This is a genomic window from Erythrobacter sp. AP23, from assembly GCF_001542855.1.
Classification (GTDB): Bacteria; Pseudomonadota; Alphaproteobacteria; order Sphingomonadales; family Sphingomonadaceae; genus Qipengyuania.
In genome coordinates, this window is record NZ_LNBY01000017.1 from 395,908 (window position 1) to 509,100 (window position 113,193).

Annotated in this window: 106 protein-coding genes and 1 tRNA gene (2 of these 107 cut by a window edge); 46 read left to right on the forward strand and 61 right to left on the reverse strand. The window is 64.0% G+C overall.

Annotated elements, in window-relative coordinates; genetic code table 11:
* On the forward strand, positions 1–60 hold the 3' end of the coding sequence (gene ndk, locus ASS64_RS11800; RefSeq protein WP_067694571.1) for a nucleoside-diphosphate kinase. It extends 363 nt beyond the left edge of the window; 60 of the gene's 423 nt are visible here — the last part of the coding sequence; its start codon lies off the left edge, out of view; its stop codon occupies positions 58–60.
* 79 nt (positions 61–139) lie between these two features.
* Entirely contained in the window at positions 140–553 is a 414-nt protein-coding gene (locus ASS64_RS11805; RefSeq protein WP_157075174.1) for a nuclear transport factor 2 family protein, read from the forward strand.
* A 17-nt stretch (positions 554–570) separates the two neighbouring features.
* On the opposite strand, the gene ASS64_RS11810 is transcribed toward ASS64_RS11805, so the two are convergent.
* Genes ASS64_RS11810 through purM form a run of 3 tightly spaced genes read right to left on the reverse strand, consistent with a single transcriptional unit; the run spans position 571 to position 3,852 of the window.
* The gene (locus ASS64_RS11810) at positions 571–1,767 is read right to left on the reverse strand and encodes a sulfotransferase (RefSeq protein ID WP_067694577.1); all 1,197 of its coding nucleotides are present in this window, start codon (positions 1,765–1,767) and stop codon (positions 571–573) included.
* 5 nt (positions 1,768–1,772) lie between these two features.
* Positions 1,773–2,750: a phosphoribosylglycinamide formyltransferase gene (gene purN, locus ASS64_RS11815; RefSeq protein ID WP_255356036.1), complete on the reverse strand. Its 978-nt coding sequence runs from the start codon at positions 2,748–2,750 to the stop codon at positions 1,773–1,775.
* Entirely contained in the window at positions 2,743–3,852 is a 1,110-nt protein-coding gene (gene purM, locus ASS64_RS11820; protein ID WP_067694579.1) for a phosphoribosylformylglycinamidine cyclo-ligase, read from the reverse strand. The genes purN and purM overlap by 8 nt, the downstream gene beginning before the upstream one ends.
* A 69-nt stretch (positions 3,853–3,921) precedes the next feature.
* Here purM and ASS64_RS11825 point away from each other — a divergent pair, with 69 nt between their 5' ends.
* The 4 genes from ASS64_RS11825 to ASS64_RS11840 are packed head-to-tail and all read left to right on the forward strand — an operon-like array spanning position 3,922 to position 6,893.
* Positions 3,922–5,196 (forward strand): hypothetical protein, encoded by a 1,275-nt coding sequence (locus ASS64_RS11825; RefSeq protein ID WP_067694582.1) that lies wholly within the window; start codon positions 3,922–3,924, stop codon positions 5,194–5,196.
* Between the two features lie 12 nt (positions 5,197–5,208).
* Positions 5,209–5,823, forward strand: coding sequence for an ATPase (locus tag ASS64_RS11830; protein ID WP_067694585.1), 615 nt, complete (start codon positions 5,209–5,211; stop codon positions 5,821–5,823).
* A gap of 27 nt (positions 5,824–5,850) precedes the next feature.
* The gene (gene epsC / locus ASS64_RS11835) at positions 5,851–6,543 is read left to right on the forward strand and encodes a serine O-acetyltransferase EpsC (protein WP_067694588.1); all 693 of its coding nucleotides are present in this window, start codon (positions 5,851–5,853) and stop codon (positions 6,541–6,543) included.
* Positions 6,543–6,893 (forward strand): DUF2794 domain-containing protein, encoded by a 351-nt coding sequence (locus ASS64_RS11840; protein ID WP_067694591.1) that lies wholly within the window; start codon positions 6,543–6,545, stop codon positions 6,891–6,893. The genes epsC and ASS64_RS11840 overlap by 1 nt, the downstream gene beginning before the upstream one ends.
* A 60-nt stretch (positions 6,894–6,953) precedes the next feature.
* Here the strand turns inward: ASS64_RS11840 and ASS64_RS11845 are convergent, their stop codons facing one another.
* Positions 6,954–7,883: an SDR family NAD(P)-dependent oxidoreductase gene (locus ASS64_RS11845; RefSeq protein WP_067694594.1), complete on the reverse strand. Its 930-nt coding sequence runs from the start codon at positions 7,881–7,883 to the stop codon at positions 6,954–6,956.
* Positions 7,884–8,078: 195 nt separating this feature from the next.
* Positions 8,079–8,747: an HAD-IA family hydrolase gene (locus tag ASS64_RS11850; protein WP_067694597.1), complete on the reverse strand. Its 669-nt coding sequence runs from the start codon at positions 8,745–8,747 to the stop codon at positions 8,079–8,081.
* A 63-nt stretch (positions 8,748–8,810) separates the two neighbouring features.
* Here ASS64_RS11850 and glmU point away from each other — a divergent pair, with 63 nt between their 5' ends.
* The 4 genes from glmU to ASS64_RS11870 all read left to right on the forward strand — a co-directional run bounded on the left by glmU (position 8,811) and on the right by ASS64_RS11870 (position 11,713).
* Positions 8,811–10,175 carry a bifunctional UDP-N-acetylglucosamine diphosphorylase/glucosamine-1-phosphate N-acetyltransferase GlmU gene (gene glmU, locus ASS64_RS11855; RefSeq protein WP_067695243.1) on the forward strand — a complete coding sequence of 455 codons (1,365 nt, stop codon included), beginning with the start codon at positions 8,811–8,813 and terminating at the stop codon, positions 10,173–10,175.
* Complete coding sequence (locus ASS64_RS11860) at positions 10,172–10,741, forward strand: hypothetical protein (protein ID WP_157075175.1); 570 nt, start codon at positions 10,172–10,174, stop codon at positions 10,739–10,741. The genes glmU and ASS64_RS11860 overlap by 4 nt, the downstream gene beginning before the upstream one ends.
* Positions 10,734–11,009 carry an HNH endonuclease gene (locus ASS64_RS11865; RefSeq protein ID WP_067694602.1) on the forward strand — a complete coding sequence of 92 codons (276 nt, stop codon included), beginning with the start codon at positions 10,734–10,736 and terminating at the stop codon, positions 11,007–11,009. The genes ASS64_RS11860 and ASS64_RS11865 overlap by 8 nt, the downstream gene beginning before the upstream one ends.
* Before the next feature lie 65 nt (positions 11,010–11,074).
* Entirely contained in the window at positions 11,075–11,713 is a 639-nt protein-coding gene (locus tag ASS64_RS11870) for a heme-binding protein (protein WP_067694605.1), read from the forward strand.
* Between the two features lie 74 nt (positions 11,714–11,787).
* Here the strand turns inward: ASS64_RS11870 and ASS64_RS11875 are convergent, their stop codons facing one another.
* From ASS64_RS11875 to ASS64_RS11910, 8 genes are all read right to left on the reverse strand, one after another.
* Positions 11,788–13,920: a prolyl oligopeptidase family protein gene (locus ASS64_RS11875; protein ID WP_369815372.1), complete on the reverse strand. Its 2,133-nt coding sequence runs from the start codon at positions 13,918–13,920 to the stop codon at positions 11,788–11,790.
* A gap of 97 nt (positions 13,921–14,017) precedes the next feature.
* The gene (locus tag ASS64_RS11880) at positions 14,018–15,520 is read right to left on the reverse strand and encodes a glycosyltransferase family 39 protein (protein ID WP_067694611.1); all 1,503 of its coding nucleotides are present in this window, start codon (positions 15,518–15,520) and stop codon (positions 14,018–14,020) included.
* 147 nt (positions 15,521–15,667) lie between these two features.
* Positions 15,668–15,925, reverse strand: coding sequence for an ATP synthase F1 subunit epsilon (locus tag ASS64_RS11885; protein WP_067694614.1), 258 nt, complete (start codon positions 15,923–15,925; stop codon positions 15,668–15,670).
* Positions 15,926–15,927: 2 nt separating this feature from the next.
* Complete coding sequence (gene atpD, locus ASS64_RS11890; RefSeq protein ID WP_067694617.1) at positions 15,928–17,385, reverse strand: F0F1 ATP synthase subunit beta; 1,458 nt, start codon at positions 17,383–17,385, stop codon at positions 15,928–15,930.
* 32 nt (positions 17,386–17,417) lie between these two features.
* Positions 17,418–17,753, reverse strand: a complete 336-nt coding sequence (locus ASS64_RS11895) for a hypothetical protein (protein WP_067694620.1) — start codon at positions 17,751–17,753, stop codon at positions 17,418–17,420.
* A 10-nt stretch (positions 17,754–17,763) separates the two neighbouring features.
* Complete coding sequence (locus tag ASS64_RS11900; protein ID WP_067694622.1) at positions 17,764–18,636, reverse strand: F0F1 ATP synthase subunit gamma; 873 nt, start codon at positions 18,634–18,636, stop codon at positions 17,764–17,766.
* A gap of 31 nt (positions 18,637–18,667) precedes the next feature.
* The gene (gene atpA, locus ASS64_RS11905; protein WP_067694625.1) at positions 18,668–20,197 is read right to left on the reverse strand and encodes a F0F1 ATP synthase subunit alpha; all 1,530 of its coding nucleotides are present in this window, start codon (positions 20,195–20,197) and stop codon (positions 18,668–18,670) included.
* Positions 20,198–20,209: 12 nt separating this feature from the next.
* A complete protein-coding gene (locus ASS64_RS11910; RefSeq protein ID WP_067694628.1) occupies positions 20,210–20,764 on the reverse strand; it encodes a F0F1 ATP synthase subunit delta in 555 nt (184 codons plus the stop codon).
* 207 nt (positions 20,765–20,971) lie between these two features.
* Between ASS64_RS11910 and ASS64_RS11915 the strand changes: the two genes are divergently transcribed.
* The gene (locus ASS64_RS11915; protein ID WP_067694631.1) at positions 20,972–21,802 is read left to right on the forward strand and encodes a TauD/TfdA family dioxygenase; all 831 of its coding nucleotides are present in this window, start codon (positions 20,972–20,974) and stop codon (positions 21,800–21,802) included.
* 70 nt (positions 21,803–21,872) lie between these two features.
* Here the strand turns inward: ASS64_RS11915 and ASS64_RS11920 are convergent, their stop codons facing one another.
* Both ASS64_RS11920 and ASS64_RS11925 read right to left on the reverse strand, forming a co-directional pair.
* Positions 21,873–22,427 (reverse strand): hypothetical protein, encoded by a 555-nt coding sequence (locus ASS64_RS11920; RefSeq protein WP_067694635.1) that lies wholly within the window; start codon positions 22,425–22,427, stop codon positions 21,873–21,875.
* Positions 22,427–23,983: a serine protease gene (locus tag ASS64_RS11925; RefSeq protein WP_067694638.1), complete on the reverse strand. Its 1,557-nt coding sequence runs from the start codon at positions 23,981–23,983 to the stop codon at positions 22,427–22,429. The genes ASS64_RS11920 and ASS64_RS11925 overlap by 1 nt, the downstream gene beginning before the upstream one ends.
* A gap of 90 nt (positions 23,984–24,073) precedes the next feature.
* On the opposite strand from ASS64_RS11925, the gene ada reads away from it, so the two are divergent.
* The 4 genes from ada (at position 24,074) to ASS64_RS11945 (ending at position 27,789) form a co-directional block, all read left to right on the forward strand.
* Positions 24,074–25,132: a bifunctional DNA-binding transcriptional regulator/O6-methylguanine-DNA methyltransferase Ada gene (gene ada, locus ASS64_RS11930; RefSeq protein ID WP_067694641.1), complete on the forward strand. Its 1,059-nt coding sequence runs from the start codon at positions 24,074–24,076 to the stop codon at positions 25,130–25,132.
* A gap of 101 nt (positions 25,133–25,233) precedes the next feature.
* On the forward strand, positions 25,234–25,974 hold the full coding sequence (locus ASS64_RS11935) for an SGNH/GDSL hydrolase family protein (RefSeq protein ID WP_067694644.1): 741 nt from the start codon (positions 25,234–25,236) through the stop codon (positions 25,972–25,974).
* Positions 25,967–27,118 (forward strand): acyltransferase family protein, encoded by a 1,152-nt coding sequence (locus tag ASS64_RS11940; RefSeq protein WP_067694647.1) that lies wholly within the window; start codon positions 25,967–25,969, stop codon positions 27,116–27,118. Before ASS64_RS11935 ends, ASS64_RS11940 begins: the two co-directional genes overlap by 8 nt.
* A 188-nt stretch (positions 27,119–27,306) precedes the next feature.
* Positions 27,307–27,789, forward strand: a complete 483-nt coding sequence (locus ASS64_RS11945; RefSeq protein WP_067694650.1) for a TspO/MBR family protein — start codon at positions 27,307–27,309, stop codon at positions 27,787–27,789.
* Positions 27,790–27,870: 81 nt separating this feature from the next.
* Here the strand turns inward: ASS64_RS11945 and ASS64_RS11950 are convergent, their stop codons facing one another.
* The 3 genes from ASS64_RS11950 to ASS64_RS11960 all read right to left on the reverse strand — a co-directional run bounded on the left by ASS64_RS11950 (position 27,871) and on the right by ASS64_RS11960 (position 31,209).
* Positions 27,871–28,767 carry an OmpA family protein gene (locus ASS64_RS11950; protein WP_067695246.1) on the reverse strand — a complete coding sequence of 299 codons (897 nt, stop codon included), beginning with the start codon at positions 28,765–28,767 and terminating at the stop codon, positions 27,871–27,873.
* A 236-nt stretch (positions 28,768–29,003) separates the two neighbouring features.
* Complete coding sequence (locus tag ASS64_RS11955; protein ID WP_067694653.1) at positions 29,004–30,578, reverse strand: cryptochrome/photolyase family protein; 1,575 nt, start codon at positions 30,576–30,578, stop codon at positions 29,004–29,006.
* Between the two features lie 34 nt (positions 30,579–30,612).
* A complete protein-coding gene (locus ASS64_RS11960) occupies positions 30,613–31,209 on the reverse strand; it encodes an FMN-dependent NADH-azoreductase (RefSeq protein ID WP_067694656.1) in 597 nt (198 codons plus the stop codon).
* Positions 31,210–31,322: 113 nt separating this feature from the next.
* Between ASS64_RS11960 and ASS64_RS11965 the strand changes: the two genes are divergently transcribed.
* Complete coding sequence (locus tag ASS64_RS11965) at positions 31,323–31,685, forward strand: helix-turn-helix domain-containing protein (RefSeq protein ID WP_067694659.1); 363 nt, start codon at positions 31,323–31,325, stop codon at positions 31,683–31,685.
* Here the strand turns inward: ASS64_RS11965 and ASS64_RS11970 are convergent.
* Positions 31,682–33,847, reverse strand: coding sequence for a primosomal protein N' (locus ASS64_RS11970; RefSeq protein WP_067694662.1), 2,166 nt, complete (start codon positions 33,845–33,847; stop codon positions 31,682–31,684). The two genes, ASS64_RS11965 and ASS64_RS11970, sit on opposite strands and share 4 nt — an antisense overlap.
* A 64-nt stretch (positions 33,848–33,911) precedes the next feature.
* Here ASS64_RS11970 and ASS64_RS11975 point away from each other — a divergent pair, with 64 nt between their 5' ends.
* From ASS64_RS11975 to ASS64_RS12020, 10 genes are all read left to right on the forward strand, one after another.
* Positions 33,912–34,607 carry a DUF4197 domain-containing protein gene (locus tag ASS64_RS11975; protein ID WP_067694665.1) on the forward strand — a complete coding sequence of 232 codons (696 nt, stop codon included), beginning with the start codon at positions 33,912–33,914 and terminating at the stop codon, positions 34,605–34,607.
* 62 nt (positions 34,608–34,669) lie between these two features.
* Positions 34,670–35,326 carry a fructose-6-phosphate aldolase gene (fsa, locus tag ASS64_RS11980; protein ID WP_067694668.1) on the forward strand — a complete coding sequence of 219 codons (657 nt, stop codon included), beginning with the start codon at positions 34,670–34,672 and terminating at the stop codon, positions 35,324–35,326.
* Between the two features lie 87 nt (positions 35,327–35,413).
* Positions 35,414–37,234 carry a cobaltochelatase subunit CobT gene (gene cobT, locus ASS64_RS11985; protein ID WP_067694671.1) on the forward strand — a complete coding sequence of 607 codons (1,821 nt, stop codon included), beginning with the start codon at positions 35,414–35,416 and terminating at the stop codon, positions 37,232–37,234.
* A 4-nt stretch (positions 37,235–37,238) separates the two neighbouring features.
* Positions 37,239–37,664: a GNAT family N-acetyltransferase gene (locus tag ASS64_RS11990; protein ID WP_198147704.1), complete on the forward strand. Its 426-nt coding sequence runs from the start codon at positions 37,239–37,241 to the stop codon at positions 37,662–37,664.
* Positions 37,665–37,666: 2 nt separating this feature from the next.
* Positions 37,667–38,338: a nitroreductase gene (locus ASS64_RS11995; RefSeq protein ID WP_067694677.1), complete on the forward strand. Its 672-nt coding sequence runs from the start codon at positions 37,667–37,669 to the stop codon at positions 38,336–38,338.
* 104 nt (positions 38,339–38,442) lie between these two features.
* Positions 38,443–39,885: a cysteine--tRNA ligase gene (gene cysS / locus ASS64_RS12000; protein ID WP_067694681.1), complete on the forward strand. Its 1,443-nt coding sequence runs from the start codon at positions 38,443–38,445 to the stop codon at positions 39,883–39,885.
* A 2-nt stretch (positions 39,886–39,887) separates the two neighbouring features.
* Positions 39,888–40,199, forward strand: coding sequence for an endonuclease domain-containing protein (locus ASS64_RS12005; protein WP_067694684.1), 312 nt, complete (start codon positions 39,888–39,890; stop codon positions 40,197–40,199).
* Between the two features lie 31 nt (positions 40,200–40,230).
* Positions 40,231–41,169, forward strand: coding sequence for a D-2-hydroxyacid dehydrogenase (locus ASS64_RS12010; protein WP_067694687.1), 939 nt, complete (start codon positions 40,231–40,233; stop codon positions 41,167–41,169).
* Positions 41,170–41,266: 97 nt separating this feature from the next.
* The gene (locus tag ASS64_RS12015) at positions 41,267–42,922 is read left to right on the forward strand and encodes an acetolactate synthase large subunit (protein WP_067694690.1); all 1,656 of its coding nucleotides are present in this window, start codon (positions 41,267–41,269) and stop codon (positions 42,920–42,922) included.
* A gap of 24 nt (positions 42,923–42,946) precedes the next feature.
* Complete coding sequence (locus ASS64_RS12020; RefSeq protein ID WP_067694693.1) at positions 42,947–44,380, forward strand: aldehyde dehydrogenase family protein; 1,434 nt, start codon at positions 42,947–42,949, stop codon at positions 44,378–44,380.
* A 99-nt stretch (positions 44,381–44,479) separates the two neighbouring features.
* Here ASS64_RS12020 and ASS64_RS12025 read toward each other — a convergent pair whose 3' ends face one another.
* Both ASS64_RS12025 and ASS64_RS17065 read right to left on the reverse strand, forming a co-directional pair.
* On the reverse strand, positions 44,480–45,262 hold the full coding sequence (locus tag ASS64_RS12025; RefSeq protein ID WP_067694696.1) for a class I SAM-dependent methyltransferase: 783 nt from the start codon (positions 45,260–45,262) through the stop codon (positions 44,480–44,482).
* 186 nt (positions 45,263–45,448) lie between these two features.
* Positions 45,449–45,577: an entericidin A/B family lipoprotein gene (locus tag ASS64_RS17065; RefSeq protein WP_157075177.1), complete on the reverse strand. Its 129-nt coding sequence runs from the start codon at positions 45,575–45,577 to the stop codon at positions 45,449–45,451.
* Positions 45,578–45,693: 116 nt separating this feature from the next.
* Between ASS64_RS17065 and ASS64_RS12030 the strand changes: the two genes are divergently transcribed.
* Entirely contained in the window at positions 45,694–45,924 is a 231-nt protein-coding gene (locus ASS64_RS12030) for a hypothetical protein (protein WP_067694699.1), read from the forward strand.
* Between the two features lie 225 nt (positions 45,925–46,149).
* On the opposite strand, the gene ASS64_RS12035 is transcribed toward ASS64_RS12030, so the two are convergent.
* Positions 46,150–47,679, reverse strand: a complete 1,530-nt coding sequence (locus tag ASS64_RS12035; RefSeq protein ID WP_083508339.1) for a CpaF family protein — start codon at positions 47,677–47,679, stop codon at positions 46,150–46,152.
* A 258-nt stretch (positions 47,680–47,937) separates the two neighbouring features.
* Here ASS64_RS12035 and glmS point away from each other — a divergent pair, with 258 nt between their 5' ends.
* Together glmS and ASS64_RS12045 are read left to right on the forward strand one after the other, a co-directional pair.
* Positions 47,938–49,761 (forward strand): glutamine--fructose-6-phosphate transaminase (isomerizing), encoded by a 1,824-nt coding sequence (glmS, locus tag ASS64_RS12040; RefSeq protein ID WP_067694704.1) that lies wholly within the window; start codon positions 47,938–47,940, stop codon positions 49,759–49,761.
* An 89-nt stretch (positions 49,762–49,850) separates the two neighbouring features.
* The gene (locus ASS64_RS12045) at positions 49,851–52,217 is read left to right on the forward strand and encodes a bifunctional diguanylate cyclase/phosphodiesterase (protein ID WP_067694707.1); all 2,367 of its coding nucleotides are present in this window, start codon (positions 49,851–49,853) and stop codon (positions 52,215–52,217) included.
* Here ASS64_RS12045 and purQ read toward each other — a convergent pair whose 3' ends face one another.
* Positions 52,218–52,895: a phosphoribosylformylglycinamidine synthase subunit PurQ gene (purQ, locus tag ASS64_RS12050; protein WP_067694710.1), complete on the reverse strand. Its 678-nt coding sequence runs from the start codon at positions 52,893–52,895 to the stop codon at positions 52,218–52,220.
* Positions 52,895–53,128, reverse strand: a complete 234-nt coding sequence (purS, locus tag ASS64_RS12055; protein WP_067694712.1) for a phosphoribosylformylglycinamidine synthase subunit PurS — start codon at positions 53,126–53,128, stop codon at positions 52,895–52,897. The genes purQ and purS overlap by 1 nt, the downstream gene beginning before the upstream one ends.
* Before the next feature lie 269 nt (positions 53,129–53,397).
* Here purS and ASS64_RS12060 point away from each other — a divergent pair, with 269 nt between their 5' ends.
* Entirely contained in the window at positions 53,398–55,650 is a 2,253-nt protein-coding gene (locus tag ASS64_RS12060; protein WP_067694716.1) for a TonB-dependent receptor, read from the forward strand.
* A 63-nt stretch (positions 55,651–55,713) separates the two neighbouring features.
* Here ASS64_RS12060 and ASS64_RS12065 read toward each other — a convergent pair whose 3' ends face one another.
* The 11 genes from ASS64_RS12065 to ASS64_RS12115 form a co-directional block, all read right to left on the reverse strand.
* The gene (locus ASS64_RS12065) at positions 55,714–58,584 is read right to left on the reverse strand and encodes a pitrilysin family protein (protein WP_157075178.1); all 2,871 of its coding nucleotides are present in this window, start codon (positions 58,582–58,584) and stop codon (positions 55,714–55,716) included.
* Between the two features lie 99 nt (positions 58,585–58,683).
* Positions 58,684–59,487, reverse strand: coding sequence for a phosphoribosylaminoimidazolesuccinocarboxamide synthase (purC, locus tag ASS64_RS12070; protein WP_067694721.1), 804 nt, complete (start codon positions 59,485–59,487; stop codon positions 58,684–58,686).
* A 175-nt stretch (positions 59,488–59,662) separates the two neighbouring features.
* A tRNA-Phe gene (locus ASS64_RS12075) sits at positions 59,663–59,737 on the reverse strand.
* Between the two features lie 90 nt (positions 59,738–59,827).
* On the reverse strand, positions 59,828–60,019 hold the full coding sequence (yacG, locus tag ASS64_RS12080) for a DNA gyrase inhibitor YacG (protein WP_067694724.1): 192 nt from the start codon (positions 60,017–60,019) through the stop codon (positions 59,828–59,830).
* The gene (locus ASS64_RS12085) at positions 60,009–60,989 is read right to left on the reverse strand and encodes a ribonuclease E/G (protein WP_067694726.1); all 981 of its coding nucleotides are present in this window, start codon (positions 60,987–60,989) and stop codon (positions 60,009–60,011) included. The genes yacG and ASS64_RS12085 overlap by 11 nt, the downstream gene beginning before the upstream one ends.
* Complete coding sequence (locus tag ASS64_RS12090; protein WP_067694730.1) at positions 60,982–61,557, reverse strand: nucleoside triphosphate pyrophosphatase; 576 nt, start codon at positions 61,555–61,557, stop codon at positions 60,982–60,984. Before ASS64_RS12090 ends, ASS64_RS12085 begins: the two co-directional genes overlap by 8 nt.
* Before the next feature lie 6 nt (positions 61,558–61,563).
* Positions 61,564–61,809 (reverse strand): translation initiation factor IF-1, encoded by a 246-nt coding sequence (infA, locus tag ASS64_RS12095; protein WP_007163491.1) that lies wholly within the window; start codon positions 61,807–61,809, stop codon positions 61,564–61,566.
* Between the two features lie 124 nt (positions 61,810–61,933).
* On the reverse strand, positions 61,934–62,713 hold the full coding sequence (locus ASS64_RS12100; protein ID WP_067694732.1) for a triacylglycerol lipase: 780 nt from the start codon (positions 62,711–62,713) through the stop codon (positions 61,934–61,936).
* Entirely contained in the window at positions 62,710–64,323 is a 1,614-nt protein-coding gene (locus ASS64_RS12105) for a wax ester/triacylglycerol synthase family O-acyltransferase (protein ID WP_083508340.1), read from the reverse strand. Before ASS64_RS12105 ends, ASS64_RS12100 begins: the two co-directional genes overlap by 4 nt.
* Before the next feature lie 110 nt (positions 64,324–64,433).
* Positions 64,434–65,555, reverse strand: a complete 1,122-nt coding sequence (locus ASS64_RS12110; protein WP_067695249.1) for an NAD(P)/FAD-dependent oxidoreductase — start codon at positions 65,553–65,555, stop codon at positions 64,434–64,436.
* 51 nt (positions 65,556–65,606) lie between these two features.
* On the reverse strand, positions 65,607–66,890 hold the full coding sequence (locus ASS64_RS12115; protein WP_067694735.1) for an APC family permease: 1,284 nt from the start codon (positions 66,888–66,890) through the stop codon (positions 65,607–65,609).
* Between the two features lie 78 nt (positions 66,891–66,968).
* Between ASS64_RS12115 and uvrC the strand changes: the two genes are divergently transcribed.
* Complete coding sequence (gene uvrC, locus ASS64_RS12120; protein ID WP_067694738.1) at positions 66,969–69,041, forward strand: excinuclease ABC subunit UvrC; 2,073 nt, start codon at positions 66,969–66,971, stop codon at positions 69,039–69,041.
* 41 nt (positions 69,042–69,082) lie between these two features.
* Here the strand turns inward: uvrC and ASS64_RS12125 are convergent, their stop codons facing one another.
* Positions 69,083–70,267, reverse strand: coding sequence for a phosphatase PAP2 family protein (locus tag ASS64_RS12125; RefSeq protein WP_157075179.1), 1,185 nt, complete (start codon positions 70,265–70,267; stop codon positions 69,083–69,085).
* Positions 70,268–70,447: 180 nt separating this feature from the next.
* On the opposite strand from ASS64_RS12125, the gene ASS64_RS12130 reads away from it, so the two are divergent.
* Both ASS64_RS12130 and ASS64_RS12140 read left to right on the forward strand, forming a co-directional pair.
* Positions 70,448–70,939: a hypothetical protein gene (locus tag ASS64_RS12130; protein ID WP_067694744.1), complete on the forward strand. Its 492-nt coding sequence runs from the start codon at positions 70,448–70,450 to the stop codon at positions 70,937–70,939.
* A 196-nt stretch (positions 70,940–71,135) separates the two neighbouring features.
* Positions 71,136–71,954: a universal stress protein gene (locus ASS64_RS12140; protein ID WP_067694750.1), complete on the forward strand. Its 819-nt coding sequence runs from the start codon at positions 71,136–71,138 to the stop codon at positions 71,952–71,954.
* A gap of 22 nt (positions 71,955–71,976) precedes the next feature.
* Here ASS64_RS12140 and ASS64_RS12145 read toward each other — a convergent pair whose 3' ends face one another.
* Both ASS64_RS12145 and ASS64_RS12150 read right to left on the reverse strand, forming a co-directional pair.
* Entirely contained in the window at positions 71,977–73,797 is a 1,821-nt protein-coding gene (locus tag ASS64_RS12145; protein WP_067694752.1) for a DEAD/DEAH box helicase, read from the reverse strand.
* Positions 73,798–74,353: 556 nt separating this feature from the next.
* Positions 74,354–75,904 (reverse strand): hypothetical protein, encoded by a 1,551-nt coding sequence (locus ASS64_RS12150; RefSeq protein ID WP_157075180.1) that lies wholly within the window; start codon positions 75,902–75,904, stop codon positions 74,354–74,356.
* A gap of 790 nt (positions 75,905–76,694) precedes the next feature.
* Here ASS64_RS12150 and ASS64_RS12160 point away from each other — a divergent pair.
* The 5 genes from ASS64_RS12160 (at position 76,695) to ASS64_RS12180 (ending at position 85,293) form a co-directional block, all read left to right on the forward strand.
* The gene (locus tag ASS64_RS12160; protein ID WP_067694761.1) at positions 76,695–77,642 is read left to right on the forward strand and encodes a GAF domain-containing protein; all 948 of its coding nucleotides are present in this window, start codon (positions 76,695–76,697) and stop codon (positions 77,640–77,642) included.
* A 141-nt stretch (positions 77,643–77,783) separates the two neighbouring features.
* On the forward strand, positions 77,784–79,304 hold the full coding sequence (adh, locus tag ASS64_RS12165) for an aldehyde dehydrogenase (protein ID WP_067694764.1): 1,521 nt from the start codon (positions 77,784–77,786) through the stop codon (positions 79,302–79,304).
* Between the two features lie 73 nt (positions 79,305–79,377).
* Positions 79,378–80,412: an alcohol dehydrogenase AdhP gene (gene adhP, locus ASS64_RS12170; RefSeq protein ID WP_067694767.1), complete on the forward strand. Its 1,035-nt coding sequence runs from the start codon at positions 79,378–79,380 to the stop codon at positions 80,410–80,412.
* Between the two features lie 19 nt (positions 80,413–80,431).
* Positions 80,432–82,681 (forward strand): acetate--CoA ligase, encoded by a 2,250-nt coding sequence (gene acs / locus ASS64_RS12175; RefSeq protein WP_067694770.1) that lies wholly within the window; start codon positions 80,432–80,434, stop codon positions 82,679–82,681.
* Between the two features lie 380 nt (positions 82,682–83,061).
* Positions 83,062–85,293: a hypothetical protein gene (locus ASS64_RS12180; protein WP_157075181.1), complete on the forward strand. Its 2,232-nt coding sequence runs from the start codon at positions 83,062–83,064 to the stop codon at positions 85,291–85,293.
* A gap of 664 nt (positions 85,294–85,957) precedes the next feature.
* On the opposite strand, the gene ASS64_RS12185 is transcribed toward ASS64_RS12180, so the two are convergent.
* From ASS64_RS12185 to hisG, 10 genes are all read right to left on the reverse strand, one after another.
* A complete protein-coding gene (locus ASS64_RS12185) occupies positions 85,958–86,887 on the reverse strand; it encodes an acyl-CoA thioesterase II (RefSeq protein WP_067694777.1) in 930 nt (309 codons plus the stop codon).
* A 21-nt stretch (positions 86,888–86,908) separates the two neighbouring features.
* Positions 86,909–87,946 (reverse strand): hypothetical protein, encoded by a 1,038-nt coding sequence (locus tag ASS64_RS12190; RefSeq protein ID WP_067694780.1) that lies wholly within the window; start codon positions 87,944–87,946, stop codon positions 86,909–86,911.
* A complete protein-coding gene (locus ASS64_RS12195; RefSeq protein WP_234002393.1) occupies positions 87,943–88,974 on the reverse strand; it encodes a GNAT family N-acetyltransferase in 1,032 nt (343 codons plus the stop codon). Before ASS64_RS12195 ends, ASS64_RS12190 begins: the two co-directional genes overlap by 4 nt.
* A gap of 16 nt (positions 88,975–88,990) precedes the next feature.
* Positions 88,991–89,869: a transcriptional regulator gene (locus ASS64_RS12200; RefSeq protein ID WP_067694783.1), complete on the reverse strand. Its 879-nt coding sequence runs from the start codon at positions 89,867–89,869 to the stop codon at positions 88,991–88,993.
* Positions 89,866–91,041, reverse strand: coding sequence for a GNAT family N-acetyltransferase (locus tag ASS64_RS12205; protein WP_067694786.1), 1,176 nt, complete (start codon positions 91,039–91,041; stop codon positions 89,866–89,868). The genes ASS64_RS12200 and ASS64_RS12205 overlap by 4 nt, the downstream gene beginning before the upstream one ends.
* 125 nt (positions 91,042–91,166) lie before the next feature.
* Positions 91,167–93,323, reverse strand: a complete 2,157-nt coding sequence (locus tag ASS64_RS12210) for a sodium-translocating pyrophosphatase (RefSeq protein ID WP_067694789.1) — start codon at positions 93,321–93,323, stop codon at positions 91,167–91,169.
* A gap of 154 nt (positions 93,324–93,477) precedes the next feature.
* Entirely contained in the window at positions 93,478–94,341 is an 864-nt protein-coding gene (thiL, locus tag ASS64_RS12215) for a thiamine-phosphate kinase (protein ID WP_067694792.1), read from the reverse strand.
* A 114-nt stretch (positions 94,342–94,455) separates the two neighbouring features.
* Positions 94,456–94,908 (reverse strand): transcription antitermination factor NusB, encoded by a 453-nt coding sequence (gene nusB / locus ASS64_RS12220; protein WP_067694795.1) that lies wholly within the window; start codon positions 94,906–94,908, stop codon positions 94,456–94,458.
* Positions 94,905–96,194 (reverse strand): histidinol dehydrogenase, encoded by a 1,290-nt coding sequence (gene hisD, locus ASS64_RS12225; protein ID WP_198147705.1) that lies wholly within the window; start codon positions 96,192–96,194, stop codon positions 94,905–94,907. The genes nusB and hisD overlap by 4 nt, the downstream gene beginning before the upstream one ends.
* On the reverse strand, positions 96,194–96,850 hold the full coding sequence (gene hisG / locus ASS64_RS12230; protein WP_067694798.1) for an ATP phosphoribosyltransferase: 657 nt from the start codon (positions 96,848–96,850) through the stop codon (positions 96,194–96,196). Before hisG ends, hisD begins: the two co-directional genes overlap by 1 nt.
* Before the next feature lie 36 nt (positions 96,851–96,886).
* Here hisG and ASS64_RS12235 point away from each other — a divergent pair, with 36 nt between their 5' ends.
* Positions 96,887–97,978, forward strand: coding sequence for a DUF2332 domain-containing protein (locus tag ASS64_RS12235; RefSeq protein WP_067694800.1), 1,092 nt, complete (start codon positions 96,887–96,889; stop codon positions 97,976–97,978).
* Here ASS64_RS12235 and ASS64_RS12240 read toward each other — a convergent pair whose 3' ends face one another.
* Positions 97,979–98,896 carry an alpha/beta fold hydrolase gene (locus ASS64_RS12240; protein WP_067694803.1) on the reverse strand — a complete coding sequence of 306 codons (918 nt, stop codon included), beginning with the start codon at positions 98,894–98,896 and terminating at the stop codon, positions 97,979–97,981.
* Positions 98,897–99,037: 141 nt separating this feature from the next.
* Between ASS64_RS12240 and ASS64_RS12245 the strand changes: the two genes are divergently transcribed.
* Positions 99,038–100,285, forward strand: a complete 1,248-nt coding sequence (locus tag ASS64_RS12245) for a serine hydrolase (RefSeq protein WP_067694806.1) — start codon at positions 99,038–99,040, stop codon at positions 100,283–100,285.
* 97 nt (positions 100,286–100,382) lie between these two features.
* On the opposite strand, the gene ASS64_RS12250 is transcribed toward ASS64_RS12245, so the two are convergent.
* Both ASS64_RS12250 and ASS64_RS12255 read right to left on the reverse strand, forming a co-directional pair.
* A complete protein-coding gene (locus tag ASS64_RS12250; protein WP_067694809.1) occupies positions 100,383–101,273 on the reverse strand; it encodes a pirin family protein in 891 nt (296 codons plus the stop codon).
* Positions 101,274–101,286: 13 nt separating this feature from the next.
* Positions 101,287–101,535, reverse strand: coding sequence for a BolA family transcriptional regulator (locus ASS64_RS12255; RefSeq protein WP_067694812.1), 249 nt, complete (start codon positions 101,533–101,535; stop codon positions 101,287–101,289).
* 83 nt (positions 101,536–101,618) lie between these two features.
* On the opposite strand from ASS64_RS12255, the gene ASS64_RS12260 reads away from it, so the two are divergent.
* Entirely contained in the window at positions 101,619–102,212 is a 594-nt protein-coding gene (locus tag ASS64_RS12260) for a DnaJ domain-containing protein (RefSeq protein WP_067694815.1), read from the forward strand.
* Here ASS64_RS12260 and ASS64_RS12265 read toward each other — a convergent pair.
* The 4 genes from ASS64_RS12265 to ASS64_RS12280 all read right to left on the reverse strand — a co-directional run bounded on the left by ASS64_RS12265 (position 102,209) and on the right by ASS64_RS12280 (position 104,576).
* Complete coding sequence (locus tag ASS64_RS12265; RefSeq protein ID WP_067694818.1) at positions 102,209–102,601, reverse strand: DUF302 domain-containing protein; 393 nt, start codon at positions 102,599–102,601, stop codon at positions 102,209–102,211. The two genes, ASS64_RS12260 and ASS64_RS12265, sit on opposite strands and share 4 nt — an antisense overlap.
* 64 nt (positions 102,602–102,665) lie before the next feature.
* The gene (locus ASS64_RS12270; protein ID WP_067694821.1) at positions 102,666–103,295 is read right to left on the reverse strand and encodes a glutathione S-transferase family protein; all 630 of its coding nucleotides are present in this window, start codon (positions 103,293–103,295) and stop codon (positions 102,666–102,668) included.
* A 15-nt stretch (positions 103,296–103,310) separates the two neighbouring features.
* A complete protein-coding gene (locus tag ASS64_RS12275; protein ID WP_067694824.1) occupies positions 103,311–103,664 on the reverse strand; it encodes a DUF1428 domain-containing protein in 354 nt (117 codons plus the stop codon).
* A 66-nt stretch (positions 103,665–103,730) separates the two neighbouring features.
* Complete coding sequence (locus tag ASS64_RS12280; RefSeq protein ID WP_067694827.1) at positions 103,731–104,576, reverse strand: oxygenase MpaB family protein; 846 nt, start codon at positions 104,574–104,576, stop codon at positions 103,731–103,733.
* A 108-nt stretch (positions 104,577–104,684) separates the two neighbouring features.
* Between ASS64_RS12280 and cobS the strand changes: the two genes are divergently transcribed.
* Together cobS and ASS64_RS12290 are read left to right on the forward strand one after the other, a co-directional pair.
* Entirely contained in the window at positions 104,685–105,677 is a 993-nt protein-coding gene (gene cobS, locus ASS64_RS12285) for a cobaltochelatase subunit CobS (RefSeq protein ID WP_067694830.1), read from the forward strand.
* Positions 105,678–105,726: 49 nt separating this feature from the next.
* Positions 105,727–107,928, forward strand: coding sequence for a transglycosylase domain-containing protein (locus tag ASS64_RS12290; protein WP_067694833.1), 2,202 nt, complete (start codon positions 105,727–105,729; stop codon positions 107,926–107,928).
* Between the two features lie 4 nt (positions 107,929–107,932).
* Here ASS64_RS12290 and ASS64_RS12295 read toward each other — a convergent pair whose 3' ends face one another.
* Entirely contained in the window at positions 107,933–108,340 is a 408-nt protein-coding gene (locus ASS64_RS12295) for a PaaI family thioesterase (protein WP_067694835.1), read from the reverse strand.
* 1 nt (position 108,341) lies between these two features.
* A complete protein-coding gene (locus ASS64_RS12300) occupies positions 108,342–108,788 on the reverse strand; it encodes a PaaI family thioesterase (RefSeq protein WP_067694838.1) in 447 nt (148 codons plus the stop codon).
* A gap of 133 nt (positions 108,789–108,921) precedes the next feature.
* Between ASS64_RS12300 and ASS64_RS16850 the strand changes: the two genes are divergently transcribed.
* From ASS64_RS16850 to ASS64_RS12310, 3 genes are read left to right on the forward strand one after another with little or no spacing between them, the layout of a single operon-like run.
* The gene (locus ASS64_RS16850; RefSeq protein ID WP_198147706.1) at positions 108,922–109,074 is read left to right on the forward strand and encodes a hypothetical protein; all 153 of its coding nucleotides are present in this window, start codon (positions 108,922–108,924) and stop codon (positions 109,072–109,074) included.
* Positions 109,075–109,089: 15 nt separating this feature from the next.
* Positions 109,090–110,061 (forward strand): hypothetical protein, encoded by a 972-nt coding sequence (locus ASS64_RS12305; protein ID WP_067694841.1) that lies wholly within the window; start codon positions 109,090–109,092, stop codon positions 110,059–110,061.
* Complete coding sequence (locus ASS64_RS12310) at positions 110,049–110,945, forward strand: transposase (RefSeq protein ID WP_198147707.1); 897 nt, start codon at positions 110,049–110,051, stop codon at positions 110,943–110,945. Before ASS64_RS12305 ends, ASS64_RS12310 begins: the two co-directional genes overlap by 13 nt.
* Here ASS64_RS12310 and ASS64_RS16715 read toward each other — a convergent pair.
* The 4 genes in view from ASS64_RS16715 to ASS64_RS12325 are tightly spaced (at most 10 nt apart) and all read right to left on the reverse strand, a layout consistent with a single transcriptional unit that may run on beyond the window.
* Positions 110,936–111,097, reverse strand: coding sequence for a hypothetical protein (locus ASS64_RS16715; RefSeq protein WP_157075183.1), 162 nt, complete (start codon positions 111,095–111,097; stop codon positions 110,936–110,938). The two genes, ASS64_RS12310 and ASS64_RS16715, sit on opposite strands and share 10 nt — an antisense overlap.
* A 10-nt stretch (positions 111,098–111,107) precedes the next feature.
* Complete coding sequence (gene ruvX / locus ASS64_RS12315; protein ID WP_067694844.1) at positions 111,108–111,596, reverse strand: Holliday junction resolvase RuvX; 489 nt, start codon at positions 111,594–111,596, stop codon at positions 111,108–111,110.
* Positions 111,572–112,816: a DUF3089 domain-containing protein gene (locus ASS64_RS12320; RefSeq protein WP_067694847.1), complete on the reverse strand. Its 1,245-nt coding sequence runs from the start codon at positions 112,814–112,816 to the stop codon at positions 111,572–111,574. The genes ruvX and ASS64_RS12320 overlap by 25 nt, the downstream gene beginning before the upstream one ends.
* A protein-coding gene (locus ASS64_RS12325) for an AI-2E family transporter (protein ID WP_157075184.1) crosses the window boundary here: on the reverse strand, positions 112,806–113,193 show its final stretch. Its footprint extends 725 nt past the window's final position; the window shows 388 of its 1,113 coding nt (coding positions 726–1,113); the start codon falls outside the window, past its right edge — the gene reads right to left on this strand; the stop codon is at positions 112,806–112,808. The genes ASS64_RS12320 and ASS64_RS12325 overlap by 11 nt, the downstream gene beginning before the upstream one ends.

Below are 113,193 nucleotides of genomic sequence, written 5' to 3' on the forward strand. Positions count from 1 at the left end.
GACGAGAACGCCAAGATCGAAATCGATTTCTTCTTCGACGAAGACGAAATCGTCGGCTAAATTATTGGATCCCCTGCAAGTCCAGGGACGATAATGATTATTTCCAACGGGGGCGATCTGCGCTAGGATCGTCCCCGTTGTGCTGACCAGCCTCCTTCCCGGCCGGCGCCGCAAGCGTGAGAGAATTGCGGCGACTCGGGCATTCGTCGATGCGATGAATGCGCGCAACCACGCCGATGCTCGGCCGATGATGGCACGGGATTTCACCTTCGTCGACGCGGGCGGCACGAGCGTGAAGGGGCGCGACGAGGTACTCGCCAGCGACACCGCCTTTCGTGACGCCAACGCCAATGCCCAGGTGCGCATCCTGACGATCGATGCGCATGACGAATCGGTGCTCGTGCGCGGCTATCTCGAAAGCCGGATGGCCGAACTGGCCGGCGAGACCCTGTGGCGGGTTGAATTCGAGGACCGGAAGATTTCTTCGATCCACGTCACCCGCGCCGGCTATGCTGTGACCCTGCCGAAATTCGCGGGGCTCGGCCCGGCATAGCGCATGTCTTGGGGCGGCTATCCCAAACCGAAACCGGCGAGCTGGGCGCGATGATGATGGTGCGCGCCCGCGTCGGCTGAATTCTGTTCGGTGCGCATGGCAGTAAGCGCGTGATCGGTCAGTTCGAGCCCTAGCGCGGCATAGGTGCGGGCGATCTCCGCTTCCCAATTCCGGCCAAGCGCATCGAAATCGACATAGGCGACGGGGCCGTCGAAGTCCGCCAGCGCCGCATCGATCCGCGAATCGCGCATGGCCAGCTTGCGGCGCCACTCGGCCTCGATCCTGGGCAGCTCGGAATGATCGCTCTGGAAGGCCATCTGGCTCGAAACGAGCGATACCGAACTCGACAGCACATCCGCATGATCCCTGCGCGTCACGACCAGGCGCGCTTCGCGGAATTGCCGGAGCAGGGCGGGCAGGTCTTCGGAAAATTGCGGGCATTTGAGCACGCGGGGCCGGTCGGCATCGCCCATCGTTGCTGCATCGGTGCGCAGGATTCGCGCGAATTCGGCATAGACCGGCGCGGCATCGCGCGCCTCGCTCCAGGCAACGAAGCCGGGCACCTGCCACTGGGCCTCGAAGGTCGCGGGAGACAGTGCGCCCGACAACCAGCCGATCTCCTCGTCGATCCGCGTCGCGCCGAAAGGGTGCAGCGCATCGAGCCAGGGATTGATCCGTCGCGCGATGGCCAGCGCCGCGCCTGCCTTGAACGGTCGCCAGTCGGGTGCGGCAGGTACGGGATCGTGACTGTTGCAAAAGCGCGTGCCGGTATGCCGCGGATCGGCGGCTAGCAGGCGGTGCATCCGGGTGGTCCCGGCACGCATCTGGCCGACCACGATGATCGGGCGCGCGATATCGGCCTGCGCCAGCGCCGGATCCTCGCGCCAGGCACGCCCCAGCGCATGCCGTTTGCGGATCGCCGAGGTCAGCTGGCCATAGGCCATGGTGTGGCCGAGCGCATTGAGCTGGGCCTCATCGCGCAGGCTGGCGCACAGCCGGTCCAGCCGCGCGCAAAAATCGTCCACCTCGGATTGTGTCCGGATCGAGCGCTCGTCGTCGGGCTCGAACCCGCGGCTGCCCACTTGCCAGAGAAACTCGGGCTCGAGTGGCGGTTTGGGCGTGACGCCGCGATCCCACAGCGCCTGAACCGCGCGATCGGCCCAGGCGGCGGTCTTGGCGCGGGCCAGCGGGTGCGGGCGCGGGGGCACGGCCATTCGCGCTAGAACTCGTCCGCTGCGTCGAGCAGCTTGGTCGCGCTCTTGGGAGCGACCAGCCGCCAGCTGCGCTGCAGCCAGTTTGCAACATCGCCCCAATCGACACCCGGGCGATTGAGGATCACGCCGATCCAACCGCTCGCGCCGTAATAGGCCGGCTTGTGATAGGCATGCGGCTGCGCCTCGACGAGGTTTTCGAGCTCGTCCTGGCTCGCGCATTTCACCAGCAGCGAGATGTGCTCGACCCCGTGGTGCCGGTCGGAGAAATAGGCGAAGAACTTGCCCGACTTGGGGGTTCCGACGCGAAACCCCGGCGCGCCGTGGCTGTCGCGCTCGTGAGTCCGTGGCAGCGCCAGCGCATGCTCGCGCACTCGTGCCAGCAGCCACTCGGGATCGCTCCCGCGCGCAACATAGTCCGAGAGCACCCGTGGGTAGAGCTGGTGTTCTGCCACGCGGACGCGATTGGCGAGCTTTTCGGGCGTGTCGCCGGGCCAGATCGCGACGTGGGCACACCCCAGCGCCTCGCCCGAATCGAGCTCCTCGGTAACCAGGTGCACCGTTGCGCCGGCGTGGCTGTCGCCCGCCTCGATCGCGCGCGCATGTGTGTCGAGACCGGGATACTTCGGCAGCAGAGAGGGGTGGATATTGAGCATCCTTCCCTCCCAGCGCTGGACGAATTCGTGCGTGAGAATGCGCATGTATCCGGCCAGCGCGATGTACTGCGCGCCCGCGTCGAGCGCGGCCCGTTCCATCGCTGCATCGTGATCGGCGCGCGCCATGCCCTTGTGCGCGAGGGCAAAGGTCGCAACGCCCTCAGCCTGTGCCAGCGTGAGCGCTTCCGCCTGCGGATCGTTCGCCGCGACCAGCACGATTTCGTAGGCGGCGCCGGGCAGACGGCCGGCATAGAGCAGTGCGGCCATATTGGTGCCCTTGCCGGACACGAACACCGCGACTTTCGCCTTGTCGGGCGCGCGGTCAGGCAAGGTGCCTCGCCGTCCAGTCCTCGCGCGCGGCCCAGGTGCCCGCCGATCCCTGAACGGTGCAGCCCTTGTCGCCCTCGACGATCCGGCCGACCGCCAGCACCGTCTCGCCAGCGTCTTCCAGACGGCTGCGCACGATCTCGGCATTGGCGGGTTCGACCGCCAGCACCATGCCCACCCCGCAATTGAAGGTCCGCGCCATTTCACCCGGTTCGATATTGCCCTGCGCCTGCAGGAAGGCCATCAGCCCGGGCTGTTCCCAGCCATCTGCATCAACTTCGGCATGCGCGCCTGCGGGCAGCACGCGCGGGATGTTCTCGAGCAGGCCGCCGCCGGTGATGTGTGCAAGCGCGTCGACCAGCCCGTCGCGCACCACCGGAAGCAGGCTCTTCACGTAAATCCGCGTGGGTTCGATCAGCGCGTCGATTAGCAGGCGGTCGCGGTTGAACAGGGCGGGGCGGTCGAGCTTCCAGAGCTTGTCCTCGGCCAACCGGCGAACCAGCGAATAGCCGTTCGAATGCACCCCCGAACTCGCCAGGCCGAGCAGGACATGGCCGGGCGCGACGCGTTCCCCGGTCAATTGCTCGCCGCGCTCGACCGCGCCGACGCAGAAACCGGCCAGATCGTAATCGTCCTCGGCATACATGCCGGGCATTTCCGCGGTTTCGCCGCCGATAAGCGCGCAGCCGGCCTGCTTGCAGCCCTCGGCAATGCCCGCGATCACGCGTTCGGCAACGCCGTTCTCGAGCTTTCCGGTTGCGAAATAATCGAGGAAGAACAGCGGCTCGGCGCCCTGGACGATCAGATCGTTGACGCACATGGCGACGAGGTCGATACCCACCGTATCGTGCTTGTCGCTGTCGATGGCGAGCTTGAGCTTGGTGCCCACGCCGTCATTGCCCGCAACCAGCAGCGGATCCTTGTAGCCCGCCGCCTTGGGGTCGAAAAATCCGCCGAAACCGCCGATCTCGCCATCCGCACCCGGGCGCATCGTCGCTTTCACCAGCGGGCCGATCGCCTTGACCAGCGCATTGCCTGCCTCGATCGAGACGCCTGCCTGTTCGTACGTATAGGAAGGCGTGTTCTGGCGCGGTTCGTCACTCATCCCAACCGCCTTACGCATTCGCGCTTGGATTTCCAGTTGCGTTTCGGCAAAAGGCGCCCTGTTTTCCCCATGAGCCACGCCCTTTCCCTTCGACCTGCCCTGCGCCGTCCCGCCTTGCTGCTGCTGGCGCTGGCCGCGCTGTGTGCGCTGGGAATGGCGGTCTGGGCGCAGGTCGGCGGCGATCGCGGCATTGCTCCGGTTGCCTCGACCAGCGATATCCAGGTCACGGGCATCGAGGTGGACGTGCGCGCGGACACGGGCGCAGAAGCGCGCGAGCAGGCGTGGAAGGAGGCGCAGCGCCTCGCCTGGGAACGGCTCGACGGGCCGGAGCTGAGCGATTCGCAGATCGAGGGGCTGGTTTCGGCCATCGTGATCGAGCGTGAACGCCTCGGGCCCAAGCGCTATATCGCCACTCTAGGCGTGGTCTTCGATCGCCAGCGCGCCTCGCGTTATCTCGGCTCCGAAGGAGAAGCGACGCGCTCGGCGCCCATGCTGTTGTTGCCGGTGACCGTCTCCGCAGGCACGCAGATGGTCTATGAGCAGCGCAACCCGTGGCAGCGCGCATGGGCCGAATACCAGGCGGGGCAGAGCAGGATCGACTACGTCCGGCCAACAGGCGCAGGCGGCGATTCGCTGCTGCTCACCTATGGCCAGACCGGCCGCCGCAGCCGCACCTGGTGGCGCAATGCGCTCGATCAGTTCGGTGCAGCCGACGTACTCGTGCCGATCGCCAGCCTGCGCTACACCTATCCCGGGGGTCCGGTCGAGGGCACCTTCACCGCGCGCTACGGACCCGACAACACCTATCTCGACGGCTTCGAAATGACCGCCGCCACGCCCGCCGAACTGCCCGCAATGCTCGAGCGCGCGGTTGTCCGGTTCGACCGGATTTTCGAACTGGCACTGGCCGATGGCAAGCTGCGGCCCGATCCCACGCTCAATATCGGCACGCCCGAACTCGACCCGGCGCTCCAGCGCTTGCTCGAACTGGGCCGCGCCCTGCGCGCACAGGAACAGGCGGCGGCCGCGGCCGCTTCGGAGCCGACGGCGGAAAGCGGCGATACGATCACCGCGGCACCGGTCCTTGCTCCGCCGCCCGAAGGATCGGTCGCGCTCTATACCGTACAGGTCGCGACGCCCGACGCCGCCGCTTTCGACGGTGCGGTGAGCGCGGTTCGAGGCACGCCCGGTGTTCGCAGTACTGGCATCCGCAGCACCGCTATCGGCGGGACGTCGGTAATGACCGTAAGTTACTCGGGATCGATCGGAGAGCTTGCCGAGGCGCTGCGGGCACGCGGCTTCACCGTGACCCAGGGCAGCAACGCGCTCGCCATCAGCCGCTGAGGCGCGCCCGCGATGACCTCGCAGATCGCCCTCCCGCTGATTCCCGCCGGTTCGAGGCAGCCGACCAGTATCGTGGTGGGATCGGGCAACCGTGCGGTTGCCGAAGCGCTTGCCACGCCGGAGACCTGGCCGTTTCGCACCGCGATCCTTCACGGTCCGGCGCGGTCGGGCAAATCGCTGTTTGCGCGATGGTTTGCAAATAGGCATGCCGGCGGCACGATCGACGGTGTCGAGGCGCTGGAAGAGACCGAAATCTTCCACCGATGGAACCGTGCGCAGGAAGACGGCTTCCCCCTGCTGTTGGTGGTCGACGGCGCCAGTTGGGACATCACCTTGCCCGATTTGCGCAGCCGCATGGGCGCCGCGCTGCAGCTCGAGATCGGCCCGCCCGACGATGCATTGGCGAGCGAGTTGATGCTGTCGCACGCTGCCCAGCGCGGTTTGGCACTGGGCGAAGGCGCACCCGCCTATCTCGTCCCGAGAATGGAGCGCAGCTATGCCGCAATCGAGAAAATCGTCTCCACAATCGACCGGCTCAGCCTTGAACGGCAGGTTCCGGCAACGCTATCTATCTGGCGGGACGCGCTGGAGGCGGTGGAGGGGCCAGACCAGGGCCGCTTGCTTTAATCGCTTCCAAATGGGAGAATAGCGCCAATGTTCGAACGGCTTATCGCCTATCTCGACAGCGTCAAGGCACGCGATCCGGCTCCCCGCAGCCGTTGGGAGGTGCTCACCTACCCCGGCGTCTGGGCGGTTTTCTACCATCGCATTGCGCACTGGCTGTTCGAAGCCGAACTGTTTTTCCTGGCCCGGCTGGTCAATCACTGGAGCCGCTGGCTGACCGCGATCGACATCCACCCCGGCGCGAAGATCGGCAAGAACCTGTTCATCGACCACGGTTTTTCGGTGATCGGCGAAACCGCCGAAATCGGCGACAACGTCACCATCTATCAATGCGTCACGCTGGGCGGAACCAATCCCACCAATGGCAAGCGCGGCAAGCGCCATCCGACGGTGGAGGACAATGTCATCATCGGTTCCGGCGCGCAGATCATCGGCCCCATCACTGTGGGCGAACGCGGCCGCGTGGGCGCCAATGCGGTGGTCATGGACGATGTACCCGCGGGAGCTTCCATGGTGGGCCTCAAGGCGCGCTCGACGCTGGTTCCTGCAGAGGAGTGGATCAAGGAATTCATCCCTTATGGCACGCCGAATTGCGAAGATGCCGAAGGCAACCGCATCGATTGCATCGAGAAGCTCGAGGCCGAATTGAAGTCGCTTCGCGCCGAGGTCGAAACGTTGCGGGCGGAGCGCGAACCGGCGCGGCGTAGCGGGACCGAGGATTGATGAGTTTTCTCGGCGAGACGGTCGTCGCATTCCCGGGTCGCCAACCGCAGCAGGTCGGCTTCGACCGTGAGGAACTCAACCGTATCCTCGATCTTTACGGGCGAATGGTCGCCGCCGGACAGTGGCGCGACTATGCGATGGACTTTACCCGCGACGTCGCCGTTTTCGCCGCCTTCCGCCGCGCTGCCGAACGCCCGCAGGTGCGGATCGAGAAACGGCCCGCGCTGCGCAACAAGCAGGGCATGTGGACGCTGTTCGGCGAGCACGGCCAGGTTTTGAAGCGCGGGCATGAACTGCCCGGCGTGATCGCCCCGGTCGAGCGGCGACTGCTCAAGGCGATCGACGAGTAGCGGGAATGCAAGAAGGGCCCGCACCGCCGTGCGAGCCCCATGCAACAATCAGGGCCGGGATCAGCCGCGGGCCGACGAAGGGCCGCCTCCGGTGACCTTCTGCATCGCCGTCAGGATCGCGCCCGACTGCTCGCTGCCCGATTGCGGAGCCTTGAGGTTCGAAAATTCGCTGATCTTGTCCCAGTTGGCGGCGAAGCCTTCGACGGTGCGGTCCTCATCCTTGAGCCAGACGGCGTCGTTCATGACGGTCCAGGCCGAATGGAATCCGCCGGCGCCCGCGCCGACGATGGCATTGGTCGGCGCATCCTCGCTGACGAGGAAGAGCGCGGCCGGAACCACGTTGACCGGATCGAACAGCTTGAAGGCTTCTTCGGGAAAGAGGTCTTCGGTCATGCGCGTGCCGGCGACGGGCGAAATCGTGTTGACCTTGATGTTGTACTTCGCGCCTTCGAGCTGGAGCGTCTTGGTGAGACCGGCGAGGCCGAGCTTCGCCGCGCCGTAATTGGCCTGGCCGAAATTGCCGAACAGGCCGGTCGAAGATGCAGTCATGAGAATGCGGCCATAGGCCTGCTCGCGCATGGTTTCCCATGCAGCCTTGCTGACATTGGCCGACCCGTTGAGGTGCACGTCGACGACGAACTCGAAATCGTCCATCGTCATCTTGGCGAAGGTCTTGTCGCGGAGCACGCCGGCATTGTTGATGACGATATGCACACCGCCCCACTTCTGCTTGGCGTCGGCGACCATCTTTTCCATCTGCTCGAATTCGGTGACCGAGCCGCCGTTCGATACGGCTTCGCCGCCAGCCTTCTCGATTTCCTCGACAACCTGCAGCGCCATGTCCGAATGGCCGGTGCCGTCGCGCGCGCCGCCGAGATCGTTGACTACGACCTTTGCGCCGCGGCGGGCGAGTTCGAGCGCGTATTCGCGGCCCAGACCGCCGCCCGCGCCGGTAACGATGGCTACCTTGTCCTTGAAATCGATGCTCATGGGGGTGCTCCTGCTTTATCGTTTACGTAAGGGTCAATTGGCGCGTGGGGTGGCATGTTCCCTTCGCACTTGCAACAGGCGGTACGGCGCGCCGCCATTCCGTAGCGGCGGAGCGGTGTGCCGAGTCCCCGCGTAGGCGGGGACCTCAGCCCGCCAGCGATTCGCCGCTGCACGAGACCCTAGCCTTCGCGGGGGTCAGAGCCTCGCCAGCGCGGGGATCAACTCTGCCAGCGAATCGATCTCGGCATCCGCACCCAGTTTCCCGCGCGGCTTGTCGCAATATCCGTATCTTGCGCCGATTACCGGGACCTCCGCGGCGCGTGCCGCCCTGACGTCATAGGAACTGTCGCCGACGAAAGCGAGGTTTCCGCCGCCGCCGCGCCTGATCGCTTCGAAGATCGGGTCCGGCGCGGGTTTGGCGCGCCCCTTGCCCATCGTGTCGCCGCCGATGATTGCGACGAAGGGCTCCGCAAGACCCAGCGTATCGAGGATCTGGCGCGCGAAGCTTTCGAACTTGTTGGTCACCACCGCCATGGCGATTTTCCGCTCGGTCAGTTCGGCAAGCACCTCGCGCGCATGCGGATAGGGCTGTGTGTGGACCGCGTTGTGCTCGGCATAATAGGCGAGCATCCGCTTGTAGAGCTTGCGGAATTCCTCGTCCGGCAATCCACCTTGTTCGTCGACCGCCTGTTTGAGCATGATCTTCGCCCCGCCGCCGATCAGATCGCTGGCGTGATCCGCAGGGACCGGGTCGAATCCCCCCAGGTCCAAGGCGTGATTTACGGCAGCGCCAAGATCGCGGTGCGTTTCGAGCAGCGTGCCGTCGAGATCGAAGCCGATTATGGCGAAGGGCAGATCGGTCATATACCCGAAGCGGTGGCGGATGGTTCTTCAAACTGCAAGCGATTGGTGGCAAGGCGCTTTGCCATGAACACGAACCGCGAATTCGCCGCCGTCATCCTTGCCGCGGGCAAGGGCACCCGCATGAAGAGCGACCTGCACAAGGTCCTGCATCCGATCGCCGGTCGGCCGATGCTGGATCATCTGCTGGCTACGGTCGATAGTCTGAAACCGGCTAAAAAGGTCGTCGTGGTCGGCGCCGGTCGCTCGCAGCTCGAAGAGGCGCTCGGCGAACGCGCAGAGACCTGCCTGCAGGAACCGCAACTGGGTACCGGCCATGCGGTGCAGATGGCGGAAGAGGGTCTCGCTGGCCACGGCGGCGACGTACTGGTGCTCTATGGCGACGTTCCCTTCGTGAAGGGCGAGACGATGCAGGCCATGCTCGACCGGCTGCATGCGGACGACAAGCCTAAGGTCGTCGTGCTCGGCTTCGAGCCCGAGGATCCGGGGCATTATGGCCGCGTCATCGCCGATGCCGACGGGCGGATCGCAAAAATGGTCGAATACAAGGATGCCAGCGAGGAGGAGCGCGCCTGCCGCCTGTGCAATTCGGGCGTGATGGCCGCGCGCGGGGCCGACATGTTCGACCTCTTGCGGCGCGTCGGTAACGATAACGCGCAAGGCGAATATTACCTCGTCGACATCGTCAACATCGCCAATGCAGATGGCGATACCTGCGCGGTGATCGCCACCGACACGCCCGAAGAAGTGACCGGCATCAACAGTCGCGCCGAGCTCGCAGCCGCCGAAGCGCAGTGGCAGGAACTTAAACGTGTCGAGGCGATGGCCGGCGGCGTCACGCTCAAGGCGCCGGAAACTGTGTTCTTCAGCTGGGATACCGAAGTCGCGAACGACGTCACCGTCGAGCCCCATGTAGTCTTCGGTCCCGGCGTGACGATTGCGCGCGGCGCGGTGATCCGCGCGTTCAGCCATCTCGAGGGGGCGACGGTCGGCGAAGACTGCTCCGTCGGTCCCTATGCCCGCCTGCGGCCCGGTGCGGTCATGGAAAAGGACGCCAAGGTCGGCAATTTCGTCGAGATGAAGAAAGCCACGCTGGGTGAAGGCGCCAAAGCGAGTCACCTGACCTATCTCGGCGATGCCGAGGTGGGCGCAGGTGCCAATATCGGCGCGGGCACGATCACCTGCAATTACGATGGATATTTCAAGTATAAGACCGTGATCGGCGAGCGTGCCTTCATCGGCTCGAACAGCGCGCTGATCGCCCCCGTGCGGATCGGTGCGGATGCGATCGTCGCGGCCGGCAGCGCGGTCAGCCGCGATGTCGGCGATGGCGATCTGCGCATGGTTCGCGGCGACCAGGTGGTCAAACCGGGCTGGGCCGACCGCTTCCACGATACGATGAAAAAGAAGAAGGCGGCGGAGAAGAAGTGAAGCCGCTGCTAGCTCTCGCCTTGCTGCTCGGCGGATGCGCGGGCGAGGGCGGGAGCGGTATGGTTCGTGCCCCCTCCTCGCAGGAAGAAACGGCCGATACTGCGGCACCTACCGTCCAACCGCGAACAGTCGCCTGCGCGGCCGCCGAGGAAACGATCTTCAGTTGCAAGACTGCAAACGGTCGGCGCATCTCCGTTTGTGCCGATGAAAACGAGCGGACCTTTTATCGGTTCGGCGGTGACCGGCTCGAACTGGAGATCGAGGGCGGAGAATGGGCGCAGGTCGCTTACTCGGGCGGCGGCGAGGCGCAGATAGCCTTCGCGAATGCAGGAACACGCTACATTGTGTTCAGCCGCATGGTGCGCACTAACTTCGCACCGGGCGAGCCCAACGATCCTGCGGTCAGCGACGGGGTGATCGTGCTGGATGGCGCCGAGGTCGCAGGGCTTCGGCTCTGCCGCGATCCCGATACTGTGCCAGTCCAGTATGACGCGGCCGAGCGGCATTTCACGCGGGTGGAAGAGCTGTTCACCTACGAGACCGAGCGCGCCGACCGCGATGAATGAGCGTGCGCTGTGCTGGCTGTGCGAGCGCCCGCTGGGCCGCAAAGTGCAGCAGCATCATCCCGTGCCCAAGGCCAAGAAGGGGCGCGAGACCGTAGCCGTCCATCCGATCTGCCACCGGACGATCCATGCCAATTTCACCAATTCCGAGCTGGCGCGCATGGGAGAGGATCGCGCGGCGCTGCTAGAGGACGAGGCGGTTGCGAAATTCGTCCGCTGGGTAAAGGGCAAGCCTCCCGATTTCCACGCACCGACGCGCATAGGGAGATGACGCGGGCTCCGGAACGGGTGCTACTCATGCCGCGTTTGCTGTCCATACGAAGGAGCAGCGTATTCATGAAAATCTGGAAAGGCATCGCGATCGGTGTGGCCATCCTCGCCATCGGCGCGGGCGGCGCCTATGCCTATTACCGCGCCGCGGTCGACGAACCGGAATACGCGCTGCTGAGCAAGGATGGCGATTTCGAACTGCGCCGCTACGCCCCGATGATCGTGGCCGAAGTCACGCATACGGGAGAGCGGCGCCCCGCGCTCACCGCCGGGTTCCGCCGCCTCGCCGCCTATATCTTCGCCGAGGATCGTCCGGGCGATACCATCGCCATGACCAGCCCGGTCATGCAGGACCAGGACGAGAAAATCGCGATGACCGCGCCGGTGCTGCAGGATGGCGGCGACGCAGCGCGTAGCTGGCGGACCCGTTTCGTCATGCCCGCCCAATACACCATGGAGACGCTGCCGACCCCGCCCGAGGACATCACGCTGACCGAACTGCCCGAGCGGCGCATCGCCGCGGTGCGGTTCTCGGGCAATGGCTCGAGTGAGGATCTGGCCGAAAACGAGGCGCGGCTGCGGGACTGGATCGGGCGGCAGGGGCTCGAAATCACCGGCCCGGCGGAGTTCGCCTATTACGATGCGCCTTCGGTTCCCTCGCCGCTGCGCCGCAACGAGGTGATGTTTCCGGTTGCGGCCCGCTGACCGGCAGCGGACACCGTCCAAAGAAAAAGGGCGGCCCGCGAGCCGCCCTTTCACGTTTGGAGCCACGCTGCGGGTTATTCGCCCGCGCTGTCGTCGGCCAGCCGTTGAAGCAGGTAGATCATCTGCAACGCCTGGATCTTGGCGCGCTGTTCGTTGTCGACGCCGCCCGAATGGCCGCCGGTCATGTCTTCGAAGTAGAAATACTCCTGCCCGAGTTCCTTGACCCGCGCCGCGCCCTTACGGGCATGGGCGGGGTGGGTACGGTCGTCGGCGGTCGAGGCCCAGAAGAAAGGCGAGGGGTAATCCTTGCCCTCGAGCAGCTTCTGGTAGGGTGAATAGGGCTCGATCCAGGCGCGCTGTTCGTCGATGCGCGGATCGCCATATTCGCCGGTCCACGAGGCCCCGCGACCGATCACGTGATAGCGCAGCATGTCGAACAGCGGGATCTGGACGATCGCCGCATTGAACAGTTCTGGCCGCTGGGTGAACGCGGTGCCGACAAGCAGGCCGCCCTGGCTGCCACCCTGGATGCCGAGATGCTCGGGCGAGGTGATACCGCGCGCGATCGCATCTTCGGCAATGGCGAGGAAATCGTCCCAGGTGCGCTGCTTGTTCTCGCGGATGGCGCTCTGGTGCCAGCCGGGGCCGAACTCGCCGCCGCCGCGCATGTTGCCGAGAATATAGGCGCCGCCGCGCTCGAGCCAGATCTTGCCGATCGAGCCGAGGTATGATGGCAGGCGCGGGACCTGGAAGCCGCCGTAGCCGGTCAGCAGCGTGGGGTTTGTCCCGTCCATCACCATGCCTTTGGGCTTGACGAGGAAATAGGGGATCTTGGTCCCGTCGGCGCTGGTCGCTTCGAACTGTTCGACTTCCATGCCCTCGGCATCGAAATAGTCCGGCGAGGTCTTGATCACCTCGGGCGCGCCATCGCCATTGGCGTAATAGAGCGTCGAGGGCGTCAGGAAGTCGGTGACCGAGTACATGATCTCGTCCGACCCGTCCGAGGCCGCAGCAACGCCGAGCGTCGAATTGTCGGGCAGATCGATCTCGCTCGAGACCCATTCACCGTCCACATGGTCGAACTTGAGCACGCGCCCGCGCACATTGTCGAGCAGACTGACATAGAGGCTCTCGGCAGTGTTCGCCGCGCCGCGCTTTGTTTGCTTGTCCCTGGGCGCCCAGACCAGCGTCTTGGCCGCGCCGTTGGGATCGGCCTTGAAGTCCTCCAGATCGACCGAAACCAGCGCATCGGCGGGGAAGGTCTGCCCCTGCGTTTCCCAGTCGACATCGGTCGAGAACAATAGCTGCCCGTCGATCAGCCCGTAGGGCGAGGCCTTCAGCGGCATGTCGAGACGGAGCCATTCGCCGTCCTTTTGCCAATAATATTCGGTCTCGTGGAAGCTGGTGGCGCGAAAGGCATAATAGCCGTGTGCGGTGCCCGTATGATCGCGCAGCAGCGTGGCCGCCGACCACACGTCGGCTTCTTCGCCGCGCCAGATTTCCTGCGCGTCTTCGATCGGCGTCCCGCGCTTCCAGATACGCGTAGTGCGCGGATACTGGCTCTCGGTGAGCGTGCCTTCGCCGAAATCGCGGCTGACGAGGAGCGTGTCCTGATCGACCCACTGGATCCCGCCCTGGCTTTTTTCGTCGAGCACGAAGCCGTTGTCGACGAAGCTCTTGGTCGCCATGTCGAATTCGCGCAGCACGGTGGCATCCTCGCCCCCGTCCGACAGCGAAATCATGCACAGGCGCTCTGCAGGCGGCAGGCATTCGTAGCCCTTATAGACCCATTCGCGCCCTTCGGCCTCGGCCAGCGCATCCACGTCGAGCACGGTTTCCCATTCCGGATCGTCGCTGCGATAGCTTTCGAGTGTGGTCCGGCGCACGAGGCCGCGCGGATTCTGCTTGTCCTGCCAGAAATTGTAGAGGCCGTCGGGGCGGATCGAAACATAGGGGATGCGATCCTCGCTGTCGTAGATCGCCAGCGCTTCGGCCTTGACCGCTTCGAACCGCGGATCGCCCGCGAGCAGGTCCATGGTCCGCTCATTCTCGGCGCGCACCCAATCGAGCGCGCGATCGCTGCGCGCTTCCTCGAGCCAGATATAGCTGTCGTCCTCGGGGCCGGGAATGCCGTCCTGCGCGGCGGCGGGGGTGTTGGTGGCAAGCGTCATGGCGGCGGCCATGGCCAGCGCGGATGTGAGTTTCAAGCGTGATCTCCTTCGTCTTCGCAACCATATTGACGAAGGCCTAGCCGCCGGACAAGTAGTCAGGTGCCTCTGATCGACATAGTAATACGAGCAATCTTCAGTCGTCGGCGCGAGTGGCGTCGCGATGAACCCAGACCGATATCGTACGGGCCTGGATTCCTGCTCGCAGAGCGAGTTCGTATTCGGTGCTCACCGTCTCCGTGACGAGCGCCCTCACGTCCTCGTTTTGGGCAGTGAAGGGAATGTCCGCGGTCACGATGGCCGCAGGGCGCTGGGCCAGTATCCGGCGAACCTCGTCGATCTGCCGGATCCCCAGGGCATCGCGTTCAAGTGCGTTGTTGAGATGATCGGGATAGATGAAGCGCGTGGGCAGGCAGCTGCCAGTCTCGCGATAGAGCGCCGTCGGCCCGTCGAACACCCACAGGCAGCGAGACTTGTCGTCAACCAGCGGGGCGATGGTTTCGGAAAGCTGCTCCATGCCCGTGCGCGAGCGCTGCGTCGCATCGATCCGCGTGCCGTAATAGAGCAGCGAGAAAAACAGCGCGATTACGACGGCAAGGGGGCCAAGCCGCAGCGGCCCGCGCCGGTCGAGAAAGGGCATGCCGAGCAGGATCGCGGGCGAAACCAGAGCAGCATAATAGTAGGCATAGACCGTCGATGGCAGGAACACCGTGGCGAGGCAGGTCAGCAGCCACGCGGCGTAGAAGGCGTAGCCGCGCTTATCCACGGGTACGCGCAGGCGCAGCGCCGCGTAGACCCCCAAGACCACGAGTCCGCCGAGGGGTAGGAGGAACAGCGCATCTGCCGCGACAAGGCGACCCGTCGGGGACGGTAGCCGGTCGAAGAAGCTTTCGAAGTTTGCGAACCAGAAGGCATCCCATTCGCCGATTGCCAGGTAGAACAGTCCCACCAGGGCGGTGGGGAGGATGCCGAGCGCGGCAAATACGGCTCCGAGCTTGGCAATCCGGACTACCGAACCATGTTGCCGGAACTGGCCCCACAACGCCCAGAGCCCGAAGAACGCACATTGGGGAAGGACAGTGTATTTGACCTGCAGCGCCAGGCCGCCGATCAGCATTGCGGCAAGCGCGCGGCCGATTGCTTGGGGATGTTCCGGGTCGCGGACCAGCAGGGCCATGGCGAGCATGGCCGGGACATGGAAGATTTCGGTCTGGCCCGAATGCGGGCCGTAGATCGCCATCAGAATTACATAGAGAACGGCCGCGCCCATCGCGGTCGCCCGGTCAACCAGCGTCAGGGCCAAATGACGCGTCAGCATGGCGCCGAGCACTGCAAAGCCCGTCGCAAAGAGCTGGTAGGCGAGCGGAGAGGGCCCGCCGATCGCATGCGCGAACGCATAGAGCAGGAACAGGCCGAACGGCTTGCGATCCCACAGGTCGACAAAGGGAAGCTTGCCGTCGAGCATGGCATTGCCGATCAGCGAATAAAGCTGTTCGTCGATGTCGGCATTGGCGTCGCCGAGATAGGGCAGGCGTACGACGAGCGCGCAGGCTGTCAGCAGCAGCACCACGCTCAGCGCGTCGCCACGCGAGCGGAAACGGCCGCTACTTTCGGCGATCGAGATAGGTTCCATCTTCATGGCGCGCAAACACCCCACATCATGGGGTGATCTGTGACCGATCATGGTAAATTTTGGCTTAAGCAGGACCGGCTCGCGCTTGGCAGAAACGAAAAGGGCGACCCGTAGGGCCGCCCTTCGCGTGTCCGGATTGTTCCGTGAAGGCCGTTAGCCCTCGACGTGCTCCGCAAGGACCGTCAGGCCTTTGTCGCCGACTTCGGCGAAGCCGCCGCGGACCTCGATGGTTTCCGGGGCAGCGCCTTCGGTTTTGTAGACCTGGACTTCGCCGTCGCGGATCGTCGACATGAAGGGCGCGTGGCCCTCGAGCACGCCGAATTCGCCTTCCGCCCCGGGAACGACGACCATGTGGACGTCTTCGGAGCGGACCAGCTTGGCCGGCGTGACGAGTTCGAAGTGCAGGGCCATGCTCAGTCTTCTTCCGCCAGCTTCTTGGCCTTCTCGACCGCCTGGTCGATGCCGCCGACCATGTAGAAGGCAGCTTCCGGCAGGTGGTCGTATTCGCCGTCGACTACAGCCTTGAACGACTTGATGGTGTCTTCCAGCTGGACGAACACGCCCGGGATGTTGGTGAAGACCTCGGCAACGTGGAACGGCTGCGAGAGGAAGCGCTGGATCTTGCGGGCGCGGGCCACGGTCAGCTTATCTTCTTCCGACAGTTCGTCCATGCCGAGAATAGCGATGATGTCCTGCAGGCTTTTGTACTTCTGCAGCGTTTCCTGAACCTTACGAGCGGTCTCGTAGTGTTCCTGGCCAACCACGCGCGGCTCGAGAACGCGGCTGGTCGAGTCCAGCGGGTCAACCGCGGGGTAGATGCCAAGCTCGGAGATGGCGCGCGACAGGGTGGTCGTTGCGTCAAGGTGGGCGAACGAGGTTGCCGGGGCCGGGTCGGTAAGGTCGTCGGCGGGAACGTAGATCGCCTGGACCGAGGTGATCGAACCCTTGGTGGTCGAGGTGATGCGCTCCTGCAGGTTACCCATGTCGGTCGACAGCGTCGGCTGGTAGCCCACGGCCGAAGGAATACGGCCGAGCAGTGCCGACACTTCCGAACCCGCCTGGGTGAAGCGGAAGATGTTGTCGACGAAGAACAGGACGTCCTGGCCTTCCTGGTCGCGGAAGTATTCGGCCATGGTCAGGCCCGACAGGGCAACGCGGGCACGCGCGCCCGGAGGTTCGTTCATCTGGCCGAACACCAGTGCCACCTTCGAGCCCTCGGAAATGGCGTTGCCGTCCTCGTCCTTGGCGATAACGCCCGCGTCGAGGAATTCGTGGTAGAGATCGTTACCTTCGCGGGTACGCTCACCCACACCGGCGAAGACGGACACGCCGCCGTGGCCCTTGGCGATGTTGTTGATGAGCTCCTGGATCAGCACGGTCTTGCCCACGCCGGCGCCGCCGAACAGGCCGATCTTCCCGCCCTTGGCGTAAGGCGCGAGCAGGTCGATGACCTTGATGCCGGTCACGAGGATGGCCGCTTCGGTCGACTGGTCGACGAAGAGCGGGGCTTCGGCGTGGATCGGGCTGGTGCCTTCCGCCCCGATCGGGCCGCGTTCGTCGATCGGCTCGCCGACGACGTTCATGATGCGGCCGAGCGTCTTCGGGCCGACGGGGACCGAGATCTGCGCGCCGGTGTTGACGACTTCCTGGCCGCGGACGAGGCCGTCGGTGCCGTCCATCGCGATGGTACGCACGGTGTTTTCGCCGAGGTGCTGCGCGACCTCGAGAACCAGCGTGTTGTCGCCGTTCTTGGTCTCGAGCGCGGTCAGGATGGCGGGCAGTTCACCTTCGAACTGCACGTCGACGACGGCGCCGATGACCTGGCTGATGGTGCCGTTGGGCGATTGGTTGAGTACGGGTGCGGTGGCCATGATCTATGTCCTGACTTGGGGTTTATCGCGCCTTAGCCGACGCAAACGTTTTCCGGATCGGCAAAGGTCCATTCGCCTTCGCCTGCAGTGAGGGTCGCTTCGTTGCGCAGATATTCATCGTCGCCGAGGCCGAATTCGCAGATGACGTCGGGCGAACCGAGGCCGGCACGCTTGCAGACAGCAGTGTTGACCGCCTCTTCCTCGGGGCAGGCTTCTGCATACATCTCGGTCACCAGCGCCTGATCGGGCGCGGGCAGCGTTTCGATGGGCTCGGGCGTCGCGACCTGTTCGGGCGCGACCTGCGCAGCGGGTTCTTCACCGCAGGCGGCGAGCAGGGCGAGGGGGAGGAGGAGGGCGAGGTTCTTCACGTCATATTCCTTAGAGGGCTTCGGCACCGGCGATGATTTCGATCAGCTCGGTGGTAATCGCGGCCTGGCGGCTGCGGTTGTACTGGATTGTCAGCTTGTTGATGAGATCGCCTGCATTGCGCGTGGCGTTGTCCATCGCGGTCATCGAGGCACCCTGTTCGGAAGCCTCGCGTTCGAGAAGGGAAGCGAACAGCTGCGTCTTGACGTAGCGCGGCAGGAGCTCCTCGAGGATTTCCTCTTCGCCCGGCTCGTATTCGACCACGGCATCGCCGCCGCTGCTTTCGCTTGTCGGCGCGGGGACGGGGATCAGCTGGTCGACGGTCGGGTCCTGCGCCAGCGCCGATTTAAAAATCGGATAGACGAGATGCGCGACATCGAACTCGCCCTTCTCGAACCGTTCGATCAAATCGTCGGCAATCGCCTCGGCTTCCTCGAAACCGGGGTTGCGCACGTCGGAGGTGTCGAAGTGCTTTTCGATCCGGTCGGCATAGTCGCGCTTGATCGGCGCGCGGCCTTTCTTGCCAACGAGATAGAACGTCACGTCCTTGCCCTCGGCGATCAGCGCCTTGGCCTTGGCCTTGGCGGCCTTGACGATGTTGGCGTTGAGACCGCCGCACAGGCCCTTGTCGGTGTTGACCACCACCAGCAGGTGGCGCTTGTCCGATCCGGTGCCCTGAAGCAGCTTGGGCGCGCTGTCGCCGCTGACCTTGCCGGCCAGCGAAGCCATCACGCCCGACAGCCGCTCGGCATAGGGGCGCGCGGCTTCGGCCGCGGCCTGCGCACGGCGCAGCTTGGCCGCTGCGACCATCTGCTTGGCCTTGGTGATCTTCTGGGTCGACTTGACCGAGTTGATCCGGCCCTTGAGTTCCTTGAGGCTAGCCATTTCGGCTCCCTATCTTCGTGTCTCTTGGGGCTCAGGCGAACTGCTTGGCGAAGGTCTTGAGCGCGTCGACCACCTTGGCCTTGGTGTCGTCCTCGAACTTGCCGGTGGTGCGGATGGTTTCCAGCACGTCGGCGTGTTCGGCACGCATGAAGCTCAGCATCTGGGCTTCGTAGTCGGTCACGCGGTCGACCGGCACTTCGTCGATATAGCCGTTGGTGCCGGCGAAGATCGACACGGTCTGCTCTTCGAACGGCATGGGCGAGAACTGCGGCTGCTTGAGCAATTCGGTCAGGCGCGCACCGCGGTTGAGCAGCTTCTGCGTCGCCGCGTCGAGGTCCGAGCCGAACTGCGCAAACGCTGCCATCTCACGATATTGTGCGAGGTCGAGCTTCATCGAGCCCGAGACCTTCTTCATCGCCTTGGTCTGGGCGGCACCGCCCACGCGGCTGACCGACAGGCCGACGTTAATCGCCGGACGGATGCCCTGGTAGAACAGGTCGGTTTCGAGGAAGATCTGGCCGTCGGTGATCGAGATCACGTTGGTCGGAATATAGGCAGACACGTCGCCCGCCTGCGTTTCGATGATCGGCAGTGCGGTCAGCGAACCGCCGCCATTGTCGCCATTCATCTTCGCCGCGCGCTCGAGCAGGCGGCTGTGGAGGTAGAAGACGTCGCCCGGATAGGCTTCGCGGCCCGGCGGGCGGCGCAGCAGCAGCGACATCTGACGATAGGCGACGGCCTGCTTCGAAAGGTCGTCGTAGACGATCACGGCGTGCATGCCGTTGTCGCGGAAGAATTCACCCATCGCGCAGCCGGTGTAAGGCGCGAGATACTGCAGCGGGGCGGGCTCCGAAGCGGTCGCGGCGACGACGATCGAATATTCCATCGCGCCGTTTTCTTCGAGCTGCTTGACGATCTGCGCGACGGTCGAGCGCTTCTGACCGACGGCGACATAGATGCAATAGAGCTTCTTGCTCTCATCGTCCGACGCGTTGACTTCCTTCTGGTTGATGAAGGTGTCGATGGCGACGGCCGACTTGCCGGTCTGGCGGTCGCCGATGATCAGTTCGCGCTGGCCGCGACCGACGGGGACGAGCGCGTCGATGGCCTTGAGGCCCGACTGCACCGGCTCGGAAACCGATTCACGCGGGATGATGCCCGGCGCCTTCACTTCGACGCGGCGACGCTCGGTCGATTCGATCGGGCCCTTGCCGTCGATCGGATTGCCGAGAGCGTCGACGACGCGGCCGAGCAGGCCCTTGCCCACGGGGACGTCGACGATGGTATTGGTGCGCTTGACGCTGTCGCCTTCGCCGATTTCCTGGTCCGAACCGAAGATAACGGCACCGACATTGTCGGCTTCCAGGTTCAGCGCCATGCCCTGAACGCCATTGGCGAATTCGATCATTTCGCCCGCCTGGACGTTGTCGAGGCCGTGGATGCGGGCAATACCGTCACCCACCGACAGCACGGTGCCCACTTCGCTCACTTCGGCTTCGGTGCCGAAATTGGCGATCTGGTCCTTGATGACCTTGGAGATTTCTGCGGCGCGGATATCCATGATGTGTGTCCTTTAAGCCTTCATGGCCTGGGATAGCGAATTGAGACGGGTGCGGATCGAGGCGTCGATGCGCTTCGAACCGATGGTGACGACGAGGCCGCCGAGCAGATCGGGGTCGACCTTCGTGGAAAGCTTGACCGTGCGGCCTTCGCGGGCCGTCAGCTTGGCCTTGAGATCGGTGAGCTGGGCGTCGGTCAGCGCATGCGCGCTGGTCACTTCGGCGGTGACTTCGCCGCGCTGGGCGGCGGCGATCGCGCGGAAGGCGCGAATCACGGCCGGCAATTGCGACAGGCGGCGGTTCTGCGCCAGCACGCCGAGGAAGTTCTGCGTCAGCTCCGATACGCCGAGAATGGCGGACACGCGCGACAATGCCTTTTGCGCGTCGCCACGCGATATCTTGGGATTGGTGGTAACGGCGGCGAACTCGTCCGATTCGTCGAGCGCAGCCTCGACCTTCTCAAGGTCCGATTCGACCGCGGTAACGGTTCCGTTTTCGCTCGCGAGATCGAACAGGGCGGAAGCGTAACGCCCTGCCAGGCTAGCCTGAATACCGGCGGAAATATCCACGCGCTTGAGGTCCTCTCGGGTCCGGAAGAAAAATCTGTGCGATCCATGCCGCGTGCGGGCGGACAAGAGTCGCCCCGGCAAGGTCGGCGCGCGCCTAGCAAAGCCCCCCCGCAATGGCAAGCCGAGTCCGGACAGGGAATCTGGACTCCGCTCCACTCTCGCGTAGAATGCGTGGCATAAAGCAACCAATCGCGCGGGAGAGAGGCGATGCAGATGGTGCCGCTGGCCCCCAAATGCGGGGTCGAGATTACAGGGGTAAGCCTAGCCGAAGCGGAGGGCGACACGCTCGACGCGATCAAGCAGGCGATCTACACCCACGGCGTCGCGCTGTTTCGCGGGCAGAGGGACTTCACACCCGAGGCCCATATTGCCTTTGCCAAGCGCTGGGGCGGGATCGACATCAACAATTACTTCCCGTTGACCGACGAGCATCGCGAGATCGCGGTGGTGAGAAAGCGCGCCGATCAGGTCACCAATATCGGCGGCGGGTGGCATACCGATCATTCCTATGATCAGGTACCCGCGATGGGCTCGATCCTTGTCGCGCGCACATTGCCACCCTCGGGCGGGGACACTTTGTGGGCGCATATGGGCGAAGCCTATGATGCTCTCCCCGACGACCTCAAGAAAGAGATCGAGGGGCTGGAGGCCTATCACACTGCCGACCATATCTACGACGAAGGCGGGCTCTACGCGAAAACCGACATGGGCGGCGATCTGCGGGGAAAGGCGCTCAAGACCGGCGCTACGCACCCCATCGTGATCCGCCACCCGCAGACCGGGCGCAAGCTGCTCTATGTCAACAGCGCCTTCACCGTGAACATCGTCGGCCGCACGCGCGAGGAGAGCCTGCCGCTGCTGCAGCAGCTCTATGCCGCTGCAACTGCGGCGGACAACACCTGCCGCGTGGCGTGGGAACCGGGTTCGGTGGCGATCTGGGATAATCGCACGACCTGGCACCTGGCGATGAACGACTACCAGGGCCACGCACGCGAAATGCACCGCATCACGCTGACCGGCGAAACGCTGGCGGCGTAATTTGTCGGTCCATCGCTCCGCTACTTGATGCCGTTTCTTTTCGGCACGTCGCTGCGTTGTTCGATGTCGATCAGCCTAGAGTGCGCGCGGCCCAGATGATCGGCGAAAGCGCAAGGAACGCGAAGCCCACCGCCACGACCGACCAGCGCTTGGCGAAGATCATCGCGATGAACAGCAGCCCGAACATCGTGTCCGGCCCGGCGCGCAGGAAGACGTCGCTAGCAGTGTCCGAGGTCGTGAAAACGTGGCCGAGATAGCCGATATGGATCGACCAGAAATACAGGCTGGCCAGCAGCCACTGGTACCGCCGGTTGCGCTGATAATAGTCGGCCAGATCGACGCCTTCCTCGCCCACCTTGTCGGGCAGCGATACGGCGGCCAGCAGCACCAGCATGACCAGCTGAAACATGACCGGCAGGAACTGCGCGAAGGTGATTTGTCCGTCGGGTTGCGAGGCCGCGCCCCACCAATAGGCGATGATGCTGAGCAGGATGAACAGCGCGAAGGCAGGCTGTGCCCAGTGCCAGGTCACCTTGTCGGAGCGCAATACGCGGTTGAGGTTTTCAAGCTCGAACGCCACCGCCACGCCGAGCACGATCGAGGCGAAGACGAGGGCCTGCTCCATCAGTCGCTGCCCGTCCGCGCGCTACATTCGTAGACCAGCCGCTCGTTGGCCTGGCGTGGCAATTGTCCGAGGACTTCGCCTTGCAACTCGCCAAGCCGGGCAGCTGCTTCCGTGGTGCCGCATTGGGGCGCTTCGTACTTGCCGCGGGCCTCGCGCGCCTCGATCATCGCGCTGCGCGGGAGGAGGAAGCGCTCGACCCGGAAGATCCGCCGGTCGGGATCGAAGCTGTTGACCGAAACCGCGTCTTCGGAATTGGGCACGAACACGCGGCTCCAGGTTCCTCCGGCAAAACCGTATTGCGTGCGTTCGTTGATGCAGCCGTCGGGGGTCCAGTCGAACGCGAGATCCTCCGCCTTGGCGCTGGTGATGCGGCTGCGCTCGGGGATCAGCGTGCATTGCAGCGCGAGTTCGCTCGGCTCACCGGGATCGGCGACATTGGGCACATCGTCGTCTTCCTGCATGGCGGCGGCCACACGGCGGTCGATTTCATCGAGACCGGGACGGGTGAGATAGGCGGCGAGCGCGGCCAGCACGACGACGATGGTTGCGCCGCCTGCGATCCGCAGCCGCGTATCGTCGCGCTCTTCTTCCGGCTGCCGCCACAGCGAAAGCGCCCACTGGCCAAGGCCGAAGGCGACCAGCAGCAAGACGAAGGCGAGGAAGACACGATCCTCGCGTTCGAGAATGACGCCCTGTTCGGCCTCGAGCAGCGCGCGTTCGCGCTTTGCGCGCTGCGCTGCCGAGCGTTCGGCCAGATCGGCGCGCGCGGCTATCTGCTCGCGCTGGAGCCGCTCTCGCTCGGCCTCGTCCAGATCGGCCATCGAGCGGCATACCGAACTGTTGACGCGGGGCTCGACATCGTTGGCGCGCAGGAACGGCAGCAGCTCGCGGTTCGATACGGCAAAGAAGAATTCGGCATCGCCGCCGTCATTGTCCGCGCCGAAACTGTTTACCCCGACCACTCGACCGCAAGGATCGAGCAGCGGGCCGCCCGAACTGCCGCGCGCGATGGGGGCGGTGTGAAGAATGGTGTCGAATTGGCGGCTGGGGCGCGTGCCCGATACGAAGCCGCGGCTCTTGACCGGCGGCTGGCTGCGAAAGATGTCGCTGAAAGCGAGCCCCTGCGCGCGGTCGACATTCATCGGGTAGCCGACGCTGGTCACTTCGCCGGTGTCGGGCGGCACGCCGCCTACCAGGGCCAGCGGGGGCAGGCGCAGCTCGCCGGTAATGCGGATCAAGGCGAGATCGTTACGCGGACTCACGGCGACCGGCTGGCCATAGACCGCCTCGCCTCCACCGCTGGGAATGATGCCGATCCTGAGCTCGTCGTCGCGCAACGCGTCGCGTAGCACATGTGCATTGGTCACCACCTGGTCGCCCGCGACCGCGAATCCCGTGCCATGGCTGATCGGGATCAGCTCGCCGCTTTCCTCGCCGATGATGACCACGCGCACCACGCCGCGCGCGGCGGCATCGATATCGGCCGGTTCGGCCTGCGCCAGCGTGGGCGCCAGCAGCGCGAGCATGACGGCGAGGAGTGCAGGAAGGCGTCCCATCGGGGCCGTCTTGTGACGATCATTGGCTTTAATCGCAAGCCGCGGGATGCAAGCTTGCCGAGACGGGCGCAAAAGAGGGCCACATACGCTATGGAGGCAATCGTGAGCATCACCGAAGACACTGCATGGGCCGCCGTTCTGCGCCGCGACCGCGCTTTCGACGGGCGTTTCGTCACCGGCGTCATGACCACGGGCATCTATTGCCGCCCGTCCTGCGCCGCGCGGCACCCCGCGCGGGGCAATGTGCGCTTCTTCGCCGATGGCGCGGCTGCGCGCGCGGCCGGCCTGCGCGCCTGCAAGCGCTGCCGGCCCGACGACGTGGGGCGCGACGAGGCGGCTGTGCTCGCCGCGATCGACGAGATCAGGCAGGCGGAGGACGCACCGACGCTGGGCACGCTGGCACAGCTCACCGGCTATTCGCCGAGCCATTTCCAGCGCGTCTTCAAGCGCGCCATCGGCCTCTCGCCCGCCGCCTATGCCCGCGCGCTGCGCGAAGAGAGGGCGCGCGATGCGCTGTCGCAGGGCGACAGCGTGACCGGCGCGATTTACGAGGCGGGCTATGGCTCGGCCTCGCGTTTTTACGACGGCACAAAGGGACGATTGGGAATGACGCCGAGCGACTGGCGCGATGGGGGCAGAGGCCGCACCATCCATTGGACTCTCGTCGATACGACGCTTGGCACCATGCTGGTCGCCGCCACGGAAAAAGGCGTGTGTTGCCTGTCTTTCAACGAGGGCGAGAAAGACTTGCGCGCGCGCTTTCCCAATGCCGAGCTGGTGGAAGGCGGCGGGGAATTCCGCACGCTGTTCGAACAGGTGACTGCAGCCGTCGAACAGCCGGTCGATGCCACCACGGCCGAGATCCCGCTCGATGTGAAAGGCACCGCCTTCCAGCAACGTGTGTGGCAGGCCCTGCGCGCCATTCCGGCTGGCGAGACACGCAGCTATGGAGAGCTCGCCGCCGCACTGGGCAATCCCAAGGCGAGCCGCGCGGTCGGCGGCGCCAATGGGGCGAACAACATTGCGGTCCTCATCCCGTGCCACCGCGTGATTGCCGCCGATGGAGGGCTGGGCGGCTACGCCTACGGCACCGAAATCAAAGCGGAATTGTTGAGGCGTGAGCAGGGTTCGACCAAGAGCGGAAAGTAGTATCGGGCGGAGTTCGGTATTGATTGACAGCGCGTTAAGGCTCTTGGCCTATGCTGGCGGCCGCACCCGGGGCTGAATCATTCGACTGTAGGGACGGGATATTGAGAATCGCAATCGTTTCGCTGGTCGCGATCGCGGTCGGACTCGCCGCGATCCTGGCGGCCCTGCTCGTCCATCCCTATTACGCGCACCGACTGGCCGATATGGTCGGTTCCGACCACCGTGGCTATCGGTCGATAGTCCATTCCGACACAATGCAGGCGGTCAATGCGGCGCGCCTGAGCCAGGGAGAGGAAACCGCGCTTGCCTTCTTCGGTGCGAGCACGATCGAACGGCTGGATATCCGTCGCTTCGGATCGACTGCGGTAAACCTCGCCTATGGCGGTTTGACTTCGCGCGATGTGCTGCAATACGCTCGCGGCAATGCGGCCTTCGCCGAAACACGAACCGTGGTGGTGCTGGCCGGCTTCAACGATCTCGCGGCGGGCCGATCGCCTCGGGAAATAGCGGATGACATTGCGGCCCTGCTCGCGTTGCGCCTGCCGTCCAAGCCGGTGCTGCTGGTGGGTGTCCTGCCGGTCAATCCCGCGAATCTCGGCACGGCGTCCGTCTCCAACGAGGCGATCGAAACGCTCAACGACTATCTCGAGGCGACCTGCCGTGAGGCAGCCAATTGTCGGTTCGTCGATCCGGCGAGGGGGCCTCATGCCTTTTCCGCACCGCTGCCCGCTTCGCTCGATTCCGGAGACGGGATTCATCTCAATGGCGCCGGCAACCGGCAACTGGCCGATCTTGTCGAGATGTATCTGGGTCAGAGCGCCCGGACGCGCGACGATGGTTGACACTCCCGCCGCGGCGCCGAGGCTCTATTATGGCGATCTCGATGTCGCGCGTGGAGTCCTCATGGCACTGGGCGTTTTCCTGCACAGCGCCGTTCTCTTCAGCACCGATGTCTTCGCGAACTACGGTGCCGATTCCGACCCCGGGCCCTATCGCTTCCTGGTCGATGCGATCCACCTGTTCCGGATGCCCGCGTTCTTCGCGGTTTCCGGCTTTTTCTGCGCCATGTCATTGCGCCGCCAAAGCGTGACCGCGTTTCTCAGACTCAAGAGCCGGAGGATACTGGTTCCGCTGCTCAGCGTGTTGCTGACGTTCAACATGATCGAACTGTGGCTGAGGCAGGCGGCCAGATCGGAGCCGGAGATCCATGCCGGCGCGGCCTTCCGATTTCCGTTGGATCCGACGCTGTTCGGCGAGCTGTTGCTGCACCTGTGGTTTCTTGTCGTTGTCTTCGTCTATTTCCTCCTTGCCATGCTCGTAACGGCTTTGGTTGCGGCGGTCGGAGAGCGCCGCCACAAGATTGCGCGGGGGGCTTTCGCCAGGATCGAGCGCATGCCGAACGCGGCGATCGGCACCTGGTTCTTGGCTGCAATCGCGCTTGCCTATGCCCCCCATGCCGCGGGAAGCCTGGGGCCGGAACTGATCTATCCGCAATGGGTGTTCGGTATCGCGCCGTTCACGATCCTCTACTACGCACCCTTCTTCGCATTCGGGGCTGCGCTGAATTTCATGCCGCAACTGACCGAACGCTGGCGGCAATTCAGTCTTCCCAAACTGCTCGGCTTTTCGGCAGCTATCGTGCTGGTCCCGGCCGTGGCGGCGAGTGGCTGGTTCGGCGAGACCGCGATGGTGGCCGTTTCGGCGATCGGCGCGTGGATTTGCGTGTTGAGCATCTTCGGCCTGTTCAACGCGGCCATGCGGCTGGTGGGAGATCGGTCGCGCGCCTTCGCCGAGCCTGCCTATACGATCTACCTCCTGCACCACATCCTCGTGTTTCTCCTCGGTTGGCTATTGCTTTCCCAGGGCATCGATGGGGCACTGGCCTTCGGCCTGGTCGTGGCGAGCACGCTCGGCCTGACGCTGACAATTCATTATTCCGTCGTTCGCAAGTCGGCTGCCATGCGCTTGCTGCTCAACGGGAAGTAGGGAAACGGGCGGATCAAGGCCCGCCCCGCCGAACTGTCGACCGGGATCGCTTCGAGTGCCGCGAGCGGGGCATTCGATCGCGCTCTATCGACCTTGCCGCGGAAATCGGATGACAGCCCAACCTTCGGTTCTTCCCGGGAAAAGCGCGGACGATTTGCCAGTCGCGCAGGCTGAGCCTAGATCAAGGCATGCAATTCTCGATCGTTTTCGCGATTTCATGGGTTCTGATCCTCGCTGTGGGCGGCGGGCTGCTCACGAAAATCGGCTCATGGTATCGAAATCTCGAGAAGCCTTCCTGGCAGCCTCCCGACTGGCTGTTCGGCCCGGCCTGGACCGTGATACTGGGGCTGGCGGGCTGGGCCTTCGTGCTGAGCTGGGACGGCGCCGCCAGCGGCGACGAGCGAATGCTGCTGATCGGCCTCTACCTCGCCAACGGTCTGTTCCATTTCCTGTGGTCGCCGCTTTTCTTTACCGCGAAGCGACCCGACTGGGCTCTGCTAGAGGTGCCGTTCCTGTGGCTGTCGGTACTCGCGCTATGCGTTTTTCTGAGGGACTGGTCGGTACTCGCGAGCTGGTTGATCGTGCCCTATCTCGCGTGGGTCAGTTTCGCATCGATCCTGAACTTGAAGATCGTCCGTCTGAACGGCCCGTTTCCCAAGTCGGCCGGCTGAATGGGCCTGCCGTCAGGGGCTAAAGAAAAGGGGCGAGCGACCGATGCCGCCCGCCCCGCCGAGTTTGTGTTGCATTCGGCCCTAGAGCCCGCTGGCCATCCCGTCGACGCTCTTGCTGACGAGGATGTTGACCGCCACGCGGCGGTTCTGCGCCTTGCCCTGCTCGGTCGAATTATCCGCCGCCGGGTCGGCTTCGGCCATGCCGGTCGGGACCATCATGCGATAGGGCTTCCAGCCACATTCCTGCTGGAGGAAGTTGACCACGCGCGTCGCGCGCTTCTCGCTCAGCTCCTGGTTGTATTCGTAATCGCCAACGGAGTCGGTGTAGCCGACCACCAGCAGCAGCGCATTGTCGGTCGCCTGCGCCTGCTGGGCAGTGCGGCACAACTCGTAACGCGCTTCCTGCGAGAGGTTGTAGCGGGCGGTGTCGAAATAGACGTTGGTGGTGCCCTTGATATTGTATTCGTCGATATTGGCGACGCGGCCGCGCAGCGCTTCGGTCGCAGCCTCATTTGCGGCGAAACGCTGGTCGGTGCCGGCGTGAATCATGCGCGCGGTCTTGAGGTCGCGCGACTTCACGGCGACTTTGGTGGCGATCAGGCCGCGATCCGCCCACTGGACGGTTTCCACATCGACCGGCAGGCCGTTGAGCAGGTCGGCTTCGGTCAGCGCATCCTTGTCGAGGCCGAGAAAACCGCCGCTGCTGCGGATTTCGGTGGCCGGGCTGATCGTGATCACGGTCCGCGTGCCGTCCATGCCGGTGACCTGGATCCGGTTATCCTTACGCGCCGAAATGACGCCTTCGAATTCGGGACCCTCGGGCAGTTCCGATAGATCACCCGGCATGGTGCCGGTGACCGTGATGTCGTTGGCCTGCGCTTGGTAGCCCGATTGCGCATCGAGCTCCTGCGCAGTCGCCGCGGTGGCCAGCAGGCCGATCGCTGCAAGCGCGGCTGCGCTGGTGGAAATCTTGTTCATCTGCATACTCCTGAAATCTGGTGTGCCGCCTCGCGGCAGCCGGAGCCGGGCCGACCCGACCGGGCGTAGACGGAAGTCAGAGTTCCCTTCGTCCTCATGTTGTAATCGCGCGGCGGGATTGCCGCAGGTGCGCGCCGGGTGTTCGCCGAAACCTGTCGGCGCGATGAACAATTGCGGCGAAATCGTGGCATTGGCGGGTGGCGCGGGTAGTCGCTGCGACGAACCGTTGCAATCGCTCAGTCGGCGCTGGCCCATCCGGAGGGTGCGGGCGTGAGCGAGTCGAGGAAGGTATCTGCGCTGTCGAGGTATGCCTGCCTGCGGTCGTCGTCCATCCGGTCCCAGGTCGAATAAATCCGCCCGATGCGTGGGTTCTTCTCCAGCCGCTCGCGGTGGCGGTCCATGAAATGCCAGTAGAGCGGGTTGAAGGGGCAGGCGCCTTCGCCCGTCTTCTTGTTGGGTGAATAGGTGCAATCCGCGCAGTAATTGCTCATCTTGTTGATGTAGTTGCCGCTGGCCGCATAGGGCTTGCTGGCCAGCTTGCCGCCGTCGGCATAAAGGATCATCGCCGCGACATTGGGCAGTTCGACCCATTCGTAGGCGTCGGCATAGACAACGAGATACCAGTCCTGCACCTCGCGTGGATCGATGCCAGCGAGCAGCGCGAAATTGCCCAGCACCATCAGCCGCTGGATATGGTGTGCGTGGGCGTTGTCGCGCGTGGTGCGGATGCAGTCGGCAAGACAGGCCATGTCGGTCTCGCCGGTCCAGTAGAAGTCGGGCAGGCCGCGCTGGGCGTTGAGGGCGTTGGCCTTCTGCAGATGCGGCATCTGGTGCCAGTAGAAGCCGCGCACATATTCGCGCCAGCCGATGATCTGGCGGATGAATCCCTCGACCGAATTGAGCGGTGCCTTGCCGTCTTGGTAGGCTTTCTCGGCGCGGCGGCACAATTCGAGGGGGTCGAGCAGGCCGAGATTGATGCTGGTCGAGAGCATCGAATGGAACAGATCGTCCTCGCCCGCGACCATCGCGTCCTGATAGGGGCCGAAGCATTCGATCCGTTCGGCGAAGAAGGCATCGGCGGCTTCCTCTGCCTCGGCGCGCGTAACGGGCCACGGGAATGTCTCGAGACTGCCGAAATGGTCGCCGAACCGGTCCTCGACCAGATCGATCACTTCCTGCGTAATGTCGTCAGGGTCGAACTTGGGGCGTTCGGGCGCCGATAGGCCTTCCTTGGGCGGTTTGCGGTTCTCGCTGTCGTAATTCCACTCGCCGCCTTCGGGCTTGCCGTCGTTGTCGACAAGCAGACCGGTCTTGCGGCGCATCTCGCGATAGAAGAACTCCATGCGGAGCTCTTTGCGATCCCCTGCCCATTCGTCGAACTCGGCCTGGCTACAGATGAACCGGTCGTCGCGCAGGATTTCGATCTCGCAGGCGAGCTTGTCCGCCCACTGGTCCATCGCCTCGCGCACGCGCCATTCGCCCGCCTCGACCACGCTGACGAGGCGCGGGGAGTGCTGCTCGATCGCGCGCGCCACCTCGCCGGTGAAGCTGCCCGCATTGTCCTCATCGTCGAGCGTGATGTAATCGACCGTCCACCCCGCATCGCGCAATTCTTCGGCGAAATGGCGCATGGCGGAAAAGATCAGCGCGATCTTCTGCTTGTGGTGCCTGACGTAGGTCGCCTCGTCCCAGACCTCCATCATTAGGATGACGGTATCGTCCTTGGTACGCCCCCGAATCGAGGCGAGGTCGCGGGTTAGCTGGTCGCCGAGGATGGGGACGAGTACGGGATTGTCGCTGGGGCCGGGCATTGCGTTTTCAATGCCCGGCCCGCGCGATCGTGCCTCACAGCTTGGCGATTTCTTCCCGGGCGGCTGCCAGGCCGGCCTCGATCGCCTCCGGACCGTAGCCTGCCTTCTCGACGCGCACGAACTGGAGGTCGTCCACGCCGACGAAGCCGAAGAAGGTCGTCAGCAGGCTCTCCTGATTCTCGGCCATCTGGTCGTTCGAATATTCGCCGCCACGCGCGGAAGCGACCACGACCTTGCGCCCGCCGGCCAGACCCTCGGGGCCGTTTTCGGAATATTTGAAGGTCACGCCGGGCACGCCCAGCCGGTCGAGCCAAGCCTTGAGCTGCGAGGCAATCGAGAAATTGTACATCGGCGCGCCCACGATCACGATGTCGCTGGCAAGGAATTCGTCGAGTACCGCGCGCTCGCCGGGATAGGCGGCGGCAACGGCTTCCTCGTGGGTCTCGGGCGGCGTGCGGATCGCGCTGGTGGTGATCGGGTCGATATGCGCCAGCGGCTCGGCCACCAGGTCGCGGGTGACCACCTTGGCCTCCGGGTGCAGGTTGGTGAAATGGGCGAGCAGCGCGTCGGTCAGCTTACGGCTGATCGATTGATCGCCCGTGGTCGAACTGTCGATACGAAGAATTTGCACGTCGGAAACTCCATAGTTACTATCGATAACCTGGAGGCCATATGGAAACTGCACCCCAAGTTGCGCAAGAAGGCACTTTGCCGTCAGATAGGGACACCGGTGTTACTCTCGAAGTGCACGACGCGCCGCAGTGCAGCGCGGTCAATGACATCCTCGCGCGGGTGGGCGACAAATGGTCGGTGCGGGTGGTAATGGCGCTTGAAGGCGAATCGCGCCGGTTCAATCAATTGCGGCGCGAGATTTCCGGTATTTCGCAGCGCATGCTGACCCGCACGCTGCGCGGTCTCGAACGTGACGGCCTGGTCAGCCGGACGGTGACGCCCAGCGTCCCGCCGCGAGTCGACTATGCCCTTACGGCGCTCGGTAGATCCCTGTGCGATCCCGTGGCGCGGCTGGGCAATTGGGCGATCGCGAACATCGCCAAGGTCGAAGCGGCGCGTGCCACGTTCGACGGCGAAACGGACCAGGCGCGCTAGACGAAACTGTAGGGATCGATGTCCACCGCGACGCGCACGCCGGGCGGGTGGTCGACCGCGCCGAGCCAGCGGCGGATGACGTCCTGTAATTGTACGCTGCGCCGGGCATTGATGAGGAAGCGATAGCGATAGCGGCCGCGCAGCAGTGCCATCGGGGCGGGGGCAGGGCCGAGGATCAGGCAGTCGGGCAACTCGGGGCGAAAGGCGCCGAGGCGGTTGGCGGCCTCGCGTGCTTCGGCATCGTTCTCGGAACTTATGATGATCGAGGCCCAGCGGCCGAAGGGCGGGGCACCTACCTCGCGGCGCATTTCGGTTTCGGCGGAATAGAAGGCGTCGCGGTCCCCGGCAGCAAGCGCGGCGATAACGGGCGCTTCGGGATGGCGCGTCTGGATGAGCACCTCGCCCGGTTTCGAACCGCGCCCCGCGCGCCCGGCAACCTGCGCCACCTGCTGATAGGTCCGCTCGCCCGCCCGCAGATCCCCGCCTTCGAGCCCCAAGTCCGCATCGACCACGCCGACCAGCGTCAGTTCGGGGAAATGGAACCCCTTGGTTACCAATTGCGTGCCGACGATGACGTCCACCTCGCGCGCCTCGACCGCTGCGATGAATTCGGCGGCACGGCCGGGGGAATTGAGCGTGTCCGAAGTCGCCACGAACACCCGCGCCTGCGGCAATCGCTCGGCCACCTCGTCGGCGATGCGCTCGACGCCGGGGCCGCAAGCGACGAGGCAATCGGGTTCGCCGCATTCGGTGCAGGCCTGCGGGGCGGGGGCTTCGTGCCCGCAATGGTGGCAGGCGAGGCGGCGGGTGAAGCGGTGCTCTACCAGCCAGGCGCTGCAATTGGGGCACTGGTAGCGAAAGCCGCAATTGCGGCACAGGGTCAGCGGCGCATAGCCGCGGCGGTTGAGGAACAGCAGCGACTGTTCGCCGCGCTCCAGCCGCTCCTCGATTCCGTCGACCAGCCGTTGGGCCAGCCACATGCCGTGCGGGGGCTTTTCCTCGGTCAGGTCGATCGTGTCGATGCTGGGCAATTGTGCCCCGCCGAAACGGATGGGCAGGTCGACCTTGGTGTAGACCCCGCTCTCGGCCATCTGCAGGCTTTCGAGCGCGGGCGTGGCGCTGGCGAGCACCACGGGCACCTTTTCGAAATGGCCGCGCATCACCGCGACATCGCGCGCGTTGTAGCGCACGCCGTCTTCCTGCTTGAAGCTGGTCTCATGCGCCTCGTCGACCACGATCAGGCCGAGCCTTGCAAAGGGCAGGAACAGCGCCGAACGCGCGCCTACGACGACCTGTGCGCTGCCGTCGGACACAGCGCGATAGGCGCGGCGGCGCTCGGTCGATTTGAGCGAGGAATGCCACAGCACGGGCGCGGCGCCGAAGCGCTCCTCGAAGCGGTGGAGGAAGTTTTCGGTCAGCGCGATCTCGGGCAGCAGCACGAGCACTTGGCGGCCCATCCGCAGCGCCTCTGCCACCGGTTCGAAATAGGTTTCGGTCTTGCCCGATCCGGTCACCCCGTCGAGCAGGAAGGGCGCGAATTCTGCTTTGCGCACGGCTGACGAGAACACCGCCGAGGCCTCGCGCTGTTCCTCGCTCAGCTCGACCTGCGAGAAGTCGGGTCGCGCTTCGTCATAGGGGCGGTCGCAATCGACCTCCACCGGCTCGAGCACGCCCTGGTTCACCAGCCCCCGCAACACGCCTTCGGATACGCTCGCGATGCCCGACAGCTCGCGGATCGTGGCCTGCTCGCCCTCCAACGCCTCCATCGCCGCCTGTCGCTGCGGCGTCATGCGTTCGGGCATGCCTCCGGTCAGTCGATATTCGGTCATCGTCGCCGGGCCCTTCAATGCGCCGCCCGAAGACAGCGCCATGCGTGCGACGCTCGCCAGCGGGGCGACGTAATAATCGGCGGTCCATTCGATAAGGCGCCGCAGCGGTCCCGACAGGGGCGGGACGGGCAGTATCCCCCTGAGGTTGCGCAGCTTCTCCGCCGGAACCTCGGTGCCGGGCAGCCGTTCAGCCTCCCAGACGATCCCGATCACGGTGCGCGGCCCCAGCGGGCACTCGACCACCGAGCCGGGCTCGACTGCGAGCCCTTCGGGCACCTTGTAATCCAAGGGGCCGAGGGCGGCATTGAGGACGAGGCAGCGCACGCGGTTCATGGCCGGGCCATATGGGCGGCGCGATGGGCGTGAAACAAGGGTGGGATGGAAGAGGACTGACGATATGACCGATATTCTCGTGAAACCCACCGGGCGGCGCGCCTTTCTAGGCGGCATGGCGGCTTCGGGCGGCCTGCTGATGCTGCCGGCCTGCTCAAGCCTTCCCGGCTTCGGCATGGTCGATGCGGTCCAGCGCATCCTATTCCTGTCGAGCGAGCGGGCCTTTGCCCGCATGCTCCAGGGCGATGGTTTCTGGGACCAGCAGGTCGCGCAGCTTGGGCTGGGCAATCTGCTCGGCACGCGCGGCGACGTGATGACCCGCATTCTTACTTCGGCGCTGTTCAAGAGCCGGCTGGAGGATGCCTTCGGCGATATTGCCTACGAAGGTGCCGAGCGCGCGGCCCCGCTGGTGACCGATGCCGTGCGCACAATCGGTATCCAGAACGCGATCGACCTCGTGCGCGGCGGGCCGACGGCGGCGACCGCATTCCTGCGCGGATCGATGGGCACCACGCTGGTCGAGGCCATGGTTCCCGAACTTGGCACCGCCATGCGCGTGGCGAGCGATCCGCTGGTCGGCGAGTTGCTGCGCGGTCTTACCGGCGTCGACTTGGCCAGCGCGACCACGCGTTTCGCCGGGAATATCGACGACACCATCTGGCGCGAAATCGGCGCGGAAGAGGCTGCCATCCGCCGCGACCCGCAGGCGACGCGCGATCCACTGATCATCGGTGTGTTCGGGGCGGGCGGGCAGGTCTAGCCGCCAGCCATATCGACCGCTAAGGCTCTGCGGGAATCGCAATTCCCCCGGAGCCCGCACTCATGAAATTCTTCGTCGACACCGCCGACATCGCCGACATCAAGGAACTGGCCGAAACCGGCCTGCTCGACGGCGTCACCACCAATCCCTCGCTGATCGCCAAGTCGGGCCGCGACTTCATGGAAGTGACCAAGGAGATCTGCGACATCGTCGATGGTCCGGTCAGCGCCGAAGTGGTCGCGCTCGATCACGAGGCGATGATGAAAGAGGCCGAGGTGCTGCGCAAGATCGCGGACAATGTCTGCATCAAAGTGCCGCTGACGATCGACGGCCTCAAGACCTGCAAGAAGCTCACGGGCGACGGCACGATGGTCAATGTGACACTCTGCTTCTCTGCCAACCAGGCGCTGCTTGCGGCCAAGGCGGGGGCGACCTTCGTTTCGCCCTTCGTCGGTCGACATGACGACAACGGTTTCGACGGCATGGCGCTGATCCGCGATATCCGCCTGATCTACGACAACTATCCCGGCTTCACGACCGAGATCCTCGTCGCCAGCGTCCGCAATCCCGTGCATGTACTCGAAAGCGCGCGGATCGGCGCCGATGTCGCGACCATGCCGCCCGCGGTCATCAAGGGACTGTTCAAGCACGTCCTGACCGACAAGGGCATCGAGGGCTTCCTTGCCGATTGGGAAAAGACCGGGCAGAGCATACTTTAAGCATGCCTCCCAGCGCAGGCTGGGACCTCCTTCGGCTTCGCGCCAAACCGCACGAGACCCCGGCCTTCGCTGGGGATCGGGAGATAGATGACCGACCAGACTCCCCTCGACCGTTTCAAGCAGGCGCTGACCGGCGCGGCTCGCGCGCTCGCGCACGAGCCCGAGGTCGAAGTCGCCTGGAGCGCGGATGCGCCGGCGCAGAGCGGCAAGAATTTCCGCGTGCCGCTACCGGGCCGCAATCTGCCGCGCGAGCAGGCGGTCGAGGCGCGCGGCTTCGCCGACAGTTTCTCGCTCCGCCTGCGCCACCATAACGAGGCGCTGCACAGCAAAGGCGCGCCGCCCGAACCGATCGCGCGCGCCTGCTACGATGCGATCGAGCAGGTTCGCTACGAGGCGATCGGGTCGAACCGCTATGCGGGGATTCGCGACAACCTCAATTCCGCGGTCGAGATGCGCACCGCCTCGGACTCGATCGTTCGCGCCGAGGACGCGAGCGATGTCCCGCTGCCCACCGCGCTGTCGCTGATGCTGCGCGAGGCGTTGACCGGCGAGGAAGTGCCCGAGCGCGCCCGCGCGGGCGTCGATCTGGTGCGCGAGGACATCCTCGCCAAGATCGGCACCGACATGGATGGCCTGGCCGACGTGCTCGACGATCAGCGCGCGTTCCAGGACCTGACGCTCGATCTGCTGCGCGATCTCGACCTCACGCTGCCCGACAGCCCCGAACCGACCGATGCCGAGGATGGCGAGGACGAAGACGGCGAAACACCCGAGGAGCAGGAGAGCGACGAGGAGGACGAGGGCGGCGCCGAGCCCGATGCCGCCGATGCGCGCAGCGAGGTCAGCGACGGCGAGGCCGAGGGCGATGCCGACCAGGAGGTCGACGGCGAACAGCAGATGTCCGACGGCGATCCGGCGGACGATGGCGAGGAGGGCATGCAGCCCGTCCGCCCGAACCGTCCGTGGACCGATTTCCCCGAAACCTTCGAATACACCGCCTACACGACCAAGTTCGACGAGGAGATCGAGGCGGGTGAGTTGTGCGATTTCGAAGAGCTCGAACGCCTGCGCACCTATCTCGACAGCCAGCTTGCCGGGCTCCAGGGCGTCGTCACGCGGCTGGCCAACCGGCTGCAGCGCCGCCTTATGGCGCAGCAGAACCGCAGCTGGGATTTCGACCAGGAAGAAGGGCTGCTCGATGCCGCGCGCCTGACCCGCGTGGTGGTCAGCCCCGGCCATGCCCTAAGCTACAAGATCGAGCGCGATACCGAGTTCAAGGACACGGTGGTCACGCTGCTGATCGACAATTCGGGCAGTATGCGCGGCCGGCCCATCAGCATCGCCGCGATCAGCGCCGATATCCTTGCGCGTACGCTGGAGCGCTGCGGCGTGAAGACCGAAATCCTTGGCTTCACCACCCGCGCCTGGAAGGGCGGGCAAAGCCGCGAGGCCTGGCTTGCCGATGGCCGCCCGGCCAATCCGGGCCGCCTCAACGATCTGCGCCACATTCTCTACAAGAAGGCCGACGAGCCCTGGCGCCGCGCGCGCCGCAACCTCGGCCTGATGATGCGCGAGGGGCTGCTCAAGGAGAACATCGACGGCGAGGCGCTGCTATGGGCGCACGATCGCCTGCTCCGCCGCCCCGAGGATCGCCGCATCCTGATGGTCATCAGCGATGGCGCCCCGGTCGACGACAGCACGCTCAGCGTCAACCAGGCGGGCTTCCTCGAAAGCCATTTGCGCAGGGTGATCGACTGGATCGAGAAGCAGTCGCCGGTGCAGCTTGCCGCGATCGGGATCGGGCATGACGTGACCCGCTACTACAAGCGCTCGGTGACGATCATGGATGTCGAGCAGCTTGGCGGCACGATCATCGAGCAACTGGCCGATCTGTTCGAGGTGGAATGACGGGGTGTCGAACGCGGCATTGGACATCCGTTTGCTCGGTCCCGACGACTACGCGCTCGTAAATGCCGCGGAAGAAATCTTCGACGATCGCCCGATTGCCAAACAGACACACGCTTTTCTGAATAGCGACCGCGATTTTCTCTGGTTCGCGCTTATCGATGGGCAACCCGTGGGCTTTGCCAGTGCGACAATCGTGCTGCATCCAGACAAGTCGCCGCACCTCTTCGTCAACGAACTCGAAACGCGGGACGGCTTTCGCCGCCGCGGAATCGCCACCCGCTTGATGCGCACGGTACAGCAGCACGGCAAAGCCAACGGCCTGTGGCCGATCTGGCTTGCTGCCGAAGGGGATGACGATAGGGCGATCGCCTTCTACCGCTCGCTGGGAGACATGGAGGAACGCGGCGCGGTCGTGTTCGAATGGGAGTGACAATGAACGTATCCGACGCCGTAGCCAGCCGCCGCTCCGTCCGCGCCTTCACGCAGCAGCCGGTCGAGCGCGAGGTTCTCACCCGCATCCTCGAAAAGGCGCAGCGCAGTCCATCGGGCGGCAACACGCAGCCGTGGCACGGCATCGTCCTCACCGGCGAACCGATGCAAAAGCTGTTCGCGCGTGTCGCGCAGGATTTGCCCAAGGGGCGCGAGGCCTTTGCGCCCGAATATCACGTCTATCCGCCCGAGCTCGACGGGGCCTACGAACAGCGACGCCGCGGCGTGGGCGAGGACATGTATGGCGCGCTCGAAATCTCGCGTGAGGAAAAGGGCAAGCGGCTGATGTGGTTCGCCAACAACTTCCGCGCCTTCGGGGCGCCGGTGCTGATGCTGGTTCACACGCCCAAATACATGGGCCCGCCGCAGTGGAGCGATATCGGCATGTGGCTGCAGACCATCGGCCTGCTGTGCCGCGAAGAAGGGCTCGACACCTGCTTCCAGGAAGCCTGGGCGGTCTATTCCCCGCAGATCCGCGAAGTGGTCGACATCCCCGAGGACCACACCTTCTTCTGCGGCGTCGCCATCGGCTACCGCGACGCGGAGGCGCCGGTGAACAATTTCGATGTCAAGCGCGCCGCGCTGGACGAGAGCGTGCGCTGGGAAGGGTGGTGATTTCCATCGTCATCCCAGCGCAAGCTGGGATCGGGTGCAATTCCGCGCCAAACCGGCAGCGATCCCAGCTTGCGCTGGGATGACGGGATAGTATCAGGCCCCGCATGACCGACACGCCGCTCAAGCTGTTCAATTCGCTGACCCGTCAACTGGAGGAATTCCGGCCCGTCCACGAGGGCGAGGCGCGCGTCTATTCCTGCGGGCCGACGGTCTACAACTACCAGCACATCGGCAATATGCGCGCTTATGTCTTCGCCGACACGCTGGGGCGCACGTTGCAGTGGAAGGGCTACAAGCTCACCCATGTCATCAACATCACCGATGTCGGACACCTCACCTCCGACGCGGACGAGGGCGTGGACAAGATGGAGCGGATGGCGGCGAAAGAAGGCAAGTCCGCCTGGGACATCGCAAAGTTCTATCAGGAGGATTTCGAACACGACCTTGCGCGCCTCAATGTCCAGCCCAAGCAGCACCCGCGCGCGACCGAGTTCGTCGAGGCAATGATTGTCTGGGGCGAGAAGATCGCGCCGGAGCATTGTTACGAGCTCGACAGCGGCCTCTATTTCGACGTCTCGACCGTTGCCGATTACGGCCGTCTGGCACGCGCGGTGACCGAGGACGGCGAAGGCCGGATCGACACGGTCGAGGGTAAGCGCAATGCCGCAGATTTCGCCATCTGGCGCAAGACCCCGGCGGGCGAGACGCGGCAGATGGAATGGGACAGCCCGTGGGGCAGGGGCGCGCCCGGCTGGCATCTCGAATGCTCGGTCATGGGCGAGAAGCTGCTGGGTTTCCCCTTCGACATCCATACCGGCGGGATCGACCACCGCGAGATCCACCACCCGAATGAGATCGCGCAGAACCAAGCCTTCTGCGGGTGCGGCAGCCTCGACGATGCGACCCACTCGGGCGCGAAGATCTGGATGCACAACAACTTCCTCGTCGAGCGCTCGGGGAAGATGAGCAAGTCGTCGGGCGAGTTCCTGCGGCTGCAATTGCTGGTCGACAAGGGCTACCACCCGCTCGCCTACCGCATGATGTGCCTCCAGGCGCATTACCGCAGCGAGCTGGAGTTCTCGTGGGAGGGGCTGGGCGCAGCACTCACGCGGCTCAAGCGCATCGTGATGGCGGTCGAGCGGCTGAAGGACGCACCCGCAGGCGATCCCTCGCACCAGAAGTTCGCTCCCATGCGCGCAAAATTCGCCGAGGCCGTTTCGGACGATCTCAACACGGCTGTCGCGCTGGTCGCTCTCGAAGAGGCGCTCGCGGTCAAGAAGGTCGATGCCGGTGTGAAGCGCGTGGTGATCGAGGATATGGACGCGGTCCTCGGTCTCGACCTGTTTGGTGTGACCCGCACCGACCTGCGTATCCGGCCCAAGGACGCCCGGATCACCGAGGCCGAAATCGAGGCCGAGCTGCTCCGCCGCAAGGAAGCGCGCATGGCCAAGGATTTCGCCACTTCCGACGCGATTCGCGAAAGCCTTGGGGAAAAAGGCGTCGAGGTGATGGACGGCGACCCGCTCGGTTGGGAATGGAAGCTCTGACCATGGCCGATCCGCAGACTCTCCTCTGGCAGCATCTCAAGGATACGCCGAAGGGCCTGCAATTCGTCCGGGACCATGAAGCCGGGGGTTTCGTCCTCCCGCTCTACTGCGCCGAGGCGCATCTCGCGATCGAGGTCGACGACGATCCCTTCAAGCCGAAGAACGACAGCGAGCGCGAACGCTGGCAGGAACAGCACCGCGTCGACATCATGCAGGTCCCGCCCAGCCATGTGCTGCGCAATGCCAGCGAAGTGGCCGCGGCGATCCTCGACATTGCTGGTCGCCGCAAGGAACGGTTTGCGAAAATCGGCTGAAGCGGCAACAGGGGGCATCGAGGAGAAATCGATGACCAAAGCCGTATTGTCCGCCCTCATCCGCCCGCTGGTCGAGCCGCGCCTGCCCGATTGGGTCGAGCCGCTGTGGTTCGCGAGCAAGGAGCAGGCGCTGGAGTTCGCGCCGGAAGCGGAGATCGGCTGGTTCGACCTCAACGAGAAAGAGCCGATGATCGAAATCGCGCAGGTCGCGACCAGGCTCAAATGGATGAACTCGATCTATGCCGGGCTCGATTTCATGCCGCTCGATCTACTCAAGCAGCGCGGTGTCACCGTGACCAACGGCGTCGGCATCAATGCCATCACCATCGCCGAATATGTCGTCATGCTGATGCTTGCCCATGCCAAGGGCTATCGCGAGGTCGTGCGCGCGCAGGAGCGGCACGAATGGCTGCTCGACAGCCCGGGCAAGCGCGAATTGTCGGGCGAGCGCGTGCTGCTGCTCGGCCTCGGTGCGATCGGCCGGCTGGTCAAGACGCGGCTCGAGGCGTTCGATATGAAAGTCGTGCCCGTGCGCCGATCGGGTGCCGACGGGGCCTTGAAGCCCGGCGAATGGCGCGAAAAGCTGGGCGAGTTCGACTGGGTCGTGCTTGCGGTTCCCTCGACTCCCGAGACCAAGCACATGATCGGCGCGATGGAGCTCGCCGCAATGCGTCCCAACGGCGTGCTGGTGAACATCGCGCGCGGCGACGTGGTCGATCAGGAGGCGCTGGTCGAGGCTCTCAAGGAGAAGAAGATCGAGGCCGCGCTGCTCGATGTGACCGATCCCGAACCGCTGCCCGAAGACCACCCGCTGTGGGACCTCGACAATGCGCAGGTCACCATGCACCTGTCGGGCCGCGCGCAGACCAAGATGTTCCAGCGCAGTGCGGATCGCTTCATCGAGAACCTCGAACGCTGGCACCGGGGCGAACCGGTCGAGCCGCAGCTGGACCTCGACCTCGGCTACTGACCCGGTCCCGCGGCTCCGCCGATCCGTAACCGGACGCGTGGCGGTTGCGAATAGGTCGCTGTCCTGCAAGGAGGTGGCAACGGGAGATTCGCGTAGCATGGCCGATACCAGGAAAGCGTCCGACCTGTTCGTGGAATGCCTCGAGGCCGAGGGCTGCGAATATATCTTCGGCGTCCCGGGCGAGGAGAATCTCGACTTTCTCGACAGCCTCAGCCGGTCGAAGCAAATCAAGCTGGTCCTGACCCGGCACGAACAGGGCGCGGGTTTCATGGCCGCGACCTATGGCCGCCACACCGGCAAGACCGGCGTGTGCATCGCCACGCTGGGGCCGGGCGCGACCAATCTCGTCACTGCAGCCGCCTATGCCCAGCTGGGCGGCATGCCGATGATGATGATTACCGGGCAGAAGCCGATCAAGAAATCGAAGCAGGGCCAGTTCCAGATCCTCGACGTGGTCGCGATGATGGACCCGCTGACCAAATATACCCGCCAGCTGCACGCAGGCGACAATATACCGAGCCGCGTGCGCGAGGCCTATCGCCTGGCCGAAGAGGAGAAGCCCGGCGCGGTGCATCTCGAGCTGCCCGAGGACATCGCCGCCGAGCCGACCGCTGCGACGCCGATCCCGCGCAGCGTCGCTCGGCGGCCCAGCGCCGAACCCAAGGCGGTGAGCCAGGCGGTCGCCGCGCTGGAAAAGGCGAGCAAGCCGATCCTCGTCATCGGGGCGGGCGCCAATCGTACCATGACCGGCAAGATGCTCGCCGAATTCGTCGAGAAGACCGGCATCCCCTTCGTTCACACGCAGATGGGCAAGGGGGTACTCGACGAGCGGCACCCGCTGTTCCTCGGCTGCGCGGCGTTGAGCGCGGGCGATTTCTGCCACCGCGCGATCGAGGAGGCCGACGTGATCGTCAATGTCGGCCATGACGTGATCGAGAAGCCCCCCTTCTTCATGCATGACGACGGACACACCGTCATCCATGTCAGCAACAAGAGCGCCGAGGTCGACCCGGTCTATTTCCCGCAGATCGAAGTGATCGGCGACATCGCCAACGCCATCTGGCAGATCAAGGAAAGCATCCACAAACAGGAGCATTGGCAAAGCGGCGAACTCACGCGCTACCATCAGGCGGAACTCGACCATACCGCGACGCTTGCCGACGATACGCGCTTCCCGATCTTTCCGCCGCATCTGGTGAAGCAGGTGCGCGCGAGCCTGCCCGAGGACGGAATCATCTGCCTCGACAACGGAATCTACAAGATCTGGTTTGCGCGTTGCTATTGCGCTTCGCAGCCCAACACCGTGCTGCTCGACAATGCGCTCGCCAGCATGGGCGCGGGGCTGCCCTCCGCGATGATGAGCGCCATGCTCTATCCGAAGCGCAAGGTGATGGCGATCTGCGGCGATGGCGGGTTCATGATGAACAGCCAGGAGCTGGAGACCGCGGTGCGGCTCGGCCTGAACCTTACGGTGCTGATCCTGCGCGACGATGCCTATGGCATGATCCGCTGGAAGCAGGCGCATATGGGCTTTGCGGACTACGGCCTGACCTATGGCAATCCCGATTTCGTCGCCTATGCGCAAAGCTATGGCGCGCAGGGCCACCGGGTGGAGAGCAGCGACCATCTGCGCGACCTGCTCGCCCATTGCCGCGACACGCCGGGCGTCCATCTGATCGACTGCCCGGTCGATTATTCGGAAAACGACCGCATCCTCAACGAAGAGATCAAGGAACTGAGCGCAAGGCTCTAGGATTGACCGGGTGAAGGAGACGCCATGCCCACGCTCAAGGATACCTACCCGCTCTACCTCAACAACACAGCCGCGCAGCCCAATACCGATCTGGAGGTGACCGACAAGTTCACCGGCGAGGTCGCCTTCCGCACCGCGCTGGCCAGCCCCGCGGTGATCGACGAGGCGATCGCGGGGGCGGTCAAGGCCACGGAGCCCATGGCGCGGCTCGCGAGTTACGAACGCAAGGCCGTGCTCGACCATTGCGTGAGCCGCTTTCGCGAGCGGTTCGACGAACTGGCCTATGCGCTGTGCGTGGAGGCGGGCAAGCCGATCAACGATTCCGAAGGCGAGGTCACCCGGCTGATCGATACCTTCCAGATCGCCGCCGAGGAATCGACCCGAATGTATGGCGAGGTCATGCCGCTCGATATCTCGCAGCGCGCGAAGGGCTACCAGTCGATCTGGAAGCGCTATCCGATCGGGCCGTGCAGCTTCATCTCGCCGTTCAACTTCCCGCTCAACCTCGCCGCGCACAAGATTGCGCCCGCGATTGCGGTCGGCTGCCCTTTCGTGATGAAGCCCGCGAGCAAGACGCCATTGGGCGCACTCATCATCGGCGAGATCCTGGCCGAGACTGACCTGCCCGAAGGCGCGTTCAGCATCCTGCCCGCCAGCCGCGACGGGGCCGACCTGTTCACCGTGGACGAGCGCCTGAAGTTGTTGAGCTTCACCGGCTCGCCCGCGGTAGGCTGGGACCTCAAGGCGCGCTGTGGCAAGAAAAAGGTCGTGCTCGAACTCGGCGGCAATGCCGCGGTGATCGTCGACCACGACGCCGATCTGGACGATGCGCTCGAACGGATCATCTTCGGCGCTTTCTACCAGAGCGGGCAGAGCTGCATCGGCGTGCAGCGCATCCTGATTCACGAGGATGTCTACGATCGGTTCAAGGGCATGCTGGTCGAGAAGACCAAGGGCCTCGTCGCAGGCGATCCCAAGGACCCGGATACCTTTATCGGCCCGATGATCTCCGAAGGCGAGGCCAGCCGACTCAAGGGCTGGATCGACGAGGCGGTCGAGGGCGGGGCGAGCCTGCTCACCGGCGGTGGATGCGAGGGCAACATGCTCGAGGCAACGCTGCTCGAAGACGTGCACAAGGACGCCAAGGCGCTGAACGAGGAAGCCTTCGGCCCGCTCGCGATCCTGCAGAAATTCAGCGATTTCGACGATGCGCTCGCCGAGGTGAACCGCTCGACCTTCGGCCTGCAGGCGGGCATCTTCACGCGCGACCTGTTCAAGATGTTCGACGCCTGGGACCGGCTCGAGGTCGGCGGCGTGGTGATCAACGACGTCCCCAGCTACCGCGTCGACAACATGCCCTATGGCGGGGTGAAGGATTCCGGCCTCGGCCGCGAAGGCATCCGCTTCGCGATGGAGGACATGACCGAAATCCGGAACCTGGTGATCCGGCGAACCTGATCAGGGGCGCGGAAGGGCAGTTTTCCGCTTTGGCTGCCCGAAACGGCTATTCCGCTGACGACGACATTGCGGTCGCTCTCCTGTCTTCGTCGAATGACGCTAAGCAGACGTTCCGATCACTAGCCGCAATGGCCCGTCGAAGAATGGCTGTGAGCGCAGATGGCCATACTTTTCGTCCCACCGTCCACTTTCTAAGTCTCTCGATAACTTGGATACAAAGCGCTCGACAGCGGCACTCGGCACAAGGCTCCAGCTAGAGCAAGCCAACCTCGCCTCTTTGTTCAGAAATGCTTCTGGGCGACCGTAATAGGCCTCGTTGAAGCCGTCTTGGCATTCGAGCGGGACCGGAACGCCTTCCACATCTACATGTCCTCCAAGCGCGGCTTTGATACGCCTAATTGGTGGGAAACGCTTAGCCTCAACCTCGCGGACTTCGGGAATGTAATCCGCCAGCCAATAATCCATCATCAACGCGGGATCGCAAACCAGTAGAACGACACGACCGCGGGTGACGCGCCGCATCTCCGACAGGCCGGCTTCTAAGTCCGACCATTGATGGGCTGTCACCAATGCCATCGATGCATCGAAACTGTTGTCCTCAAAAGGCAAATCTTCGGCGACCGCGTCGATCGCCATCGCAAGATGTGCCGGGCGCTGCGCTCGCATCGACGCCGACGGTTCGACCGCCGTCACTTCGCAATGGGTGGGTTCGTATGACCCAGCTCCCGCACCCACGTTCAAAACGGTTTTCACATCGCCGAGTGAGCGATGAATCTGCGCCGCGATTATGGGATCAGGTTGGCGATAGCGGCTGTAAGTACCGCCAATCTTTGCGTAGTCGACATCTCCCGCGCTGCCATCAGTTCGCTGTGTTTCGCCCATTGTCCCATCCAAACGATATCAACTGGAGCCAGTAGTCCACTTTCTCGCGTCAACAAACTGAAAGCGGAATGTCCGTTCCCCCCAAACAAGCGAAACCATCCGCGGTCGCCGCGCAAGCTCCCAGCGCACACAAGAAAACGCCCGCCGGGTGAGGGCGGGCGTTTCGCTTTCGCTTGTGCGAGTGCCTCAGGTTTCCTCGTCGACCGCATTGGCGGCCGATTGCAGGTCGCTGCCGACACCGCGCACGGTGTTGCAGGCGGCTGCGGTCAGCGTCATCGAGGTAATGCCGAGTGCGAGCAGGATTTTCTTGATCATCGTCGGTCCTTCCCAAAAGGTACCCCGTCCGGGTTTCCGATACGACAACGGAGGCATGGGCCCCCGGTTCCCCGGCTTGTTGCGCTGGAGGGGCGCGGCACCCATATGGCCGGGCCGTGTTCGAACCCGATTTCCTGCGTTTCGCCAGCGATGCCGAACTGGTCGCCTATTGGGGCGGCGCGTTCCTGCTTGCCGCGCTGGTCTGCATGGCGATGGAGCGGCGCCGGCTGAAGCGCGCGCAGATCAACCGGGTGGGCTGGATGCCGTGGACCGGGCTCTTCCTGGTCTTCGCGGTGATTGGTGGCGGATTGCTGGCCGTCGCGATTCCGGGGATCATCAAGGGCTAGCGCTCAATTCTTGTGGCTGCGTGCGCGCATTTCGGTGAAGCTCTGCATGTAAAGCGCTTCGAAATGCCTTTCGCGATCACAACTGCGCTGTCGTTGCTCGCGCTTGGCCTTCGTAGCCTTCGGAAAGAGAATTTTGTCCAACATCGAGTCGTCCTGCCTCTTGCGGAGGTATAGGAGATCTGAGCCTTGCTTGATTGTATGGACTCGACGCCGCCCGGCGCGATCCTAGAGACAGGCTTCGAGATAGGCCTGGTCGAAGCCGAACTGACGCGCCTTTTCGAGCGTATACGGGCGCAGACCCGATGAGCGGAACTCGCCCATGATCTTCCCGTCTTCGCTCTCTTCGAGATATTCGAACTTGAACAGTTCCTGCGTCACGATCACGTCGCCTTCCATCCCGATCACCTCGGTGATGTTGGTGGTGCGGCGCGAACCGTCGCGCAGGCGCTTCACCTGAACGATCAGGTCGACCGATTCCGCAATCTGGCGCGAGATGGCTTCCTTCGGGATCTTGATGTCGCCCATCAGAATCATGTTTTCCATACGGCCGAGGCACTCGCGCGGACTGTTCGCGTGCAGCGTACACATCGACCCGTCGTGACCGGTGTTCATGGCGGCGAGGAGGTCGAAACACTCCGCGCCGCGAATCTCACCCAGGATGATGCGATCTGGGCGCATACGCAGGGCGTTCTTCACGAGGTCGCCGATGGTGATCGCGCCCTGGCCTTCGAGGTTCGGCGGACGCGTTTCGAGCGGCAACCAGTGCGGTTGCTGCAGGCGAAGTTCGGCCGCGTCCTCGATGGTCAGCACGCGCTCGCCCGGGTCGATCATCTTCGACAGGGCGTTGAGCATGGTCGTTTTACCCGAACCCGTACCGCCCGAAATGACGATGTTCATCCGGCATGCGCCCGCGATCTTGAGCGCGGTACACATCTTCTCGCTCATCGAACCGAAGTCCTTGAGCATGTCCAAGGTGATCGGCTTTTCGGAGAACTTACGAATAGAGATCGCAGTGCCGCGCAGCGAAAGCGGCGGCACGATCACGTTCACACGTGAGCCGTCCTTGAGGCGCGCGTCGGCCAGCGGCGTGGTCTGATCGACGCGGCGGCCGACCTGGTTCACGATGCGCTGGGCGATCTGGAAAAGATGGGTCTCGTCGCGGAACTTGATCGGCGCGATGACCAGCTTGCCCTTCTTTTCGATGTAGGTCTGGTCGGGGCCGTTCACCATTATGTCCGACACATCGGGATCGTTGAGCAATTCTTCGAGCGGGCCGAAGCCGAGCAGTTCGTCGACGAGAACCTTCTCGAGCGCGAACTGTTCGCGGCGGTTGAGCGTGACCTTGAGCTCGGCCAGCACTTCCATGATGATCGGACGGAATTCTTCCGACAGCTCGTCTTTCGACAGCGTGGCCGCGGCTTCGGGGTCGACGCGTTCGAGCAGGCGCGGAAGCACCTGTTCCTTGATCTTGTGGATGCTCGCTTCGAACCCGCCGACTTCGCTCTGGTTCGAATGAGTGGAATTCATGCGCTCTTCGAGCCGCGACATTGCGTCGCCGTTCATGGCGGCGCCGGTCGGAGCGGAAGGCGAGTCGGTTTCGGGCAGCGGCGGGAATTGCTCGCCGCCCTTGTCGCCATCGTTACGCGATTGCGCGGGGGTGGGCGTGCCGCCACGCATGGGCTTGGCGACACCGAACTGCGGACGGGCACCGGCGCTCATGCCTGCCGGTCCGTTCTTCCGTCCGAATGCGCTCATTCCGGTAACCCCCGAGGAAACTCAAGTTTGATCCAGTCAGCCTTTGCGAACCTACGGCAAAGCCCGTCTCTCTAGGCGTGGTGAATAGAAAGGAAACCTTGATTTTTCCCTAATGGCCGAGGGCACTGAACGCTGCCGACCACGGCCTGGAACCGTGCGATTTTCCAGGCTCCGGAGCGGCCTTTCCGGTGGACCGATTGATTGCTTCCGAATAACGGCTAAGTCTCGGCGCGATCAGCTATTTGGAGAAGTCGGTTCATGTGTGGAATTATCGGTATCGTCGGTGCTCAGCCGGTCGCAGATCGCCTCGTCGACGGCCTGCGCCGCATGGAGTACCGCGGCTATGACAGCGCCGGGATCTGCACACTGCACGACGGTCGGCTTGTTCGTCGGCGCGCCGAAGGCAAGCTCAACAATCTCGTCGCCGAACTCGCCGACAATCCCGCTCCGGGCGAGATCGGTATCGCACACACTCGCTGGGCCACGCATGGCGCGCCCACGGCCACCAACGCGCATCCGCATGCGACCGATCACGTGGCGCTGGTCCACAATGGGATCATCGAGAATTTCAAGGAATTGCGCGCCGAATTGCGCGAGGCCGGGCGGACGTTGGAAAGCGATACCGACAGCGAAGTGGTCGCCCACCTCGTCTCGCGCCGTGTGGAAGAGGGCGCAAGCCCGCAAGAGGCGGTGGCCGATGTCCTGCCGCGCCTGCGCGGTGCCTTCGCGCTGGCGATCGCCTTCCGCGACCATCCCGACCTGCTGATCGGAGCGCGGCGCGGCTCGCCGCTGGTGGTCGGCTATGGCAAGGGCGAGACCTATATCGGTTCGGACGCGCTGGCGCTGGCGCCGCTGACCCAGCAGATCAGCTATCTCGAGGAAGGCGACTGGGTGGTCGTCACGCGCGAGGGCGCGACCATTTACGATGCCGAGAACGAGCAGGTCGAGCGTGAAGTCCGCGCTTCGGGAGCTTCGGCGGCGGCGGTCGAGAAGGGCAATTACCGCCACTTCATGCAGAAGGAGATTTTCGAGCAGCCGACCGTGGTCGCGCAGACGCTCGGCTCCTACCTGCGCCGGTCGGACAATGCGGTGGCCCTACCGCAGTTTGATTTCGATATTTCCAGCATCAAGCGCATCACGATCGTCGCCTGCGGTACCTCGTTCTATGCGGGCATGGTGGCGAAATACTGGTTCGAACAGTTCGCGCGTGTACCGGTCGATATCGATGTGGCGTCGGAGTTTCGCTATCGCGAGCCGGTGCTGGAAGAAGGCGGCCTTGCGCTGTTCATCTCGCAAAGCGGGGAGACTGCGGATACGCTCGCGGCGCTGCGGCATTGCAAGGAAAACGACCAGACGATCGGTGTGATCGTCAACGTGCCGACGAGCTCGATGGCGCGCGAGGCGGACCTGATGCTTCCGACCCATGCCGGGCCAGAGATCGGTGTCGCTTCGACCAAGGCCTTCACCTGCCAGCTGGCGGTGCTGGCCGCGCTGGCCGCGCATATGGCGGTCAAGAAAGGCCTGATGAGCCATGAGGAGGAGCAGGACGTTGTGGCACATCTGCTCGAGGCGCCCGCCTGCCTCAATGCCGCGCTCGATCATGACGAGGATATCGCCAGCATGGCGCATCTCATCGCCCCGGCACGCGACGTGCTCTATCTCGGCCGGGGTCCGGATTTCCCGCTGGCGCTGGAGGGTGCGCTCAAGCTCAAGGAAATCAGCTATATCCATGCAGAAGGCTATGCCAGCGGCGAGATGAAGCATGGCCCCATCGCGCTGATCGACGACGATGTGCCGGTGATCGTCCTCGCGCCGTCCGGGCCGCTCTTCGAGAAGACCGTATCCAACATGGAAGAGGTACGCGCCCGCGGCGGGAAGATCGTGCTGATTTCCGATGCGCAGGGTCTGCAAGAAGCCGGCGAGGGCTGCCTGGCGACCATCGAAATGCCGCGTGTCCACCCGCTGATCGCACCGCTGGTCTATGCCATCCCGGTCCAATTGCTCGCTTATCACGTAGCCTGCGTCAAAGGCACGGATGTCGACCAGCCGCGCAACCTGGCAAAATCCGTTACGGTGGAATGACTTAGCGTCGCAAGGCGGACAACCGACTGTAACAATTGGTGTATCGGGTCTTTACCCGGAGATAACCCTTTGCGGTTAACCCTACGCGTGTGAGCGAGCAGACCCCATCCGCGGACGCAGGAGCGACGCCGCTGTCGATACGGCAGGTCATCGGGCTTGAAGCGCCCGAGGGCACCGATTGGGCGGTCGTCCATGGCCAGCAATATGCCGTGCTCAAGGATCGCGTCGTGGCGCGCTTCGGGCTGCATCTGGTCGGTTTCGCACTGATAGCTGCGACGCTTTATCGCACAGTTCCGATCCCCGTGCTTGTGGTATGGGGGATCGGCCTGCTCGTCACCGTAGTGTATTCCGCGCGGGGCGACATCAGGCTCGGCGATGCGGACAGGCGTCCGATCTCGCTCGCGGAAGTGAAATCGCATGCCGTCACCAGCGCAGCCAAGGGCGCGGTTTGGTCCCTCGGCGTGATAGCTTCGGCGCTCGTGGCCGATGCCGCCGCGATGGTTCTGGTCTGGGCCGCGATCGCCATGCTGGTCGTGGGCAGCAGCGCCAGCCGTTTCAGCGCGCCGCTCAGCACCATTGCCTTTACGGTGGCCGCCGGCATTGGCGGCCTGGTAGCCAGCCTGGTGACACTGCAATTCACCCTGGCAGCGATAGTCCTTGTGACCACCTTGCTTGCCAGCTTCGGCGTGGTCGAAAGCGCGCGAGTGGCCGTGACGGCGCGTCTCGCCGAATCCGCATCGCAGGAACAGAGCGAAGTGGTTTCCATGCTGCTGCGCGAATTCGAGGAAGGCCAGGCCGACTGGTTGTGGCAGGTCGATACCAGGCGCCGACTGAAAGCCGTATCGCCCCGTTTCGCCTTCGCTCTTGGCAAGGAACCCGCAGAAACCGAAGGGCAGTCCTTCCTCCAGCTGATTTCGGGCGATGGTTGGGAAAGCGGCCAATTTCCGCCGAGCCTGCATGAGCTGGCCGAAAAGCTGAAGCGCAAAGAAAACTTTTCCAACCTCAGTGTGAAGGTCTCGATCGACGGAGAAGACCGCTGGTGGGAGCTTTCGGGTACGCCGATCGTCGACGAACTCGGCAATTATCAGGGTTTCCGCGGCGTCGGCTCGGACGTTACCGAGCAGCGCAAGTCATCGGAAAAGATCGAATATCTGGCGCGCTACGATACGCTCACGCAATTGCCCAACCGGCGGATGCTCAACGAAGCGTTGGGCGATGCCCTGCAATATGCCGCCAAGTGGCGCTCGCGCTGCGCTTTCCTGATGATCGACCTCGACCGGTTCAAGGCGGTCAATGATTCGCTCGGCCATCTGGTCGGCGACCAGATGCTCGCCGAGGTCGCAGCCCGCCTCAGGGGTCTGATCCAGGAAGGCGAGATTTGCGGCAGGCTCGGCGGGGACGAGTTCGCCGTCGTCATCCGCGACGCGCCGCACAAGGGCAGGATCGAACTTCTGGCTCGCGCCATTATCGAGCGTTTGTCGGAACCATACGAGATCGAAAACCACGTCCTCTATGTCGGTGCCAGCGTTGGCTCGGCAATGGGGCCGCGCGATGGGAGTACGGTCGAAGAGCTACTGCGCAACTCCGACCTCGCGCTCTATCGCGCCAAAGACGAAGGCGGCGGAACGCACCGCGAATACGAGCCGGCCTTGCACGCCAATGCAGAAGAGAAGCGCCAGCTCGAGCATGCCCTGCGCCATGCGCTCGATCGCGACGAATTCCTCCTGCATTTCCAGCCGGTGGTGAATGCCAAGACCGAAGATATCGTCAGTTTCGAGGCACTGGCCCGCTGGAACAGCGCCGAACACGGTTTTGTCAGTCCCGGCAAGTTCATCCCGCTGGCCGAGGACACGCGGCTGATCGTGCCGATCGGTACCTGGGTCCTCCAGGAAGCGTGCCGCGAGGCGGCCGAGAACTGGCCCGAGCACGTCAAGGTCAACGTCAACGTTTCGCCCGAGCAGCTGCTCGAGCCCGATTTCGCCGCTACCGTCGTGCGTGCACTGTCGCATAGCCGGCTCGAACCCAAACGGCTCGAGATCGAAGTGACCGAGAGCATCTTCATGCGCGACGCCAGCGTGGCCCGCAAGGCGCTCGAACAGTGCATGGCGCTGGGCTGTTCGGTCGCGCTCGACGATTTCGGCACCGGCTATTCTTCGCTCGGCTACCTGCGCAAGCTGAAATTCTCGACCATCAAGATCGACCGCACATTCGTCCAGGGCGCGGCGCAGCACAGCCCCGAATCGATCGCCATTATCCGCGCGGTCATAGCCATGGCCGACAGCCTCGACATGACCACCACCGCCGAGGGCGTGGAGAACGAGGAGGAAGCGGCGATGATCCGCGGAATGGGCTGCACGAAGATCCAGGGCTTCCATTTCGGTCGCCCGATGCCCGCGGAGGATGTCTGCGGATTGTTTGCTCGCAGGGCGATGGAACAGCGGCTGGCCCGCGCCTGATCAGGCTTCGGCCAAAGCCTTTATCGCGTTTTCGAAAAGGGCGAGACCGTCGGTTCCGCCATGCGCCGGATCGACCGCACGCTCGGGGTGCGGCATCATTCCGAGCACATTGCCCGCCGCATTGAGGACGCCGGCGATATCGCGGCGCGAGCCATTGCAATTCTCGACATAGCGGAAGGCCACGCGCCCATCGCCTTCGAGCCGGTCTAGCGTGTTGTCGTCGGCAAAATAATTGCCGTCGTGGTGGGCCACGGGAATGTCGATCGTCTGGCCGCTGTCATAGCCTGCGGTAAACAGCGACTGGTTGTTCTCCACCGATAGAGCAACAGTTCGGCAGATGAAATTCTGGCTGGCATTGCGCATCAGCGCACCGGGCAGCAATCCGGCCTCCGTCAGCACCTGGAAGCCGTTGCACACGCCCAGGACCGGCACGCCGCGCTCGGCCCTGCGCTTCACGCTGCGCATGATCGGGCTGTTCGCCGCCATTGCGCCCGAGCGCAGATAGTCGCCGTAGGAAAAACCGCCAGGCAGCGCGATGAAGTCGAGATCCTCCGGCAAGTGCGCATCGCCGTGCCACACGCGGATCGGTGCGATGCCCGATACCTTCTCGATCGCCACCGCCATGTCGCGGTCGCAGTTCGAACCGGGAAAAGTGATGACGGCGGCGCGGAAAGCCATCAGCCGACCTTCTCGATGCGATAATTCTCGATAACCGTGTTGGCGAGCAGCTTCTCGCACATCTCGTCGAGCGCCGCGTCGCCGGTGTCGTCGGCGACGTCGAGTTCGATCAGCCGACCCACGCGAACATCCTCGACCCCCGAAAAGCCGAGCCCCTCGAGCGCATGATGGACGGCCCGGCCTTGCGGATCGAGGACTCCGGGCTTGAGCGAGACATGGACGCGGATCTTCATGCGTTGAGGCCTTTCGTTTGGCGCGCCTATGGCGCAGCCGCCGCGCGCATTCAAGCGCCTCGCGCAGTTCGTTCCGCAGCGGTCGGGCAAGTGACATATGAGTCACGGCTGTAGCGGGATTGCAACAATTGTAATGATTCTGCCGCACGGCGCCGCGTCGTTCCCCCACTTGGGCGCGCAAGCTGCTATCGGGATCGCACGGCGATGACGCCGCTTCCCTCCAAATGCCCGCTCCGACATGCGCGTGCTCAAGCAGGAACTCTCCCCAAATGACCATCCGCTCCACCGCTGCCCGTCTTCTCGGTGCCAGCACTCTCGCTTTGGCGGCCTTTGCCGCGCAACCCGTGCTGGCGCAGGACGCAGCCGCAACCGGTGCCGAAGAAGCGGCCGACGGCCAGCTCAACACCATCATCGTGACCGCCAACCGGCGTGAAGAGAACCTCCAGGACGTCGCCGTTTCGGCCGCCACTCTCGATGCCGGCACGGTCAAGACGATCTTCGATGCCGGCGCCGAAGTGACCGCGCTCGCCGCGCGCGTCCCCGGCCTGTTCGTCGAAAGCTCGAACGGTCGCGCCGCCCCGCGCTTCTACATTCGCGGCCTCGGCAACACCGATTTCGATCTTGCCGCCTCGCAGCCGGTTTCGGTCGTCATGGACGAGATCGTGCTCGAGAATGTCACGCTCAAGTCCTTCCCGATCTTCGATGTCGAGCGGATCGAAGTCCTGCGCGGACCGCAGGGCACTCTGTTCGGCCGCAACACGCCCGCCGGGATCGTCAAAATCGATACCGCCAGGCCGGGCGACGAATTCACCGCGCAGTTTTCGGCCAGCTATGGCAGCTTCAACTCGCTGTCGATGGACGGCGGCGTGACCGTACCGATCGCTCCCGGTGTCGCTTCGCTGCGCCTGTCGGGCCTTTACCAGCATCGCGACAACTGGATCGACAACGGCTTCACCGGCGAAGACGATTTCATCGGCGGGTTCGACGAGCTTGCCGGTCGTGCCCAGCTGTTGATCACGCCCGACAGCCGCCTGTCGATGCTCGGCACCATCGCCTTCCGCGATCTCGACGCCACCTCGACGCCGTTCCGGGCCAATATCCTCGGTCCGCGCAACAACGACCTCAACGCCAATTACGACCGCGACACCGTGTTCTACGACGCGGGGGGCGGCAATCCTGCCGACTACGATGCCCTCATCGCCAGCTTCCGTCTCGACTACGAAGCCGATTTCGCGACGCTGACCAGCATCACCGCCTATGCCGAAAGCGAAGGCTCCAGCCGCGGCGATATCGATGGAGGATTTATCCGACGGGATGCCAATGGCAACATAATCGAAACCGGCCCGGGCTTAATTCTGTTTGAATCGGACACGCAGGACTCGATCGACCTCGATCAGCTCACCCATGAAGTTCGGCTCGCCTCGAACCCGGGTGGCACGATCGACTGGCAGGTCGGCATGTTCGTGTTCGAGAGCGATTTCGACGTGACCACCGCCGGCTTTCCCTTCCCGCCGCCGGTCACCGTGCGTCATACCAATGACGCCTGGGCGGTCTTCGGCCAGGTTTCCGCACGGGCGAGCGATGTGCTCAAGCTCACGGGCGGCCTGCGCTGGACGGACGACGAGAAGCAGTTCGCCGTCGTCTCGCCCTCGTTCGCCTCGGGCCCGGGCGCACAGTTCCGTAGCGTCGAGGACGATCGCCTGAGCTGGGATCTGTCGGCCTTTCTCGACGTCAGCGACGAGGCCAGCGTCTATGCGCGTCTGGCCAACGGGTTCCGCGCGCCGACCATCCAGGGCCGCGACGTGGCCTTCGGTTCGCCGCCTTCGGTAGCGACGTCGGAAAAGATCATGAGCTACGAAGCGGGCTTCAAGTCGGAATTCGCCGGCCGCAGCATCCGCCTCAACGGCGCGGTGTATTACTACACGATCGAGGACCCCCAGTTCACCGCAGTGGGCGGCGCGGGCAACCTCGTGCAGCTGGTCAATGCCGACAAGGGTCGCGGCCTCGGCTTCGAGCTCGACAGCGCATTCCAGGTGACGCCCGATTTCCTGATCACTGCCGGCGTGAGCTGGAACGACACCAAGATCCAGGACGACACGCTGGCGGTGGGCATCTGCGCGCAGTGTACCGTGACCGACCCGACAGTCGTGCTCTCGGGCACTACCCGCGCACTGGTGGACGGCAACCCGTTCCCCAACGCTCCCGAATGGATCGCAGACGTGACCGCGCGTTATGCCTTCCCGGTGAGCGATGCCGGCGAGGTCTTCGTCTTCACCGACTGGACCTATCAGGGGGCGACCAACTTCCTGATCTACGAAAGCCTCGAGTTCAACGCGAACAACCAGATCGAAGGCGGCCTGCGCATCGGTTATGCCCGCAACGACGGCCTGTTCGAAGTGGCCGCGTTCGTCCGCAACATCACCGATGCGGACAATGTTAAGGGGGCCATCGACTTCAACAACAACACCGCCTTCGTCAACGATCCGCGCGTGTTCGGTATCTCGGCACGCCTCAACTATTGAGCGCGATCGAAGGGTTGAGACAAGGGGCCGGGGGGAGCGATCCTCCCGGCCCTTTTCGTATGGTCAGGGCACGAGGCTTTCGTGCAGAATGCGGATCTTTAGCGCCTCGGCGGGGTCGAGATAGCGCCGCGCGGCGTCCTGCAACATCGCGGGCGTGACCGCGCGGATGCGGTCCTCGTAGCTGCGGACGCGGTCGAGCCGGTCGGCGCGCAATTGTGCCTCGTCGATCGCACCCAGCCACCAGCCATTCTCGCGGCGGCTCAGCGCGATCTTCTCCAGCAGGGGCGTGCGTGCGCGTTCGAGCAGGTCGGCATCGATCGGGCCGGCGCGGAATTCCGTGGCGATCGCATCGACCACTGCGAAGACTTCGTCCGCCTCGCCGGGCGCGACCACCGCAGAGGTCGAAAACGTCCCGAAATCGCGATAGATATGCGACATGCCCGAGTTCGCACCGGGCGAGTAGGATGCTCCCAGTTCCTCGCGGATGCGATCGAGCATTTCAAGCCGCATCACCGTGGCGAGGAGCTGCATGGTCGCCTCTTCTTGCGCATCGTCGTCGTCGGTGGTCGGCCAGAAGGTCATGGCGAGCGCCTGGTCGGGGGCCCCGGCATGGGTCAGCACGCGCTCGCCGCGGTCGGATGTGAACCGCGCGAGGCGTTCGCTCTCCCAATCGTCGAGCGCCTCGGCCCGGGCGGGCAGCGCGCCGAAGGACGATCCGACCGCGGCGACCACCGCCTCGCTGTCGAAATCGCCGACGACGGAGATTTCGATCGGGGCGGCGGCGAATTGGTCGGCGACCAGTCGGCGTGCTTCGGCAAGGGTCACTGCGGCCAGCTCTTCTTCGGAGGGGATCCCGAAGCGCGGATTGCCATCCGTGACGATCCGCGCCACCTGCGCGCGTGCAACCGCCTGGGGCGTCGCATCGAGCTGCGCGAGATAGGGCGGCAGGATCGCCTGCCAGCGCGTCAGCATTTCGGATCTGAGCCCCGGATCGCTGAAATAGGCGGCGCTGAGTTGCATCTGCAGCGGCAGATCGGCCATGGTGCCGCTGCCGCGCACGATGAACTTGTCCTCGCCCGCATCGAACCCGTAGGTCAGGCGGCGCCCGGCAAGGATCTGGCGCAATTCGTCATAGCCATGCTCGCCCAGCCCGCCGAGCGCGCTGACCGTGGAGAGGAAAGCGGCCTGGCCCATTTGTGTCGCGGGCAGGGCGAGCTGACCGGACCCGATACGGATCGCATAGCGCAGCCGGCCCTTCTCATGGGCAGTAAACTTCAAGTTCAATCGAACATTATTTCCGAAGCGGATGGTTCTGACGCCGAGATCGTCGATCGTCGTGTCCGCGACGACGGGCGAGGGCGTGCCGAATTCGCCATAGGCGAAGGCCAGTCCGCTCCGGTCTTCCGGCGGATCCACGGATTGTGCCGAGGAGCTTCGCCAGGCCTTCAGGATGGTCTCCTGCGCGCCAGGAATGGCCTGTTTTGTCGAAACATGGATCAGCGGGTCCGACAGGGCATAGTGCCGGGCGAAGGCTTGCGAGACCGCTTCGACCGTGATTGCCGGCTTCTGGGCGAGGAACAGCTCGTAAGTCGTTTGCGGGCTCACGAAGATGCGCTCGCGCCGCGCGGTCGAGAGGATGCCCTCGGCGAGCTGGCGGTTGCGCCGCGTGTCCTGCTGGTTGGCCGCATCGCGATAGCGCTGTTCGAAATTGGCGAGCTGTTCGGCCAGTTCCGCCTCGGTAAAACCGTGTTCGACCGCGCGGCGCCACTCCTGCTCGCCGATTGCGAGCGCGCGCTCCCATTCGCCCTCGCGCGCCTGGAGCTGCAACTGAGCCCGGCGCTGGATGTCGAAGAAGTCGGAGGCCGAGGCGCCTCCGCTTATGATCGGCGCATCGGCGGAGTTGGCGATCCTCTGCAGACGGCGATTGAGGATCGCGGTGCCGAGCGCGACCAGGCGGGACCGATCGTTTTCCGCGATAGTCGGCTTGCGCTCGAGATAGGGCGCAAAGCGATCGATCACGACCATGTGCTGCACATCGGGATCGACGAAATTGGCTGCCGCCGGGCCGCGCGCCAGGTCGACATTGCCCTTCGCGACCTCGACCCGGGGCGTCGACGGCACCGCCCAATCGCCGAACCGCTCGCGGATCTTCGCCTCGATCGTGTCGGGGTCGACATCGCCCACCACCACCAGCGCCGCATTGTCGGGGCGATAGAAGCGGCGGTAGAGATCGCGCAGCGCCCGGCCGGGAGCGGTATCGATGATCGTATCGGTGCCGTCGGCGCGGAAGCGCGCCGCGTAACGCGTTTCCGGCGCGACGAAGTCGAAATAATGCTTGTAGCGGCGGATGGTGAAATTGTTGCGGGTGCGCGTTTCGGACTGGATGATCCCGCGTTCGCGATCCACCGCATCGTCGGCGATGGTCAGCTCGCTCGCGGTCTCGCGCATCAGCATGAGCGCCGTGTCGAGCAGCTCCATGTCGGTGCGCGGCAGGTCGAGTTTGTAGATCGTGTCCTCGAACCCGGTCGAGGCGTTAGTATCCGCCCCGAAGGCAAGACCCAGCCGTTCGAGCAGCTTGATCATCTCGCCTTCGGGCACGTTGCGCGAACCGTTGAAGGCCATGTGCTCGAGCATGTGCGCAAGGCCCAATTCGCCTTCGCTCTCGTCGATCCAGCCGACATCGAAGCCGAAGCGGATGACGGCGGTATCCCTGGGCGTGCCATTGCGCAGGATCGCATAACGCAGGCCATTGTCGAGCACGCCGAACCGCACCGCCGGATCGGGGGCTATGTCATAGACCGGATGGCCCCAGCCGGTAACCGCCTGGACGGTTGCGGCCTGCACGATGGCCGGCGCGTCTTCAGCGGCAAGCGGCTGCGCGAGGGCGATAAGCGGGAGCGCCGCGAGCATGCGGCGGGCACGGGAAACGGACACGGACACCTGTTCGGTTGCGGCGCGGGGGCCGGATAGACTCCAAGCTATGCCGCACGCGGCCTGAATCCAAGCTTTCCGCGTTTCGCCGAGGCGTCCGAGCTACTTCTTGGGCTTCGACGGCGTCCGCAGCCGTCCGCGGTGCGCATTCATATCCAGCACTTCGCCCGGGCCGCTGTCGTCGTTCTGCAACAGGCCGAGCCGGCGCGCGACTTCCTGATAGGCTTCGCTCTCGCCGCCCATGTCGCGGCGGAAGCGGTCCTTGTCGAGCTTTTCACCGGTGTTGATGTCCCACAGGCGGCAGCCATCGGGGCTGATCTCGTCGGCCAGGATGACGCGGCTGTAATCGCCGTCCCATATGCGGCCGAATTCCAGCTTGAAGTCGATCAGGCGGATGTCGATCGCGCTGAACATGCCGCACAGGAAATCGTTGATGCGGATCGCCATCGACGACATGTCCTGCAGCTCTTCATGGCTGCACCAGTTGAAGCAGGCGATTTCCTCTTCGGAGACCTTGGGGTCGCCGAGTGAATCGTCCTTGAGGCAATATTCGATCAGCGTGTGCGGCAGCAGCTCGCCTTCCTCGATGCCGAGGCGCTTGCTGAGCGAACCGGCCGCGACGTTGCGCACCACCACTTCCAGCGGGATGATCTCGACCTGCCGGACGAGCTGCTCGCGCATGTTGAGACGGCGGATGAAATGCGTCGGGATGCCGATGTGCGACAGGCGCGTGAAGACATACTCGCTGATGCGATTGTTGATCACGCCCTTGCCGTTGATCGTGCCCTTCTTCTCGGCGTTGAAGGCGGTCGCGTCATCCTTGAAATACTGGATGATCGTGCCCGGTTCGGGACCTTCGTAGAGTATCTTGGCCTTGCCTTCGTAGATCTGGCGGCGACGTGCCATGGGCGTGCATTCCTTAGCGCTTCAAAGACTTGCGCCCCGGCGACGGAATCGACTGGCGATTGCGACTGCCGGGGCGAATGCCAGTGCGCATACAGAAGCGACGCGACAAACGCAATTGCGCTGCTGGCGGCGTATGTCGGTCGTCAGTCTATCGGGACGGGCTCGGGTAGCGAAGTGGTGCCCAGGGGCGGAGTCGAACCACCGACACGACGATTTTCAGTCGTCTGCTCTACCACTGAGCTACCCGGGCACACTGCTTCGGCAAGAGGGGCGTTGGCCGCCCCGCGAGCAATGAGAGCGCGCCTATGGCGAAGCTGGCGCGCCTTGGCAAGGGGCAAATTCAGTCTTCCTTGCCGCCCGTGACTTCGGCCGCGATCTCCTCGGGCAGGGCGGGGCGCCCCGGCACCGCATAGCCATCGCCGAACCATTGCGACAGGTCGCGGTCGCGGCAGCGGCTGGAGCAGAACGGGGCGTGCTCCTTGCTGCGCGGTTTCTTGCAGATCGGGCAGGGTCGGGCGGGTTTAGTCGTCATGCGGGACGATCTGGGCGGTGGCCGCCTCTATCGCAAGTCCCGGGTCGGTTTCTACCCGCACGGCGCGCGCGGTGCGGCGTTCGAGTTCGGCGAGCCACTCGGGCTTGAGCTTGGCCTTGAGCGCGGGATGCACCGTCAGCAGCGTCAGGCCCGGCCCCTCGACCATTTCCGCGCGGCGCAGCGCCATGCGTGCGGCCATGCCGACGCGCGAGGTGGCGAATCGGTGGAGGAGCGATGGACCTTCGAGCCGCGCGACGATCTGGACGAAGCCGAAACCGTTCATCGCGGTGCGCTCGTGGGGGAAGCCGGCGAGCGCTTCCTCCAGCGCTGCGTCCACCGCCTTGCGGTCGGCCTTCGCTTGCAGCGTGGGAAAATCGATTCCGATCGACCCGCCCAGATCGAACAGCGGGAGCCAGCGCGCGATGGCGGGGACCGCGGCCAGCGCCAGCTCGCGCGGTGAAAGGTCGCCGTCGATGTCGATCAGCGTCATCGCGGGCGTGACGGAGAACAGCAGCGAGCCGCCGGGAAACTCCATCGCGCCCGAGGATGCCGCGTGCCAGATGTCTTCCCACTCTCCGGCAGGCAGGCGGCGGACGCAATCCGCGCTCACGAAAATGTTGTCCGTGTGGGTCGAATCATCCTCGCGGAGGTCGAGAATGCGGCCCTGCGCGCGCTTGAAGCGGCCGCGCTCGGCGATTGCAGCGCGGGTGATTTGGATCGGTACGGGGCTGCCCTCGGTCATGCGTTCGGGGATGCGATCGACCATCACTTCGGTGCCGTTATCGAGCCGGGCGAGCCCGCGCGTGCGGCCCTTGGGCTTGGAAACGAGAAGCCCGGTAGTGCGGCTGCCGGCCGGAAGGTCGCCCCGCCACCGCAGTTTCGCGGCGAGCACCTCGGCTCCCTCGACCAGCAGGGCCCGGCTCTCGCCGATGCCGTGCTCGACGAGCCACTCGGGCGCCGGGTCAGGCAATTGCGAACCCCGCTGCCTTGAGCAGCGCGCGCGTTTCGTAGAGCGGCAGACCGACGACGCCCGAATGGCTGCCCTGGATGCGGCTGATGAGCCCTTCGGCGATGCCCTGAATGGCGTATCCGCCTGCCTTGCCGCGCCATTCGCCACTGGCGATATAGGCGTCGATTTCCTGCGCCGAGAGCCGCTTGAAGATCACCACCGTCTCGCTCAGCCGCTCGCGGATCGTACCGTCGGGCGCGCGCAGCGCAATGGCCGAAAGGACACGGTGGCGGCGGCCGGAAAGCAATTCGAGGCACCGGCGCGCAGTCGCCTCGTCCTCGGCCTTGGGCAGGATACGGCGTCCTGCAGCGACTACCGTATCGCCTGCCAGCACGTGTCCGTCATCGCTCGCCGCTGCTTCCGCCTTCTCGCGCGCCATGCGCCTGGCATAATCGCGCGGCAGTTCGCCTTTATGGGGCGTCTCGTCGATATCGGCTGGCGCGATGGCAGCCGGCGTCACGCCGAGGCGCGCGATAAGCTCGCGCCTGCGGGGACTTGCCGATGCCAGGATGAGTGTGGGCTGGCCCACCTGCGCTTATTGCGGGCCGGGGCCGCCGCGACCGGGCATGAAGCGGTAGGTGATGCGCGCCTTGGTCAGATCGTAGGGCGTCAGTTCGCACAGCACTTCGTCGCCGACCAACACGCGGATGCGGTTCTTGCGCATCTTGCCGGCGGTGTGGCCGAGCACTTCATGGCCGTTCTCGAGCTCGACGCGGAACATCGCATTGGGCAGCAATTCCACCACGCGCCCGCGCATTTCGAGAAGTTCTTCTTTCGCCATGTAGTGTGTCGTGTCCGTTCGCTTGTGCAGTAAGAGCCGCGCCCTTTAGCGGTGAAGGGGGCAAAAGGGAAGCCTCGGCGCGTTTCCGCTCGCCCGGTCAGGGCCGGAAAGGCGATTCAGGCCGTCAGTGCAGCGCGCGGCGGGGGAAGAACAGGCTCGCCAGCCCGGACGCGCGGAACGGTTTCCATGTGCCTTCCGCCTGCGCCAGCCGGTCGGCGATGGCATAGACCGCCGCCGGATTCACGCCGAGGCCGCAGTGACTTGCCAGCACTTCGATGTTCTCGCATTCGGCATGGTCGCCGCATTGCACCGATCCGCGCCAATGAACCACGCCATCGGTCCGAGTGAGGATCGAGGTGGTGGGCACCGGCGGGGCCTCGGCCAGCTGGCGGAAATTGCCGTCCTGCATCGGTTCGGGCTCCTCGCCATTGAGGTATTCGAACAGCCGCCTTGCATTGGTGTGGCCGCGGTCGTCGCTGATCGGCGAGCCGAGGCTGATCACGCCGCGCACCTTCTCGGGCGCCATTTTGGCCAGTTCGCGCGCGAACACGCCGCCCAGGCTCCAGCCGACGATCGAGACTTTGCTCCCGGTGCGATCGTTAAGCTCCTCGACGCAGCCCATCATCGCTTCGATACGGGCGTTGTCGACGCGGACGTTGCGGCCCAGGTTCCAGCCGACCGCGTCATAGCCGAGGTCCGACAGCAGCGAACGCAGCGGCCGGGTCGAATAATCCGAGGCCATGAAGCCGGGCAGCACCAGCACGCCATGTCCGTCGCCGCGCGGCAGGCCGGACAGCAGCGGGCGCAGCGCGTAGAAACTGGCCAGTTCGCCCATCGCGCGTCCCGGTTCGGCCAGCGTCAGCAGGCGGCTGGGCGGGCGGGCTTCGATTGCTTGTGTCGTCATTCTGTGGTCGGACCTTTCAGGGGATGGGCAGCCTTGGGCTTGGAACGCGCGCCGGAGGTCTTGGTGCCCCCTTTGACCGGTTCTGCGGGCTTTTTCTTGGGCGCTACCCGCTTCTTGGCGGCGGGCTTCTTCCCTCTCGTCTTGGTTGTGCGCTTCTTCGGTGCAGGTTTCTTCGCCGATGTGCCGGTCTCCTTGGCGGCAGCATCGCGCAATTCCTCGAAGCTTTCGCGAATGCAGTCTGCGTAGAATTCGGGATCGTCCATCATCTCGCGGTCGGCGGTGAAGGCGATGGTCGCTTCCTCGGTATAGCTCTGCACCACATGCGCGAGGCCCATGCCGTCGGTCAGGCAAATCAGCCCCATCATGCTTTCCAGCCGCGCGCCGGCCGAATAGATCGGCACCGGCGGGCCGGGCACATTGGTCACCACCGTGGTGAAGATCGGGCCGACCCCGCGATTGGCGAGGCTGAGGCGGGTGTAGAGCTGCGCGCCGAGGCTCATCCACAGCGCCGGGCTGACCTTGCTCATCTCGGTCATGTTGCGCGCGCCCATGGCGTCGGTCATCGTCTTGGAATTGGTCGTGCGGTTGTTGACATATGCGAGGCGTTCGAGCGGGTCGGCGATATGCGTGCCCAGCGGCGCGATCATCGCGGCAACCTGGTTGCCCATCGCATTCTTCTCGCCCTTCGAGCGGACCGAGATCGGCGCCATGGCGGTGAGCGACTTCCTTGGCAGTTCGCCCTTGCTATCGAGATAGCGGCGCATCGCGCCGCCGATGATCGTCAGGAAGACATCGTTGACCTTCGCCCCCTCATGCGCAGTGCGGATCGCCTTGATATCGGCAAGCGGGACGCTGACGCCTTCGACCACGCGGTGCGGGCTGATCTTGCGATTGAAGCGTGTCTTGGGCGCGATCATCTCGGTCGAGACGTCGAATTCCTTCGCCGCGAGGCCCTTCAACGCCTTGGCGAGACCCGGCGCGGCCTTGGCGGCGACTTCGAGCTGCTTCAGCGGATTGGTGATCGCATTGAAATAGCTCTTGCCAAGCAGCTCGACCGGGTTGGGCACCTTTTCGGGTTTCCACTCGTCGGGGCCGGGTGGCGGCGGCTCGTCGGGCGAAAGCGTATGCGTCGCCTCCATCAGGTCGATCCCGCTCATCCCGTCGATCGCGGCGTGATGGACCTTGGTGATATAGGCGTAGCTGCCCTTGGGCACGCCTTCGACATTGTCGAGCCCTTCGACCACGGTGAATTCCCACGGCGGGCGTTCGAGATCGAGCGGGCGGGCGAAGATGCGCGCCGCCTGGATGCACAATTGCCGCCAGTCGCCCGGCGCGGGCAGGGCGACGTGTCGCACGTGGTATTCGAGATCGAAATCGGGGTCCTCGATCCAATAGGGATAATCGAGGTCGAAGGGCACGCGCACCATGCGTTGGCGCATGGTCTTGGACAGCTGCAACCGGCTTTCGAAGAAGGCGAGGATATCCTTGAACCGGACGAAGCCGCCTGGGGCGGTTGCCGGATTGTAGATCAGGATCGACCCGATATGCATCGGCGAGTTACGCGTTTCCAGCGCGACAAAGCTCGCATCCATGCCTTGGAGCTGCTGCATCCTGTTCCCCTTGCATGCCCCGCTTTTGCGAGTGCGAAAGGAGAGGCTAGCAGCTAGCGGTCCCCCGTCAACTTGCCGTGCCCGTCAAGGCCTTCCCTAGCGGAGAACGCTCACAAGGCGTCGCCCGCCGCCACGCCGCTGGCCCAGGCCCATTGGAAGTTGTAACCGCCCAGCCAGCCGGTCACGTCGACCGCCTCGCCGATGGCGTAAAGGCCCGGAATGCGCTTGGTTTCCATGGTCTTGGAGGAGAGTTCGGTGGTGGCGATCCCGCCCACGGTCACTTCCGCCTTGGCGAAGCCCTCGGTGCCGTTGGGGTGGAAGGTCCAGCGCTTGAGCCGCTCGCCCGCCGCGCGCAGCGCCTTGTCGGGGAGGTTGCCGAGGTCGCCTTCGAGGCCGAGCTTGTCCGCGAGGATATCGGCCAGCCGCGCGGGGAGGGCATCGCGCAGCAGCGATTTGAAACCGGCCCGCGGGGTGTCGCGCTTGGCATCGAGCAGCCACTCGGTGCTGCGATCGGGCACGAAATCGACGAACAGTGGCTCGCCCGGGCGCCAATAGGAGCTCGCCTGCAGGATCGCCGGGCCGGACAGCCCGCGGTGGGTGAAGAGCGCGGCTTCGGCAAAGCGGATCTTGCCGGCAGTCGTGACCACGGGAGCGGACACACCCGAGATATCGCGGAACAGCACCTCCTCTCCGCCCAGCGTCAGCGGGACCAGCGCGGGGCGCGGCTCGACCACCTTGAGGCCGAACTGGCGGGCAAGGTCGTAGGCGAAGCCGGTCGCGCCCATCTTGGGGATCGAGGGACCACCCGTGGCGATGACGAGGGCAGGGGCGGTGTAGGTGCCCGTCTGCGTGGTCACGGCGATGCCATGGCCATGCTCGACCGAAGCGACCTCCTCGGCGCAGCGGACGGTCACGTCGCCCTTGGCGCATTCCTCCAGCAGCATGGCGACGATCTGTTTCGCAGACCCGTCGCAGAACAGCTGGCCCAGCGTCTTCTCGTGCCACGCGATCCCGTAACTCTCGACCAGATCGAGGAAATCGCGCGCGGTGTAGCGCGCCAGCGCCGACTTGGCGAAATGCGGATTGCTCGACAGGTAACTGGCGGGGCCCGCGCCGATATTGGTGAAATTGCACCGCCCGCCGCCCGAAATGAGGATCTTCTTGCCCGGCTTCTCGGCGCGTTCGAGCACCAGCACGCGCTTGCCCCGCTGGCCGGCGCGCGCGGCGCACATCAGCCCCGCGGCACCCGCGCCGAGGACGATCGCATCGTAGCTTTCGGCCACCTATGCCTCGTCGATCGAATACTCGGGCTGCTGCCGCGCCGCGATGAAATAGAGCAGCGTGCCCGCAGCGATGAAACCGCCGAGAACCAGCCAGGCCTGCGCCTGCGCCTGCGCGGAAATGAACAGCGAGCTGCCGACCGCGAAGATCACGCAGAACAGGTGGAACGGCACGATCCGCCCCTCGCGATGTTCGAGCACGGGCAGCGCGCAGCTGGTCACGATATAGGTTACCAGCCGCACCAGCGTGCCCGCGATGGCGAGCACTTCGAAGCCTTCCCACAGGCCGAACAGGATCGCGACCACGCCGTAGAACAGGATCGCGTTGAACGGCGTCAGGAAGCGCGGGTGGACATATTCGAACCAGCGCGGGAGCATGCCGCGCTCGGCCATGCCGTACATCAGCCGGGGCTGGGCGACGCCGCTGGCGAAATTGTTCGCGCCGATGGAAAAACTCGCCGCGATGACGATGGCGAGCGAGCCGAGCTGGCCCATCGATGCCCCCGCAACCCCGGCCAGCGCATTGTTCTCGCCCGCGAACTCAGGCCCGATGGCGATGAAGGCCCAGATGATCGCCATGTAGAGCAGCGTCACCCCGCTCACCATGGTAACGATCGACAGCGGCACGTCGCGCTTGGGGTTCTTGAACTCGCCTGCCGCCTCGACCACGCCCTCGAAGCCGATGAAAGCGTAGAAGGTCAGCAGGATCACCGTCTCGACCTGGCTGAATTGGGGCAGCGCGATGGCGCCGATCTCGCCGCCCGCGAAGAAGGCCGACAGCACTAGCAGGCCCAGCGGCACCAGCTTGATCGCGGTCATGATGCCGAGCGTGCCGACCGATGCGCGCATGCCGTAGAGGTTGATCGCAGTGATCAGTCCGATCCCGACGGCGACCGCAATCGGCGCCACGGTGGGATCGGACAGCACCGGGAACAGCGCCGCGAGATAGGCGATCATCACATGCATGTTCGCCGCTGCGGTCACGATCGCGCTGGCATAGCGCGCCCAGCCCGCCTGGAAGCCGACGAAACGCCCGAAGGCGGCCTCGCCATAGAGCACCGATCCGCCGCTATGTTCGAACCGGCTCGCCATCCAGGCGTAGCACAGCGCCAGCGGCAGGAAGAGCACGCCGCCCACCAGCATCATCCACGGCGCGAAATTGCCCACGGCCGCGACCAGCACTGCCGGGAGGGCGAAAATCCCCGCGCCGATCATCCCGTTCAGCGGAAAAAGCGATGTGCCCCAGAAGCCGACCGTGCGCGGCGGTGCGATTTTCGTCCCGTCCATCGGGCGGGGGATGGCCGCAAACGGCGCTTTGCACAAGCGGCCTTTGCCTAAGCTGTTCGGGCGCACTATCTCCACCCCATGTCGCGCACGAAGGCCGGTACTCCCCACGATCCAAGAGGAAAGGAGCGTTTCAACGAGGAACGCGCCACCAAGACCGTGGCCAGCGCGCAACCCGATCTCGAGGCCGGCATCGCCGCGATCCGCGAAACGGTGAAGACGCTCAAGCCGCGCCCGGGCGTATACCGCATGCTCGATACGCGCGGCGACGTACTCTATGTCGGCAAGGCGCGCAGCCTCAAGGCGCGGGTGGCGAACTATACGCAGGTCAAGGGCCTCACCAACCGCACGCTGCGAATGATAAGCCAGACCCGCGCGATGGAGATCGTCACCACCAATTCGGAAGCCGAGGCGCTGTTGCTCGAGGCGCAACTGGTCAAGCGCTATCGCCCGCCGTTCAACGTCCATCTGCGCGACGACAAGAGCTTTCCCTTCATCCTCCTGCGCGCCGACCATGCCTTCCCGCGCATCCAGAAGCACCGCGGCGCGCGCCGGGCCAAGGGCAATTACTACGGCCCCTTCGCCAGCGCGGGTTCGGTCAACAGGACGCTGAATGCGCTGCAGAAACTGTTCCTGCTGCGCAGCTGCACCGACAGCTTCTTCAACAATCGCGACCGGCCCTGCCTGCTCTACCAGATCAAGCGCTGCTCGGCCCCCTGCGTCGGGCGCATCGACGAGGACGGCTACGAGAAGCTGGTGCGCGAGGCGAAGGACTTCCTCGGCGGCAAGTCCAGCGCGGTGCAGGCCGAGATCGAGAAACAGATGGCGAAGGCCGCCGAAGATCTCGATTTCGAGACCGCGGCGATCCTGCGCGATCGCCTTCGCGCGGCGACCTTCATCCAGGGCAGCCAGGCGATCAATGCAGCCGGCGTGGGCGATGCCGACGTCTTCGCGCTCGCCGCCAAGGGCGGTCAGGTGGGCGTGCAGGCCTTCTTCATCCGCGGCGGGCAGAACTGGGGCCACCGCACCTTCTACCCGCGCAATACGGGCGATCTGGAGAAGGCCGAAGTGCTCGCCGACGTGCTGCTGCAATTCTACGAGGAAGTGCCGCCGCCGCGCACCGTGCTGGTCGATCGCGAACTGGCCGAGCAGGCGCTTATCGCCGAGGCGCTGGCGGAAAAGGCGGGCCATGCCGTCGCCATCTCGATCCCGCAACGAGGCACGCGGCGCAAGCTGATGCAGCAGGCCAGCCGCAATGCGGTCGAGGCGCTCGACCGGCGACTGGCCGAAACCGGCACCAAGGCCAAGATCCTGCGCGACCTGGCCGAATTCCTCGAGCTTGACGATGTGCCGCAGCGGATCGAAATCTACGACAACAGCCATATCCAGGGCACCAAGGCGGTCGGCGCGATGGTCGTCGCCAGTCCCGAGGGGTTCGAGAAGGGGCAGTACCGCAAGTTCAACATCAAGAGCGCGCAGACCAACGACGATTTCGGCATGATGCGCGAGGTGATGAGCCGGCGGTTTCGCGCCCTGGCCAGCCTCCCCGAATTCGGGGAGGGGGACCATGCACAGCATGGTGGAGGGGCACCGGAGGATGGTCATGACGGCAGAGGTCCGGAGCAGCAGTCCGTGCCCCACCACCCCCAGCCTGCGGCTGGCGGTCCCCCTCCCCGGTCCGGGGAGGATCACAGGACAATCTGGCCCGACCTCGTCCTGATCGACGGCGGCAAGGGGCAGATGTCCTCGGTGCGCGATACGCTGGAGGAGATGGGGATCGAGCACGTGCCCCTGATCGCCATCGCCAAGGGTCCGCACCATGGGCGTGAGGGGCGCGAGGTGTTCCACTTCCCCGACGGGCGCGAGAAGACGCTGCCGGTCAATTCGCCGCTATTGTTCTACCTCCAGACGCTGCGCGACGAGGTCCACCGCTACGCCATCGGGGCCCACCGCGCCAAACGCAGCCGCGCCATCACCGCCTCACCGCTCGACGAAATCCCCGGCATCGGCCCCGCGCGCAAACGCGCGCTGCTGCTGCATTTCGGCACGGCCGGCAAGGTGCGGGCGGCGGCGCTGGACGACCTTAAACGCGCCCCCGGCATCAGCGCCGGCGTGGCGCAGCAGATCTACGATTTCTATCACGCGGGTGGGTGAAAATGGGGCAATTGCCCTCGACACGCGCAAAATCATTCCCTTCAGGAACCTAGGCGTGGAAGCTCACCCGAACGAGCCTGCACGCTTAGGCAAGGATTGGCGCGCACTGACGCTCCTTTGGCCGCGGCTGAATTGCCTTCCATTCTCATTCGAAAAATGCCCATCAACGCTAGGTGACACGCTGCGGCAGCCACTGCACCAACGAGGCCGTCCACGGCATAATGCCAGCCGAGCGATATCGAGAGCAGGAATATCAAGAGCCAGAACACCAAGGCCAAGGGAAGCCAGGGCCGCGCAAACATGTAAAAAGCCAGTACAACCCAAGAGCTGATTGTCACATGCATTGATGGCATCGCCGAGATGCCGCTTCCAGCTCCGAAGCTCTCGCTCGCATAGATCGACCAGAGGTAGTTAGCCACCGCTGTCGCTTCAGCTCCACCATCCAGTCCCCCGAATCGAGATCCGTAGCCCATTCGTTCGTAAAAGATCGGTCCCGCTGCCGGGAGGAGGCAGTGGATTAGGGGACCGATGACCGACCACAGGACGAAATAGTTTAGAAGTACGGCAGACTTGCCCGGTGATGCAGGAGCGAACGCTGCCATAAGAAGCGAACCGATCATGACGAGAAACCAGACCGGATGATACACCACACCCATCGCGGGAAAGCTGAACCAGTCCAAGACTTGCCACGGCTCATGACCCAGAAACAGGATGCGATCCCAGCTGGCCAGCAATGGATCTGCCCAAAACGGTACCAGGTAGTTCAAGAGCGGCTTGACCCACATAAATGCTATCATGTTCAGGCCTGCGAGAAGAATGGCCGACGCAACAATCAGCAGTCTGCCTTTGTGTTTGCGAGCAAATCGGACGGTTCCAAGTAGCGGCTGCGCTATGCCATGCAGCATCATCCAGGCGAAGCCGTAAAGGCCAGCAATCAGCGCGGCCGCCGCTATCCAGGCAGGAAGAATGGAAAGCGCCGGAAGAAGGCCCGACACTGACGGCATGACTAGCAATGCCATTGAACCCATGAGAAAGGTCAATGCGACACCCGGAATTAGCCAATCGCGCTCACTCATTGCGACCCCAGTAATTACCGATTGCCCACTGTTGATAAGTAGACTCAAATAAAGAGATTCCGTAAAATTCAGGTTTATGAAGAAAAAGGATAGACACGTTTTCCCACGTTTGCGCTGGCACGCCGGTCTTTCGAGTTGGAAAGCAATCATCGCTCTCGACGCGAGGAGGGGCGCAATAGCGTCCCCGCCGACCGGTCGGAAGCGTGGCTCCTTAATCTTCAAACTGAGGGAGTCCAGCAGACGGCATCTGCCTCCGGGGGCGAACCCGAGGCGGCGTGATGGAGGCGAAACACTTTCCTACACCCCCCATCCCGTGCCTTACCCTGCCGGATGAAACACTACCCTCCGCGTTCCCCGCAGCCACGCACCCCCACCATCACCATCCCGCCGTTCCATGCGGTCCCTCTGCGCCATCGTGCGGACGGGTGGACGCCCGTGCGGCAGGCGGAGTTCATTGGGCATCTTGCCGCCATGCGCTCGGTCGCGGCGGCGGCGCGGGCGGTTTCGATGGCGCGGGAGACCGCCTATCGCCTGCGGGAGCGTCCGGGTGCGAAAGGGTTTGCGGCGGCGTGGGATGTCGCGCTGGCGCGGCGGCATTCGCCCGCCGGGAGGGCGCGGCTGGATGCGGCGCTGGATGCGGCGCGCGCGGCCTTGAAGGCCGATCGGAAGGTCACGATCCCGCAGCTCGAATGGCGCGTGGAAACCGGCATCTGGCAGGTCATGCTGCGCCGCGGACGCTATGTGGGCGTGGTCCGCAAACCCGATGAATCCGCGCTTCTTGCGCTCATTTCGCGCACCAACCGGGCGGAGGCGGCGCTATGACCCCGCCCGAAGGTCACGGTTTCCGGCAATGCGATATGCGGTCCATGTCGGCACCTTCGCGTGCGGCCATCTTCGCGGCCTTCCGGATGCCGCTGCAAATTGATGCAGATCAAGGTGCGGGGGCCGCGGTGATGTATAGTGCGACTGCAAGCCGGGACGTGGCCCGTCGGCCCTCCCGCCAACAGGAGACGGAGCCATGAAGACCATTCTGTTCAACGCCACCGGGGACGAAGGCTTCTCCGGGCGGCTCGACGCCGTGCTCGACCTCGCACGCGCTTTCGATGCGCATGTCACGCTGCTGCACGCCATCCCCTACGAGGCCGCCGGAGCGATCGATTTCCACGGCGCGGCCTTCGCCGCCATGGTTCCCTTCTGGCGCAAGGAGGCCGAAAAGCTGCGCGAGAAGACGCTCGACGACCTGTCGAACGAAGGCGTTTCGTGGAACTGGGTCGAGGCGGCGGGGCCGGTGGCGCTGGCGATGCTGCGCGAATCCTCGCTGCACGATCTCGCCGTGGTCAGCGCGCGCGATCCCAATACGGTCGACGGCACGCCGTCCTTCACCGCCGGCGAGCTGGCGGTGACCGCCGATTGCCCGGTGCTCGTGCTGCCCGATACCTGCAAGCGCTTCGATCCGACGGCGCCCGCGTTGGTCGCCTGGGACGGGTCTGCCGAAGCCTCGCACGCGCTCAAGGCCGCCGTGCCGCTGCTGCACAAGGCGCAAACCGTGTATCTCGTCACGGTCAAGGAACCCGCGAGAGGCAAGAGGGAGCCCGAACTGCCACCGGTGAGCGGGGCGGACTACCTCTCTCGCCACGGCATCTCGAGCGAGATGATCGAGGCGGAAGCGGGCGAGAAGGGCGTGTGCGCAACGCTGGTCGAACACGCGGAAAACCGCAAGGCGGGGCTCATCGTGATGGGCGCCTATGGCCGCACGCGGCTGACCGAGCGGATCTTCGGCGGCGCGACGCGCACGATGCTTTCCGACGTGCGCATTCCGCTGCTGATGACCAACTGAGCGGGTATGCGGGCAGGCCCGGTCAGCCCTTGCGCGGGCCGCCGGGCTTGCCCTTCGCTTTGCCCTTACCGCTGAATTTGGGCTTACCCGCGAAGGGCTTACCGCCGCCGGGCTTGCCCTTCTTGAACGGCGGCCGGCCACGCGAGGGCTTGTCCCCCGATGGCTTGCCGAGCGGGCGGGCGTGGACCTTGCCTCCGCCGCCGTGCTTGCGGTTCTGGCGGGCCTCGACGCGCGGCCCGTCGGGCGCCTCGAGAATGGCTATCGCGTCCTGCTCGTCCTCGGGCGAGGCGGTGCGCTGGACGGTGTCGGCGAACTTGGCGGCGACCGCGCGGGGCACCTGGAACCAGCTCTCGTGCTGGCCGATGCGGATGGCGCCGATCTCGTTGCGGGTGATGTGGCCGCGGCGGCAGATCAGCGGCAGCAGCCAGCGCGGTTCGGCATTGTGGCGGCGGCCGATGTCCATCTTGAACCACACCACGTCCTCGAAGCCGGGACGGTGGCGCTCGGCCTTGGCCTTCTCGCGCGCTTCGGGCGTGTTGGCGAGCAGCTCCTCGGGGGTTGGCAGCTCGGCGCGGTGGGCGTGGACCAGCGCGGCGGCGATGTCCTCCGCGCTCATCCGCGCCATGATGTCGGCGGCGAGGGTGCGGTCGCCCTCCTCGTACTCGCGCGGGGTCGTGATGGTCTCGAGCAGCCGCGCCCAGTCGCGCTTGGCGATCGCTTTGGGCGTGGGCGCATCGACCCACTCGGCCTCGATCCGCGCGCCGCGCAGCATCCCTTCGACCCGGCGGCGGCGGTTGTAGGGCACCACGATCGCCGCCGTGCCCTTCTTGCCCGCGCGGCCCGTGCGGCCCGAGCGGTGCTGCAGCGTTTCCGCATCGCGCGGGATCTCGACATGGATCACGAGGCTCAGCGTCGGCAGGTCGATCCCGCGCGCGGCGACATCGGTGGCGACGCACACGCGGGCACGCCGGTCGCGCAGCGCCTGCAGCGCCTGGTTGCGCTCGCTCTGCGAATGCTCGCCCGACAGCGCCACCACGCCGAAGCCGCGGTTCTGCAGCGTCGTGTGCAGCCGCCGCACGCTCTCGCGCGTGGCGCAGAAACAGATCGCGGTCTCCGCTTCGTGGAAACGCAGCAGGTTCACCACCGCATTCTCGATCTCCGACGGGGCGACGGTGACGGCCTGATAGGCGATATCGCCATGCCCGCGCGTCTCGCCGACGAGGCTGAGGCGCAGCGCATCGCGCTGGTAGCGCTCGGCCAGCCGCTCGATCGGGCGCGGCATGGTGGCGGAGAACAGCAGCGTGCGTCGGCCCTCGTGCGTCGCGTCGAGGATCTCTTCGAGGTCCTCGCGAAAGCCCATGTCGAGCATCTCGTCGGCCTCGTCGAGCACCACGCCGATCAGGCCCGACAGGTCGAGCGCGCCGCGTTCGAGATGGTCGCGAAGGCGTCCGGGCGTGCCGACCACGATCGCCGGGCCGCCGCGCAGATTGCGGCGTTCCTTGCTCGCATCCATCCCGCCGACGCAGGTCGCGATGCGCAGGCCCGCGCCCGCATAGAGCCAGCCGAGCTCGCGGCTGACCTGCAGCGCGAGTTCGCGCGTGGGCGCGATGACGAGCGCCAGCGGGCTCTTGCTGAGCGGCGATCCGCCGAGTTCGCCCAGCAGCTGCTCGGCCAGCGCGAGGCCGAAGGCGACGGTCTTGCCGCTGCCGGTCTGCGCCGAAACGATCAAGTCGCGCCCGGCCGCTTCGGGATCGATGACGGCGGCCTGGACGGGGGTGGGGGCTTCATAGCCGCGTGCGGCCAATGCTTCGCCGAGGACCGGCGGGAGGGTATCGAAAGACATGGAATCTCGTGTGTTGTCCGGCGCTGCGGTGCGAGGGGGCACGGCTCTGGGCGCACGGGGTCGCGGCGCCTATAGCGCCATTCGCCCGGTTTGGCTTGCGATTTCTTGTGCGGGTGCGAAGGGGGGCGGGAGCGCGAGCGGCGCTGGGGAGTTCGTAGAGGATTATACGATCGACAATTGTGACGGCTTTGCGCCCCAATTTCGGACGTTCGACCTTTCCCAGAGAATGCCTGAAAGCGGATCGGCAGCTATGCGCCGGCAATGAGCTCAATCGTGTCCAAAGATTGGTGGTAGTGAGCGAAAGTTATAACGTCCGCCCTTGCCGATCATATCAAGCCAGCGCTGACAACAGTGTGACCCTCATATCTAGCGACAAGGGCGACGCCCTAGAGCTGGAAGAGCCTGCCGCCGGTGAACGCGGATACCGGAGGTGGCCGGAGCGAACGACGAGAGTGCATTCTGAAGTCTTTCGAGCACCCGCAGAACCGTTTAGTAGGGCCGCTGATACGTCAGCTTGGTTGCCCTCATCTTTACCCGGTCGGTTCTCGGCTACGGACTAGGGAGTGCCGCCGATCGTGAACTTCGAGCCGAAGAACAGGGCGGCGCCGCACTCACCTTCGATTTCGAAGCCACCGTCGGTGGTGCCATCCTCGGTGCACGTGAACTTGATACCGCCGTTGAGCTTTCCCTCGGCGTCCGCAAGGAAATAAATGGGGACCTCGACGCCGAACTGGTCGATGTCGAATGCGTAGCTCGGCTTGATGGTGAAGCCCGTCTCTGGAAGGAAGGCGAGCCTCGGCATCTGGAACTTCAGAGCGGTCGCGACGACGAAGCCCTCCCTCTCGTATGGCGCGCCGATGTTCACGTTCCTGCATTGCTCGAAGTTCGTCCCGGTCACGTCGACGCAGACGGTCTGGTCCCTCAACGACTTCGGGACCTCGAACGACCGACGATAGGTCAGGGAGCCGGACAGGCCAATCGAGCCATCGGAGCCGCTGAAGATCGGAGGGCTGAACGGACGGGTGCCGCCGACGTAGGCGCTCAGGGAGAACGGGTTGGTGTCCTGAGGGGTGGCACCTTCCTTGGCGAGAAACCCTGCAGGCAGGTCGTTACCAAGTAGCGCACCGGTATTCGTATCACGCAGTGGGTAGTAGCTAGTCTCGGACCATGCGTAGCTTGCCTCCAGACCGCCGTACATGACCGGCTTTCCATCGTAGCCCCAGATGGGCTTAACGATGCTGGCCCAATTGCCAGCTGCATCCTTCCGAAGCCATTCGAGCAGCTCTTTGCCAGCGCACTCGCCAAGAAGATTCTCGCCCGACCTCAGGCCAAGTTGCGAAGGACGATCGGCCTCCGTCTCACTTTTTTCGAGAGGAGCGAGCGGATCGACTACCGACTTCGCGGCGATGCAGCTTGCCCGCGCCGTCGCGATCGCGGCGTTGATGTCGCCGACGAGCTTGCTTCGTTTCTTGGAGGAGTGCCGTCCGAACTCGACGCCTAGCTTTATTCCGATCCCGCTTTCGAACTGGAACTTGTCGAGATCGAAGAGTGCGGCATCCGTCGCATCCGCAGTGCTCACGAAGACGGCTGGACGGATCGTGCGATAGCTCGTGTTGAAGAGCTGGTCGGGACCGATGTCATTCGACGAGTTCAGCCAGCGACGGGTGAAACCCAAGCCGGCCTCCACCACTCCGTCCGCCGAGGAGGCGGTCGCCTTGATATCGAGGACCGTAACGTCCTTGTAGTCCCTCCACCTCTTCAGACCGAGGCAACTCGCGGTGAACCAGTTCAGTCCCCCCTCGACTTTATCGTCGCCGACCTCTCCTGTCTTCAGCATCTCGGCGGCGGTGTTCTGCTCTGATACATCCTCGCAGAAGTTCTCCCTAGAGACTGTGGGCGAAGCGGTTAAATCCGCACTCGCAATGACGGGGCCGGATTTTGGCAACCCGCTTTCTTGCGCGAGTTCGCTGGACTGTCCTAGCATCCGCTCCGCGGCCTGTAGAGCAGCGTCCGCGTCGTCGAGTGCTTTTCGCGCTTGCTCTCTAGCCTCCCTCGCCTCCTCAAGAATGGCGATCGCCTCCTCGCGCGTGATTTCCTGTGCCGACAACAGCGTTGGCGTGCAAGCTGCCAATACCGTCGATGCCAAAATGACCCCACGGATCGATTGTATCCGACTCATGATTCCCGCCCCCCTTGCCCGGCAAGAGGATGAACAATTCGCCCGCCGATTTCAATGGAGCAAGTAAAACCGACGCCAGGTCAGATGGAATTGACTTATCGAGTTCGACGATTCGTCAATATTGGGGCCAATTAGCTCGACGCCGATCTCTTTTCCGTAACCAAGGATCGCGTATCTCACGATCCTTTCAAGGCCGCAGAAGCGCGATGTCCTATGCATCGTCTTCGCCAGATCGTTGTCGGGCAGTACTGGTTTACCTCCCTGTATCTCCGCGCAGATGCCCTCTGAGGCGATCCAAGCACCGAACTCGAAGCCCAAAGCACGTGCCGGCTCCTAACGTCGTAAGCGGCGGAGACCCGGCGCTCGAAGTCCTCCCGACCGAGTGCCTTGAATTCGCGCTTGGCTTCGCGACTGTCGAAGAAGACGTCGTCGATGTACCCGACCAGAGCGTCGATGAATCGCGTTTGTTGCGGCGCAGTTATGGCCAGTCCGCAAAGCGCCCCAATGTCGGTCGTTTGTATGATCGCGCCGTGTTTCAAATAGCTGCCGTGGGCATGGGTTTCGGTGTTACGTGGTGTCGAAGCGGGGTGATGGAGACCCGATAGAAAAGTGCAACGCGTCGATCGACCTTGATGTCGGCCGAAGTTCTTGAGAGCTTTCGCAAGCTTTACCCCCGGCAAAACTAGCGATTCTTGATGAACTGTTGTATTTGCGTGCAATGACAGACCGACATGAAGCGATTGTTGAAGGGGTTTTGCAGTCCTCGTCCAGTGCAGCGCATTCGCTTGTTGCGGCGAGCTGGTGTCGTTCTGGCCTCAAGCACGGTCTCGATGCGGGAGCCGATCGCGCACCGGAACTCGTGTCCGGCAGCGACCTTACCCAGCGGAGGCAGCGCCATGAGTTTATGCTGGATGTGGCGCGGCCCCTGCTGGACCAGTTGTTCCAGACCGTTTCTGCGACCGGCTGTGCCGTGATGATGTCCGATAGTGACGGTGTCGTGCTGGAAGCACGCAGCCTGGCCGGTGATCGCGAGCTTTTCGACAGTGTCGGTTTGACCCTTGGCGGAGTGTGGAGCGAGAGCCGGGAAGGCACGAATGGTATCGGAACCTGCCTTATCGAGGGACGGCCAGTGACGATTCACCGTGACGAGCACTTTGCAAGCCGCAACATCGGGATCAGCTGCATGGATGCCCCTGTTCGCGATGCGAAAGGCCGGCTTCTTGGCGCGCTCGATATCTCGAACTGCCGCGACGATCACAGCGCTGCGATGGGCATACTCGTGCAGAAGATCGTCCAGGATGCAGCACGGCGGATCGAGAGCGGTGTCTTTCGCAAGCATTTTGCCACGCACCGAATCATCGATGCCAATTTGCCAGGCGGCGATGCTGCCTTGCTGGCCGTGGATCGCGACGACCTAGTCGTTGGAGCGACCTTTGCGGCACGGCATCGCTTCGGGCTGACGGATGCCTGCCTTGAGGGGCGCCGCACCGCCTCCGACATTCTCGGACGCGACGAGGCCATCTCTTTCAGCGACTCGGAAAGGGCCGTGCTGCGGCAGGCCTTGGCGCAGGCTGGTGGCAATGCCACGAAGGCGGCGAAATTGCTCGGTATCGGACGCGCCACACTTTATCGGCGGATGGACAAGGCAGGCCTGACGCGCGACTGACGCCGAACGCAATGCAAGAGTGTCCCGATAGCGAGACAGTCTTGCTCTTCGGCCCACGTGGGCCTCTGTTAATTCTTTCGATTTCACGGAACCATCATCCTCGCGACCGGGACAACCCGGCGAGCTTGAGAGGATAACCAGATGGACATGCAGACCAATCCCGCCGCATCGATGACGGCTCCATTCGCGGAGCGCTACGACAACTTCATCGGTGGCAATTGGGTGGCTCCGATGGATGGGCGCTACTTCGACAATATTTCATCGGTGACCGGCAAGGCGGTCGGCCAGATCGCGCGCAGCCAGGCAGCTGACGTCGAGGCGGCGCTCGATGCCGCCCATGCAGCCAAGCAGTCCTGGGGTCGCACCAGCGCAGGCGAGCGTGCCCTGATCCTCAACCGCATCGCAGACCGGATGGAGAAGAACCTCGAAAAGCTCGCCATCGCGGAAACCTGGGACAACGGCAAACCGCTGCGCGAGACGATGGCGGCCGACATTCCGCTCGCGATCGATCATTTGCGCTATTTCGCGGGCTGCATCCGCGCGCAGGAAGGCAGCATTTCCGAGATCGACCATGACACGGTCGCATACCATTTCCACGAACCGCTCGGCGTGGTCGGCCAGATCATCCCGTGGAATTTCCCCATCCTCATGGCGGTGTGGAAGCTCGCTCCCGCACTCGCGGCGGGGAACTGCGTGGTTCTGAAACCCGCCGAGCAGACACCGGCCTCGATCCTCCTCTGGATGGAACTGGTCGCAGACTTGCTGCCTGATGGCGTCCTCAACATCGTCAGCGGGTTCGGACTAGAAGCCGGCAAGCCGCTCGCCAGCAGCAACCGGATCGCCAAGATCGCCTTCACCGGCGAGACGACCACCGGGCGCCTGATCATGCAATATGCCAGCGAGAACCTGATCCCGGTCACGCTGGAGCTCGGCGGGAAGAGCCCGAACATCTTCTTCGCGGACGTGTGCCGCGAGGACGACGATTTCTTCGACAAGGCCATCGAAGGCTTCGTGATGTTCGCGCTGAACCAGGGCGAGGTATGCACCTGTCCGAGCCGTGCGCTGATCCACGAAAGTATCTACGACCGCTTCATGGAAAGGGCGATCGCCCGCACCGAGGCGATCGTTGCCGGCAATCCGCTGGACATGGCCACGATGATCGGCGCGCAGGCATCGTCCGAACAGCAGGAGAAAATCCTCTCCTACATCGACATCGGCAAAAAGGAAGGTGCTGAGCTTCTGACCGGTGGCGAGGCCGCCCGCTTCGAGGGCGACATCGCGGACGGCTATTACGTGAAGCCGACGATCTTCAAGGGCAACAACCGGATGCGCATCTTCCAGGAAGAGATCTTCGGCCCTGTCGTCTCCGTCACCACCTTCAAGGACGATGAGGAAGCGCTGCAGATCGCCAATGATACGCTCTATGGCCTGGGCGCAGGGGTGTGGAGCCGCGATGCGAACACCTGCTATCGTTTCGGGCGCGCGATCGAGGCCGGGCGCGTGTGGACGAACTGCTACCACGCCTATCCGGCCCACGCGGCCTTCGGCGGTTACAAGCAGTCCGGCATCGGGCGCGAGAACCATCTGAAGATGCTCGACCATTATCAGCAGACCAAGAACATGCTGGTCAGCTACAGCTCGAAGAAGCTCGGCTTCTTCTGAGGCCGCTTGCCCGGCGGCCTTCGCCCCCGACGGCCGCCGGACACCAAATCCCATAAAAATCAGGAGAGATGTCATGAGCAAGACTATGAAAGCCGCCGTCGTGCGCGAATTCGGCGCCCCGCTGCAGATCGAGGAAGTGCCGGTACCCGAAGTCGCGCCCGGGATGATCCAGGTCGCGATCCAGGCGTCGGGCGTGTGCCACACCGACCTGCACGCCGCCGAAGGCGACTGGCCGGTCAAGCCCGAGCCGCCTTTCATCCCGGGCCACGAGGGCGTCGGCTTCGTTTCCGCGGTGGGCGCGGGGGTGACGAACGTGAAGGAAGGCGACCGGGTCGGCGTGCCTTGGCTCTACACCGCCTGCGGCCATTGCAACCATTGCCTGGGCGGTTGGGAGACGCTGTGCGAAAGCCAGCTCAACACCGGCTATTCGGTCAATGGCGGCTTCGCGGACTACGTGCTCGCCGATCCGGACTATGTCGGCCACCTGCCCGACAATGTCGGCTTCAACGAGATCGCGCCTGTGCTGTGCGCGGGCGTGACGGTCTATAAGGGCTTGAAGATGACCGAAACGAAGCCGGGCGATGCGCTGGTGGTATCGGGCATCGGCGGGCTCGGTCACATGGCGGTGCAATACGCCGTCGCGATGGGCCTCAACGTGGTCGCGGTCGATGTCGACGATGCCAAGCTCGATCTGGCGAAGCGCCTTGGCGCGAAAGAGGTGGTAAACGCGCGCACCGACAACGATCCTGCGGCGACGGTGAAGACACTGACCAGCGGCGGCGCGCGCGGCGCGCTGGTGACGGCGGTGAGCGAAAAGGCGTTCGAGCAGGCGGTCGGCATGGTCGGGCGCGGCGGAACGATCGCATTGAACGGCCTGCCGCCAGGCGACTTCCCGCTCAACATCTTCGGCATGGTGCTCAACGGCATCACCGTGCGCGGATCCATCGTCGGCACGCGGCTGGATCTGCAGGAATCGCTCGATTTTGCAGGCGATGGCAAGGTGAAGGCGACGATCTCCACCGCAAAGCTCGACGACATCAACGCGATCTTCAAGCGGATGCACAAGGGGCAGATCGAGGGCCGCGTGGTGCTCGATCTGACGCAGTAGGGCGCGAGGGGAGGCGATCATGCGCTCGACACCGGCGCCGGAACGCGTGATCGCCACCGCAGCGGGCCGTGCGCTGCTGGCCGATATCGTCGCGCAGCACGGCCCCGTCCTCATCCATCAGTCTGGCGGCTGCTGCGATGGGTCCAGCCCGATGTGCTACCCACGCGGAGAGTTCCGGCTGGGCGAGAGCGATGTGCTGCTCGGCCATGTGGACGGCACCCCTGTCCATATCGGCGGGCTGCAGTTCGCAGCGTGGAAGCACACGCAATTGGTGCTCGACGCGGTGGAGGGCCGTGGCGGAATGTTCAGCCTCGACAACGGTATGGAAAGAAGATTTCTGGTGCGCAGCAACGCATTTTCCGACGAACAGAAGACCCAGCTCGCCAAGGCGGACGAACTGCACACGATGCACGCCGAGCTGGCGGTTGATGCCGACCGATTCTGGCTGAACCAGGCGCGTCGCCTCGACTGGGATCGCTTCCCGACGCGCGCAAACGAAAGCAGTTTCGATGTAGCCGACTTTCGCATCTGCTGGTTTGCCGATGGCGAATTGAATCTCAGCGTCAATTGCCTCGACCGCCATCTGAATGTGCGCGGCGATGCCAACGCGATCGTCTTCGAAGGCGACGAGCCGGGCGAGAGCCGAACCCTTACATTCCGCGAGTTGCACAGAGAGGTTTGTCGCTTCGCCAATCTTCTCAAGAGCCGCGGTGTCGCGAAAGGCGACCGAGTGATCCTCTACATGCCCATGGTTCCTGAGGCGGCCGTCGCCATGCTCGCCTGCGCGCGCATCGGCGCGGTGCATTCGGTCGTGTTCGAGGGCTTTTCATCCGACAGTCTCGCCGATCGCATCGCCGATTGCGGTGCGAAAGTCGTTATCACCGCGAACGAAGGCGCGCGCGGCGGCAGGGCCATCCCGCTCAAAGCCAATGTCGATGCCGCCTGTCGCAAGGACGGCGGGGTCGAAACCGTGCTGATCGTCAAGCGCACGGACACGATGGTCGATATCGAGAATGGCCGCGACCTGTGGTGGCACGAATTGCGCGAAACCGTCGCCGCCGATTGCCCGCCCGAACGGATGAAAGCCGAAGACCCGCTGTTCATCTTCTACACCAGCGGTTCGACGGGCAAGCCCAAGGGCGTGCTTCACTCTACCGGCGGCTATCTGCTGTGGGTCACGCTCACCACGGATACGCTATTCGGGCTGACGCCAGACGACCTGTTCTGGTGCACCGCTGATGTGGGATGGATCACGGGACACTCCTATGTCGTTTACGGCCCGCTATCGAACGGTGTGGCTACGGCGATGTTCGATGGCGTCCCGACCTATCCCGATGCCGGGCGCTTCTGGGAAATCTGCGAGCGGCTGGGCGTCACCGTGTTCTACACCGCGCCGACCGCGATCCGCGCGCTGATGCGCGAAGGCGATGCGCCGGTGGAGCGGCATGACCTCTCGAAACTGCGCCTGTTGGGCACGGTGGGCGAGCCGATCAATCCCGAGGCCTGGGACTGGTATCACCGGGTGGTCGGCGGCGGGCGCTGCGAGATCGTCGACACCTGGTGGCAGACCGAGACCGGCGGCGCGCTGATAGCGCCGGTGCCGGGCGCGGTGGAAACCAAGCCCGGCTCTGCCACAAAGCCGCTGCCGGGCGTGTTCCCCGAGCTGGTCAACGCCGAAGGCCAAGTGCTGGAAGGCACGACCGAGGGCAATCTCGTCATCACGCAAAGCTGGCCCGGCCAGATGCGCACCTTGTTCGGCGATCACGAGCGCTTCTTCCAGACCTATTTCAGCATCTATCCTGGCACCTACTTCACCGGCGACGGCGCTCAGCGCGACGAGGATGGCTATTACTGGATTACCGGACGGGTCGATGATGTTGTAAACGTCTCTGGTCATCGTGTGGGCACTGCCGAGGTAGAAAGCGCGCTGGTGTCCCACGCCAAGGTGGCCGAAGCAGCGGTGGTCGGGATGTCGCACGATATCAAGGGCCAAGGCATTTACGCCTTCGTCACCCTACTCGCAGGCGAGGAAGGGCACGACGCGCTGCGCGGCGAGTTGAAGACGTGGGTCCGCTCCGAGATCGGGCCGATCGCAACGCCAGATGCAATCCAATTCGCGCCGGGTCTTCCCAAGACCCGTTCGGGCAAGATCATGCGCCGCATCCTGCGCAAAATCGCCGAAGGAAAAGCCAACGAGGTCGGCGATACATCAACGTTGGCTGACCCGGCGGTGGTCGACAATCTGGTCGCCCACCGCATCAGGCCGTAGAATTCGATATTTTGCTATGTCCGCTTAGCGCGCTTTCTAGCCAAAGCCGGACTGACCACTAGCGGCCCAAAAGTGTCGAGATCCGCAGCGCTGAGCGGTTTTCGGAAAAGGTCCATCGCAAAACACTTGAGCAAGCTCGCAAGGCCCCAATCCCGCCAATTGGATTTAAGTTTGGTGTGCCCGCAGTCGTTAGCGAGAGCCAGAAAATGCACTTGATCACACAATTCGCTAATCGAAATTTCGGGAGCAAACCAGTACTCAGAATACTTACAATCGCGGACCAATGAATTTGCAAATGTGGAGGATTGCATTCACTTTAAGATTGAAACATGGTTGGCGAGGGAATTTTTTATAGAAGTTGCAAGCTGGGGGGCGATGCAATGCGTTTCATCAAATCAATTCTGGTAACCGGGGCATGTATGACGTCGGCATGTTCGTCGATGTCGCCAGACTATCGCGTGAACTCGGTAGACTATGCGGATGATGTTGGAACGGTAACAATATCTCCGGTGTCGGTATCTCGGTGGGAGAAGGTCGCGCCGCAGCTAAAACCTGCTTTCAAGATGGACGCGACAACCGCGCTCGCTCAATCGATGCCCGTCGGTCAAACCTTGACTGAGAAACTCATCGAAAAAATTGCCGTCAACGCCGGTCTTTCGCTCCCGACAACGAGTGCGACAAATATCACCGGTTACATCACCAATGCCGAGACCAGTGAGCGTCAGTCTATCGATAGCGAAACCGTCGTTCAGGAGGAGGGAGTGCTCTCGCGTATTCCTGATGTCTCGCTCTCACCGTTGGCCGACCTCGCGATCGCTTCGCCGACCGCGCAGATTGATAACGATCCCATGCTGAAATATTTGGCAGCAACGGCGCTTCTGCAGGAAGTCCGAATGCTCAACCGGTATGTTGACGACGTGGTGAAGGTTGAGAATGGCCAGGCATTTCTGGTCCGCTTTCAGTTGGCAATGCTGCCGAACGCCCGCAATATGCCCTACGACGTTGTGACCGACATTACGCTACACGCAGATGACGTTCAGGCTGATGCCGGCTTTTGGAAGCAAGATGACGAGGTCGGATCGCCCGCCTCATGCGGGTCATCGTTCGACCGGGTGCACGTCATGCCGATGATAGTCACTGACAACCTAGAGAACCTGCGAGCTTCAAGGTCTTCGGACCAAGCCCGGCAGATTGGTCTCGCACTCTTGGCGACTGCTCAAGGTGTGGGAGCGAGGGGGCAAGTGAACAGCTTGATGCGCCTGCTTAGCCAGATCGAAGGTCAGGATGCCAACAGTCTGTTGACTGTTTCACGGCTGAGCGATTCAACGGTGCGTGTACGGCTTGGCGCGGCGCTGTCGCCGCAAAGCCAATACAGTACCGTCGCTCGCAATCATAACGTTAGCCTCATGGTTATTTACGAGCCGTGCGAAGGTGCGGGCGTCAAGAAAGTCGATGTCGACCGTGTTATCACTGCCGTAGCCCGTTCCTCATTTTATGATGCCCGCACCGGTACCAAACTCCCCAACCGGGATACGCGGGTCGAACTCAATCGCAAGGCCACGCAGTTCAGGGACAAATATGCAGGCGATCCCAGCCTGCTGGAACTTGCTGCGCTCTATCGAGCGGCGATGCGACAGGATTGGAATAGCTTCCGCAGCTATTACACATCCAAGTATGAAGCGTCTGGCCTTTGCGATTTCAAGCAACTCGCAAAACTGTATTACGGCCTTCGTTATGGCGGCGACCTCGACGCAGACGTGACTGGCTATCATGGGGTCGGTGAAAACGGAGAGATGCCCTCTGCGTTGCTCGGGGCGGCTAGCCGAACTGAAAATTTAACCGACCCCTGCGCCTATCTAAATGCGCTGCGTTACGAAGCGATTGCCGCGGGGCTCTTCACAGATCTAATCGGTGTGAGACCAACTGGCGAGTTCGCTTTTGCTCGCATCCCTGTGCAGCTTCGAGCTCCGGGAATGGCCTTACCCCCCGTTCAGTCTCCGCTACTTGAGACCAGCGAAAAAGCGAGCGTTGTTACCCTTTACGGCGGTAGCGATCTCGACTTAATGAAGGACCTGAAAATTTCGCTAACTTCGGGTGCGACGACCCTCATTCCCTCTGCCGTTTCTGTCTCTAATGATGAGGAGCAGCTCACCGCCTCATTTAGGTCCATTAAGCTCTATGGCTGGGACGAGAAAGCAACTCCGGTCCTGCGCTTGAGTTCGGGAGAACTTTCGCAGGAATACAAGCTGGTGATCGTCAGCAAAAAAGATGAAGCGCAGGCTCCCGGCTTCACGATGAAGACTGGAGCTAAGGCTATTGTCTATCAAGCAAATGCGCGTGGCACGGTTTTGTTGCAGATTGCACCCGCTAAGGACGTCGATGGACGCACTATTAAGTCTCTTCAAGTAAGTGGAGGCGATGCGATTGCGCTTGAAGGCATCGAAAGAACATCGTCCGGATTTAAGGTCGGACAAACCGGCGAAGTTCGAGTGGGTCTCGCCAATCTCGTTCCGAACCAGATCGTGGAAATCACACTTACTGATGACAAGGGCGGTGCCACGAAGCTGAGTCTTCCTGTGCTTGCAATCGCCACAGATAAGAAGTCAGACTGATTAACAATCGATTCGTTTACGAGTTTGTTCTGACGGCTCCGCAGTGTCCCAGATTGGAGTCTGAACGTTTCTCGTATTGTGTCGTCCGGAATTGTCATTGGGAGTCTATTGCTTCTAAATTCGCAGTATGAACGACTTGGAGATGTGGTGGGCTTCAAGAAGCGGAGACTGAACGGGGGGTGAAGCCATTCCCGGAGCTCGAAGCTGCCAGGGATGCGAGCAAAAGCGAACTCGCCAGTTGCCTGACTATCCTGAAAGAACAGTCACGAACGACTGCGCCGGAGAAAAAAACATCCTGTCTGGTTGTGGTTCGTTAGCCGAGACGCGACTTTGCGCCGTTTGACCACCGGAAACGGACTGTCTCCTTCCGGCCCCATAGCCGACCGAAGGCCCAGCAGACCTTTCTCGTCACCATATTTTCCTACATCCCCCGCGTGGTGCTAGCTTTGCATCGGGCCTTCGCCGGGTTCAGGACATGCTCTTTCACACCGTCTGCATCCTGACCGCTCCGCCGTGGCTCTATTGCGGCTTTTTGCGCCTCGCGCCCCCGTGTCACCTTTATGCGGAGGTCGGAGAATATCGTTTTATACCAGACATTTGCCAGAAGAACGCGAAAGTGACACGCTGTCACCTTTGTCCGTCCTACCGCTTCGCTACTTGAGGACTAGTCCTCCCGCTTCACGCGTTTGCGCATCATGCCTTCCTGCGCGACGCTGGCGATCAGCTCGCCGTCGCGGTTGAAGATGCGGCCACGGTTGAAGCCGCGCCCGCCTCCGCTCCACGGAGCGTCGGTGGCGTAGAGCAGCCATTCGTCGGCGCGGGCCGGGCGGTGGAACCAGATCGCATGATCGAGGCTCGCGCCGACCAGCTCGCCGCGCATCCAGGACAGGCCGTGCGGCAGCGCGCTGGTGCCGAGCAGGGTGTAGTCGCTGGCATAGGCGATCACCGCGCGGTGGAGCGCCGGGTCGTCCTCGATCGCGGGCAGCGGCGCCGCGGTGCGAAACCAGCTGTGCGCCTTGGGCTCGCGCGGTTCGCTGTTCATCCAGTGCAGCCGGTCGACCGTGCGCATCTCGATCGGGCGCGGGCGCAGCACGAGGTTGCGCTGCTGCTCGCTCATCCGGTCGCCCGCACGCTCGACCATGGCCCGGCGCATCTCCATGTCGCTCTTGAGCTCTTCGGGCGGGGCGACGTCGGGCATGGTCACATCGTCGTGGCTCAGGCCCTCCTCGGGGCGCTGGAAACTGGCGGTGAGGTTGAGGATCGGGCGCTGGTTGCCGTCTTCCGCAGGCTGGCTCGCCACCACGCGGCGATTGGCGAAGCTGCGTCCGTCGAAATCGCGCGCGGTGGTATAGGCGATGTCAACGCCCTCCTTGCCGCCGCGCAGGAAATAGGCGTGGAGCGAATGCGCCTCGAGCCCCTCGGGCGCGGTCGCCTGCGCCGCCTGCAAGGCCTGTGCGATGACCTGGCCGCCGAAGACGCGGCCCACGCCGCCCGGCTGCTGGGGCGCGGTGAAGGCGTCCTCGCCATTGCGGGTAACGGTCAGCAGGCGAACGAGGCCGGCGACAAGCTCTTCAGGTTTCTTTTCGATACTCACCTGGCGAGCTTTGCGGGCGCTTTACGTTTGCGTCAAGCGTCCACCCGTGCGCCATTGCCGGAAAGCATAGGCGGCTAGGCCGAGGCACAGGAACAGCTCGCGATATTCGGAGCTGTCGTACATCATCACCATGGTGTGGCCGAGAAGAAGGTGGAGCAGCTGGCCGAGCGCGACCCACAGCGCGAACACGCTCCACAGCGCCCGCTCGCGAGTGCTTGCCGCGCTTCGGGCGAAGGCGATGCAGGCGAACAGCCCGATCCAGAAGGCCGCCTGCACGGGTAGCAGCGTCCAGTGGCTGTAGGTGAAGACCAGCATCGGCGCGGAGATTGCGGCCACGGTGCGGTCCGGCAGGAAGGCGGCGAAAGGCCGGACGATAGGCAAGCGGACGAGTGCGCTTTCGCGAACCAGCGGGAGGAGCATCAGGAATAGGCCGGTGCCCGCATAGAGGACGAGTTCGGTGAGGTCGGTCTGGAAGTTGTGCAGGTTGAATTCGCCCTGCCAGTTGCGCGCTGCAATCTTCTCGGGCGTGTCGAAACCGATCTGGCGCTGGAACCAGCTCACCTCCTCGCCGCCCATGAGCAGGAACAGAAGGGCGAAACCTGCCGCGCCGAGCAGGTGAAGGCGGCGGAACGGGGTGGCGGGGTCCGTGCGACGCAGATCGAGGAACCGCATTGCCATGGCGGTGGCAGCGGCGAAAAGGAGCAGGGCGCTGAGCCATTCGATCGCGCTGTCTTCCGCCCCGACGCGGGCATAGGTTGCGGGGCTGGCGACAAGCAGTAGCGTGGCCGCCGCGGTAAGCGCTGCAACCAGCCAGGCGAGCGTGAGAGCACCCGGGGAAAGCGGTTCGCCATGTCGGCGGGCGCGGGCAAGGGCGATGACAAGCGCGGCGCAGAGCACGGCGTTGACGCTGCGGCGGAGCCAGTGCCAGCCGGTGTGCAGCGGGGCTTCCTCGCGCGCAAAGGGCCAGCCGAAGGCCAGCTGCTCATAGGCCATCATACCCAGCAGGAAGGCGGCAAGCAGGCCGATAGCGCCGAGGATTGCGAGGGTGGAGCGGGTCATTGTGGACGCTCCCACCAGCGGCGCAGGAGCATTGCCGGCAGCCGCCCGCGCACGAACAGCAAGTCTACCATCTCTGGGCCGGGCTGCGCGCCCATCTCGCCCTTGTAGCCGGCATCGCCGAGACCCCAGCTGATCCGGGCTATCCCGCGATCCGCTGCACGGGCGAAATCGTCGTAGAGCAGCACGCGGCCCGGACCGAACTTGGTGAACCGCTCGTCGAAATTGTTGGCGATGTAGTAGCGCGTATCGCCCGCCTCGACGCCGAAAGTGAAGGCTGCAGGGACCTCGCCGATCCACATGAGGCTGCCGAACAGCATGTCGGCGAGCACGGGGTCGTCGCACAGCTCTTCCCAATAGCGGCGCCTGGCCGGATCGCGGAATTTGGTGTCGCCGCCATCGTCGAGCTTGCCGAGCCAGCTTGCCGCTTCGATCGCGGCCATCGCGTCGCGCTGATCTGCGGTCCAGTCGCTACCCGAGAAGACCTCGGTGCGTAGCGGTCCGCCATCCTCTTCCAGCCGCCGCTTACGCCAGCGGTTCTTGCGTTTGGTCTTGGACGAAGGCCAATCGCCCCCATCGCCAAGCGCTGCAAGGTCGAGTTCGAATACCTGCCCTAGCGGCCGGGAAAGCACCGTCCATCCTGCCTGACGAGCGGCGGCAAGCAAAGTTGCGAGCGCCGGATCAGCGTCTTCGGCCGGACCCAGCCGCCAGACGGCCCCGAGCCTCTGGCGTTCGGAGCGAAGTGCAGGCGCGAGCGTTTCGGCCGTTGCGTCCTCCGCAATCGGTATCCCCCGGAATGGCCAATAACACCCGCCGACCTCTCGCAGGCGCAATGGACCCTTGCGTCGTTCGGCGAGGGCGATCGCCGCCAATGGCGCACCCGTGGCGTCTCGCAGCACTAGGGTTTCATCAGGCGAGCGTGCGCCCGCAGTGAACCACCGGCTGCGCAGGAAAGAGCGATTCGACTGCCCGGATTGAGCCAGTGCATCGAACATGGCGGCATCGCAGGCCTGCTGGTCGCTTGGCACCATGGCCCCCATTATCATTTCATCCCGCGGTGCCGAAGGCCTTGCGCCAGGCCCGGAAGGCAAGAGATTTTGCACGGTTGCTCGCCGGCCACCGGCCCGGAGCGCGCGGATTGACGCCCAGCTTGCGAACGATGCCGTTGAAGCAGCGCGCGCCGGCTTCGGCATAGCTCCATTCGCTGCGCCATGTGATCGACAGCGAGATCGAGGGTTCCGATCCGTTGCGCACGAAATGGGGCGCCATGACGGGAACGTAAACGGCCTCGCCCGGCTCGATGGCGAAGGGAGTGCCACCGGCGAGCAAGCCATCGTGCCACGGAAGCTCGCGCGGGCCGCCGAGGTGGTAAGTCTCGTGAACGGTGTCCGGCGCATAGGCAGGATCGCCTGCGGGAAACTGCGTCATGACCTTGCTACCGCGCAATTGCAGCAGGATGTTGTGCTCGGGATCGAAATGATAGGGCGTGACCGCATTGGGGCTCGAGATGAAGACGAAGCCCTGTGGTGTCAGCATGTCGCCGGTCGTCGCCTCGATCGTCGGACGAAGCTCGTCGAGCAGGTCCATTAGCAGCGCCTGATATTGAGGCACCTGCTCGATATTCTTGAGCACCGCCCAGCTGTTGCTGGTCACGATATGGCGGATCGTTTCGCCGATGGTGAGGCCGTTGGCGTCGGGCTTGCCTTCGACCCCGACCGGCAGATCGCCACGATTGTATTCGATGGAGGCGGGCGGAAGCGCCTCACCCAGAGCGGCGAGCGCGTCCAGTGTCAGGCGCTCTTCCGCGCGAAGCCGATGGCGCAGGACATGTGGCGTTTCGGGATAATCGCGTGCGAAGGCGGCGCGCGATTCGGGTGGGAAGACCCGCGATGACCGGGCGGAAATCGAGCTATCGTGACGGGTCATGCGCGGGTTTCCATCCTGCGCAATTCGATGGCGGAAAGGGCCGCGCCGACGCTCCGGCGGATCCGCCCCCCGATGCCGACCGACAGCATTGCGATCCGTCGCCGGTCCGGCCAGATCTGCCCGATCATCGGATGGTCGGGCGTGGCGCAGCTATCAGACAGTTCGATGTCTTCGCGCTCCAGGACGGCGAGGTTCTCGACTTGCAGGAGCATTCCCGGCGAGAGCTTCGCCAGGTTCTCGTCATAGGCCGTCTTGAAACCGAAACAGAGCGGGGGTGCGACAAAAGAGCACAGCATTGCGACGGGCCTGTCGTCGAGATGGAAAGCAAGCCTCTCGAGGCGCCCCCGCGCGGCCGCGCCCGCAAGACTGTCGCGAAACAACGCTTCGGTGGTCGAATGGCTGGCCAGTGCGGATCCCTGCGCGCCCTTCCAGCCGGCTCTTTCCAGATCGAGAAATTCGTCGATCCACGCGACAAGATCATCGTCGCCTCGCTGGCGGGAGAAACGGAACGCTCCGGACTCTGCCAGGCGGCGGTGCTTGCGCTGCAATTCCTTGCGGCGCTTCTTGACGAGGGCTGATGCGAGATGTTCCTGCGGTGACAATCCCGCGCGCAAGGCGGCGCGTTCGATCCGTTGCACGACCTTCACGCTGCGACCCGATTCCCTGCCGATTTCGTGCAGCGTGCGATAGGCGGTACCGTCGCAGGGAAGGTTCGCCAGGTGGAGAAACAGGCTCGTGCGGCCATGGCGATCGCACCAGCCGAGCATCCCATCCCAGAACCTGCGCGAATGTCGCTGCACCACCAAAGGCTCGCCACAAAAGGCATTGGCGTGCAGCCAGTTGGCGAGATGGGGCAGGGCCGTTCCGTGATAATTGCCGTCACGCCGGATCGGCATCAGACCGACGAGTTCCCCGTCGACCACGAGCGTGGCCAGGTTGACCTCGGCCTTGGGATCGAACTGGCGCAGGGACGGTTCGAGAAACCACTGCTCGAAAAACGGATTGGGAGTGGCGCATGTCGTGGCAAGCTCATCCCAGTGCGTCGTGAAGCTCCTGCCGACGACCTCAGGCCATGGAGCTACAGTGAACCCCTCCTCCAGCTCCGCGCACGCACGGCCCTGCACGTGCGCGCCGTGCCATCGATTGCCGACAAGTTCCTCTATGCGCGTCATTGGACCCCACTCCAAATTGCGCGCAGCATAGGCGCAAGGCGCTTAAAGTCGGTTAACGCGCTGAAAAGGAAGGGGCGGCAATACACGTCGGTACCGCCGCCCCTCGTTTCGGTTGGATATGAAGATCAGCCGGCTGCAAGCGCCGCGAGCAAAAGCAGCGCCACGATATTGGTGATCTTGATCATCGGATTCACAGCCGGACCCGCGGTGTCCTTGTAAGGATCACCCACGGTGTCGCCGGTTACCGCGGCCTTGTGGGCTTCGGAACCCTTACCGCCGTGATTGCCGTCTTCGATGTACTTCTTCGCATTGTCCCACGCGCCGCCGCCCGCGGTCATCGACAGCGCGACGAAGATCCCGCCGATGATCACGCCGAGCAGCAATGCGCCCACGGCGGCGAAGGCATTTTCCTGACCCGCAAGGAAGAGGATCGCGAAATAGACCACGATGGGTGCCAGAAGCGGCAGCATCGAGGGCAGGATCATTTCCTTGATCGCAGCCTTGGTCACGAGGTCCACGGTCTTGGCATAGTTCGGCTTGGAAGTGCCGGCCATGATGCCCGCATCGGCAGCGAACTGCTCGCGCACATCGACCACCACGTCACCGGCAGCGCGGCCCACGGCGGTCATGCCCATCGCACCGAACAGATACGGGAGCAGCGCACCGAGCAGCAGGCCGACGATGACGTATGGGTTCTCGAGGCTGAAATCGACATCGGCATCGGGGAACAGCTTCGCCAGGTCGGTCGTGTAGGCTGCGAAGAGCACCAGCGCGCCGAGTCCCGCCGAACCGATGGCATAGCCCTTGGTCACGGCCTTGGTCGTATTGCCGACCGCGTCGAGCATGTCTGTCTTCTCGCGAACGCTGTCGTCGAGACCGGCCATTTCGGCAATGCCACCCGCATTGTCCGTCACCGGGCCGTAGGCATCGAGCGCCACGACCATGCCCGCGAGCGCCAGCATGGCGGTCGCCGCATAGGCGATGCCCATGAGGCCGGCGAGCTGGAAGGTGCCGATGATGCCTGCCACGATCACGAGGGTGGGCAGCGCAGTCGATTCAAGGCTGATGGCCAGCCCCTGGATCACATTGGTGCCATGGCCCGTTTCCGAACTCTTGGCGATCGAGCGCACCGGACGATAGTTCGTGCCGGTGTAATACTCGGTGATCCAGATGATGAGGCCGGTGATGGCGAGCCCGATGACCGAGCACAGGAACAGGTCCATGCCGGTGAAGCCGACGACCTGTTCGGCCGTGCCTTCTTCCGCCAGCGGAGCCCCAGGATCAATGCCCGCGACAGCGCCGCCGATCTCCGTACCCATACCGCCCAGCGCATAGCTGATGACGAAATAGATCAGCGGGATGGCGAGGACCGCGGAGACGATGAAGCCCTTGTACATCGCGCCCATCACATTGGTGCCGCCCTTGCCGAGCTTGACGAAGTAGGTGCCGATGATGCTGGTCAGGATGCATGCACCGCCGATCAGCAGCGGAAGGGCCATCATGGGCATAAGCAGGTCGCCCAAAACTTCGCTGAAGAGCAGCGCGGTCAAGACCATGGTCACGCCGACGGTCACCACATAGGTCTCGAACAGGTCGGCGGCCATGCCGGCACAGTCGCCCACATTGTCGCCGACATTGTCCGCGATGACAGCGGGGTTGCGCGGATCGTCTTCGGGAATGCCTGCCTCGACCTTGCCGACCAGGTCGGCGCCGACGTCGGCGGCTTTGGTGAAGATGCCGCCGCCAAGACGCGCAAAGATCGAGATCAGCGATGCACCGAAGGCGAGACCGACGAGGCCGTAGACCACTGCGTCGCTATCGGCGGCAAAGCCGGCCGGACCGACGAGATACCAGAAGAAGACCGCAATAGAGAGCAGGGCGAGACCTGCCACGAGCAAGCCGGTGATGGCGCCTGCGCGGAAGGCGAGGGTGAGCCCCTGCTGCAGCCCGCTCTGCGCGGCGGCGGCCGTGCGAACGTTCGAGCGCACCGAGATGTTCATTCCGATGAAGCCCGCGACGCCCGACAGGATCGCACCGATGACGAAGCCGATGGCCGGTACGATGCCGAGGAAGACGTATACGAGCACCGCGACGACGATGCCGACGAAACCGATCGTCGTATACTGCCGCTTGAGATAGGCCTGCGCGCCTTCCTGAATGGCGCCGGCGATTTCCTGCATCTTTTCGTTGCCAGCACCCGATTTGAGCACCTGGCGGCTGGTGACGAAGCCGTACAGTACGGCCAGCAGTCCCAGCAAAATTGCTATGAGAACAAGGTCCACGAAGAAATTCCCCCTCCCGATTGGTTTTATTGATTATGCGACCCGGCGCGGGAAGCGCCGGAACATGGGTCGAGAGGTATAAGGGCCATCTGTTGCGTGACAAGGTCGAAATACGCAGCAATCCGCGCTTATCGATAGGGCCGCGCGCAAGCGATCAATGCTGGTAGCCGAGGCCGTCTTCGGGGTGTAGATTGCGTCCGTCTAGCAAGAGGACCGGATCGGACCTTTCGACGATGCCGATCCTTGCGGCTGGCACGGGCAGCTCGATCGATGCCGGCGCCGTAAACAGCAACTGGTAATCGTCACCCCAGCGGATGCAGTCGTCGAAGCGGGCGGGGTCGGCTACGGGGATCGCCTCCCTCTCGAGCGCGAAACCGACCCCGCTGGCACGCGCCATGCGCCAGCCATCGAGTAGCAGTCCGTCGGAGACATCCATCATCGCGCCGACATGCGGGGCCAGTTTGCGCCCTTCGGTCAGGAGCGGGCGAGGTCGACGATAGGCGCGATCGTTTACGTCGCCCGAACCGCGTTCGGACATCCCGAGCATTGCTCGCCCCAGCGTGCCCGTGACATAGATCGCCTCGCCGATGCGTGCATTGCGCCTGTCGGGCACGGGCGTGTGCGTGGCCCTGCCGATTGCAGTGCAGCCCCACACGCGGCGCCCGTCGGCCCGCACCGTGTCCCCGCCGAGCAGGGGTGTACCGTACTCATCAAGAACCTCGCGAAGGCCCGCGACGAACCGGTCGTCATCGGCGCCAAGCATGTGCGAAACGAGCACGCCGACCGGCTCCGCACCCTTTGCCGCAAGGTCCGAGAGATTCACTGCGACCAGCTTCCACGCGATATCGGCGGGATCCTCGCCCTCGCGAACGTGGACGCCCTCAACCAGCGTGTCATGGGTGAGGACGAGCGTTTCGCTGCCGATCGCGATGACTGCCGCATCATCATCGAGCCCGCGCGCGGCGGGGCTGCTGGCCAAGGCCTTGAGGGCGGCGATAAATCCAGTCTCGTGCACAATCGCCCTCTATCCGTTCGCCTTGAGCTTGTCGAAGGGCCGTGCTTTTGATCAGGCGGTGTGCTCACCAACAGAAGGACGATGCTTCGACATGCTCACCACGAGCGGACGTGAAAACTAGCGCCCGGCCTCTTTGGCCACCGCGTCGAGGATGCCGTTGACGAATTTCGCCTCGCGATCGTCGAAGAAAGCCTTGGCGACATCGACATATTCGCTGATCGCGCTGGCCTTGGGGACATCGGGGCGGGCTAGCAGTTCGTAAGAGCCCGCGCGCAAGATCTGCAGCATGGTTTTGTCGAGCCGAGCGAGCGTCCAGCCCTGCGCAAGCCTTGCGGTCAGCTTGGCATCGATTTCCTCGCGCCTCGCATCGACGCCGCTGACCAGGTCGTCGAAGAAATCGACATCGGCCTCGGCATATTCCTCGTCCTCGATCACACGGCCCAGCCGATGCTGGTGGAATTCGTCGAGCAATTTGGCGAGCTTGGTGCCCTCCATCTGCTGCTGGTAGAGCGCCTGCACGGCGCCGAGGCGGGCGGCGCTGCGAGCCTGGGACTTGGGATTCTGGCTCATTTCAGTCTCGTCGAAATCGATAGCGCATGCGCGGGGAGGCCTTCCGCCTCCGCCAGCCTGACCGCCGCCGGACCGATCGCCGCAAGCGCGGCCTCCGACGCGTCGATAAAGCTGGTGCGCTTCATGAAATCGAGCACCGACAATCCGCTGGCAAAGCGGGCGCGGCGCCCGGTGGGAAGGACGTGGTTGGGCCCGGCGATATAGTCGCCGACGGCTTCGGGTGTGTGCCGGCCGAGGAACACGCTGCCTGCATGGCGCATGGCGTCGAACAGCTTTTGCGGTTCGTCCACCATCAGTTCGACATGCTCGGCGGCCAGATGGTCCGACAGGGCGGGGGCCTGGTCGAGCCGATCGACGATCACGATCAGCCCGTGCTCGTCCCAGCTGGCCTTGGCGGTCTTGGCGGTCGGCAGTTTCATCAGCGCAAGGTCGATCGCATCCTCGACCTGCCGGGCGAGGCTTTCGCTATCGGTGATCAGGATCGACTGGCTGGTCGGATCGTGTTCCGCCTGGCTGAGAAGGTCGGCGGCGATCCATTCGGGATCGTTATTGGCGTCCGCGATGACAAGAATTTCGCTCGGCCCGGCCACCATGTCTATCCCGACCACGCCATAGAGCTGCCGCTTTGCCTCGGCGACCCAGGCATTGCCCGGCCCCGCGATCACGTCGACCTTGCCGATCCGCTTGGTGCCATAGGCCAGCGCTGCCACGGCCTGTGCGCCGCCGACGCGCCAGATTTCGTCGACGCCCGCGATATGCGCGGCGGCAAGCACCAGCGGATTGACCTCGCCCTTGGGCGTGGGTGTCGTCACCACCAGACGGTCGACCCCAGCGACCTTGGCGGGGATGGCGTTCATCAGCAGCGAAGATGGATAGGCCGCGCGTCCGCCAGGGACGTATAGCCCCGCAGCATCGACCGCAGTCCACCGCGCGCCGAGACGCATGCCGATATCGTCGGTATAGTCGCGGTCTTCGGGTAACTGGCCTTCGTGATAGGCGCGGATGCGGCTCGCGGCCGTCTCCAGCGCCTCGCGCAGGTCGGCATCGAGCGCGTCGTAGGCGGCGCGGCACTCTTCCGCCGAAATCTGCCAATCGCTGTCGGTACCAAGACCATGATTATCGAAGCGAGCGGTGTATTCGACCAGCGCATCGTCACCACGCTCGCGCACTTCGTTGATCATCGTGGCCACGTCGCGCCCGACCTGCCGGTCGCTCTCGCGGCGATTACGCACCACGCGGGCAAAGGCCTTCTCGAAGCCGTCGTCCGAAATCCGCAGCAGCTGCATCAGGCGGCCTCGCGCCGGGCCGCATCGGCGCGGAACGCCTCGACGAGCGCGGCGACGCGCGGATCGGTCTTGAGCGCCGCGCGGTTGACGATCAGGCGCGCGGAGATGTCGAGAATACGGCTGGTTTCGACCAGCCCGTTCTCGCGCAGCGTCGTCCCCGTGGAAACGAGATCGACGATCCGGCCTGCGAGGCCTAGCTCGGGCGCGATCTCCATCGCGCCGTTGAGCTTCACGCATTCCGCCTGGATCCCCTGCCGTTCGAAGTGGCGACGAGTCAGATTGGGATATTTGGTCGCCACGCGCAGGTGGCTTGCACCATCGACGCTCGCCCCGCCTTCCTTGGGTTCGGCCACGGCGAGGTAGCAGTGACCGATGTCGAGGTCGACCGGGGCGTAGAGATCGGCGTAGTCGAATTCCTCGATCACGTCCGATCCGACGATGCCCAATTGCGCCGCCCCATGCGCGACGAAGGTTGCCACGTCGAAGGCGCGCACGCGAATGAGGCGCATGTCGTCGCGCGTGGTAGCGAAAGTCAGCGAGCGGTTGGCCTTGTCGTGAAAGCCGTCTTCCGGCACCACGCCGGCACGGGCCATCACGGGCAGCGCCTCGTCGAGGATGCGGCCCTTGGGAACAGCGAAGGTCAGGCTATCGTTCATGGGATGCGCAGATAAGCAGCGGGGTGGCAAAGGGCAATGGCGATCGACAAGGCGGAGTATGTCGTGATCGAACCCGATGCCACCGGACCCGAAGCGGTCGCGCGGGCCTTCGAGAACCAGGTCGCTTATTGCCGGGAAAATGGCGCGCCGATCACGGCCCAGATTTGTCAGTCGCTACGGGAATTGCTCGACACCGAACGGGGCGGGGCGGTGATGCGCCGCGTACGGCGTTGGGCGGGGCCTGCGCTTGCAGATGCCCTGCCGCTGCGGGTGGCGGGCGGATTGCATGCGCTTCACTTGACCGGCGAGGAGCCTGCCCTAGCGCCAATCTACGAAGGGTTGGGGCCAACCAACGCGACCGAGGTCGTCGCCGACGCGATCGAACGGCACGAACCGTTCCTGATGCCGTGGCTCGACGGACCACCGCAAACGAACGAGGCAGGCCGCTCGGCCAGTTTCGCGGCGGCGTTCCTGTGGCTCGTCGACCAGGGCCTGCCGGGAAATTTCGACCTGCTCGAGATCGGCTCGAGTGCGGGCATCAACCTGATGATGCGGCGTTATCGCTACGATCTGGGCGGCGTGACAGTCGGGCCCAGCACGTCGCGCATGCAGATTACGCCCGAATGGCGCGGCGATCCGCCACCCGATCGCGGTTTCGACATCGTGGGGGCGGAAGGGTGCGATGTCGCTCCGGTCGATCTCACCGACGAAGCACAGGCATTACGCCTAAAGGCCTATATCTGGCCCGAATTCACCGAACGCTTTGCACGGATGGATGCGGCGATAGAGGCGGCTAAGACCTTCCCGCCCGAGATCGAGCGCATGCGCGCGGGTGATTTTCTTGCCCATCGGCTCAAACGACCGCAGCAGGAAGGCACGACCCGTGTGCTGATGCATTCGGTGGTGTGGCAGTACATCCCGCGCCCCGAGCGCGACCGGATCGTCGAGCTTATGGAAGCCGCCGGCGACCGTGCAAGCGAGGATACGCCGCTCGCCTGGGTCAGCCTCGAGGCCAATCGCGATACGCATCGCCACGAATTGATGGTCAGCTATTGGCCGAATGGCGACATGCGCCGCCGATTGGCAACCGCGCATCCGCACGGCGAATGGATCAAATGGCGCAGCTGATCAGCCGGTCTTGGCGAGGAAAGCGTCGGCTGCGGCGTTGAAGGCATCGGGCTTCTCCCACTGCACGAAATGGCCGCACTCGGGGACCTGCACCACCTCGGGATTCTCGATAACTTCGTCGAGGCCGTCGAGGTTGGCAGGCGGCAGTGCCTGATCTTCCATCGCCCAGATCACCAGCGTGGGGATCGTCAGCTTGGGCAGCGGGACCGGTTGGTACCCTTCCGGCAGCGCGAACGGGGCATCCATCGGCAACACCTCCATCGGGCTCGCGCGATAGTAATTGAGCATGCCGATCGCCGCATCGGGACTGGACCATTCCTCGAGCAGGGCAGCCTGTTCCTCGGGCTCCATAGTCGTGGTCAGCCCGCCGCCGAAGACCTTGACCAGCAGGGCGCCCAACCCATGCTCGCGCACCAGCGCGTCGTTCGCCGGGTCGCGGAAATCGCGGAAATACTGGCTCGCCTCGCGCTGCTCGCGGTTGGTGTAGAGCAGCTTGGGAAACAGCACCGGATGCGGCGCATTGGCGATGATCGCGCGTGTCACCCGGCCGTTCATCATCCCGGCATAGGCAACACCCCAAGCGATCGCGCCGCCCCAGTCGTGACCGACCACGGTAAAGGTGTCGACGCCGAGCGCATCGGCGAGCAGGAAGACATCGCCCACCAGCTTGTCGGGCGTATAGGCCTCGACCTCCTGCGGCTTGGACGAACCGCGATAGCCGCGCTGGTCGGGCGCGATCACGCGATGGGTTTTGGCAAAATGCACAATCTGGTGCCGCCATGTGCGGTGCGATTCGGGAAAGCCGTGCAGCAGGATCAGCGGCCGCGCGTCCTCCGCACCGGCCTGAGCGACGTCAAGTTCCACGCCGGTTGAGAGGGATATGCGGGTGAGGTCGAAGGGCGGGATATGTTCGGCCATATAGGGACCATCCGCATTCGCCCTGTCTTTTGCAAGCCCAAGATCAAACCATAAAACCGGACCGATAAATCGGCATTGACATAGGTGTATTATGCGCACTACACACCCAATTCAACCACAAACGTAAACAAAAGACGATTCGTGTCGAAAACCCTCCCCAAAGCCATCATCGCTCTTTCCCTGATGAGCGCATGCGCACCTGTCGCATTGGCGCAAGATACCCAGCCCCAGCCTGCCGCAGCGATAGCCGATACCGACGCGGCCCGGATTACGCAGTTTGAAACGCGGCTCAAAAATTTGCGCGAGTATGACAATCCCGATGCCGAGCGCTGGACCATCGAGCAGCGTATGGAAAACTATGGCGTCCCCGGCATGGGCGTGGCGATCATCGACAAGGGCAAGATTGTCTTCGCCAAGGGCTATGGTGTGCAATCCGCCACTTCGGACGCGCCGGTCGATGCCAATACCGTTTTTTCCGCAGGTTCTGTCAGCAAGATCATCAACGCCGCGCTGATCCTGCGTCTGGTGCAGGAGGGGCAGCTCGATCTCGATACGGATATCAATCGTTATCTGACATCATGGAAAGTGCCGGAAAACGAATATAGCAGCGGCAACAAAATCACATTGCGCATGCTGTTGTCGCACACTTCGGGGTTCAGTCAGCATGGTTTTGAGGATTTTCTACCTGACGAAGCGCTGCCGACGGCATTGCAGACGCTGAATGGCGAGGCACCTGCCAAACATGACCCGGTGCGCATCCTGTTCACACCGGGCAGCAAGATGAAATATTCCGGCGGCGGCATAACGGTCAGTCAAGTGCTGGTTGAGGATGTAACCGGCATGCCTTATGCCGAAGCGGCGCGTAAATATGTGTTTGCGCCGCTGGGGATGACGCGCAGCACCTTTGTCAGCCCGCTGCCCGAAAGCCATGGCAATATCGCCAGGGCGCATGACAGCGATGGCCAGCCCAAAGCCCTGCCGCGCGGCTATGAATCTTTTCCGGAAATAGCCGCATCCGGCCTATGGACCAGCGCAGGCGATATGGCGCGCTTTGTCCTCGCGCTGATGCAGGATGAGGATTTCCTCACCGCTGAGCTCAGAGCCGATATGCTGACACGCGTGCCGTTGAGCTGGCATGGCCTCGGCCCGCGGCTCAATGGCGAGGGTGATATGCTGGTATTTCATCATGGCGGCGCCAATGACCATTATCAGACCTGGATCGAAGGGCAGCCGGTACATGGCAATGGGTTTATCGTGCTGACCAATGGCGAGGCCGGGCGGCCGCTGGGCTATGAGCTGCGCTTCTCAGCCGATGCGGCCTTTGGCTGGCCGATTCCCTTCCCCGATGGCTATAGGGAACCGGATTTGGGGGCATCTGAGGAAGAGTAGGGAGATTCCCTAACCCCCGTTCGCGTCGAGCGAAGTCGAGACGCTGCTCGCGCCTGTGATCCAGGCGGTCTTGCTTTCGAAACTCATGAATGCCCCCTCACGGATAGGTGATCGTCTTCGGCGTTCCGTCGGGCAGGGGGATGAACTCCTTCTCGTCGCCCGGTACCGCTGCAAAGCGGCCTTCGCGCCAGTCTTCCTTGGCCTGGTTGATCCGATCGCGGCTGGAACTGACGAAGTTCCACCAGACGTGGCGATGAGTCTGAAACGCTTCGCCGCCCAGCAACATCACGCGTGCTCCGCTCTTGCTTTCCAGCGTCATGTCGCGGCCCGGTTGCAGCACCGCCAGTTCGAATTCGTTCAGTAGGTGCCCATCGACGCACGCCTCGCCCCCCACCAGCATGACGGCACGCTCGTCGGCATCCTCTTCCAGCGGTATCGCGCCGCCGGCGCCGAGCACGATTTCAGCATAGATTGTGTCGGCATAGGTCGTGGTCGGTGCGCGCTCGCCCCACAATTCGCCCATGATGACGATGGCCTTGGCGCGCCCGTCCTCGATGACTGGGAGGTCCTTGACCGCTTCGAAGGCCGGATCGATCTCTTCCCGCCCGTCAGGCAAGGCGAGCCATGTCTGCATGCCGTAGAGCTTCGGCCCCGCCTTGCGTTCGGCCGCAGGCGAACGTTCCGAATGAACGATACCCTTGCCGGCGGTCATCAGATTGACCTGCCCGGGCCTGATGGTCGAGAAACTACCGATGCTGTCGCGATGATCGATCGCGCCCTCGAACAGCCAGGTTACCGTGGCGAGATTGATATGCGGATGCGGGCGGACATCCATACCCTTGCCGAGGTCTAGTTGGGCAGGGCCGAACTGGTCGACGAAGATGAACGGGCCGACCATCCTTCGCGCCTTGGCCGGGAGCACGCGCCTGACTTCGAACTGGCCGAGATCGTGCGTGGTCGGGGTGAGGACCTGATCGATCTGGCTCATCTTCGCTCGGCTCCTAGCTCGTGGGGGCCGAAGCCTGGATGGCGAGGGCATGGACCCGTTCGCCGGGAATGTCACCCAGCGCCTTGTTGACCATGCGCTGGCGGTCGAGGCGGGATTTATCGGCAAAGGCGGTCGCTTCGATCACGATGGTGAAGTGGGATTCGCCGCTGCCATCATCGCCCGCATGGCCTGCATGCTGGGCGCTGTCGTTGATTACTTCGAGTCGCGTCGGGTCGAAGGCTTCGGTCAGAAGGCGCTCCATTTCCTGCTGCACTGGTTCTGGCACGAGTTCGAATCTCCTCTCGAGGGTTTTCTTACAGGCTTTGCGCCCCCATTCTAGAACGAATGCGGCAGACAAAGTTTCACGGACGGTACCAGGACAGCGGCAGGGTGTGCGCGCATCCAACCTGCCAGGAAGCGGGTGAATTCCGCGCGCCGGGCGGACGCGGGCACGGCTTCGACGGACCGGGTGAATGGCGCTGGCTATGCCTCGATCACGTGCGCGAGTTCAACGCGGGCTATGATTGGTTCGAGGGGATGAGCGCGGAAGAGGTGTTCGCAGCCCAATCCCCCAGTGCAGGCTGGCGCACCGAAAGCCCGAGCTTCCGCCCCACGGGGGGCGTCGACGGCATGCCCCGCTGGGCCGATTTCGACGATCCGCTCGATGCGATTTCGGCGAGGGCGGCAGGGATCAAGAGCCGCGCCCGACGCGAAGCGGAAATGGCGATGGACGGCCGCTACAGCCGCGAAGAGGCCGAGGCCTTGGAGACCATGGGGCTGGGCCTCGATACCGACCGCCGCCGCCTGCGCCGTCGTTATTCCGAACTCGTCCGCAGATACCACCCCGACCGCAACGGGGGCGACAGGCGGTACGAGGCGCGCCTCAATCGTGTAGTGGAAGCATACCAATTGCTCAGGAAATCACGCGCGCTCGCTTAGCCGCCGAGCATGTTGATCGCTGCGGCCAGCTTGTCGCGAATTTCGTGTGCAGCCCGGTCGAGGTCGGGATTGTCGATCGCCTGCATCGAGGCGACCGGATCGATCGCGGCCACCTCGACCAAACCCTTGTGGACCTGCTGCACGATGACATTGCACGGCAACATGGTGCCGACCTTGTCCTCGAGTTGCAGCGCGGCATATGCGGCCTCGGGGTTGCAAGCTCCGAGAATCGTGTACGGGCGGAAATCCTTGCCCAATTTGTCTTGGAGTGTCGCGCTCATGTCGATTCGCGTGATTATGCCGAAGCCCTGATCCGCTAAGGCGCGCTCGACCTGAGGCATCGCGTCTTCGAAAGTTTCGTGCAGGTGGGTGGACAAGTAATAGGACAAAGGAAGCCTCCTTTCCCGTGATCAAGCGAATGCAGCGTGATGGGTTCCCCGGAGCCGATCGTCGCTATGCCTTACCCTGCGCCTCTTCGATCAGCTTCATGTCGATCGCCCGTGCTTCTTCGTAGGCGGTTCGCTTGCGTAGTCGCACCGCATAGTTCTCGAAGACGCCGCGTTTGGGGATCGAACCGAAATCCATGCCCCAGACGATGTGGCTTCCGACATAGACATCGGCCATGGTGAAGCGCTCGCCGCAGACGTATTCGCGGTCGGAAAACAGGGTTTCCAACGTGTCGACGGTTCGCTCGTAGGTGCCGAAACCGGCCATGGCTTCCTTGTCTTCCGGTACCGTCCAGCCCATCGACCGCGCGATAATCGCCTGCTCCAGCGGGCCCGCGGCAAAGAAGAAGTAGCGAAAATAATCGGCCGTTTCCTCCGCCTTCGGGGTGAGCTCGGGCGCGTGCATGGCGGCAAGGTAATGGCAGATTGCCGCCGTCTCGGTAATCACGTGGTCGTGGCCATTATGATTGTGAACGAGGGTGGGGACCTTGCCCATGGGATTGACCTCGAGCAATTCCTGCGACTTGTCGTGCCAGTCTACGATCTGCGTGTCGTAATCCGCGCCCGCCTCGTGCAGTGCCCAGCGCGCGATCTGCCCGCGACTCATCGGGTTGGTGAACAGCGTATAGTCGGCCATGATGTTCGTCTTTCTTCAGCGTCCCAGTGTGTAGATCGGTGTAAAGCCCCCATAGATCAGCCGCTTGCCGGCAAACGGCATATCGTCGGATGGCTCCATTTCCTCATTCGCTTGCATTTGTTTCTCGGCTTCGACGCAGGTTTCCTTGTCGGGCCACACGACCCAGGAAAACACGATATGCTCGCCATCCTCGGCCTTCACCGCCTTGCGGAAATCGGTGTGCGCGCCATCCCTGACGTCGTCCTCGAACGCCTCGACGATCTCGAGGGCACCATAGCGCTGGAACATTTCCCCCGCCTGCTTTGCCATGGCGATGTAGGCGTCCTTCTTGCCAGGCAGGACCGGGAGCACGAATCCTTGTACATACATGCCCGTTCTCCTCTCGCGGGTGAGCCATAGCACATTCGCAACGAGTCGGGCGGTACCTACTCCGGTCTAACCCTGCCGGAATGCCCATCGTAACGTCTTGCCCATGCCCCAGGTCGCGGCGCGTGCGGGAATGGCGGCGAGGCCCGGGCGGTCGAGCCCCAACATCGAGCGAGCGAAGGGCGGCAGCAACGCGACTGCTTCCGCCCCGAGCAGGGCCTGCACGGCTGGCGGCGTTCCTTCGGGGCGCTGGTTGAGGACGAGATCGGCTACCTCGCGTGCTGCTTGTGATGATGTCAGGTCCGACCGCAGCTCGCGGAAGATCGCTTCGGCCTCGCGGCGGTTCGTCGGCACGGGATCGGCGCCCAGCGCCAGCGCGATGACGGCGAACTGGCGATAGTATTCGTCCTGTTGCTCGCCGGGCATGTCGGGCCGCACGTGGCGAAGATACGCCGCGAGAAAGCTGGTCGCTTCTGCCACGTGGACCCAGGCCAGCACACGCGGGTCGGTCGCCGAGTAGGGTGTGCCGTCGGGGAGGGTGCCGCCAACCCCTGCATGGATGCGATTCACCCGTTCGATCGCCGCCATCGCGTCGTCGCGATGTCCGAAGGTGGTGACTGCGATGAACCGCGCGGTGCGCCGCAAACGACCGTGCATGTCGCTGCGGAAATTCGAATGGTCGAGCACCCCCTGCAGCGCATGGGGGTGAAGCATTTGCAGTAGCAGCCCGCGGATGCCGCCGACCATCATTCCGACAACGTCTGCGTGCACCAAGCGGATCGGGCTGTCCTTTGCGAACAGCGCCTCGTCCGAGGGCGGTACGGGCTTCTGCCCGCTTTCCACATCGTTGAATACGCCGCGGACCCGCTCGACGAGCTTGAGGCGGAGACGTTCGGATAGTGGCGTCGGCGGCATGGGAAGCGACTATGCGGTGGTGCGCTGACCGTGTCGAGGGGAGCTTGGGCCGTGATGCAATTTCGTTGCTTGCAGCCACCTATCCATCCGTCTAACCCGCTTCGCGCGATGAATGATATGACCGACAAGACCTTCGACGCCGCTGCCAAAACCGTCCTCGCCGCGCCCGACACCACCGTCGATGTGCGCGAGACCTTCGGGATCGATATCGACTGGCAGGTACCCGCCTTTTCCAAGCCCGACGAGCGCACGCCCGATCTCGACGAAGCCTATGTCTTCGACCCGGACACGACCCTGGCGATCCTCGCCGGTTTCGCGCATGATCGCCGCGTGATGGTGCAGGGCTATCACGGCACCGGTAAGTCGACGCATATCGAACAGGTCGCCGCGCGCCTCAACTGGCCGTGTATCCGCATCAACCTCGATGCGCATATCAGCCGTATCGATCTCGTCGGCCGCGACGCCATCGTGCTGCGTGACGGATTGCAGGTTACCGAATTCCGCGAGGGCTTGCTGCCCTGGGCGCTGCAGCACCCGGTCGCGCTGGTGTTCGACGAATATGACGCGGGCCGCCCGGACGTGATGTTCGTTATCCAGCGCGTGCTCGAGCAGCAGGGAAAGCTGACTCTGCTGGATCAGAACCGCGTGATCCGGCCCGATCCGCATTTCCGCCTGTTCGCTACTGCCAACACGGTCGGGCTGGGCGACACGAGCGGGCTGTATCACGGGACGCAGCAGATCAACCAGGGCCAGATGGACCGCTGGAACATCGTGGTGGGCCTGAACTATCTGCCCGCGGAAACAGAGCAGAAGATCGTCGAGGCCAAGAATCCGGATATCGATCCGAAGATTCTCGCCGACATGATCAAGGTTGCCGATCTGTCGCGGCAGGGCTTCATCAATGGCGATATCAGCACGGTGATGAGCCCGCGTACGGTCATTACCTGGGCTCAGAACTACGCCATCTTCAAGGATGTCGGCTTTGCCTTCCGCCTGTCCTTCCTCAACAAATGCGACGAGGAAGAGCGCATGCTGGTGGCCGAATACTATCAGCGCGTGTTCGGCGAGGACCTCCCCGAGAGCGTGGTTGGCAAGGGTTAAGGTTGCGTCCTCTATCAATCGCTGTGTTGTTGGGTTAACACAGTAGGCGATGGGCGTTTTCGATTCCTTCCGGCGCAAGTCCGAGCCGCAGGCGGACTACCCTGTGCATCGCGGATACTACGCGACGCATGAGGGCCTCGATTACGACGATTGGGACAGCCGGCTCGACCGGCTGGACAGCGCGCTCGCTGCGGAAGAGAAAAAGCGACTGCGGTTCTGGCAGCGCGACTACTGGCGCGGACGGCGCAAGCGCTGGTGGGTGGGGCGCATCCTGGCCGGAATAATCGCTCTTTTTATCGTGCTGGTCGCCTGGCTGGCGATCACCGCACCGCTGTCCAAATCGCTCGAGCCGATCGCGGCGCCGCAGATCACGTTGCTGGCCGCCGATGGCACGCCGATCGCCCGCAATGGTGCGATTACCGACGAACCGGTCGTGGTATCGGACCTACCGCCCCATGTGATCGAGGCCTTTCTCGCAACCGAGGACCGGCGCTTCTATTCGCATTGGGGTGTCGACCCGCGCGGTATCGCACGCGCCGCCTGGACCGGTACCGGCGGCGGGAGCACGATCACGCAGCAATTGGCCAAATTCACCTTCCTCACACCCGAGCGCACGCTGACGCGCAAAGCGCGCGAAGCGCTGATCGCCTTCTGGCTGGAAAGCTGGCTGACCAAGGATGAAATCCTCAGCCGCTATCTGTCGAACGCCTATTTCGGCGACAACGTTTACGGCCTGCGCGCGGCGAGCCTGCACTACTTCTACCGCAAGCCGGAAAACCTCAAACCCAATCAGGCGGCGATGCTTGCCGGGCTGTTGCAGGCTCCGAGCGCCTATGCGCCGACCAAGCACTACGACCGTGCGGAGCGGCGGATGCGGATCGTCGTCCAGTCGATGGTCGCGGCCGGGTATATCACCGAGGCCGAAGCGCGCGCCATGAGGCCCCCCGCACTCGATGTGCGCACACGCAATGATCTGCCCACCGGCACCTACTTCGCCGACTGGGCGTTGCCCGAAGCGCGCGAGCTTACCGAGCAGGGCTATGCCCGCCAGACGCTGACCACCACGCTCGACAGCAGGCTGCAGAACATCGCCCGCCAGGTAACCCAGCGCGCTCCGCTGGGCGATGCGCAGGTCGCGCTCGTCGCCATGCGTCGCAATGGCGAGGTGGTCGCGATGATCGGCGGCAAGGACTACGCCAAATCGCCCTTCAACCGCGCCACGCAGGCCAAGCGCCAGCCCGGGTCCACGATCAAGACCTTCGTCTATCTTGCCGCCCTGCGAAACGGCTGGTCGCCCACCGATACGATCGCCAACACCGAAATCACCGAAGGCAGCTATCGCCCACGCAATTCCGATGGGCGGTATTCGGAAACGATCACGCTGCGCGATGCGCTGGCGCGGTCGAGCAATGTCGCGACCCTGCGGCTGTTCAACGAGGTCGGTTCGGAAAAGGTGATCGAGACAGCACGCGACTTCGGCATTCGTGCCTCCTTCGTGGCGGGCGATCCCAGCATAGCGCTGGGCTCCACCAGCATGTCCCTGATCGATCTGACGGCCGCTTATGCCGGAATCGCCGCAAATGCCTTTCCCGCCGAACCCCATGCCTTCGCACGGGAGGAGCTGGGTTGGTGGAACCGCTTGTGGGATGGTCCCGACAGCCTATCCGGCCAAACGCATAACGAAATCGAATCGATGCTCCGCGCAGCCATAAACGAAGGCACGGGCCGCGCCGCCATGTTGCGCGGGCCGAACTACGGCAAGACGGGCACCAGCCAGGACAATCGCGATGCGCTGTTCGTCGGCTATGCCGGTGACCTCGTGGTCGGCGTGTGGATCGGCAATGACGACAATTCCCCGCTCCAGGGCGGGATCAGCGGTGGCGGACTGCCGGCGCGGATCTGGCGCGATTTCATGAACCAGGCAATGAATGTGCGCGCCGCCCCCGTGCAGCCCGCACCGCGCGAGCAGGAAGACCCGGGCACCCCGATCGAACCGCAGGATGTGCCCGATCTTGAGGACATTCCGCTCGGCGATGGCAATTCGCGCCTGCGCATTCGCGAAGGCGAAGCGGTCTTCTCGACCGAAATCGACGGCATTCCGGTGGACATTACCTTCGGTGAAGAGGGTGTCGCGATCGACGAGGCGGCGATCGAAGAAGCCCGCCGGCGCGCCGACGAACGCCGCTTCGAAGCAATCCGCAACCGTCGCGACGAACGTTTGCGCGAACTGGAACGGGACGCGGAAAACTAGCGGCCTATGGCTCCGCCATCAGCACGTTCATCACCGCGGTCGCGATCGGACGCGCGCGATCGTCCTGCCAGGCTTCGACCGTGATATTCGCGCTACGACGGCCCAGCTTCGTGATCCGTCCCAGCGCATAGCTGGTGCGGCTCTTGCCGGCGGCGAGATACTGGACGGTGATATTGATCGGTTTGAGTGTCGCCACCCGATCCTGACGGGCAAGCTCGGCGCGCAACGCCGCGTATCCGGCAGTCTCGAGCAACCCGCCGGTTGCCCCTCCGTGATAGTGCTCGGGCCGTCCTTCCACCGTTTCCTCGAACGGCACGGACAGCACGGGCGTGCCGTCGTCCCAGCGTTCGAGCGTGATGCCGAGCGAGCGCGCATAGGGTGTCAACGCCTCGATTTCGGGGGTTTCCGCCATGTCAGAGCCTCGCCGTCGATGCGATCTTCATGAAGACCGCCTGGATATGCGCCACCGGATCGCCAGCGTCGCCATCATGGGCGAGGCCCCGGACAAATGCTGCGCTGCGGGTCAGGCGATAACATTGCGAACGTCCGAACACGCTGGCGCCCTCGCGGGCTGGCCGAACGTAATCGACGCGCAGGTCGAGTGTCGCAATCGCCGTGAACTCGTCCATTGCGCGCCAGATCGCCATGCCGCTGGCCATGTCCATCAGGCTGAGGATGGGGCCGGAGGCCAATACGCGCTGGCCTTCCTCGCCGAGCAGATCCTCGCGCCAGGGCAATTCGAGTTCGACCCAGTCGTCGCCATGGTCCGAATATCTGAGGCCCAGCCAGCCCGAATGACCGCGTCCGGTGAAAAAGGACGTCGCCTGTGCCGGATCGAATTTTCGCGCAGTCTCGCTCATCGCGGGCCGCGATAGCCGCGCAGCTCGCGCCCTTACAATGTTTTAATTTCAAGCGCGCGCCTCTCGCCGTCATTCTCGTACATGGCGGACGGGGGCACGGGGTCGAGGTCCGCTTTATTGACGGGAGCAAACCATGAATCTTCCCAAGCTCGATTTGGGCGATCTGCCCGGCCTTGACGCAGTAAGCGGCCTTTTCGGCAGCCTGCCGACGCGCGCATCCGACGATACGATCGTGGTCATCATGGTCTATGTCCATGACCACATGGCAGTCGAAATGCTGCTCTGACCGGGGCGCAACCGGATGCATATCGATCCGCAAATCGGCGCGCTGCGGGGCGACCATGCCGCGCAGCGCACCATGCGCAGCGCGGTCGCGCAGGCGGTTGAAGACTGCCGACAGGAGCCCGGGCTCGCAGCGGTGCTCGCCGGGTTGGGGGCCTATGGTGCGGGAGCCGAGCTGGAAGACTGTTCCGGGCTGAATCGGCTTGTTTCGCAAAGAGGGGCGGCACATTCCTTGATCGCTCCGCTGGTGGGCCGCCTGGTCGCACTCCACCGCGAAAACCCGCTGGCGCAACTGGCCTTCCGCCACCAGTCGCGCGGCGGTTTTCATTTTCTGCAGCTGGGGGCGAGGGGAAGGGCCACGCTCGCCCTCGCGCTGCATGATGGGAGGGGCGGGCCTACTTCACCCGCGACCGCCACTTTCCCCGACGCGGAGCGGCACGAGATCGTTTTGGCGGGTCGGGCCGAGCTCGCACTGCTCGATATTGTCGAGGACCATGGCGGTAGTGCGAGGATCGATAGCGTTCCGCGTCGCATCATGGCCGGAGAATGCCTGCGCTTCGCCGATGCAACGCAATCGCGGATTGTCCAGAATGCGGAAGGCCGACTGCTTGTTTTGCGACTTGCGCGCATCGCACGCCGTCCGCAGCCGACCCGGCAGTTCGATCTTGCTACGGGCAGGCTGGTCCACCGGGCTAGCGGCGATCGGCGTGAGAGCCGCCACGAAATGATGATGGCGCTGATGGGGCGGATGGGACGCGTCGATGCCGCACCGGTGCTTGCCGAGATGGCGCGATCGGGTAGCGATCACTTGCGCTGGCAGGCCCTGCGCGAATGCCTCGCACTGGATAGCGGCACGGGGTTCGAAGAGCTTGAACGGATCGCGCGCAGTCCCGGCGATTCGTTGTATTCGCCAGCCAAGGCCCTGTGCGCGAGGCTGGTCGAAGCCCATCCTCAGTTCACGCAGAAGGAGAGCGCGCCATGCCCCGCGTGATTGCCAACACCCAATCTTCTTCGGCAAGCCTCGAGGAAACGATCGACGCCGTCGCCAATGGATTCGATCCCTGTGACCGGCGCAGCACTGCCGACGCCGCGGCCGCGCTCGAACGGCTCGCCAACAACCGAGGCTTTCTCGCCGATCTCCTGATCGAGCAATTGCGCGAACGGCACCGCGATATCTTCGAAGACAGCGCCTATGGCCCGCAGGCCATCGTGCTCTCGCCTCTCGTCGCAGGTTGTTTCCTGCGCGCCAATATCTGGCCGAGCGAGGACGAGAGCTGCTTTCGCGCCAGCGGGGCGGAGAGCTTCGTATACGGCATCCCGCACGATCACAATTTCGATTTCCTCACCGTGGGCTATTTCGGTCCCGGCTATCGCAGCGACTATTACGAGATCGATTACGAAGAAATCGCCGGATTTCGCGGGGAGGACGTCGGCCTTCGTTTCGTCGAGCGCAGTGCACTGAACGAAGGCAAATTGATGCATTACCGGGCGCATGTCGATGTCCATTCGCAATTGCCGCCAGAGGCGACATCGGTCTCGCTCAACATCATGCACGTCGATGCAGGGCAGGACTGGTTCGACCAGTATGGCTTCGATCTGGGCAATGGGAGAGTCGACCGCGTAATCAATCCTGGCGCAAGCGAGACGTTCATGCGCTGTGCGGTGGCATTGGGCGACGATGAAGCGCAGGATCTGGCCGAGCATTTCGGGCGCAATCATCCCAGCACCCGCATGCGGCTGGCGTGCTTCGAGGCACGCAGCGGATTGCTGGACAATGCTCAGGCGCGCGATGCGCTGTGGCGTGAGGCAGAACGGGCCGGAGATCTTATGCTCGCGCGCGAGGCACAAGCGCGCCGGGCGGAAATTCAGGTGTAGAGCATGGCGAATAGGGCGAAGCCGAAGATCACGAATACAACCCCGATAATCGCCAGCGCACGCGACAGCGAACGTTCGCGTTGGGCGAGCCCGGTGTCGGGATCCGCACCTTCGCCGGTGACGAGGTGCTTGAGGGCGTCGATCAGCCTCATGGTATAGAGGTTATAGCCCGCCGCCGGCGAGCGCGTCTATCGCGCCTTGCAGGATCACGGCTGCGGCATGGCTGTCGATCTTCCCGGCACGTTTGACGCGGCTCATGTCCTGGCCGATCATCGCTGCTTCCGCGCTCGAAGTCGACCAGCGCTCGTCCCACAGGAGCACCGGTAGTTCGAGCGCCTTGGCGAGGTTTTTCGCATAGGCCCGACTGGCCTGTGCACGCGGCCCCTCGGTGCCGTCCATATTGCGTGGCAGGCCGATTACCACGCCCCTGATCGAACGCTCCTGCACAAGCGAGCGCAACACATTGCAATCCTTGGTGAATTTGCTGCGCGATAGGGTCTTGCCCGCAGTGGCAAAGCGCCAGCCGGCATCGCATGTCGCGACTCCGATCGTCTTGGTGCCGAGGTCGAGACCGAGCAGCGCGCCGCCCTCTGGCAGCGCGTCGCCATAGGTCAGCGCATTGTCGGTTACGATGCTTGCGCGCTCGTCCATGCCTTTACTCGCGCAATCACGTCTTCCTGCAGGTTCTTCCAGAACAGCGGGATATCGTAGACGTGGTAGTTGCCGCCCGGCAGCACGCCTTCGCCCAGTTCGGGTGGATCGCCGATCCGCAACAGCCCCTGTTCGTCGCATCGGGCGGGGACCGCGCCCGCGATGAGTTCGGCCGTGGCAAGATTGTCGCTCGGCACAAGCGTGCCCAGGTTGGCGTCGGCGTTGGCCGAGCCGCCGACCCGGCCGGTCAACGGATTGACGCACACGATCGGATCGTCTTCTCCGCGAGGCTCGCCATCGAGCCCGTTGATCATGCTGTAGCGACGGAGCAATTGGCCCGGGTCGCCATCGTCGGCAAAGCTGGCATAGGCGATCAGGCAGGCAGGCTGGTTGGCCGTAGCGCAGGCGGGCAGCGGCAGGGCCGGCAGATCGTGTTCGACCGAGATCGGCCAGCCCGGCGCATAGACCGCAGCGATCCGCGGTTCGAGCGGCGTGCCAGCGACCTTGTCCCGAAGTAGCCTGAGGACATGGGTCGAGCCCTGGCTGTGACCGGCAAGGACGATGGGCTTGTCGGGGCCGATGCTGGAGACGAAATAGTCGAACGCCTGTGCGACATCGGCATAAGCCGCGTCGATCGCCAGTGTCGCTTCAGGCTTGTCGGTCAAAAATGCGCCGACCGCGGCCTGGCGGTATTTCGGGGCCCATAGCTCGTCGGCGCGGTTGAAAGGGCTGGCCAGGCCGCGAAGGAATACCGCGGCGAGCTGGTCGGTCTCGGCATCGTTGAGTGCCGCATTCCAGTCGCCCAGCGCTCCCTTGGTGTAACTCGTCGGCGGAACGAAGAACACGGCGAAGCTCGGAAGCTCCCGGCTCGCCGCTGCTTCTCCCGCGCGTGAAGAGGTGGTCGCCAGCGGATCGGCCGCATCGAGGCTGCGTTCGGCGGCCGGGGCTTCGGGCGAGGGCGCGCGTTCGGCCGGATCGGGGGCGGTCTCGGCAATCGCGGGCTGGTATCGGGCGGGATCGCGCGTGCCCAGGCCGGGACGCGAATACCACATGGCCGGATCCTGATAGGCATTGGCGGCGAGCGGTTCCTGCTCGACGAATTCGCCGCGCGGTACGAAGGCGATCTCGGTCGCCTCGCGCGACCAGATCGTCAGCGCGATCGCGCCGACGATGACCACGACGATGCAGACCGCCACGAAATACAGGAATTTACGCGCCATCGGGTGCAACCTCTTTCTTCGAACTTTCGCCCGCCTGCTCGGCTCGCCGCTCCAGTGCGACCTTGATCATCGCAAGCAGGGGATCGGCCAGGAAGAGGCCGATTATGCCGAACAATATGCCCATGATCAGCTGGAAGGCGAGCACCAGCGCAGGCGCCAGATCGACCGTCTTCTTCGCAATCATCGGAATGACGACGTAACCGTCGAAATTCTGGACGAAGAAATAGACCGCGATGGTGTAGATGCCCATCTCCACACCCCCCGAAAAGCCGACCAGTACCATTAGCGCGCCCGAGATGATCGCGCCGAGATTGGGGACGAAGGCGAGCAGGCCGGTCAGAATCGCGAGCAATGCGGCCATTGGGACCGCGCCGATC

What these genes read in the sequence shown, in the direction of transcription:
- ASS64_RS12275 (WP_067694824.1), bottom strand. Translation starts at nt 103,664, where the DNA reads ATGTATGTACAAGGATTCGTGCTCCCGGTCCTGCCTGGCAAGAAGGAC.
- ASS64_RS12010 (WP_067694687.1), top strand. Translation starts at nt 40,231, where the DNA reads ATGACCAAAGCCGTATTGTCCGCCCTCATCCGCCCGCTGGTCGAGCCG.
- purS (WP_067694712.1), bottom strand. Translation starts at nt 53,128, where the DNA reads ATGAAGATCCGCGTCCATGTCTCGCTCAAGCCCGGAGTCCTCGATCCG.
- ASS64_RS12320 (WP_067694847.1), bottom strand. Translation starts at nt 112,816, where the DNA reads ATGGCGCGTAAATTCCTGTATTTCGTGGCGGTCTGCATCGTCGTGGTC.
- cysS (WP_067694681.1), top strand. Translation starts at nt 38,443, where the DNA reads ATGACCGACACGCCGCTCAAGCTGTTCAATTCGCTGACCCGTCAACTG.
- ASS64_RS12180 (WP_157075181.1), top strand. Translation starts at nt 83,062, where the DNA reads ATGCGTTTCATCAAATCAATTCTGGTAACCGGGGCATGTATGACGTCG.
- ASS64_RS11865 (WP_067694602.1), top strand. Translation starts at nt 10,734, where the DNA reads ATGAATGAGCGTGCGCTGTGCTGGCTGTGCGAGCGCCCGCTGGGCCGC.
- ASS64_RS11840 (WP_067694591.1), top strand. Translation starts at nt 6,543, where the DNA reads ATGAGTTTTCTCGGCGAGACGGTCGTCGCATTCCCGGGTCGCCAACCG.
- ASS64_RS12130 (WP_067694744.1), top strand. Translation starts at nt 70,448, where the DNA reads ATGAAACACTACCCTCCGCGTTCCCCGCAGCCACGCACCCCCACCATC.
- ASS64_RS12300 (WP_067694838.1), bottom strand. Translation starts at nt 108,788, where the DNA reads ATGAGCGAGACTGCGCGAAAATTCGATCCGGCACAGGCGACGTCCTTT.
- ASS64_RS12250 (WP_067694809.1), bottom strand. Translation starts at nt 101,273, where the DNA reads ATGAGCCAGATCGATCAGGTCCTCACCCCGACCACGCACGATCTCGGC.
- ASS64_RS11940 (WP_067694647.1), top strand. Translation starts at nt 25,967, where the DNA reads ATGGTTGACACTCCCGCCGCGGCGCCGAGGCTCTATTATGGCGATCTC.
- ASS64_RS11970 (WP_067694662.1), bottom strand. Translation starts at nt 33,847, where the DNA reads ATGAACCGCGTGCGCTGCCTCGTCCTCAATGCCGCCCTCGGCCCCTTG.
- glmU (WP_067695243.1), top strand. Translation starts at nt 8,811, where the DNA reads ATGAACACGAACCGCGAATTCGCCGCCGTCATCCTTGCCGCGGGCAAG.
- cobS (WP_067694830.1), top strand. Translation starts at nt 104,685, where the DNA reads ATGAATGATATGACCGACAAGACCTTCGACGCCGCTGCCAAAACCGTC.
- ASS64_RS11920 (WP_067694635.1), bottom strand. Translation starts at nt 22,427, where the DNA reads ATGGAGCAGGCCCTCGTCTTCGCCTCGATCGTGCTCGGCGTGGCGGTG.
- ada (WP_067694641.1), top strand. Translation starts at nt 24,074, where the DNA reads ATGGAGGCAATCGTGAGCATCACCGAAGACACTGCATGGGCCGCCGTT.
- purC (WP_067694721.1), bottom strand. Translation starts at nt 59,487, where the DNA reads ATGGCACGTCGCCGCCAGATCTACGAAGGCAAGGCCAAGATACTCTAC.
- ASS64_RS11880 (WP_067694611.1), bottom strand. Translation starts at nt 15,520, where the DNA reads ATGAAGATGGAACCTATCTCGATCGCCGAAAGTAGCGGCCGTTTCCGC.
- ASS64_RS12110 (WP_067695249.1), bottom strand. Translation starts at nt 65,555, where the DNA reads ATGTGCGCCGCGCGCGCCGGCCAGCGGGGCAAGCGCGTGCTGGTGCTC.
- purQ (WP_067694710.1), bottom strand. Translation starts at nt 52,895, where the DNA reads ATGGCTTTCCGCGCCGCCGTCATCACTTTTCCCGGTTCGAACTGCGAC.
- hisG (WP_067694798.1), bottom strand. Translation starts at nt 96,850, where the DNA reads ATGAACGATAGCCTGACCTTCGCTGTTCCCAAGGGCCGCATCCTCGAC.
- ASS64_RS11825 (WP_067694582.1), top strand. Translation starts at nt 3,922, where the DNA reads ATGAGCCACGCCCTTTCCCTTCGACCTGCCCTGCGCCGTCCCGCCTTG.
- yacG (WP_067694724.1), bottom strand. Translation starts at nt 60,019, where the DNA reads ATGACGACTAAACCCGCCCGACCCTGCCCGATCTGCAAGAAACCGCGC.
- ASS64_RS11995 (WP_067694677.1), top strand. Translation starts at nt 37,667, where the DNA reads ATGAACGTATCCGACGCCGTAGCCAGCCGCCGCTCCGTCCGCGCCTTC.
- ASS64_RS16850 (WP_198147706.1), top strand. Translation starts at nt 108,922, where the DNA reads ATGAATCTTCCCAAGCTCGATTTGGGCGATCTGCCCGGCCTTGACGCA.
- ASS64_RS12235 (WP_067694800.1), top strand. Translation starts at nt 96,887, where the DNA reads ATGGCGATCGACAAGGCGGAGTATGTCGTGATCGAACCCGATGCCACC.
- ASS64_RS12100 (WP_067694732.1), bottom strand. Translation starts at nt 62,713, where the DNA reads ATGACGACACAAGCAATCGAAGCCCGCCCGCCCAGCCGCCTGCTGACG.
- ASS64_RS11955 (WP_067694653.1), bottom strand. Translation starts at nt 30,578, where the DNA reads ATGCCCGGCCCCAGCGACAATCCCGTACTCGTCCCCATCCTCGGCGAC.
- ASS64_RS12015 (WP_067694690.1), top strand. Translation starts at nt 41,267, where the DNA reads ATGGCCGATACCAGGAAAGCGTCCGACCTGTTCGTGGAATGCCTCGAG.
- uvrC (WP_067694738.1), top strand. Translation starts at nt 66,969, where the DNA reads ATGTCGCGCACGAAGGCCGGTACTCCCCACGATCCAAGAGGAAAGGAG.
- ASS64_RS11870 (WP_067694605.1), top strand. Translation starts at nt 11,075, where the DNA reads ATGAAAATCTGGAAAGGCATCGCGATCGGTGTGGCCATCCTCGCCATC.
- ASS64_RS12270 (WP_067694821.1), bottom strand. Translation starts at nt 103,295, where the DNA reads ATGGCCGACTATACGCTGTTCACCAACCCGATGAGTCGCGGGCAGATC.
- nusB (WP_067694795.1), bottom strand. Translation starts at nt 94,908, where the DNA reads ATGAGCCAGAATCCCAAGTCCCAGGCTCGCAGCGCCGCCCGCCTCGGC.
- ASS64_RS11950 (WP_067695246.1), bottom strand. Translation starts at nt 28,767, where the DNA reads ATGAACAAGATTTCCACCAGCGCAGCCGCGCTTGCAGCGATCGGCCTG.
- ASS64_RS12280 (WP_067694827.1), bottom strand. Translation starts at nt 104,576, where the DNA reads ATGCCGCCGACGCCACTATCCGAACGTCTCCGCCTCAAGCTCGTCGAG.
- ASS64_RS12160 (WP_067694761.1), top strand. Translation starts at nt 76,695, where the DNA reads ATGACAGACCGACATGAAGCGATTGTTGAAGGGGTTTTGCAGTCCTCG.
- acs (WP_067694770.1), top strand. Translation starts at nt 80,432, where the DNA reads ATGCGCTCGACACCGGCGCCGGAACGCGTGATCGCCACCGCAGCGGGC.
- ASS64_RS12105 (WP_083508340.1), bottom strand. Translation starts at nt 64,323, where the DNA reads ATGCAGCAGCTCCAAGGCATGGATGCGAGCTTTGTCGCGCTGGAAACG.
- ASS64_RS12115 (WP_067694735.1), bottom strand. Translation starts at nt 66,890, where the DNA reads ATGGACGGGACGAAAATCGCACCGCCGCGCACGGTCGGCTTCTGGGGC.
- hisD (WP_198147705.1), bottom strand. Translation starts at nt 96,194, where the DNA reads ATGCAGCTGCTGCGGATTTCGGACGACGGCTTCGAGAAGGCCTTTGCC.
- ASS64_RS11830 (WP_067694585.1), top strand. Translation starts at nt 5,209, where the DNA reads ATGACCTCGCAGATCGCCCTCCCGCTGATTCCCGCCGGTTCGAGGCAG.
- ASS64_RS11975 (WP_067694665.1), top strand. Translation starts at nt 33,912, where the DNA reads ATGACCGATATTCTCGTGAAACCCACCGGGCGGCGCGCCTTTCTAGGC.
- adh (WP_067694764.1), top strand. Translation starts at nt 77,784, where the DNA reads ATGGACATGCAGACCAATCCCGCCGCATCGATGACGGCTCCATTCGCG.
- ASS64_RS11845 (WP_067694594.1), bottom strand. Translation starts at nt 7,883, where the DNA reads ATGAGCATCGATTTCAAGGACAAGGTAGCCATCGTTACCGGCGCGGGC.
- atpD (WP_067694617.1), bottom strand. Translation starts at nt 17,385, where the DNA reads ATGGCCACCGCACCCGTACTCAACCAATCGCCCAACGGCACCATCAGC.
- ASS64_RS11900 (WP_067694622.1), bottom strand. Translation starts at nt 18,636, where the DNA reads ATGGCTAGCCTCAAGGAACTCAAGGGCCGGATCAACTCGGTCAAGTCG.
- ASS64_RS11915 (WP_067694631.1), top strand. Translation starts at nt 20,972, where the DNA reads ATGCAGATGGTGCCGCTGGCCCCCAAATGCGGGGTCGAGATTACAGGG.
- ASS64_RS12260 (WP_067694815.1), top strand. Translation starts at nt 101,619, where the DNA reads ATGCGGCAGACAAAGTTTCACGGACGGTACCAGGACAGCGGCAGGGTG.
- adhP (WP_067694767.1), top strand. Translation starts at nt 79,378, where the DNA reads ATGAGCAAGACTATGAAAGCCGCCGTCGTGCGCGAATTCGGCGCCCCG.
- ASS64_RS12140 (WP_067694750.1), top strand. Translation starts at nt 71,136, where the DNA reads ATGAAGACCATTCTGTTCAACGCCACCGGGGACGAAGGCTTCTCCGGG.
- ASS64_RS12005 (WP_067694684.1), top strand. Translation starts at nt 39,888, where the DNA reads ATGGCCGATCCGCAGACTCTCCTCTGGCAGCATCTCAAGGATACGCCG.
- ASS64_RS12035 (WP_083508339.1), bottom strand. Translation starts at nt 47,679, where the DNA reads ATGAGCGCATTCGGACGGAAGAACGGACCGGCAGGCATGAGCGCCGGT.
- ASS64_RS12145 (WP_067694752.1), bottom strand. Translation starts at nt 73,797, where the DNA reads ATGTCTTTCGATACCCTCCCGCCGGTCCTCGGCGAAGCATTGGCCGCA.
- atpA (WP_067694625.1), bottom strand. Translation starts at nt 20,197, where the DNA reads ATGGATATCCGCGCCGCAGAAATCTCCAAGGTCATCAAGGACCAGATC.
- fsa (WP_067694668.1), top strand. Translation starts at nt 34,670, where the DNA reads ATGAAATTCTTCGTCGACACCGCCGACATCGCCGACATCAAGGAACTG.
- ASS64_RS16715 (WP_157075183.1), bottom strand. Translation starts at nt 111,097, where the DNA reads ATGAGGCTGATCGACGCCCTCAAGCACCTCGTCACCGGCGAAGGTGCG.
- ASS64_RS11850 (WP_067694597.1), bottom strand. Translation starts at nt 8,747, where the DNA reads ATGACCGATCTGCCCTTCGCCATAATCGGCTTCGATCTCGACGGCACG.
- ASS64_RS17065 (WP_157075177.1), bottom strand. Translation starts at nt 45,577, where the DNA reads ATGATCAAGAAAATCCTGCTCGCACTCGGCATTACCTCGATGACGCTG.
- ASS64_RS12195 (WP_234002393.1), bottom strand. Translation starts at nt 88,974, where the DNA reads ATGGTGCCAAGCGACCAGCAGGCCTGCGATGCCGCCATGTTCGATGCA.
- ASS64_RS12310 (WP_198147707.1), top strand. Translation starts at nt 110,049, where the DNA reads ATGCCCCGCGTGATTGCCAACACCCAATCTTCTTCGGCAAGCCTCGAG.
- ASS64_RS12205 (WP_067694786.1), bottom strand. Translation starts at nt 91,041, where the DNA reads ATGACGCGCATAGAGGAACTTGTCGGCAATCGATGGCACGGCGCGCAC.
- ASS64_RS12200 (WP_067694783.1), bottom strand. Translation starts at nt 89,869, where the DNA reads ATGACCCGTCACGATAGCTCGATTTCCGCCCGGTCATCGCGGGTCTTC.
- ASS64_RS12255 (WP_067694812.1), bottom strand. Translation starts at nt 101,535, where the DNA reads ATGGAGCGCCTTCTGACCGAAGCCTTCGACCCGACGCGACTCGAAGTA.
- epsC (WP_067694588.1), top strand. Translation starts at nt 5,851, where the DNA reads ATGTTCGAACGGCTTATCGCCTATCTCGACAGCGTCAAGGCACGCGAT.
- ruvX (WP_067694844.1), bottom strand. Translation starts at nt 111,596, where the DNA reads ATGGACGAGCGCGCAAGCATCGTAACCGACAATGCGCTGACCTATGGC.
- cobT (WP_067694671.1), top strand. Translation starts at nt 35,414, where the DNA reads ATGACCGACCAGACTCCCCTCGACCGTTTCAAGCAGGCGCTGACCGGC.
- ASS64_RS11885 (WP_067694614.1), bottom strand. Translation starts at nt 15,925, where the DNA reads ATGGCCCTGCACTTCGAACTCGTCACGCCGGCCAAGCTGGTCCGCTCC.
- ASS64_RS12020 (WP_067694693.1), top strand. Translation starts at nt 42,947, where the DNA reads ATGCCCACGCTCAAGGATACCTACCCGCTCTACCTCAACAACACAGCC.
- ASS64_RS12295 (WP_067694835.1), bottom strand. Translation starts at nt 108,340, where the DNA reads ATGGCGGAAACCCCCGAAATCGAGGCGTTGACACCCTATGCGCGCTCG.
- ASS64_RS12025 (WP_067694696.1), bottom strand. Translation starts at nt 45,262, where the DNA reads ATGGGCGAAACACAGCGAACTGATGGCAGCGCGGGAGATGTCGACTAC.
- infA (WP_007163491.1), bottom strand. Translation starts at nt 61,809, where the DNA reads ATGGCGAAAGAAGAACTTCTCGAAATGCGCGGGCGCGTGGTGGAATTG.
- ASS64_RS12125 (WP_157075179.1), bottom strand. Translation starts at nt 70,267, where the DNA reads ATGATTGCTTTCCAACTCGAAAGACCGGCGTGCCAGCGCAAACGTGGG.
- purM (WP_067694579.1), bottom strand. Translation starts at nt 3,852, where the DNA reads ATGAGTGACGAACCGCGCCAGAACACGCCTTCCTATACGTACGAACAG.
- ASS64_RS11810 (WP_067694577.1), bottom strand. Translation starts at nt 1,767, where the DNA reads ATGGCCGTGCCCCCGCGCCCGCACCCGCTGGCCCGCGCCAAGACCGCC.
- ASS64_RS12190 (WP_067694780.1), bottom strand. Translation starts at nt 87,946, where the DNA reads ATGACCCGCTCCACCCTCGCAATCCTCGGCGCTATCGGCCTGCTTGCC.
- glmS (WP_067694704.1), top strand. Translation starts at nt 47,938, where the DNA reads ATGTGTGGAATTATCGGTATCGTCGGTGCTCAGCCGGTCGCAGATCGC.
- ASS64_RS11945 (WP_067694650.1), top strand. Translation starts at nt 27,307, where the DNA reads ATGCAATTCTCGATCGTTTTCGCGATTTCATGGGTTCTGATCCTCGCT.
- ASS64_RS11925 (WP_067694638.1), bottom strand. Translation starts at nt 23,983, where the DNA reads ATGGGACGCCTTCCTGCACTCCTCGCCGTCATGCTCGCGCTGCTGGCG.
- ASS64_RS12290 (WP_067694833.1), top strand. Translation starts at nt 105,727, where the DNA reads ATGGGCGTTTTCGATTCCTTCCGGCGCAAGTCCGAGCCGCAGGCGGAC.
- ASS64_RS12060 (WP_067694716.1), top strand. Translation starts at nt 53,398, where the DNA reads ATGACCATCCGCTCCACCGCTGCCCGTCTTCTCGGTGCCAGCACTCTC.
- ASS64_RS12240 (WP_067694803.1), bottom strand. Translation starts at nt 98,896, where the DNA reads ATGGCCGAACATATCCCGCCCTTCGACCTCACCCGCATATCCCTCTCA.
- ASS64_RS12305 (WP_067694841.1), top strand. Translation starts at nt 109,090, where the DNA reads ATGCATATCGATCCGCAAATCGGCGCGCTGCGGGGCGACCATGCCGCG.